We start from the raw sequence: 113,525 nt of genomic DNA, 5'->3' as shown, positions 1-113,525 counted from the left end.
CTGCGCGTCCGGCGCGGCGGACCTGACCGCTCACGAAACCTGCCGCTCCTGCCCCTCCCAATAGGGCGCGCGCAACTGCCGGCGCAGGATCTTCCCGCTGGCATTGCGGGGCATTTCGGGGATGACGTCGACGCTCTTGGGAACCTTGAACGGCGCGATCCGCTCGCGCGCATAGGCAATGATGTCGCCGGCCTCGATCTCCATGCCGGGCTTCGCGACGCAGCACGCCTTCACCTCTTCGCCCCAGATGTCCGACGGAATGCCGATCACCGCCACTTCGGCGACGGCGGGATGGCCGAAGATCGCATTCTCGACTTCGGCGGGATAGACGTTTTCGCCGCCCGAGATGATCATGTCCTTTATACGGTCCTGGATGTAGACGTAGCCGTCCTCGTCCATCACACCGGCATCGCCGGTATGCAGCCAGCCATCATTGTCGATGGTCTCGGCAGTCGCATCGGGCAGGTTCCAGTAGCCCCTCGTATTGGAGGGCGAGAGGATGCAGATCTCGCCGATTTCGCCGCGCGGCACTTCGCGATTGTCCTCTCCACGCACCTCGATCTCGACGCCGGGAACCGCCTTGCCCGCCGATCGCATCCGCTCGTTGCCGTCCAGCGAATGGTCGTCCGGCGGCAGCAAGGTGACCGAGCCGGTCGTCTCGGTCATGCCGTAGACCTGGACGAAGCCGGTATCGGGCATGGTCTTGACCGCCTGTTTCAGCAGTTCGAGCGGCATCGGCGCCGCGCCATACATGAGATAGCGCAGGTTGGAGAAATCGGTCTCGGCGGCGAGCGGGTGCTGTACCACGAATTGTAGCGCCGCGGGGACCAGGAACATGTGGGTCGCTCCGTCCTGCACGGCGCGCACCACGGCGTCGGGGGTGAATTCGGGGAGCACGACCGCACGAATGCCGTTCGCAAGCGCGATGATCGCCAGGCCGGTGCCGCCGATATGCGCGACCGGCATCGCGGCAAGGATGCAGTCGCCTTCCTCATATTGCTGCCAGGGCAGCGCCTCGTCGTAGCTTGGCTGGCGCAGCGCGAAGAGGTTGCGATTGGAAAGTTCGACGCCCTTGGGATTGCCCGTGGTCCCCGACGTATAGAGCTGCAGGACGGTGTCTTCGGGCGCTGCCGGCTCGTAACTCGCGGGTTCGAGTTCTCGGGCGCTGCGAAAGGCGGCTTCCACCTCGAGCACGCGCGGCGCATTGTCCATCTTGCCGGTCACCGCACCTGCCGTCTCGATGAAGTCCGGTTCGGCGAACAGGATCTTCGCGCCCGTATCTTGCAGGATATAGGCGATCTCTGGGTTCGCCAGCCGCCAGCCGATCGGCGCCATCACCGCGCCGATCCGCGCGGCTGCGAACAGGAGCAGGAAATAGAGGTCGGAATTCTTGCCGAGCCAGGCGATCCTGTCGCCGCGGGCGACGCCGTTGTCCTGAAACAGCGCGATCATCTGGCGGGTCAAGACGTCCGCCTCGCCATAGCTCGTCACCCTATCGCCCATGCCGATCAGCGTGCGCTCGCCCTGCGTGCGGGCCCAATGATGCAGGAACTCGTCGAAGGTCAGGAACCCGAAATCGGCAGGCTTGTCCTCGCCATGTGCCGTGCCATCGGCCATCGCCGCGTCATTGCTCACCATTTGCAGGTCTCTCCCTATTCGCGCTCCTGACGACAGAATAAGCATGCGGGCACGAGCGCGTCCAACACTTTAGAGCGCGGGGTGATGAGGGTACGCGCCGCGGCGCTCAGCGCCACCTGCCGCTGCGCCGCGCGGCCGGTTCGCGCACGATAAGCCAGACGATGAGACCGAGCGGGCCGGCGAGGAAGGTCACGGCCAGGATCGGCGCTTGGATGAAACGCGAAATGCTCTTTGCGTCCGCGTCGCGCGCGATCCAGATGCCGACGAACAGGTCGAAGGCGAGATAGTGCGCCCAGCCGATTACCACGCCCGCATTGCTGGCAAAGATCGAGCGCACGCCCACAATTGTCGTGAAATCCGCGCCGCCTTCTCCTGCCGGAATCACGCCGGTCAGCACTGCTATCAGCCCGCAAGCATAGAGCAGGCACAGCCCGCCCACGCCGAGATAGAGCAGCGCCGACAACAACGCGGGCCAGCGCGGCAGTAGGATCAACGCCGCCCAAGCGACCAGCGCGGCCATATTCAGGACGTTGAAAAGGGTGGTCCAGATCAACTGTCGACCTGAATCTGCGCCTTCGCCCGGTAGTCGCGCGCGGCGCGCTTCATCGCCTCGTTGTTGTGCACGAACCGTCCCGCCGCCTTGCGCAGCGCCAGGCCCAGGGCCGCCTCGCAGACGAGATCGGCATCGACCGAGCGGAACATCCCCCATTTCGCCGGCAACAGCGGATCGATCACCGGGCTGGCGACACGGGCGAGATATTCGACGGGCCTGAGGTCGTCCTTGCGCGCCCCCTTGAGCAATCCGGGGCGCAATATGTCGAGCCGCTTAAATCCGACTTTCGAGATGGCCTGTTCGGTCTCGCCCTTGGTCTTGAGGTAGAAATCGTCGGAGCGCGCATTGGCGCCCGCCGCGCTGACCAGCACCATGTTCGGGACACCGGCATCGCGCGCCGCCTCTGCGGTTTCGAGGACGAGATCGTAATCGACCGCGCGAAACGCCGCCTCGTCACGACCCGCTTTCTTCCAAGTCGTGCCGAGCGCGCAGATCAGCGCGCGCGGACGGACCGCGGCGAGCACTTCGCCCCAGCGCGCCGCATCGGCGACGAACATCTCCACCCGCGCGCCTTCAGGCAGGTCGATTTCGCGCCGGGCGATACCGACCATGCGCGCCTCATCGCCGGCGCTTGATATCTCGATCAGGCGGCGCCCGATCAGGCCGGTTGCGCCGACCAGGCCGATGCGCTGCGGCATCTTGGAGACGGGCCGGGGGTCAGACATTGACCAATCCCTGCGGCATCTCGCCATAAATTTCCTCGCAGGTGCGGATGGCGAAGCGGTCGCCCATCCCGGCGATAAAGTCGGCGATCACCCGCGCGCGTGCAGGATCATCGGGCGGCAGGTCCGCGCGCCAGGGAGCGGGCAGGAGCGCGGCATCCTGCGAATAGGCCGCGAACAGCCGGGCGACCACATCGCGCGCGCGGGCCGCGGCGGCGACCTGTTCGGGATGATAATAAAGACGATCGTACATAAAGCGTTTGAGAGCCCGTTCGTGGGCGGCCATGTCTGGCGAGAAGCCCGCCAGCTGACGCCCTGCAGCGCGAATTTCGGCGACCGAACCATAGCCCTTCACGCTGGCTCGCGTATGACTGAGCACGTCGTTCACCATTAACCCGATCTGGTCGCGGATCAATTCTCTCAGCAAGCGGTCTCTGGCGCCGTGGGGGAAGCGTTTTTCGACGACCCGCCACTGATCCGCGAGGAAATCCACTTCGAGCAGGTCCTCGAGCGTTAGGAACCCGGCGCGCAGACCGTCGTCGATGTCGTGATTGTCGTAAGCGATGTCGTCCGCGACCGCCGCGATCTGCGCTTCTAGTGAGGGCCACGAGCCGAGCCCGAGCGGGAAAGCCTCATCGAGCTGCGCCACCGCCCAACCCGGCGCGGTCACCGGGCCATTATGCTTTGCAAGCCCTTCCAGAACGTCCCAGGTCAGGTTCAGCCCGTCATGCGCGGGATAGGGACTTTCGAGCCGCATCACCGTACGCAGCGCCTGCGCATTGTGACCAAAGCTGCCATACCGCCCCATCGCGTCGGCGAGCGCCGCTTCCCCGGCATGGCCGAAGGGCGGATGGCCGAGATCGTGCGCCAGGCACAGCGCTTCCGTCAGGTCTTCGTCGAGACCCAGCGCGCGCGCCAGCACCCGTCCGATCTGCGCGACCTCGAGCGAGTGCGTCAGCCGCGTGCGATAATGATCGCCGTCGGGCGCAATGAAGACCTGCGTCTTGGATTTGAGCCGGCGGAAACTCATCGAATGGATGATACGGTCGCGGTCGCGCTGGAAATCGGTGCGCGGTCCGCGGGTTTCGCCTTTTGTGGCGGCTCTCACGGCCCCGCCCGCATCGGCCCCGGGCGCCCGGAATTCGCGTCCGCCATGGGCCTGCGGGTCGGCAGCGTAGGGCGCGCGCTTCGTCACGCGGCTTGCTTACTTGATAGGATGCTTGCCGCTCAACGGGAACAGATCGGCAACGCGGCAACCGGGCGGTGGACAAGCGCCGAGAATGCCCCGGAAGCAAGCGACAAGCATTTCAAGATGGCAAAAAATGGGACCGCCCACCGGGTGCAATGGGGGGGGTGGCAGGCGGCCCCAAGAGCGTGAAGCTCCCGGGTCTACGGCGCGACCCGAAGACCCAACCGGCCGGCTTCGTCGCGACCGGCAGTTACATTCGCGCAGCTAGGCTGCCGATTCTAGCGATGCACCCGGCTTTTTGTATGAATGCGACAAAGCGAGCGTTGCGAGCGGCTAACCGTGACCTAATTCACTAATTCTTCCTCGAGGATCCACCGGGCCGCCGCCTCGCAATGGATCCGCGTTGAATCGAACACCGGGAGCACATTGGCATCGACGTCGACGACGAGATCGAGCTCGGTGCAGGCGAGCACGATCGAATCCGCGCCATCCTGCGCCTTGTTGGTGATGATGGTGCGCATGGCGCGCTGCGCATCGCGCGATACCTTGCCGATCATCAGCTCGTCGTAGATGATGCGGTTGAGCGTCTCGACATTGTCCATATTGGGCGGCAGCAGGTCGATCCCGTGCGCGACCAGCCGCTTGCGATAGAAGCTCTCGGTCATGACGTTGCGCGTGCCCAGCAGCGCCGCCGTCTTGTAGCCCGCATCCTCCACGGCCTGTCCGACATAATCGGCGATATGCAGTATCGGAATGTCGACCGCACCGGCAATATCGTCATAAAGCTTGTGCATCGAATTGGCGCCGATGATCAGCGCGCCCGCGCCCGCCCCTTCGAGCCGCTTGGCGCTTTCGCACAATATGTCGCTCGCCCGTCTCCAGTCCTTCTCTTCTCGCAGCCCGTAAAGCTTGCAGAAATCGAGGCTCTCGATCAGCATCGGCGCGGACGCCATGGGCGCGGCGCGTTTCTGGACGAGGCGGTTGATCCGCTCGTAATAGATGCCGGTCGACACCCAGCTCATCCCGCCGATCAATCCCAGTTTGCGCAAATTCATACCTCGTTCGCCAGCAACGCCTGGATGACGCAGCCCGGAGGTCTAACCATCAAGTCTCGGCCTCGTCCACGGCAAAGCCCGGTTTGCGCTCAGATAATTGCAGGTAGTGGCAAACGGGTAGAGATCGTCCAGACCGATCAGGATGTTTCGAGCGTGGCGAGCCAGTCGCGCAGGTCGGTAAGCGTGCGCGCGGGCGCTTCCTCCTGAGGCAGGTGTCCGATGTCGTCATAGACGATCAGCTCGGATCGCGGCAGCAGCTCGTCGAACCATTCGCCCGCCGAAACCGGGATCAGGCGATCCTCCGCGCCCCACAGGATGAGCGTGGGCGCGCGGACCTGCGCCACCTCCTCGCGTTCGAACGGCGGATACTCGCTGGCGAAGCGGGCCATCGTGGCGGCGCGGTTGCCGGGATAGCGCAGCAGTTCCCAATAACGGTCGATCGCCTCCTCGCTCGCGACCGATTTGACCGACACACTCTGATCGAGGCTCGACGCGATAAGCGAGCGTGGGGTGATCTGTTCGGCGATATGGTTGATCCCTGGCATGCGCGCGATGGTGAAGCCGATATTGCCGCTGTCCTCGTCCTCCTCGGTGACCCGGGCGTCGCGCGGCGGCCCACTGGCATCGACCAGCACTAGCCCCGCGACTTTGCCGGGATGTGCGATGGCGTAGGCAAGTGCGTGTTTGCCGCCCATCGAATTGCCCCCGATGACGAAGCGGTCGAGGCCCAAGGCGCGGGCGACCTCGTCGATATCGGCCGTGAAATTGGCGCGCGAATAGTCGTGCGCAGGGTCGGGCCCGGTGAGGCCATGTCCGACCTGGTCGAAACGGATGACGCGGTAATCGCGCGACAGGTCCTCGGCCCAGGGCTCCCACGTGTGCAGGTCGGCGTTCGAGCCGTGAAGCAGAATGATCGGGAGCGCATCGCGCGGTCCCTCGTCGCGCAGATGTACGGTGACGCCATCGCCGATCTCGACGAATTGCGAAGGCGCGCCGCCATATTTGGCGCGCATCTCCGCAGGGTCGGTGTCGGGCGTGCGCAGGAGGAGGAAGGCGACCACCAGCAGCGCCGCGAGCGCGCCGACGATGCGCAGCGCCCACTTCATCCCTGCAGCCCGGCGATCCATTCGCGCATCACGCGCACCGCTTCGACATCGATGGTGGCGCGGCCCAGTTCGGGCATTGCGACGCCGGGTTCGGCGGAATTCATGCGGTGAACCAGGATCGACTTGTCGGGTTCGCCCGGCTCGATAGAAACCAGCAGTCCGCCCGCCCCGCGTCCTGCCGCGACCGGCGGCTTGGCGACGCCGAGCGCGAAGGGATCGTCCTGCTCCCAGGTGAGATCGAGCCCGGAATTGGACGCACCCCCGCCCGGCCTGTGGCAATGCGCGCAATTGACGTCCAGATAGGCGCGGGCCAGTGCGGGCGTATCGTCGCTCTCGCCCCAATCGGGCATGGTCCCCGCCCCCGCCGGAACGGCGTCAACAATGCCCCGATTGTGCAACGCCGTGAGCCAGTCCTCGGACAGGTTGCGTGCCTTCGGCCCGATCGGGAGGACCTCGCCATCGACCGAATGGCACGCCTTGCACTGGTTCTTGTTCGGCACGCGGTAGCTGATCGTCTCGCCCGCGGGCGTGGTCACCTCGACCCGCGCGCCCGCCAAGGCCAGTCGCGCCTCGGTCTGCTCCTCGTTCCAGCGATAGGGCAGCGCGACCCAGCCCTCGGCGCGGTGAAGCAGCACGCGCGTCTCAATCAGGCGACGCTCGTCCCCCATTCCGAAAGCAAAGGTCTTAACGATGGCCGAGCCGACCGGAAAGCGTAGCAGCCCCTCCCCTTGCGTCTCGGCTACGGCACCAGTCGGAAGGTACAAGAAGCGCAGTTTGTCCGCACCGTCTGAGAAGAGCGGGGTCTTGAGTTCGTAAGGCACGACGCCGGAGGCGGGGAGCTGGCGCGGGGCATCGGCGAAGAAGCCGTATTCGTCCAGGCTCTTGGGAAAGCCCTCATCGAGGATGGCCGCGTCCGAGACGCCCGCTGGAGCGAGGCGCGCCTGTCCTGCCGCCGAGCCGAGCAACAGGGCCGCCGCCGTCAGCAGGAGAGCGACCCCGCGCATCAGATCCGGGCTTCGAGCTCGGCCGGTGCGCCAATGCCGCTGCGGTCGAAATTGCTTGCAGGCGTCGGCGCGGCGAGCGGCGAGGGGTTGGCGCCGCCCAGCCCCTGGCCCGCTTTCGGAAGGTTGAGCGACCATCCCTGCGTGCCCTCGACCGCGTAGAGACTGCCAAGGCCGTCCCACATCACCGGCGGCAGCGCGCCGCCAAAGGCCGCAAGCAACTGCTCCGCCCCGTCCAGCTGCGGTTCGTCTCCGCCGCGCCCGTAAGTATTGCGCCCGATCACGATGTCGCGCGCCAGCGGGTTGTAGCGCGCATCGTCGAAGCCTTGCGTATAGGCGATGACCATGATCGGCGCGGTCGGGTTCTCGTCGATGATGTTGTCCTCGATCAGGACCTTCTCGTTCGCCATCACCATGATCCCGGTGCCGCGGCGCACGCCGGCAACGATATTGCCGGGAGGGGCAAAATTCGCGGTATCGTTGGCGACCACGAGATTGTTTGCAACCACCACATTGCCCCCGCCCATCACCGGCAGACCGGGCAGATCGAAGACCAGGATGCCGCCCGTGTTACGGGTCGCGATATTGTGTTCGACCAGCGCGTTGCGGCTGTTCTCGATCTCGATCCCGGCGACATTCGCCTCGGCGATGGAATTACGGACGGTGATGCGGTTGGACTGGCCGACATAGATGCCGGCATCCGAAGCGCCCATCACCTTAACCCCGTCGACAAGGACATTGGTGCTCTCGACCGGATAGATGCCATAGGCGCCATTGTCGGGATCCGGCCCGTTGGTCCAGGTGACGCGCAGGCGATGATAGACGATATTGTCGGCGCCCTTCGACTTGACGCCGTCGCCCTTGGGATTTTCGAGCGCGAAGTCGCGCAAGGTGACATCATCGCTCGTCACCAGCAGCCCCTCGCCCGATCCCGCCTGAGCGGTGAAATCGAGCACGGTGCCATCCATTCCGGCGCCTCTGATGGTCACGCCGTCAACATCGAGGCTGAGCCCGTCGGTCAGTGCATAGCGACCGGCCTCGAGCATGATCGTGTCGCCGGGCTCGGCCAGGATGAGGGCTTCCTGAAGCCGCTCCTGCGCGCCCTCGCCGGGGCTGATCGTGTGGGTTTCCGCCCAGGCAGGGGCTGCGCTCGCCAGCAAAGCTGCCGCAAAAGCCAGATATTTCATACGAGTCTCCCTATCCGCGCGCCATGATGCCGCCGGAGAGGTTGCAAGACAAGACCTATCCCCCGCCTGAACCGGCCTGCGTCAGCCCCTCGCGCGACAGCAGGCGACCGGGCGCGAAGGCGAGCGACTTGCGGAACGCTTCCGCCGCTTCTTCATGGCGGCCCAAGGCCAGCAATTGCTCGCCGAGAAGTTCATAGCTCGGTTTGGCGATCATCGGCGGTCCGAAGGCGACCGGAAGCGCCGCCTCGGCCTGGGCCCCGGCCTCCAGCATAGCCAGACCGCGCTCGGTGTCGCCTGCCGCCAGCACTTCGAGCGCTTCGACCTGTGCGATCGCGCGCTCCAGCCACGGGATGGAGGTGCGGTCGTCGGGCGCAATCTGAGGGAGCAAGACGGCGTAATCCTCGCCTAGCGCCTTCATGTCGGCGAGTGCTGGCGCGATGGGTGTGCGATCCGCGAAAGCCTCGAGCGCGCGGCCATGCGCCAGCATCAGGCGCGCAAGGACGTAGCCGTCATCGCTGACGGGCAGCGCCTCGGGCCAGTTGCCGGTGTCGACGCCCTGCCAGGTGGCGATCACCGCATAGCTGGACGAGGGTCCGAAGCCGAAGCGGTCGGAAGCGCCCGCGGCGATCTGGGCTTCGGCCTGCATGCGGCATCGCGACACGATGTCGCTGGCGTCCTTGCCCTGCTGCAGCCGCGCATAGACCAGCCATTCGTTGTAATGCCCGCAATCGTTCGGCCCCTGCCCCCGCGCGGCGCGTTGGCGATCGACCACCGCATCGGCCAGCACGTTGGCTTGCTCGGATGCCTCCCAGTCCGCCAGGGCGTGATAGATGTGGCTGATCATGTGCTGCGCATGGCCCGCATCGGGCGCGACGACCGCGTACCGCTCGGCCATGCGTTCCCCCAGCGGGGCGTGGACCGGATCGTCGTAGGAATGGATGAGGTAATGCAGGATGCCCGGATGCATCTCGTGCGTCATGAAGCCGGGTTCGAGCATGCCGGCGGCCTGCATATAGAGCGGCACCTGCCGCCCGCCATGCGAGGTGCCGAGGATTGCCAGCCCAGTGAAGGCGCGCGCATCAATGTCGCCGGGGTCTGCGGCTAGAAGTGCGCGCATCTTGGCGAGGTAAAGGTGATCGCGCTCTTCCTTCGTCCCATCCTCGCCATAAAGCGTTTCCACCGCGTCGAGCCAAGCGGCTTCGCGTGGCGAACGGGTCTTTGCCATCCGCGCCTCGCGCGTCGGAGCTAAACGCGTGAGGATGGCGCGCGCGGCATCGCGATCCTGCTCCTCCCATAGCGGGTGATTGTGCGTCATCGCATCGCCCCAATAAGCCATGGCGAAATCGGGATCAGCCTCCTGACTTTCGCGAAAAGCGGCGGCAGCGCGCGCATATTCGAAGTTATGCAGCAGCGCGAGACCGCGCAGGAATTGCTCGTGCGCTTCGCCCTGCATCCCAGTGTCGAACACCATATATTCGGCCCCGACGCGCTCTCCGGCCGGATCGTTGCTTGAAGCCTGATCGGATGCGAATGCGGGGGTCGCCGCCAGCAGCGATGCGATGGCGAGGGTTTTGGGGAACGTGCGCACGATTGCCTCCTTGGTCGGCAGCAAACTTATGACCCAGGGCACGCGGTGTTGGCAAGCCGGCGCTAAAGACCCAGCAGGCCCCGCCCGACCTCTATCCCGCAGCGCCCCGACACCAGCACCAACTGTTCGACCGCCTGGTCGTCGCCAACCCGGCGCATGCGATCCAGCGCTTCGTCGAGATTGGTGGGTACGGCGCCTTCGTTCGCGCGCGGTGCCAGCCGTTCCAGCTTTTGCAACTGCGCGATGCTCAGCCGGTCGACCAGGCGCGGCGCCATGCACTGCGTCATCGCCGGGGGGACGCCATTGTCGAGCAGCGCTTCGGCGACCCGCGCTTCGGTCACTTCCTCGACCACGCCGTCGCCGCGCAGCAACAGCCACGCACCGAGGCCGATGAGGAGAACCGCGACGAGGATAATGATATTGCGCATGGAGAGCCGCACCTAGTCCAGCGCCTTGACGATTTCCTCGACCATCTTCTTCGCATCGGAAAGCAGCATGGTGGTCTGGTCCATGTAGAACACGTCATTGTCGACGCCGGCATAGCCCACCCCGCCCATCGAGCGCTTGATGAAGAAGACCTGCCGCGCCTTGTCGACGTCGAAAACGGGCATGCCGTAGATCGGCGAAGCCTTGTCGGTCTTGGCCGCCGGGTTCACCACGTCGTTCGCCCCGATGATGAAGGCGACGTCGGCGGTCGCAAATTCGCTGTTGATGTCCTCCAGCTCGAAGACTTTATCGTAATCGACGCTGGCTTCGGCAAGCAGCACGTTCATGTGCCCCGGCATGCGCCCTGCGACCGGGTGGATCGCATATTTGACCGCTACACCCTTCTCTTCGAGCAAGTCGGCCATTTCGCGAAGCGCGTGCTGCGCCTGCGCCACTGCCATGCCGTAGCCGGGGATGATGATGACCTTTTCCGCCTGTTCGAGCATGAAGGCCGCATCGTCGGCGCTGCCCTGCTTGTAAGGACGCTGTTCGCGCGGTTCTCCGCTCGCTGCGCCCGCATCGTCCGCGCCGAAGCCGCCGGCGATCACGCTTATGAAGCTGCGGTTCATCGCGCGGCACATGATGTAGCTGAGGATCGCGCCCGAAGAGCCGACCAGCGCCCCGGTGATGATCATCGCGGTGTTGCCAAGGGTGAAGCCCATCGCCGCCGCAGCCCAACCGGAATAGGAGTTCAGCATCGAGACGACGACCGGCATGTCCGCCCCGCCGATCGGGATGATCAGCAAAAAGCCGATGGCGAAGGCGAGCACGGTGATCGCGATGATGGCCCAGCCCTCTCCCGGCCCGCCCTCGGGCGAGACTGCGTAGAAGGCGATGATACCGAGGATCGCGACCAGCGTGCCGAGGTTGATGACGTGGCGCGCGGGCAGAAGGATCGGCGATCCGCTCATCCGCCCCGACAGCTTGAGGAAGGCGATGACCGAACCGGAGAACGTGATCGCCCCGATGGCGATGCCTAGGCCCAGCTCGATCCGGCTGACCGTAAGGATCTGCCCGGCCTCGTCGAGAATGCCGAACGCGCCTGGATTCAGCCAAGCGGCAAGACCCACAACCACAGCGGCGAGGCCGACCAGCGAGTGGAAGCCAGCGACCAGCTCGGGCATCGCCGTCATCGCGATCTTTCGCGCGATGGTGACGCCGATCAACCCGCCGATCACGATGGCGACGGCTATCTCGATGATATTCGCCAAGTCGTGGGTGACCAGCGTCGTCACCAGCGCGATCGCCATGCCGATCATGCCGTTGCGATTGCCTGCTCGGCTGGTCGAAGGATGCGAAAGACCGCGCAGCGCGAGGATGAAGAACACCCCCGCTGCAAGATAGGCGAGCATGGCCCACGCGGGCGTGCCCGTGTCGCCGGTCGCAGCATAAGCGGGGGTCGCGGCCAGCGTGGCAAGCGCCGCGATCGCGGCGGCGGAGAAAGCGCGGGTCATCCTCACTTCTCCTTCTTCTTGTACATCGCCAGCATGCGCTCGGTAACGGCAAAGCCGCCGAAGATGTTGATGCTCGCCATCACCACCCCTGCGAGGCCGAGCCACTTCGCCACCGGATCAGTCGATTCGGCCGCGGCAATCAGCGCACCAACGATAATCACCGAGGAGATCGCATTGGTCACCGCCATCAGCGGCGTGTGCAATGCAGGCGTGACCGACCAGACCACGTAATAGCCGACGAAACACGCCAGCACGAAGATCGAGAGGATTGAGATGAAGTCCATTATTCGCCTCCCACGTCGCTCTTCGACGTATCGGTCATTGCCGAGCCGACGACAAAACCGGCCTGGTATGTGATGAAGCCGACCGCGATGACCGCCGCGACGATGACCGTCAGCTTTTTCCAACCCAGCTTCGGGTTCGCTTCGCTGCGGCTCACGCCTTCAGCCTCTCGCTGACCACTTCACCGCCCTTAGTAAGACGGATCGCATCGCCGATCTCTTCATCGAGTTCGGGTTTGCCCGCTTCCTGATCCCAGAAGGCCGAAAGGAAATTGAAGTGGTTGCGCGCGAACAGCGCCGAGGCATCGGCGGCCAGATGCGCAGGCGTGTTGGCATAACCTATGACCTTTACGCCGTGCCGCTCGACCAGATCGTCGGGCACCGAGCCTTCGACATTCCCCCCTTGCGCCACCGCGAGATCGTAGATCACGCTGCCGGGCTTCATCGACGCGATCTGTTCGTCGGTAATCAGCACCGGTGCCGCGCGTCCGGGGATCAGCGCGGTGGTAATGACGATGTCCTGCTTGGCGATATGTTCGGAGACGAGTTTGGCCTGCGCGGCCTTGTATTCATCGCTCATCTCGGTCGCATAGCCGCCCGAACCCTCGCCCTCGATGCCTTCGACATCCTCGACGAAGATCGCCTTGGCGCCGAGGCTCTCGATCTGCTCCTTGGTTGCCGAGCGCACGTCGGTCGCGGAGACCTGCGCGCCCAGGCGCTTGGCCGTCGCGATCGCCTGCAATCCCGCAACGCCCACGCCCATGATGAACACCCGCGCCGCCTGTACCGTGCCCGCGGCGGTCATCATCATCGGGAAGGCGCGGCCATAGGTGTCCGCGGCGGTCAGGACCGCCTTGTAGCCTGCAAGGTTCGACTGGCTGGAGAGCACGTCCATCGACTGCGCACGCGTGATGCGCGGCATAAACTCCATCGACAGCGCCTCATAGCCGGCCTTTGCATAGGCTTCGACCAGATCGCTCTTCTGGAAAGGATCGAACAGAGCCGCGACCAGAGCGCCGTCTTTAGCGCCCGACAGCAGGCCAGGATCGGGGGCCTGTATGCCGAGCACGATGTTAGCGCCGGAGACGACCTCGCTCGCCTCGCCCAGCGCCGCGCCAGCTTCCGCATAGGCATCGTCGGGTATGGCGGCATGCTCGCCCGCGCCCTTCTCGACCGCCATGTCGGCGCCGAGCGCGATGAACTTCTTGACCGTTTCGGGCGTCGCCGCAACGCGGGTCTCGCCGGGCGCGCGTTCCTTGAGGACTGCGATCTTCATCTGTGCGGCCCGCGCTTCAGGGCGCGATCAGCGACACGACGAACAGAGCGATGACGAAAATCACCGGCACAATCCATTTGAGCGAACCCATGAAGCGATCGTAGGTCGAACGCGCTTTTTTTATGTCGTTTGTCGCCATAGAACATTCCCCTTGGTTTCATCGCGCAGCGCGTCGGCGCTGCAGCCCCTTGCACAGGGCGAGCTTTCCCGAACCCGTATCGAAGCGGTGCGCCTAGCTCAAGCCACCATCGCGCACAGGCGCCGGATGAAGCGTTCACGGGCAGACCCGCGCGTAAGGCGCGCGCTCGGGTCAGCCTTAATCTGGTCTTTACCCCGCCCGCCTATGCCCGAACCTTCAAGATCGCTTCGACACGATGTGCCGAAGCCGGATATGGTGCAGGAATAACAATGGCTAAGCGCGAAGTCTCTACCGAGCGGACGGACCCGCCCGCCTCTGCGCAGGCGGATGGTGGGACCGCGGCGGAGCGCGACGCCACCGGCGAGGATCGCGGCGGCGAACCTAGAGCCCGCGTCGTCATGCTGATCGACGACGAACCGGCGCAAAGCCGCCTCATCTCCGCCATCGCCTCGCGCGAGGGCTGGCGCACGGTGGTGGCCGGCGATGCCGAGACCGCGATTGCGATGCTCGGCACGCGCGAGGGCATGCAGCTCTCTGCGATCCTGCTTGACCAGTGGGTGCCGGGCGACGATGCTTGTTCGCTTATCGCCGAACTCAAGAAGCGCCGGCCGGCGCTGCCCATCCTGATGCTGACCACCAGCGCCTCGCCGCTGCTCGCGGTCGAGGCGATGCGCGCGGGCGCCAGCGACTATCTCGTCAAGCCGGTCTCGCCCGACCGGCTGATGGACGCCCTGCGCGCAGTGACCATGCGCGAGGCGCCGCGCGACGAGCTCGCCCCGCTGACAGAGAAGATGGCCGCGGACCTCGATTTCGACGCCATGATCGGCGCCGCCCCCACCTTCCGCACCGCGCTTGCGCAGGCCGCCAAGACCGCCCGCGGGCACGGCGCGGCGCTGATCGAGGGGGAGAGCGGCACCGGCAAGGAGATGCTGATGCGCGCGATGCACGCCGCATCGCCGCGCGCCAAGGAGCCGCTGCGGATCATCAATATCGGCAGCGTGCCGTCGGGCTCGATCGAATCGGTCCTGTTCGGACACGAACCGGGAGCCTTTCCCGGCGCCTTCGACCGGCAGATCGGCGCGCTCCAGCATTGCGACGGCGGCACGCTGGTGCTCGACGAGGTCGACCGGCTCAGCGTACCGGCGCAGAAGCGGCTGCGCGACATGCTGGCGACCGGCATCGTGCGGCCGATCGGCGCGCAGCACGGCTTTCGGGTCGACACCCGCATTCTCTCGGCGAGCAACATGACCCTTGCGCAGCTGACCCAGGGCGGGCTGTTCGACGCCGACCTGGCGAGCGCGCTGGGAGCCACCCGCATCGTCCTGCCGCCCCTGCGCGAGCGGTCGGGCGACATTCCGGCGCTTACCCGCCACTTCCTTCAGCGGATCGGCGAGCAGCCCGGCCTCACCCATCTGACAGTCTCCGACAGCGCGCTCGCCCTGCTGGCCGCCTATGACTGGCCGGGCAATGTGCGCCAGCTGCAGTCGGTGCTGTTCCGCGCGGCGGTCTATTGCGAGGGCGACACGCTGACCGCGGAGAGCTTCCCGCAATTGTGCGAGATGATCGGCGAGTTCGACGACAGTCCCGGCGCGGTTCTGCACGAGGGCGTGGGCGTCATGCTCTACACCGAGGACGGCAATCTGCGCCCGCTCGAGGAGATCGAGGCTGACGTCATCCGCCTCGCCATCGGCCATTATCGCGGCCGCATGACCGAGGTCGCGCGGCGTCTGGGCATCGGCCGCTCGACCCTCTACCGCAAGCTCTCCGACCTCGGCATCGACAACGCGGCGTAAGCCGGTCTGACCGCCCTCACCATTCCACCGTCCGCGTTGCTCGCACCTCGCCCGCGCCGGTGCCGTCCTCGACATCGCCCGCGTCGCGCAGGCTCAGCGTGACGCGGCGGGCGGGCCAGTCGATCTCGACCAGGCCGAAATTCTCCTCCGAGATGAAGTCGGTCACGCGCCTCGCATCGGGCTCGCGCTCGGTGTTGCGCTCGGTCGTGTTGAACGAGTAGTTCAGCGATGAGCTGGTCAGCTCCCACAACCGCTCCCCGCCCGCCGCCTGCGGCGCGTCGGTGTAGATGCCGCCGGCATGGCGATCGCCCGACAGCAGCACGAGCCCGCTTTCCTCGCGCGCCGCCAGCATGCCGAACAGCTTCGCGCGCTCGAGCGGCAGGTTCTTCCAGCTCTCGTAGTCATGCGCCTCGGTCAGCACTTGAATGGAGGAGGCGACGATCCTGAGGTCGGCGGGCTTGGCAAGCTCACTCTGAAGCCAGCGCCATTGCGCCTCGCCCAGCATGGTCTTGGCCGGATCGCGGCTCGGCTCGTAGACGCCCAGCGGCCAGCGCTCGAGCGCATAGGGCTTGGTTGCGAGATCCGAGCGGAAGAAGCGCGTGTCGAGCAGGATGATCTGCGTGCGCTGTCCCGGAGGGCCGGTGATCGTGCTGTGATAGACGCCGGGCCGCGCCCGCACTTCGCCCGGCACATCCCAGAACGCCTCGAACAGGGCCTCGCCGCGCTCGCGAAACGCGAAGCTCGATCCGCCGTCGTTGAAGCCGTAATCGTGATCGTCCCAGGTGATCATCATCGGCACGCGGGCGCGGAAAGCGGCAAGCTCGGGCGTCGCGGCCTGGACCGCATACGCCTCGCGCAAGGAGGTGAGATCGGCATCGCCGTCCCATCCATTGTCGCCGTAGTTGTTGTCGCCGATGAACAGGAAGACGTCGGGATCGGCCGCTGCAATATGCGACCAGTAGGCTTGCGGGCGCAGCTGATGATTGCAGCTGCCGAAGGCGAGACGCGTGATCGCGGTGTCGGGCGCGAGGCTGACATTGGGCGGCGCGACGGGCAGCGCGCCCGTGCCGGCCGGCCCGTCATAGGAGGAAGCCGCGCTCGCCGTCGATGCCATGCGATCGCCCGGGGCGGCGGTGCAAGCGGCGAGGGCGAACATGGCGCCGGCGAGGAGGGTTGAGCGGATCATGCGGGGCCTGCTTTCGTGTTCGGCAAAGGGGTGTCGCCAAGCCCATGCGGAGCGAATGCTGCAAAGGCAAGTCACGCGGACAAGCTGCCGAAATCGGTCAGCGCCGCATCGCGCAGACCCCGCCACACATTGCGCGCCTGGACCGTTTCGGCAACGTCGTGGACGCGCAGCAGGTGCACGCCCGCCTCCATCCCCCTGACGGCGAGCGCGAGGCTGCCGCCCAGCCGCTCATGCGCCGGTTCCTCGTTCGACAGCGCGCCGATCATCCGCTTGCGACTGACCCCGAGCAGGATCGGACTGCCCAGCGCATGGAACAGCGGCAGCGCGTTCAGCAATGCGAGGTTGTCGGTCAGCGACTTGCCGAAGCCGATGCCGGGATCGATGCAGATGCGCTCCGCCGCGATACCGAGCGCGATCGCCTTTGCGCGCTGGGCGGCGAGGTCGTCGAACACCTCGCTCACCACGTCGCCATAGGTGCCGCCCTCATGCAGATCCTCACCCGTTCCCGGCGCATGCATCAGCACCACCGGGCACCCGGCCTTGGCGACCAGTTCGGCCATCCGCGGATCGTAGCGCAGCGCCGAGACGTCGTTCACCATATGCGCGCCCGCTTCCAGCGCCGCCTCGACCACGCCGGCGCGCCGGCTGTCGATGCTGATCGCGGCGCCCATCTGCGTGCAATACTCCACCGCCGGGAGCACCCGGGCGATCTCGTCGCCCTCGAAGGTCGGCTGCGCGCCCGGCCGCGTGCTCTCGCCGCCGATATCGATCAGCGCCGCGCCCGCTTCCAGCATCGCGGCGGCGTGGGCGCGGCCCTCTTCCGGCTTGTCGAGGAACGCGCCGCCATCGCTGAAGCTGTCGGGCGTCACGTTGAGCACGCCCATCACCTGCGGCTGGTCGAGCCGGATGGTGCGCGTCCCCAACTGCAGCGGCGCATGCACTGCCTGCAGGTTCAACCACTGCCGCTCGGCCTCGACGGCGAGCGCATCGCTATGGCTCTCGCCAAGCCCGGCAATCGCCTCCGCCGCCCCGGCAAGGTCGAACAGGCGGCGATCGACCACCCGCCCCTCCTCGCGCACCACCAGCGCGAAGCGGCTGGCATAAGCCATCGACCCGCCCAGCCGGATCGCCCCCGGCCCTTCGCCGCGCGATTCGGCCTGAGGCGAAGCGGAGAGACCGATGGGATGGAGATAGACCTTGCTCATGCGCGCGCGCCCTCAAACCCTACACAATGGAACATGTGGAACACGGTCCTGGAGCAAAACCGCGCAAGCGTCACCGTAGGCCGCAAAAGCGTCACTCTGGTGCGCAATGTGTCACTGTTCGTGCGGGAAACGTCGCTCTGGGGGCGGGGAAGTGTGACTTTGGAGAAGGGCGAAGTGTCACCTTTGGACGGCTCGGGGCGCGGGCGGTTGAGTGGCTGGAAGACGAATTTCATACAGGGCCCCATACCGCGTCAAGCGCGCGTAGGACAGGAGCTAAGAAGGCGTCTCAGCTTAGGTCGAACGGCGATTTTTGACCCCAATTACGGACTTATCAGCGCAGTCGGGTCGGGACAAAAGTAGTCATTAGAGATCGACTTGATCTACTGAAATGAACGCTTCGAATTCAGACGCATGCGGACTTCGCAGCACTTCCCTAAAGAGGACATTTGGTTCGTTATTGGCCACAATCTCTCTTTACAGCGCAATGAGACGCGCTTCAGGCGCCATTGGTTTAATCAACAAGCTCAGCGGACGCTTTCTTAGATTCGAACGCTGCTTCCACCAAATTGTGGAAGGCCATGTGACCCTGCCCTGCGGCTTCCGCATGAAGTTTACGGGACACGCGGTGCCTTTCCCAAAACTGAACAAAAATTCCATGCATCCGCTCACTTAACAGGTTTTCGAGCTGTTGCTCACTCAATAAGCCGCTCGTGTATTGCGTCTCCCAGTGCGATAAAATGAGGTTTGTATACATTGACTGTTTGCCCGTTATCGGAGTCTCCGATCCACTCCAAACTTTCTCCAACTCTGGGTCTTCGATCGAAAGCTTGAGGAGTTCCAAATGTAGCATACGTATTTGCATGGCCGCACCCTGTTGGACCTCTTTACTCTGTAGGGTGAGCGCGTTGCGCTGAAGATCAATCGTATAGAGTAACCCGAAAGCAGCAAATCCAGAAAACAGTGCGCCAAACAGTCCGAGAGCGGATGATATATCCTTGGCGTGTTCGACATCGCTTATAAACGAGAAGCTGGAACCAGCACCCAGAATGATAAGGTGAGCGATGAATAGAATTATTAATGCTGCGAAAAGTCCAGCGAACCAAAATGAGCTCTTCGATTTCATATGTACCCCCATAATCGCAGCGATGCCTGAAGCGTTACACTCGTCCTGCGCGGTGGCAAGCCAGCGCGAATGTAGGATGAAGGACGGAAATCATGGCAGGCTCTTTGAATCTTAAGCTTCAAAACCGAAGATCGGTTTAGACCCAATCTACGTTATCAGGGTAAGGTTCACGTTCGACGCTACCATGCCGAAAGCCGACAGTCGTAGAATTACACAACAGCCGCCATTCACCGCGCCCTCGTGACGCTATCCCCATGGCCAACCCGCCCCCTACCCAAAAACCCGCTGACCATGCGTCACCCGGTCCGCCATCGCCATCGTCGTCATCTGCGCGTTGACGCGGATGCAGCTCGGCATGACGCTGGCGTCGGTGACCAGGACGTTGGCGGCGGCGTGGACCTTCTGGCCTGTATCGACCACGCCCTTGGACGGGTCGGCGTTGATCGCGTTGCCGCCGTGGGGGTGGCTCGAGGACAGGACGACGTCGTCGGGTTCGGTGATGTGCTCGGCGAAAAAGCGGTCGATCGCCGCGTTGCTCATCCCGGCCTTTAGCGTGTCGCCCTGCAACAGCGCGGGATAGACCTCCTGCGCGCCGCCTGCGAAATGCACCTTCGTCAGCGTCGCGAGCGCGCGGCGCAGGACGGCGAGATCCTCCTCCTCGAGCTTGAAGCTCAATTTACCCTTCTTGATAGTCCCGCGCCGATCGGCGGGGAACAGCGCGCCGGCCGAGGCCAGCCGATTGTAATGGCGCATCCGCTCGAAATGCTCGTCGAACCAGCCGGGGACCAGCGTCGCCATGCTCATGGGCGGCTGGAAATGGCTCTCGATCAGAAAATCGCCGCGGTCGATATAGGTCGCCATCTGGTCCTCATCCCAGGCGTTCACCTTATCGGGCATTAGCGCGGGGACCGGGCAGGCGATGTTGAGCGAGATGCCGGTGCCCGTCCCCTCGATGCCGCTGGCCGCGAGGATGTTGCTCGAGGCGACGGCGCCGGCGGCGACCACCATGCCCTTGGTCACGCGGACATGCTTGGCCCGTCCGTCGGCGATCTGGACCTGCACCGATGTCGCCACCCGCCTGCCATCGCCGTCCGGCTCGCCCCAGCCGATTCGGAGAACTTCCGCGCCGGGCAGGATGCGTGCCTTGCGCTTTGCCTTCACGGCGGCGTTGTGGAGGTAGCTTTCGGGCATGGCGCGCTTGCGGCCATAGGGACAGCCGGTGTTGCAATAGCCGCAGGAAACGCAGCGGTTGTCGTCGGATTTCGGACCCCAGTTCTTGCGGAACCAGCCCGCGGGCGCCTGCGCGTCCATCGGATCGTTCGATCCCGTGCGGTAGGCGTTCCAGCCTTGCAGCAACCGTGTGCCGTTATTGAGGCCCAGCCGGTGATCGATCTCGTGCACGCCGAGCCGTTTCTCGACCCGGCAATAGGCGTCGTCCAAAGCGCCTGCGTCGATGTCGGCCCCCAGTTCGCGCCAGGTTTCCAGAACCTTGTTGGCTTCGGGATGGGTCTCGTCTTGGCGTTCAAGCCGCAGGCAGATGCCATTGTTGATGACGGTCGATCCGCCCACCGTGCGCCCCTGAAAGACGACGATGTCGCGGTCGCGCGTGGTCTGGATCGCGCCGTCCTTGTAGATGCCCGACGACATGCGCGCCTCGTGCGGGGTGATGAGGCTGCTCGGCATGTGGGGTCCGGCTTCGACCACGAGCACTTCGTAGCCCTCGTCGGCGAGGTTCGAGGCGGCCACCGCCCCGCCCGCGCCCGAGCCGATGACGACCACTTCGACGCTGTCGGGAATCGCCTCCTCGTCGACGAAGACCGATGCGGGCAGGTCGTTATCGGTGAAATCGTCGATGTCCGGATCGTCGGGCGTGCCCGCGCGGCTGCGATGGCGCGGGAGGGTGAAGTCGATCGATTTGAGCACCGGGTTGTCGAAGTTCGCATCTTCGAGCGCCGCCTGCGATTGGCTGGCGCCCTCGGGCTCGATCCAGTGGCCGTAATAGCCGGCATAGACGATGCCCCTGATCCGGGCCATGTCCTGGAAGAGGTCGACCCGGCTGTTCTTGAAGCGCCGCTCTATCCGCCACTGGCGAAACCGCCGCGGGCCGAAATGCCAGACCGGGCCGCCCAGCACGACCCACGCCGCGAAGACCGACAGCGCGGTCTCCATCGGCGTGCGGCCCGTCATGTTGCCGAACATGAATTGCAGGTTCTGCGTCACCTGCCGCGGAGGGATCGCCATCTTGTCGGGCTCGACGAACATGGTCTCGGCAAGCCGGGTCCAGATCGCGGCGATGAACGGATTGAACGGCTTTTCCTGCATGATGCGAAATCCCCCTTTTCGCGAGCGTATGGCGAGGCGTGCTAGCGCAGCCGGCGCTGAGGGGATTGTAGCTTCGCGCCGATTGTCGCCCGGCGTCAGCCGCGGCTTCAGTCCTCGCTTGCCAAGCGGTAGAGCTCGCGCGCGGCGTCGATCGGGTGGATTTCGCCGCCGGCCTCGTAGTGCCAGAAGGTCCAGCCATTGCAGCTGGGCGCGTCTTGCAGATCCTTGCCTAGGCCATGGATCGAGCCCGCCTGCTTGCCGCCCGACCCTTCGAGTTCGAGCGAGCCATCTGCCCGGACGATCGCGCTCCAGCGGCGTTTCTTGTCGAACACCTTTGTGCCGGGCGCGATCAGTCCGGTTTCCACCAACGCTCCGAAGGCGACCCGGGGCGCGGATTTCTTGGATTGCATGGTCGTCAGCGCGCTTTCGTCGAGCGGCAGCTGGTCCGCGATGCGCTTGTAGGCGAGCGCGCGGTAACCCGCCTCGCGCTCGCAGCCGATCCATTGCCGGCCCAGCCGCTTGGCGACCGCGCCGGTCGTGCCGGTGCCGAAGAAGGGATCGAGCACGACGTCGCCCTTTTCGGTCGTCGCCAGCAGCACGCGGTAGAGCAGGCTTTCGGGCTTTTGCGTGGGATGCGCCTTGCGGCCATCCTCTTTCAAGCGCTCGCCGCCCGAACAGATCGGCAGCACCCAGTCGCTGCGCATCTGCAGCTCGTCGTTCAGCGTCTTCATCGCCCGATAGTTGAAATGGTAGCGCGCCTTTTCGCCCATGCTCGCCCAGATCAGCGTCTCATGCGCATTGGTGAAGCGCGTGCCCTTAAAGTTGGGCATGGGATTGGTCTTGCGCCAGACGATATCGTTGAGGATCCAGAAGCCCGCATCCTGCAGCGCCGCGCCGACGCGGTAGATATTGTGGTAGCTGCCGATCACCCACAGCGCGCCGTCGGGCTTGAGAACGCGTCTCGCCTCCATCAGCCAAGCCTTTGTAAAGGCGTCGTAAGCGGCGAAGCTGTCGAACCGATCCCATTCGTCGGTAACCGCGTCCACCTCGCTGCCGTCGGGGCGGTTGAGATCGCCGCCGAGCTGCAGATTGTAGGGCGGATCGGCGAAGATGCAGTCGATCGAGGCGGGCGGAAGCGAGCGCATGGCGGCGATGCAATCGCCCTCCAGGATTTGGCCGAGCGGGAGGGACGCGGGCGCAGCGGTTGCGGCCTTCCCGGCCGCCGCCCTGCGCAGTTTCGCCGTTTCCATCACGCCCATATTCATGCCCCGATCTGCCGCCTGCCGGCCACTTATCCACAGGCATGAGTCCTCGCCGGACTCTCGTCAAGCGCTTTGATCCTCGGGACTTATGGTAAACAATTGCCTAACGCTGTCATGCGCGGGGCGGAACGAAGGGGGAATGCACCACATCTTGCGGGTCGGCGGGATCGGCGGACTCCAGATGGGGCGGTGTGGCCTTCAGGTATCGGCGGGTCGTTCCAATCCCATTTCCTCGTCCACCGGATCGGGCGTGTCGGAAAAGACCAGCACGACATTGCCGAGAAAGGCGACGAACAGCACCGCGCCCAGCGCCCGCCCGATGCTCTTTGCGAACCACAGCAACATGAGCAGCAGCACCGCGCTTCCCGTCAGCAGTGCCATCTGGATGCCGGCCAGCTCGCTTGGCAATGCGACCGGCGCGATCGTCATCGTCGCGCCGCCGATCAGCAGGATGTTGTAGATGTTGGAGCCCACCACATTGCCGATCGCCAGACCCGATTTACCGCGCAGGGCGGCGGCGATCGAGGCGGCGAGTTCCGGGAGCGAGGTGCCCACCGCCACCACCGTCAGGCCGATCACCGTTTCCGGGACGGCGAAGATCGTCGCGAGACTGATCGCGCCGGTCACCAGCGCGTCGCCGCCCGCCACGAGGATGCCCAACCCCACAAGAAAAAGCAGGGTGGAGATAATGCCGCTTTGCGGCCCGTCATCGGTCCCATCTTCGAGCGCCGCAGCGCCGGGATGCTTGTAGCGCCACACGATATAGACCACGATCAGCGCAAGCAGCACCGCGCCGACCCAGCGCGCTCCGATCCCCGCAAGCGCCAGCGCCCAAAGGAGCAGCGTACAGCCCAGCGCGACAACTGCATCGCGCCGACCCATGCCGACCAGTACGATCGGGGCGACCAGTGCCGAGATCCCGAGGATCAGCAACGTGTTCGCCAGGTTCGAGCCGACGATATTGCCCCAGGCGATCTCGGGCGATCCGGCAAGGCTCGCCTGCACGCTCGCCACCATTTCGGGCATCGAGGTGGCGAAGCCGACGATAACGAGCCCGGTGAACAGCGTCGAGACGCCAAGCTTTTGCGCGATGCCGACGGCTCCGCGCACTAATAATTCACCGCCCAACGCAAGGCCGACAAGCCCCGCAAGGCTGAGAAGGATGGCTTCGAGCATCAGCAGGGACTAGGCGGGCAGTGGCTCAAAGCAGAGCGCATTGCGCAACGGGGGCGAAGGATCGGCGGTGCAGGGGTGTTGGACCATGGAGACGCAACGCCTCTTTGTGCTGCGCGGTTCCATAGCCCTTGTTGCGCTCCCAGCCATAATGCGGATGCGTGTCGGCGGCGGCGATCATCAATCGGTCGCGCCACTCCTTGGCGATGATCGAGGCCGCGGAGATACTCGCCTCGATCCCGTCGCCGCCGACGATCGCACGCGCCGGCCAGCGCCATTCCTCGCAGCGTCCTTGCGGCGTCATATTGCCATCGATCGAAACCTGCGTCGGCGCTCCGTCGAGCGTTCCGGCGAGCGCGGCGACGCAGCGGGTCATGGCTACCATTGTTGCCTGAAAGATGTTGATCCGGTCGATCTCGTCCGGCTCTACCACCGCCACCGCCCAGGCACAGCATTCGCGAAGCGCGGTATCGAGCGCGCCGCGCCGCTTCGCGGAAAGCGTCTTGGAATCGGCCACGCCTGCGGGTAGGTCCGGCCCAAGAACCACCGCCGCGGCGACTACCGGCCCCGCCAGCGGCCCGCGGCCCGCCTCGTCCACCCCGATCTCGAAGCGGTGCGGGGAACCGGGCGTGCCCACGGCGCGTAAATCCCCTTTGGCCCCCACTTTTGGCCCCCCTGTGGCAATATCAGGAGCACACGATATCATGATTACCCTCCCCACGCTCAAAGCCGCAGCAGGCCGTCTTCCTACGGCCCGCCTTACTGCCCTCGCGCCGCTCGCCCTGGCAAGCTGCGCCTACGGGGAAAGTGGGGACAGCGCGGCCAACAGCTCTGTCGGCGCCAGCGAGATGGCAGCCGAAGAGATGGGCGCGATGGAAATCACCCGCCGTGCCTCCTTCGACACGCCCTGGGCGATCGAATTCGCGCCGGGCACCTCGATCCTCTTCGTCTCCGAAAAGGAAGGGTCGATGAAGTTCATCGACACCGCGGCCGCCAGCGGCTCGGGCCGCACCGGCACGGTCACCGGCGTGCCGCAGGTCGATTTCGGCGGCCAGGGCGGCTTTGGCGACATCGCCTTCCTGCCGAGCGAGGCGAACGCGCCGCTGTCGGGCCGCACGATCTATCTCAGCTGGGCCGAAGCCGGAGAGGGCGACACGCGCGGAGCGGTGGTCGGGCGCGGGCAGCTGATGTGCGAAGCGGCCGACGCCTGCGCCATCGAAGGGCTCGACGTGGTATGGCGCCAGGCACCAAAGGTGACCGGCCGCGGCCATTATTCGCACCGCATCACTTTCTCGCCCGATGAGAGCCACCTCTATATCGCCAGCGGCGACCGCCAGAAGCTCGAACCCGCGCAGGATCGCTCGAACACGCTCGGCACGATCGTTCGGCTCAACCTCGACGGATCGCCCGCTCCCGGCAATCCCTTCGCCGATGCGAGCGGCGTCACCCAGCAGATCTGGTCCTACGGCCATCGCAACATCCTCGGCATCGATTGGGATGCGCAAGGGCGGCTTTGGGAAGTCGAACACGGGCCGGCGGGCGGCGACGAGCTGAACCTGGTGCGCCGCGGCGCCAATTATGGCTGGCCGACACGCTCCTATGGCGATCATTACAACGGCAATCCGATCACCGATCACAGCGCCGACGATGGCTTCACCAAGCCCGCGACATACTGGACCCCGGTGATCGCGCCGGGCGACATGATCTTCTATCGCGGCGACATGTTCGCGGACTGGCGCGGCAATGCGCTGATCACCGGCCTCAACACCCAGGCGATCGTGCGGGTCGAGATCGACGGCGAGGACGCGCGTGAAGTGGCCCGTTACGAGATCGACGGCCGCGTGCGCTCGATCGACGAGGCCCCCGACGGCAGCATCTGGGTCGCGACCGACGAGGGTTCGCTTTACCAGCTGACGAACTAGCCCATTCGTCATTGCGAGCCGAAGGCCCATCGCTTCTCGCGATGACGGGGATCGTAGTTCCGTGCCATGACCGACACCGCCACCCTGATACCGCTCGCCGCGGTCGATCCCGCGATGGTCGAGGCGGTGCTCGACCGCGCGTTCGGCGAGGATCGCCACGCGCGCACCGCCTATCGCATCCGCGCCGGAATGGCGGCGCTGGACGCGCTGAGCTTCGCCGCGCTCGACGGGGACGAACTCCTGGTGGGCACCATCCAGTGCTTTCCGGTCGCGCTGCGCAGCCCGGATGGGACAGGCGTGCCGCTGGTCATGGTCGGTCCGGTCGCGGTGGTGCCCGAGCGGCAGGGCGAAGGCTTCGGTGCCGGCCTCCTTGCCGCGATGCTCGATGCCGAGGCGCGGCTGGCAGCGGACGGCTCGCCGGTTTTCCCGCAGGTGCTGATCGGCGATGCGGACTATTACGGCGCCTGGGGTTTCAGCGCGTCGGCGACCGGCGGCTGGCGCTGTCCCGGCCCCTACGACCCCACCCGCCTGCTCGCCCGAGGCGCGGCGCTGGGCGCACTGCCGACAGAGGGCATGCTCGGCCCGTGGGGCTCCTGATCCTCCCCAGTTTGGGGAGGATTGCTCTTCACAGGAACGCGCATCCCTGCCATCGCGTTGCCAATATCATGCCCTACGAACCTCCGCCCTATCTCGCCGAATTGACCCTTGCCCAGATCGCCCAGCAGGTGGCGGACCGCAAACTCCCCCCGGTCGAGGGCTGGGCGCCGACACGCGAAGGCGATAGCCAGATGCGCATCGCCGCCGACGGCACCTGGTATCACGAAGGTGGCGCCATCCGCCGCCCGGCCATGGTCCGCGCCTTTGCCGGTCTGCTCACCCGCGACGAGGCGGGGCAGCACTGGCTCGTCACCCCCTTCGAGAAACTCACCATCGATGTCGAGGATGCCGCCTTCATCGCGGTCGATTGCGCGCGCAAGGAGGGCGACCTCGCCTTTCGTCTCAACACCGACGACCTCGTCGTCGCCGGCCCCGACAATCCCCTGCGCGTCGCTGGCGATCCCGAAACGCCGGCGATCTACCTTGGCGTACGGCGCGGCTGCGAGGCGCGATTGAACCGCTCGACCTATGCTCAGCTGGCCGACATCGCGATCGAGACCGGCGGCGCGGACGAAAGCGGCGACTGGATCGTCTCCAGCCAGGGCGCGATGTTCTCGCTCAAGGGATAGGGGTGAGCGAGCTTCTCGTCCATCTCACCGCCCTGTTCGAAGCGGGCCATGCCCGGCCTGTCGACGGCCTCAGGACCGATCGCGCCTTCGCCGATCCCGGCGCCGCGACGCAGGCCGCGGTGCTGATCGCGGTAGTCGATCGGCCGCAGCCGACCATGATACTCACCCAGCGCCCCAATTCGATGCGCGATCATCCGGGGCAGGTCGCCTTTCCCGGCGGCAAGCTGGAGGCGGGCGAGGATGCGGTCGTCGCGGCCCTGCGCGAGGCGAACGAAGAGCTCGGCATCGCGGCGGACGCGGTCGACATCATCGGCGTCAGCGATCTCTACCACACCGGTACCGGCTTTGCGGTCACCCCGGTGCTCGGCCTGGTCGAGCCCGGCATCGCCATCACCCCCGATGCGCGCGAGGTCGAGGCGTGGTTCGAGGCGCCGCTGGACCTCATGTTCGATCCCGCCAGCTGGACCGAGCGCACCGCTATGTGGAAAGGCGCCGAGCGCGTCTATCTCGACATGCGCTACGAAGGCTTTCGCATCTGGGGGGTAACCGCGGCGATCATCGCCAACCTCGCCCGGCGGCTGAATTACCGAGCGGTTCAGACCCACTCCCGCTCGCCCTGAGCCCTTCGGCGAGCTCAGCACATGCTTGTCGAAGGGCTGCACTTTCTTGTAGCGCGACTTACGAAGAAAAAGGACGATCCTTCGATACCCGCCGTCGCGGGCACAGGCAGTCTCAGGATGAGCGGGATTGGATAAACAGCTCCTCGAAGAAGCCAGCTGGCCGCGGCGCGAAGGCCTTGTCGCACTGACCGCGGCGCTCGGCGCCGAGGAGATGCGCTGGGTCGGCGGGGCGGTGCGCGACACGCTGCTGGGCGAGGAAGTCCACGACGTCGATTGCGCGACGCGGCTCACGCCTGCCGAAGTGATCGACGCCTGCACGCGGGCCGGCATCCGCACCGTGCCGACCGGGATCGAGCACGGGACGATCACCGCGGTGCTGCCCGACGGGCCGGTAGAGGTCACCACCCTGCGCCGCGACGTCGCAACCGACGGGCGGCGCGCGGTGGTCGCTTTCGCGCGCGACTGGCGCGAAGATGCGGCCCGGCGCGATTTCACCATCAACGCGCTTTATGCCCATCCCGAAACCTGCGCGATCAGCGATTATTTCGGCGGTCTCGCAGATCTCGAACAGCGCATCGTTCGCTTCATCGGCGAAGCGCAGGAGCGCATCGCCGAAGACCATCTGCGCATCCTTCGCTATTACCGCTTTCAGGCGCGGTTCGGCGCCGCGCTCGACGAGGAAGCCGAAGACGCCTGCGCGCGCAATGCCGCAACGCTGAAAGGCTTGAGCCGCGAGCGCGTTGCGGGCGAATTGCTGCGGCTGCTCGACCTGCCCGCCCCCGCCGAGACCATCGAGCGGATGTTCGCGCGCGGGGTGCTGTCCGTCATCCTGCCCGAAACCGCGCGCCCGCACATCGCAGCGCTGAAGGCCCTGATCGCGCAGGAGTCGACGTACGAGGTGCCCGGCGATCCTCTGCGCCGGCTAGCCGCGCTGCTTCCCCCCTCGCCAGACATCGCCGAGGATGTCGCCGCGCGGCTCAGGCTTTCCAAAGCGCAGCGCGCGCGGCTGATTTCCGCCGCCGAACGCCGCCGCGAAGACGCCGACGCCCCGCGCGCGCTCGCCTATGCGATCACCCCCGCCTTCGCCCGCGACCGGCTGCTGCTGCTCGGGCAGGACATCAACGCGCTCGACGGCTGGAATCCGCCCCGCTTCCCCCTCAAGGGCGGCGAGATCGTCGCGCACGGGGTCGAGGCCGGACCCGAGGTCGCGCGCATCCTGCGCTGGGCCGAGCGCCGCTGGGTCGAGGAAGGCTTCCCCGGCCCCAAGCGCGCCCGCGCGATCCTAGCGGACATCCTGGAAGCACGCGCCCAGCAGCCGCCGCCCACCTGATTTCCAGGCTGACGTTTACGTTAAGCTGCGCTTCAGTCGCGCGACTCTACAACGGTGGCCAAGTCACCAACTTGTCATGTGCCGGCCTCTTCTGTAGGGGAACGAACCGCGCGCGATGCGCATTGTTCGCAAGAAGGCGCGTTTCCATTGCCGTTGGATCGCCGGCGGGTTCGTCCTCGCAGGCGATACGCTGTCCGGGATTTTCGTCCGGCATCTGCACGCGGCATTCCGGCATGGCTGTGGTGGCCAAGACATTCGAGCAACTGGAGATTATCGACCATGAAATTCGTAAAAGCCGCTATCCTGGCCACCGCCCCCGCCTTCGTTCTCGCCGCGCCCTTCGCTGCGGCCGCGCAGGATGCGGGCACCACGGTCTATGGCAATGACGACATGGCCATCGGCACGGTCGAAGCCAATGCCGACGGCGTGGTCACCGTGGATACCGGCAAGCACAAGGCGCCGCTGCCCGCCAACCTTCTCGCCGAGCGTGAAGGCAAGTGGACGGTCAATGCCACCAAGGCGCAGATCGATCAGATGATGGACCAGCAGGTCGCCGACGCCAATGCCAAGCGCGACGCCGCCCTTACCGAAGGCGCCGCCGTGATGAGCGCGGACGGCATGCCCGCCGGCGTGATCTACACGATCGACAGCGAAGACACCGTCATCGTCAAGAATGACGGCGGTATCGTCACCCTGACGCGCGAAGCCTTTGCCGTGGGCGACAACGGCCAGCTGATGGCGCTCTATTCGATGGAACAGCTGAACGCGAATACGGTCGAAGTGCCCGAAGGCGCCGAAATCCTGACGCCCGCGCAGGCCGCCGCCAAGGAAGCCGCCGAGATGGGCGACGCGAGCTAAGCACCCAGCGAAAGTTGCAAGGGCCTACCTAACCGAGGGTCTTCAAGAAACCGCGGTCACCGGGGATGGTGGCCGCGGTTTTTTGTGTGTTTTGGCCTGCGCACCAGCATCCGCGACCGAGTGCGTCCACCTCCCCTCCCCGCGGGGAGGGATCAAGGGGTGGGGGCTCTGGCGCCTGTTATCCCGCATGCCAGCTCCAACCGATACCCGGCGTCCATTGAACAGATGCGATTCATCCCCGCCCAGGTTGACGAGGCAGGCGGCCCGTTCAGATTTTCGCAAAGTAATATGAACGATGACGAGCGTCCACCTTCGAAAGGATGCTTTAATGAAATTCTCCGCTGCGATGACTGGGCTTGCCGCCCTTTCCCTTCCCGCGACCGCAATGGCGCAGGATCAGCGTTGCATTCCGCAGGCGCAGAGCGAGGCGGTGGTCGCGTATCTGCTGCCCGACATGCTGGAAAGCGCGGGCGATCGCTGCGCGCGTCAGCTTGGCCGCGATGCCTATCTCTCGACCAATGCCGGCAATCTCGCCGACCGTTTGCAACCACTTGCCGAGCGATCCTGGCCCGAGGCCAAACGCGGCCTCGAAAACGCGTTCGCGAGCCCGCTGCCGGACGATCCCAACATCCTGGCCTTCGGTCGCAAGGCGATCGCCGACGGCATTACCAAGGACCTCGACCAGGCCGCCTGCGGCGTGGTGAGCGACCTCACCCGCGAGCTCGCGCCGCTGCCGCCGCAAAACTTCGCGAACGTCTTCGCGCTGTTCCTGCGCCTCGGCATCAACGGTTCGCCCGATTCCGAACTGCGCATCTGCGAGGCTTGATTGCACCAACCCTCCCCTCCCCACGGGGAGGGGATTGAGGGGTGGGGGCTCGGGCGCTTGCCATCATTCAGCGGTGCGCCGCCGCCCCATACCCTAGAACCGATTGTCCTTCGGGAAACCCTGCGGCGGGAGCCTCCCCGCAGCCCCGCGGGCAACCTTCCACTGCCAGATATCGTTCTCGGTCCGGGTGCGGTCGCCCTTGCCGCCCATCTGCCAGCTCAGCCCGTCGGCGAGCGTAAACGTGGTCGCATCGGACAGCCCGCCATCGCGGTAGCGTTGCAGCATTACGCCCTGCCCCCGCGCCATTACCGGCATTTCTTCGAGATTGAAGACGATCAGCTTGCGGTTCTCGCCCACCGCCGCGACGTGATCGTGGGATTCGGGCACTTCGTGTATCACCTGCAGGCGCGCATCGCCCTTCAAGTTCACCACCTGCTTGCCCTTCTTGGTCTCGGCCAGAAGCTCGCTCGTCTGGGCGATGAAACCCTTGCCCGCGCTCGAGGCGAGCAGCAGGCGCCCACCCGGTCTGTGCACCAGCATCGCTGCAATGCTCGTTTCGGCGGGCAGGTCGATTATCGTGCGCACCGGTTCGCCAAAGCCGCGCGCGCCGGGCAATTTGTCCGCGCCCAACGTGTAGAACCGCCCGTCCGACCCCGCGATCAGCAGCTTGTCCGTCGTCTGAGCGTGGAGGATATAGGCGAGCGCATCACCTTCCTTGTACTTGAATTCCTGGTCGAGCGGGACGTGCCCCTTGGCCGCGCGGATCCAGCCCTTTTGCGAGAGGATCACAGTCACCGGCTCTTTCTCGATCATCGCGTCCATCGAAAACTCAACCGCCGGGGCCGCTTCCTCGATCCGCGTGCGGCGTGCGCCCAGAGCGGTTTCTTCGGCATATTCCTTGCGAAGGCTGCGCAGGTCTTTTTTCAGCCGCGTGCGCTGGCGCGCCGGGCTGTCGAGCAGTTTGTTCAGCTCCTCCTGCTCGGCCAGCAGGTCGCTCTTCTCCTGCTTGAGCTCCATCTCTTCCAGCTTGCGCAAGGACCGCAGCCGCATGTTAAGGATCGCCTCGGCCTGTCGGTCGGTCAGGCTGAACTCGGCCATCATCACCGCCTTAGGCTCGTCCTCGTAGCGGATGATCTCGATCACCCGGTCGAGATTGAGGAAGGCGATGATGTAGCCTTCGACCAGCTCCAGCCGCCGCGCAATCTGGTCGAGCCGGTGCTGCGTGCGCCGCTGGAGGATCTCGATTTGCGACGCCGTCCAGTGGCCAAGCAGTTCCTTCAGCCCCATCACCATCGGCGTGCGGGTCGCATCGAGCACGTTCATGTTGAGCCCGAAGCGGGTCTCCATGTCCGTGAGCTTGAAGATGCTCTCTTTCAGCAATTCCGGATCGACATTGCGGCTTCGGGGTACGAGCACGATGCGGATGCTCTCATCGCTCTCGTCGCGCACATCTTCGAGGATCGGAAGTTTCTTGTCGGCGATCGCCTGCGCGATCTGTTCGATCAGCTTGCCCTTGGCGACCTGGTAGGGGATCTCGGAAATCACAAGCTGCCACTGCCCACCGCCCAGCCGCTCGATCCCTGCTTCGACATCCTCCGCCTTTTCGGCTTCGGGCGCGTGGAACACACCGCGCAAGCGGAAGCTGCCGCGCCCGGTGCGATAGGCCTCGGACAGCACCTCGGCGCTGTCGACCAGCTGGCCTCCGGTCGCAAAGTCCGGCCCCGGCATCAGCTCCATCAGCCGCTCATGCTCGACATGCGGGTTGTCGATCAGCTCGAGCGTCGCGTCGATCACTTCGGCGACATTGTGCGAGGGGATGTTGGTCGCCATCCCCACCGCAATCCCGCTCGCGCCATTGGCCAGCAGATTGGGGAACAGGCCCGGCATCAGCTCGGGCTCTTCCTCCTCGCCATTATAGGTCGGGATAAAGTCGACCGTGCCCGCATCCAGCCCATCCATCAGCTGGATCGCCGTGCGGCTCAGCCGCGCTTCGGTGTAACGATAGGCGGCCGCATTATCGCCATCGACATTCCCGAAATTACCCTGCCCCTCGACCAGCGGATAGCGCAGCGAGAAGTCCTGCGCGAGGCGGACCATCGCGTCATAGGCCGCGGTGTCGCCATGCGGGTGATATTTGCCGATCACCTCGCCCACCACGCGCGCCGACTTCTTGAAGCCGCTTCCCGGATCGAGCCGCAACTGGCGCATGGTCCACAGCAGGCGCCGGTGCACCGGTTTCAGCCCGTCGCGAAGATCCGGGAGCGAACGCGCGGTGATCGTGGAGAGCGCATAGACGAGGTAGCGTTCCGACAAGGCAGCATCGAAAGGGGCATCGACGATCTGGTCGAAACCGTCATCGGAAAAGTCGTCGCCCGCGGGCGTGTCCGTCGAACTGGCCATCCCGCCCGCTTAGCAGCCCCGCGCAAGGAGGGGAGAGGCGTTTCCACAGGATTGGCGAGGCGCCCCCGCGAAATGCGCGGTGTGCAGAAGTCCGCGTTCGTCGCTCGCAATGCACGCGCCGCCGGCGCCGCCGGAACCGGGGCATCGTCCACGCGTTGCATAACCAAGTGAATATAAAGGAGAACCTCACATGAAACGCGTGCTTATAATCGCCACCGATGGTTTCGAACAATCCGAGCTGATGCAGCCGAAGCAGATACTCGAAGATGCCGGCGCGGAAGTCGTCGTCGCGAGCCTCGAGGACGGCGAGATCAAGGGCTGGGACGAGGGCGACTGGGGCGACAGCGTCACGGTCGACCTCACTGTCGAGGAGGTCGTAGGCGACGATTACGACGCGCTGCTGCTGCCGGGTGGCCAGATCAATCCTGACAAGCTGCGCATGGAAGAAAGCGTTATCGATCTAATCCGCCAATTCGACAATGCGGGCAAGCCAATCGCGGCAATCTGTCATGCCCCGTGGTTGCTGGTCGAAGCCGACATCATCGACGGCAAGACGGTCACCGGCTGGCCTTCGATCCGCACCGACCTCGAAAATGCAGGCGGCGACGTCGTGGACCAGAAGGCAGCGGTCGATGGTAACATCATCACTAGCCGCAATCCCGACGACATCCCCGCCTTCACCCAAGCGTTGATGGAAGCGCTGGAAATGTCGGGCGATAAGGTGCTCGAGAACGCCTGACGGTATTCCTGCCGGCCCTTCACCCTTTCCCGGGTTGTAGCGATGGCCGGCCATGACCTGCCCCTGGCATGCAGGGTGACGGTCCTACGCTCCAGCCCCGCCGCGATCCTCCAAGCGCGGCGGGGCTTTTGCGTCCAGCGCCGCCCAAACGTCCTACATCGCCCGCGCATCATGGCTTTCGCCCGGAACGCTGACGGTGAGGCCGTCGAGGTCCAACGTCAGGTCGATCTGGCAGGAAAGGCGCGAGGTGCGCCGGGCACCGGCGGCGAAGTCGAGCATGTCCTCCTCTTCCTCGCTCGCTTCGCTCAAGCGGTCGAACCAGTCGGGATCGACGATGACGTGACAGGTCGAGCAGGCCATCTGTCCCTCGCAGGTGCCTTCGAGCGGCAGTCCCGCCGCCTGGCCGAGCTTGAGCAGATTATCGCCCGCCTCACCGGCCGCGTCGACGCGGTTGCCGCGCGGGTCGATGAAGGTCACCGATATGCTCAAAGTCCCTGCCCCTTCGCCGCCGCGTTGATCGTGTCAGCAGCCGTCTCGATATCATCCAGCGAGGTATAGCGCCCCCAACCCAGCCGGATCGAATTCTTCGCCTGCTTGTCGGAAAGGCCGATGGCTTTCAGGACATGGCTCGGTCGCCCGGACCCGCTGGCGCAGGCGGACCCTGCGGAGAACATGACGCTGCGACATTCGCTCATCAATCGCGCGACATCGAGGCCTTTTTTTCGGATATTGAGATTGCCCTTGTAGCGCGCGGTGTCGCTGCCGTTGAGCTCCCAGCCTTCGAACAATTCGCGCGCGCGGCCCCACAATTCCTCCACATGCGCCTCATCTTCGGCCATGCGCTCGCTCGCCAGCGCGGCTGCGGCGCCGAAGCCGGCAATAAGCGCGGGTGACAAGGTGCCCGAACGCAATCCGGCCTCCTGACCGCCGCCGGTCTGCTGCTCTTCCAGCTTCACTCCGCCCCGCACCCACAGCGCGCCCACGCCTTTGGGCCCGTGCAGCTTGTGCGCCGAAACGGCGATCATGTCGGCCTGCGTCACCGGCATCTTGCCATAGGCCTGCACCGCATCGATCAGGAACAGCGCGTTGTTTTCCTTCGCCTTGCGGTGCCAGTCGATCGTCGGCTGCACTGTGCCGATCTCGTTATTGACCTGCATCACCGCGATCAGGCGCACGTCGGCGGGCACGTCCTGCGCGGTGTTGCACTGGCCCTCTTTCGAGACGTTGAGGACATGCGCCGCACCGATCGCCTCGGCCGTATCGAGGACGGCGGCATGTTCGATCGCCGAGACGGAGACGCTGCCCTTCGTGCCCGAGCCACGGATCGCGAGATTGAGCGCCTCGGTCGCGCCGCCGGTGAAGATCACCTGGCCGCCCGGCGGAAATAGCGCCGCGACCTGATCGCGCGCCGCCTCAACCGCGGCGGCGGCCTGGCGCCCGAGCTTGTGCGGGCTGTGCGGATTGCCGAAGCCCATCCCGTCCGGCCCGTCGAGCCAGCGCAGCATCGCATCGCGCGCTTCGGGGGCAAGCGGGGTGGTGGCCTGATAGTCTAGGTAGATCATTGCGCGACCCCTCTATCCGCTCGCCCTGAGCTTGTCGAAGCCTGTCCTGAGCGGCTGGCTTGTCCAGCCAGCCGAAGGGGGCTGTTCTTCACTTGGCGCGTTCACGGCAGGAGGAAGGACGATCCTTCGACAATCTCAGGATGAGCGGGTTTTTCAGTTTAGGGACTTCCAAGCCTCGGCGAAATTCTCCAATTCCTCCGCAGTCGTCGACCACCCGATGCTCACCCGGATCGTGCGCGCGGCGACCTCGTCCGCAACCCCGAACGCATCGAGCACGCGGCTTTTCTTGAGCGTGCCGGACGAACACGCGCTGCCAGCCGACACGGCAAAGCCCATCGCATCGAGCCGAATCAGCAGCGCTTGGGCGGACATAGTGGGATGGGTGAGCGCCGCGATGTAGTCGACGCTTTCGCCGATGGTCAGGCGATGTTCGGCAAGCGCTTCTAGGAACTGGGCGCGTTCGCTGGCGTCGGTCGCCCATTCGCCCGCCTCCAGCGCCGCCGCCATTCCAAGCGCGCCGGGCAGGTTCTCGGTCCCCTGGCGATAGCCGCGCTCGTGCCCGCCGACGGGTTCGAGCAGCGCGAAATCGCGCACCAGCAGCGCGCCGATGCCGATCGGTCCGCCGAATTTATGCGCCGAAACCACCAGCATGTCGGCATCGGGCAGCGCCAGTTTCCCCGCACTTTGCGAACAGTCCGAGAGCAGCACCGCCCCCGCCTGCCGCAATTTCGCCGCCATGTCGTCGACCGGATGGATCGTACCCGTCTCCGAATTGACGTGTTGCACCGCGAGTATCGTATTCTCGTCGAACACCGACTCGTCATCCACGGTTTGCGCGCCCGGCAATGCGCGAAACACCGCATCGTGTTCGACCGCGCTGACGATCCGGCGCTGCGCCTTCGATCTTTGCAGGCCCAGAGCAATCGCCTCGCTCGCGCCGCTGGTGAAGATGACCTCGCCGTCCCACCCCAGCGCGCGCCCGATTCGCTCGCGCGCATCCTCCAGTGCCTGTTTTGCGCGGCGCCCCTCGCCATGGGGGGAGGACGGGTTGGCCCAAAGCGACAACCCCTCCTGCACGCCCGCAAGCGCCTCGGGACGGAGCGGCGAGGTGGCCGCGTGATCGAGATAGATGCGATCGGTCATGCTATGGCGCTTAATGAGAACGATTCTTAAAAAATTGCAGTCCGGGTCGCGATCCGTATATAGGGCGCGCGCTCTCCGGTGCCACCCGGAACGGCGCGTTCACTATCGCACAAGGTTCACCCGATGCCATCCGTCATCTTTCCCGGTCCCGAGGGCCGTCTCGAAGGCCGTTTCTCCCCGCCCCCGCGCCCGCGCGCGCCGGTCGCCATGATCCTCCATCCGCATCCCGAAGGCGGGGGCACGATGAACGACCGGATCGTCCAGCGGCTCTACACCACTTTCGCCGATCGCGGCTTCGCGACATTGCGCTTCAACTTCCGCGGCGTCGGGCGCAGCCAGGGCAGTTTCGACAACGGGATCGGCGAACTCTCCGATGCGGCGAGCGCGCTGGACTGGGTGCAGTCGATCCATCCCGAGGCGCAGACCACCTGGGTCGCGGGCTATTCCTTCGGCGCGTTGATCGGCATGCAGCTGCTGATGCGCCGCCCCGAGGTGCGCGGCTTCATCTCGGTCGCCCCGCCGGCCAATATGTACGACTTTTCCTTTCTCGCGCCCTGCCCCGCCAGCGGCATCTTCGTCCAGGGCGCCGCCGACACGGTGGTCCAGCCCAGCGCGGTGCAGAAGCTGGTCGACAAGCTGCGCACGCAAAAGCACATCACCATCCACCACGATGAAATTCCCCGCGCGAACCATTTCTTCGAGAACGAAATGGAAGAGATGATGAAGTCGGTGGACAATTACCTGGACTTCCGCCTGTCGCCGGACTGTCCGATTAAGTGATTTGACAATCCCTTAATCGTCTTTTGGTTTGTGTTCGCCCTTCCGGGCGAACTCCTCGCTAGACGTCCTCCGCTCCGCTACGGACCCGCTGCGGGCGCGCGGTTGCGCTTGCGACGCTTGAAACGTCGACTCATGGCTTCCCCACCCCCGCTCATATTGGGAGACTGAGTAGCCGCGTCAGCGGCGTATCGAAGGCTCGTCTCGAAGGACAGGCACCCACATCAGCCTAAGCGTCCTTCGAGACGCTTCAGCCTTCGGCTTCACCTCCTCAGGATGAGCGGGGTGGTGATCGGGAAAAGAACAACGGTCGAAATGGCGGACGTCTGACCGCCCAAAAAACCAAAACACAAACCATTTCAATTCACTACCCGTCGCGAAACGCAACTCGATAATGCTTGTCGTTCGCGTTTCGGCGTGCAAGCCTCTCTTCCGGTGGAGCATTACAGGAGAGAGATCATGTCCTATGCAAGCCAATCCAGACGTCCCAGCCCGCTCGCCGCGATGGGCGCCTTAGGTATTCCCGGCGCGATCGGAGCGGTGCTCGTCCTCGGCCTTGCGGTGACGGCAGGGGTCAAGCCGATCGATGAGGGGCTCGAAGGGTTCCTGATCCCCGAAACCAAGCCGGTCGAGCCGCTGCCGCCGCCCCCGATCGAACCGCGCGCCGCACCCGAAACTTCGCCGAGCGTCCGGCCGCAGCCGATCCCCCTGCCCGCGCCGCGCCCAGAGACGCGCTTCACCTTCGAGAACAGCGCCGACGCGCCGGTTGGCCATCTGCCCGATATGACCGGCACGGTTCTGGGATCAGGTCTCGGCCTTCCCGATATCGCGCCGCCCGCGCCACGTCCGCGCTTCGATCCCGTGCCGGCCTCGCCGCGCGGCAATCCGGGCGGATGGATCACCGAGGCGGATTACCGTTCGAGCTGGATCAATCGCGAGCTGACCGGAACGGCCGGCTTCACCCTAGATCTCGATGCCGAAGGACGGGTGGCGAACTGCACCATCACCCGCTCGACCGGGCACAGGGTGCTCGACGAGGCGACCTGCAAGCTGCTGACGCGGCGCGCCCGCTTCGCCCCGGCGCGCGATGCGGCAGGCAAGCCGGCGGCGGGCAGCTTCAGCAGCGCGGTGACCTGGCAGATTCCCTGAAGGCAGCGATCAGGCAGCGATCGGCGCCTAGCGCGGCCCCGCATCCTCGATCCGATCGACGGGCGCGGTGCCGTCGCTCGTTGGAACCGTCCAGATCAGCACGTTGGCAATTGCGACGAGCGCCAGCACCACCATCAGCGCTGGCTGCTTCGCCTCGCCCGTGCGCTTCCACAGCGCATAGGCGCCCAGCAACAGCAGGATCGCGGCGAGCATGACAATCGAGAGCACGAGATCGGTGGTCATTGCGCCGCGCCTCCTCTCCGCCCAGGCAACCCAAGGAACATGCGCGCCTTAGGAAGGTTGGTCGAGCAAGGTCAACTAGGAGGACGACATGGGTATCTTCAGCTCGATCAAGGATGCGATTTTCGGCGACGATGAAAAGGATGTGAGCGAAAAGGAGCCGCCCAAGGCCCCGATCGAACCGACCACAAAGAAGGTAAAGCGGCCCGAGCGCGAGGCGATCAGCCAAGTCGACGTGGCCAAGCGGCTCGATGCGAAACCGGGCTCCGACAAGCTCAACTGGCGCACCTCGATCGTCGACCTGATGAAGCTCGTGGGGATCGATTCCAGCTACGAGGCCCGTCAGCAACTGGCGGACGAACTGGGCCTGGTCCCCTATTCTGGCACGGCGGAACAGAACATGGCGCTTCACCGCGCGGTCATGAACAAGATTGCGCTTGCCGGCGGCCAGGTTCCGCCCGATCTCAGGGACTGATTGACTTGATTGAGGGGCGCTCTAACACCGCCTCCATGCACGACACACAGACGAATTTTACGCGCCGCCAGGCCCTTGCAGGGCTTGGCGGCGTTTCCGCTTTGGCACTCCTCCCGGGCTGCGCGGGCGCGGCCTACGAACCTTCGGCAGGCCCTGCGGCGGCCTACGGTCCGGACGAGACGCTAGACCGGATCGCCTACGCCATGCTGCAGCACGAGCCGGGCCGCGCGACCGGGCTAGGCGTCGACGATGGCGCCTATGCCGACTGGCGCGGGACCTTCGGCACGGCAGGCGAAGCGGGGCGCGAGGCCTATCGCGCGACGCTACAAGAACAGCTCGCCATCGCGCGCGACTATCCCAAGGACGGCCTTACCGCGGATCAGCAGATCGGCTTCGAAGTGGTCGAAAGCGCGTTCTCCAAAGCGCTTGAGGGTATGGCGCTCCCCTATGGCGAGGTCGCGGTCGGATCGTGGCGCAACGCGCCCTATCTCGTGATCCAGAATGTCGGCGGCTATATCGACTTTCCGCGCTTTTTCGGCGCGACCCAGCCGCTGCGCGACCGCCAAGATGTCGAGTATTATCTCGGTCGTCTGAGCGAGGTCGACCGGGTGCTCGACGGCGAGACGCAGCGCATTGCCGATGCGCGCGGCTTCGGACTGGTCCCGCCCGACTTCCTGCTCGACAAGACGCTCGCGCAGATGGAGACCAACCTCGCCGATGCGGCCAATAGCGGCGGCGCCTATGTCGACCCGCTGCTCGCCAGCGACCTCGCCGCCGCGACCACCGCCTCGCGCCAGGCCGAACAGATCGTGCGCGATCAGATCATCCCCGCGCTCGAACGCCAGCGCAGCGAATTGGAGGCGCAGCGCGCACTCGCGGGCAGCAGTGCCGGCATGTGGGCGCAGCCTGAAGGTGAGGAATGGTACAGCTGGGCAACCAGCGCCTCCACCACCACATCGCTCAGCCCCGACGAAATCCACCAGCAGGGTCTCGAAGAGCTCGCCGAGCTGCACGGCCGGATGGACCCGATCCTCAAGGAAATCGGCTACACGCAAGGCTCGGTTGGCGAGCGGATGCAGGCGCTGTCCGAAGACCCGCGCTACATGTTCGCTCCCGGCGATGAGGGCCGCGATCAGATATTCGAATTCATCGATGAACGCATCGCATGGATCAAGGCGCAAATGCCGCGCGCCTTTACCCAGCTGGTCGATCCCAACATGGAAGTCCGCCGCATTCCCATTAACGAAGAAGCCGGCGCACCGGGCGCCTATGGCGGCGCGGGCAGCAAGGATGGGAAGATACCGGGCCGCTTCTGGATCAACCTTCGCACCACCGACCTTCACCGCCGATACGACCTCCCCGACTTGACCTTTCACGAAGCGATCCCCGGCCATGTCTGGGAGGGCGAATATTCGAACCGCTTGCCGCTCATCCGCTCGATCCTCGCCTTCGGCGCGTTCAGCGAAGGCTGGGCGCTTTACGCGGAGCAGATGGCCGACGAGCTGGGCGCCTATGACGATTTCAAGGTCGGGCGGCTCGGCTACCTCCAAAGCCTCGCCTTCCGCGCCTGCCGCCTCGTGGTCGACACCGGACTGCATTCCAAACGCTGAACGAGGGCGGAGGCGCGCCGGTTCTTCATCGAGCGAAACGGATCGAAGGAAGAGGAAGTCGCGGGCGAGGTCGATCGCTATTGCAGCTGGCCCGGACAGGCCTGCTCCTACAAGATCGGCCATTCCGAGATCGTGCGTCAGCGCGCGCGGGCCGAGGCGGAACTGGGCGCGGCTTACGACTTCCGCGAATTCAACACGGCCGTCATCCTCGGCGGCAATGCGCCGCTCGATGTCGTCGGCAATACGGTCGGCCGCTACATCGCCGAGGCGAAAGCCTAGCGCGCGCCTCTGGCCGTATGCCGTAGCGTTCCTATCTCTCACGAAGCGGCGCGAAGGAGGCGAACAGGTGGAGCAACTCGGAGAAGACCTTGAGACAATGCGGCGCGTGCCGCTCGCCGACCCGCATGTCGATGCGATCTGCGAGATCGGACGCGAGCGCAGCTATGCCAAGGGCGAGACCGTGGCTGAAATCGGGGAGCCGATGGACACCTTCGTCTACGTGCTCGAAGGCGAGATCGAGGTCGTCGACCCCTATACCGACGAGCGCCTGCTCGAAGCCTCGCTCGGCCCGACGCAATTCATGGGCGAGATCGGCTTTCTCAATCGCGGCACCAATTACCTGAAGATGCGCGCGGCCCAGGAAACCCGCGTGATCGAGGCCCCGCGCGAAAAGATGCTCGAGCTGATGACGCGCATTCCGGAGCTGTCCGACCATATCATCACCGTCTTCGCCGCGCGCCGCCGCCGCCAATTCGAGATGTCGAACGGCTCGGTGAAGATTATCGGGGCGGACCGCGATCCGGCGGTGCAGGAGGTCGAACGCTTCCTCTCGCGCAATCGTATTCCCTTCTCGAGCTACGACATGGACGATGGCGACAGCGAGACGCTGGAGGCGTGCGACATATTAAGCCACGAGCCCGGCGTAATCGTCGGCACCGACCGCAAACTGGACAATCCTACCCCGCGCAAGGTGGCGCAATTCCTCAATCTCGATCTCGATATCTGTTCGCAGCGCACGTTCGACCTGCTGATCGTCGGCGGCGGCCCGGCGGGCGTTGCGGCGGCGGTCTATGCGGGCTCGGAAGGGCTCGATGCGCTGGTGATCGAGGACATTGCGGTCGGCGGGCAGGCGGGCACGTCCAGCCGGATCGAGAATTACATGGGCTTTCCCACCGGCATCAGCGGCACCGACCTCACCTATCGCGGGCAGATCCAGGCGCTGAAATTCGGCACGCGTTTCGTCATGCCGCGCCGGGTCGTCGGCCTCGAAAAGCGTGAAGACGGGACATTTTGCGCCAAGCTCGACGATGACGACGAGATCTGCGCCAAGGCCATTCTCGTCAGCACCGGCGTGCAGTATCGCCGCCTGCCACTCGACCATCTGGAAGAGCTCGAAGGTCACGGCATCTTCTATTCGGCGACCGAGATGGAAGCGCGCTTCTGCCGCAACACCGAGGCGGTGGTCATCGGCGGCGGCAATTCGGCGGGTCAGGCCGCGATGTATCTCTCGCGCACCGCGCCGCATGTGCATCTGGTGGTGCGTTCGGGCAGCCTTGCCGATTCGATGTCGAGCTATCTCTCTCGGCGGCTGGAGGCGGACGCTCGGATCACCATCCACTACCAGACCGAAGTCACCGAGCTTCACGGCGAGGACTGGCTGGAAGCCGTGACCTTCACCGGGCCGGAAGGAGAGCGCCGGGTCGAGACACGCGCGCTGTTCATCATGATCGGGGCAGCGCCCAACACCGAATGGCTTTCGGGCCTCGTGGATGTGGACGATAACGGCTTCGTCCTGACCGGCGGCGATGTCGGCCGGGCGACCCCGTTCGAGACGGGCACGGACGGCATCTTCGCGGTCGGCGACGTGCGCGCGGGTTCGGTCAAGCGGGTGGCGAGCGCGGTCGGCGAAGGATCGGTCGTCGTCAGCCGGATCTGGTCCTATCTCGACGCTGCCGGACATATGGCCGACGGATAGAAGTCGCTTGCAAAATCATGGGCCGCTCAGGTAAAATTCACACCTGCACTGCGAAGGTCACCTTCTATGATTTCGCGTCACCTCACCGTCTTTGCGTTTCTTGTCGCATTTCTTGTCGCGGACCCGGCTTCGGCCAGATGGTACGAGGCGTCGAGCGACAATTTCGTCATCTATGCCGACGACAGCGAGAAGGACATTCGCGAATTCGCCCAGTATCTCGAGCGGTACCATGCCGCGATGGAGCTGCTGACCGGTCGCGAAGTCGATAAGCCGAGCCCGTCGAACCGTGTGACGATCTTCGCAGTCGGCGGCGAGCGCGACATCCGCAGGCTTACCGGATCGCGCTTCGTCGCGGGCTTCTACGTCCCGCGCGCCGGCGCCTCGCGTGCCTTCGTCCAGGATATTCGCAACCGGAACGGGAATTCTCTCGATTTCTCGATGACGATCCTGCTGCACGAATATGCGCACCATTTCCTGCTGTCGCAGTCGCGCTTCGCCATGCCGCGCTGGCTGAACGAAGGTGCCGCCGAATTCTTCGCCTCGGCCAGCTTCGAGCGCGACGGTTCGGTTTGGATCGGAAGACCGGCAGAGCATCGCTCGGGCGAATTGTTCTACGCCGCCAATATCAAGGTCCCCGAATTGCTGACCTATGGAGCGGACGGTGAGGATCGCAGGGACGCAAGGGACGCATTCTACGGACGCTCCTGGCTGCTCTATCACTACCTGACCTTTGCCGATGACCGCAAAGGCCAGCTACAGGAATATCAACGTGCGATCGTGGCAGGCGAAGGACCGCTCGAGGCGGGCAGGACCGCGTTCGGCGACCTCGATCGTTTGCAGGACGATCTCGACAGCTATCTCAGACAGCGGCGCATCAATGCGCTCAAACTACCGCCGGAATGGATCTCCATCGGTCCGATCAAAATCCGCGAACTGCCCGAAGGCGAGGCGGCGATGATGGATCTGCGCATCCGCTCGCAGCGCGGCGTCGACCGGGCGGAGGCGACCGAGCTTGTGATCGAGGCGCGGCGCGTTGCCGCCCAATATCCGAACGATCCAGGCGTGCTGACCGCGCTGGCCGAGGCGGAATACGATGTCGGCGAGGACGATGCCGCGATCCGCGCTGCCGATGCCGCCATCGCGCTCGATCCCACCCGGGCCAATGCCTACGTGCAAAAGGGCTACGCCATGTTCCGCAAGGCGGGCGATGCCGAGGATGAGGCGGCGGCCTACGACGAGGCGATGGCGCCCTTCGCCGCGCTCAATGCCATCGAAAACGACCACCCGTTGCCGCTGATCTACTATTATCGCAGCTACGCCGAGCGCGGCGCGCAGCCGCCGGAAAATGCCCGCCATGCGCTCGAACGCGCCGCCGAACTCGCGCCGTTCGATCAGGCGCTGTGGTTCAACGTCGCGATGATGCAGTTGCAGGAGGGCAAGATCGAGCTGGCACGCCAGTCGCTTCAGCCGCTCGCCGGTGATCCCCATGGCAGCAGCCAGGCTGAGCAGGCGCGCCGTCTTCTCGAATCGCTGGAAGACGCGACCGAGGGCAAGCCGGTCGCGATCAGGAGTGGGTCGGCCGAAATGGTCGCGGCGATCGAGGACAGCGACGAAAACGACGGTACGCAGGCGGACTGAGCGCTCTGATCCTGATCGCTCGAACGAATTACGGCGGTTGCCCGGTCGTCCGCCTGACACCCCGATCGTAAGTCGGGCGCCTCATGCTATAAGACGCAGCCAAGCACGCCGTTGCGCGCGCTATTGTTCCGCCGCTCGACAGCGCCTCTCTTCGAAAACTTGCAACTTCCCGGAACCGCCCGCCCCGGCGTGCTTTATGTTAAGGGAAAGGGGCCTTCATGAAATTTATAAAATGGATACTGATCGCGCTGGGGATCCTCGCCGTGATCGCAACTCTAGTCTCGCTCTTGCCGACCGACTACTGGCTCGTGCGCACCATCGATCTCGTGCGCGAACCGATGACCTATTTTCTCGCGCTCGTATTTGCCATCGCGGTACTTGTTCCGACCGGACGACGCGGGCTCCTTGCACTGCTCTTCGGTGTCGCCATCCTCGTCAATATCTGGCGCATCTGGCCTTATTCGGGTCTTGCGCCGACCGATATCGACCTTGTGGCGCAGACCGCGGAGGATCGCTGCTTCACCGCGCTTTCGGTCAATGTGAAAGTCAAGAACACGAAGTTCGATCAGGTCGCGGCGCAAGTTCGCGAGGTGAACCCCGATGTCCTGTTCCTGATGGAAACCGACCAGAAATGGATTGACGCGCTCGAGCCGACGCTGGCGAATTATTCGAGCGTTACCCGGCATCCGCAGCCCGAAGCGTTCGGTCTCGTCTTCGCGACCAACCTGCCGACGTCGAAGGTCAACGTGGTCGAGGATTCGAACCGCAACACACCGACGGTCTATGCGACGCTCCAGCCGGTCGGCAACCGCAGCGTCGAGTTCATCGGCCTGCATCCCAAGCCGCCCCTGCCCGGTTGGAACACCGAGGAGCGGGACGAAAACATCATCACCGCGGCGACGCAGACGCCCGACAGGCTGCCCGACGCCCTGGTGATGGGCGATTTCAACGATGTTCCCTGGTCGCCCACGACCTCGAAATTCCGCGAGCGCGGCGACTGGGACGATCCGCGCATCGGCCGCGGCACTTTCGCCACTTTTCCCTCCAATCTGCTGCTGCTCGGCTGGCCGCTCGATCACATGATGGTGAAAGGCGATCTGGAGGTCGAACGTTTCGAGGTCATGCCCGACAACGGCTCGGATCACCGCGCGGTCCTGGGCCGGCTCTGCCTGCCGCAAGGTTGAGCTGGACGGGGCGCGCCCCACCCGCTCACTCGCCTACGAAGAGACCGCCGCCCGTCCTTGGGACGCGCGGCGGTCTTTTCTCTATTTCCGGTTCAGGAAATTGCCGGCCATTCCGGCAATGTCGTCGATCGCACTGCCATCGCCGTCGCGGTCGAGCATCGATGCAAAGTCCGATAGCTGATCGCTCGTCTCGACCCGGCGCGTCATTTCGCCGAGCGCGCTTTCGCCGCCCAGCTGCGCGAGGATCGCCTGCAAAGCCGCCGGATCGAGCGGGCTTTTTTGCGATGCAAGTGCGACAGTGTCGCCTGGCTCGTCATGCGCCTTGCCAAGGGCCGCGAGCCCCTTTTCCGCCAGCGCCGGATCGATCCCGACCTTGGCAGCAAGAGCGGCAACCGTGTCGGGCGAACCCGAAACCTGTTTGAGAATCATGTCGAGCGCGCTCATATCAAAACTCCTGTGTTGCTGTATATCACAAGCCGAACGCGAGGGCCGCGCGCAAGGCTCCTGCTCTTTCGCCAATGCTGGCGATGCGCGGGGCCGGTGCCGGGCTGCGGCGTTCAAGCCGCGATTGGAGCTGCCGGCGCCGCCCGGCGCACGCTTTCATCGACATGCGGCTCGAACTCGGCGAAGTTTTCGATGAATAGCCGCACCAGCTTCTGCGCCGCTGCATCGTAGTCCGCGCCATCGTCCCAAGTGCTGCGCGGATCGAGGATCGACTGGTCGATCCCCTGCGCCGCCAGCACCGGGACGCTGACCGGCACGTCGAAACCGAAATTGAGATCCTTGCGATATTCCACATCATCCAGATCGCCGTCGAGCGCCGCGTTCAAGAGCGCACGGGTCGCCTGGATCGGCATGCGGTGGCCGGTGCCGTATTTGCCGCCGGTCCACCCGGTGTTAATGAGCCAGCAGCTGACCCCGCCGCTCGCGATCCGCTCCTTCAAAAGATTGCCGTAGACGCTGGGATGGCGCGGCATGAAGGGCGCGCCGAAACAGGTCGAAAAGGTCGCCTCCGGCTCGGTCACGCCGATCTCGGTCCCCGCCACCTTGGCGGTGTAGCCGGACAGGAAGTGATACATCGCCTGGTCCGGCGTCAGGCGCGCAATCGGCGGCAACACCCCGAAGGCATCGGCGGTGAGCATCACGACATCGCTCGGCACCGGCCCCAAGTTGTGTTCGCTCGTATTGGGGATGAAGTCGATCGGATAGGCGCCGCGTGTGTTCTCCGCGAGGCTGTTGTCGTCCAAGTCGAGCTCGCGCGTTTTGTCGTCCATCACTACGTTTTCGAGCACGGTGCCGAACCGCCGCGTGGTGGCGTAGATCTCGGGCTCGGCCTCTTCGGAAAGGCGGATCATCTTGGCATAGCAGCCGCCTTCGAAATTGAAGACCGCGCTGTCCGACCAGCCATGTTCGTCATCGCCGATCAGCGTGCGGCTGGCATCGGCGCTGAGCGTGGTCTTGCCCGTGCCCGACAGGCCGAAGAACACCGCGGTCTTGCCATCCGCGCTGATATTGGCCGAGCAATGCATCGGCATCACGCCCTTTTCGGGCAGAAGGTAGTTGAGAATGCCGAACACGCTTTTCTTCATCTCGCCGGCATAGCGCGTGCCGCCGATCAGGATCAGCTTTTCGGCCAGATTGACCGCGATCACGGTTTCGGAATGGGTGCCGTGACGGTCCGGATCCGCCTTGAAGCTCGGCAGGTCGATGATCGTATATTCGGGCGCGAAATGGCCGAGCTCTTCAACCGAGGGCCGCACAAGCATCGTGCGGATGAAGAGATTGTGCCAGGCAAGCTCGTTGATGACGCGCACATTGACGCGGTGTTCCGGCTGCGACCCGCCGAACAGGTCGGCGACGTAGAGCGCGTCCTTTTCGCGCAGCGCGGCCATGAAATCCGCCTTTAGCGCGGCGAAATGATCGGGGCTGATCGCCTTGTTGACGCGTCCCCACCATACGGTGTCCTCGGTGACCTCGTCGCGCACGATGAACTTGTCATTGGCACTGCGCCCGGTCTTCGCGCCCGTCTTGACGACCAGCGCGCCATGCTTCGAAAGCGCCCCCTCGCCAGCACACAGCGCCGCCTCGACTAGCGCGGGCGTGGTGAGATTAGGGTGGATCGTCGCGGGGGTATCGATCCCCTGCGAATTCAGCGATTGTGCAAGCGGGGTCAAGCCGTCGGCCTCCAGTGAAAGGCGCCAGGCGTCGAAGACCGCCTTGGCGCGCGAAACGCGTCGGAACGGGATCGGCGCCGGACGGCATCGCGCAGTGCGAATGCCGCCTCCGACCCCTCGCCGCGCCGCTTCATGCCAGCCCGACGGGGCGTCTTCGATGCGCAGATCCCAATTCAGACAATCGGGCATAGTTAGAGGTTCGGGCGCCGTCAAACGCGCGCAAAAATCGCTGCGTTGCATCAATTTTCGCCAGTTCTCTGCCGCATATGCGAAGAGGGGCGCGCCCGCTGTTTGATTGTCACCGCGCGGCGATCGCGCTACCCTTCGCAAGAGCGGCCAATCGCGGCGCGCGGCATCAATACGACGACATGAATTCGAAGGCGAATGACAGGCGAAACCACTCATACCGATCCGGCGCAGGCGAACATCGAGCAGGCCTCCGATTCTGCTATGGAACAGGACGCCGCGACCGATCCCGCGACACGCCCCAGCGACGCGGAGAGTGACGCCGTGCCGACAAAGGGCGGCAGCCGCGCGGTCGAGATCGCGCTGGTCGACGATGATCGCAATATCCTCACCACCGTCTCGATCGCGCTCCAGGCTGAGGGGTTCGTCACCCGGCTCTATTCAGACGGCGAGACCGCGCTGAAGGCGTTGATTGAGAACCCGCCCGATCTCGCCGTGTTCGATATCAAGATGCCGCGCATGGATGGGATGGAATTGCTGCGTCAGGTGCGCGCCCATTCGCCGCTGCCGGTGATTTTCCTAACCAGTAAAGACGACGAGGCCGACGAGGAAGCAGGGCTGGAACTGGGCGCCGACGATTACATTGCCAAACCCTTCAGCCTGCGCCTCTTGACCGCGCGCATCCGCGCCATCCTGCGCCGCGCCGAGCCGGAGCGCGCGCTGGGCCACGAGACGAGCGCGCCCGAGCCGGTCAATCCGAGCATCACGAGCGGCCGGCTGTTCATGGACCCGGCCCGCCACCACGTCGCCTGGGATGGCAAGCCGGTGAGCCTGACGGTGACCGAGTTCCTGATTCTCGAAGCGCTCGCGGCGCGGCCCGGCGTCATCAAGAGCCGCAACCAGCTGATGGATGCCGCCTATCCCGACGACGTCTTCGTCGACGATCGCACCGTCGACAGCCATATCAAGCGCATGCGTCGCAAGTTCCGCAGCGTCGATCCCGAATTCGGCGCGATCGATACCCTCTACGGCGCGGGCTACAGCTTCACCGATGGCTGAGAGCGCGCATGGCGTCGGCACAGGCATGGGTAAGGAACGGGCCGCCGAACCCTCAGCGCCGGGACAGTCTCCAACTTCGTCACGGTCGGTTCGGGCCGCCAGCGCGCACCCCCCCAAAGCTGCCCCTCCCCAAGCTCCGGCCTCCCGGCCCATCGGGATCGGCGACATGCGCGACAGGGCCGGACGGTTCTCGCTCACCGCGCGTATCCTCGTCGTCAACATTCTGCCGCTGACGCTGCTTTCGGGCGGGCTGTTCTACCTCGACACTTACCGCACCCAGTTGATCGACGAACGCTTCAAGCTCGCCCGAATCGAGGCGCAGATCACCGCCGAGGCGCTGGCCGGGGCGACCCGCGACCGGCAGGAGGCGCTGCTGGTGCAGATCGGCCGCGAACAGCGCATGCGCATGCGTATGTTCGATGCCGAAGGACGGCTATGGGCCGATAGTTTCGCGCTCGCCGAACCCGCCTTCGAGCTCGACGACATCACCGACGACACCTGGAACCAGCAATGGGCGCGCTGGCTCGATCGCTTCGTCGATACGATCGTCAGCGCCGAGGCGGTGCCCGATTACGTCGAACCCGAGGCGCAGACCGTCGATGCCTGGCCCGAACTGGTGCAGGCGCGCGAGGACGGCCTGTCGCAGGTGCGGCTCTACGACTGGCGCGACGGCACGCCGGTCATCACCGCCGCCGCCCCTGTCGGGCTCAACGGCGCAACCCTGCTGACGGTGCGCAACGCGGTGGACATCACCGAAAGCGTGCGCGCGGCGCGCACCGCACTCGTGATCGCGGTGCTGGGCGTGCTCGGCGCCTCGGCGCTGCTCTCGCTCTATCTCGCGCGAACCATCGTCACCCCGCTGCAATTGCTCGCGCGCTCGGCCCAGCTCGTGCGGCGCGGGCGCGAACGCGACGTGGAGGTCCCACGCCTGCCCGAACGCGGGGACGAGATCGGCCAGCTCGCGCGCTCAGTTTCGGACATGACGCTCGCGCTGCGCCAGCGGATCGACGCGGTCGAGAGCTTCGCCGCCGATGTCGCGCACGAGATCAAGAACCCGCTTGCGAGCCTGCGCAGCGCGGTCGAGTCGCTGCCCAAGGTGACCGACGCCGACACCAGGCGCGAGCTCGAACAGATCGCGACCCACGATGTGCGCCGGATCGACCGGCTGGTAAGCGAGATTTCCGATGCCAGCCGCATCGATGCCGAGATGAGCCGCGCCCGGCGCGAGCGGATCGACTTGGCCGATCTCGTGCGCGCCATCATCGGCAGCCGCGAACATCGCGCCGAGAACCAGGATCACCGCATCGAACTGAGCGCGCACGGTCCCGGCGCCGAAGTGCGCGGGGTCGGCGCGCGGCTCGAACGGGTGGTAGAGAACCTGCTCGATAACGCGGTCTCCTTCTCCCCACCCGATGCGCCGATCGAGGTCGCGATCGAGAATGACGGCAACTGCGTCAGCATGACCGTGTGCGACAGCGGACCGGGCATTCCCGAAGAGGCGCGCGAAAAGGTGTTCCAGCGCTTTCACTCGGTGCGCCCGCCGGGCGAGGATTTCGGCAACCATTCGGGCCTCGGCCTCGCCATCGCCCGCACCATCGCCGAAGCCCATGACGGATCGCTCGTCGCAGAGGCGCGTCCCGACGGAGCGTCGGGCGCCTGCCTGACGCTTCGGCTGCCGGTGGCATAGGAGGCGATAATGCTGATCCAGGCCAGCGCCGTCGAAATCGGAGGGCGGGCGGTCCTTGTCGAAGGGCCGCCGGGAAGCGGAAAATCGAGCCTCGCGCTGGCGCTGATCGATCGCGGAGCGCGGCTGATCGGCGATGATGGCGTGCGGCTGTCGCGCGAGGGCGATACGCTCATAGCCGCGCCGCCGCCGAACATCGCCGGGCTGCTCGAAATACGCGGTGTCGGCCTCATCACCCTGCCCGTCTGCGAAGCCGCGCCCGCGGCCCTCATCCTGAACCTCGTCGAGACGGGTCACGCCGAGAGGTTTCCCGAGCGCCTGATCGCTCGCGACATTCTCGGCGTCGAGATCCCGATCCTGCCCTTCGTCCCTGGGCACAAGGCCCCCGCGATCCGCGCCGAATGGGCGCTGAAGGTTCACGGCCTGGCCGTCGGCGCGATGGCCGAGGAGGCGACGTGACCGCCGACCCCACACCGCCCACTGAAGACGACAGGCAGCGCCTGCTGCTTGTCACCGGCCTTTCGGGCGCGGGCAAATCGACCGCGCTCGACGTGCTCGAGGATCTCGGCTGGGAGACGATCGACAACTTCCCCGTCCGCCTGCTCGAACGGTTGGTGGGTGAAGAGGGCGACGGTCCGGCGCAGAGCCGTGCGCCGCTGGCGATCGGCTTCGATTCGCGCACCCGCGGCTTCGTCCCGGGCGAGATCATCGAGCTCGTGAAAACGCTGACCGCACGCGGCGACATCGCGCTCACCTTCCTGTTTCTCGATTGCCAGAGCGCCGAGCTCGAGCGCCGCTACAACGAGACTCGCCGCCGTCACCCGATGGCGCTGGGCCGGATGGTGGGCGAAGGGATCGCCGCCGAGAGGGAATTGCTGGAGCCGCTGCGCCGTTGGGCCGAGATCGTCATCGACACGACCGAGCTCACCGTCAACGATCTGCAGACCCGGATTCGCGAAATCTTCGCCGATGAGAAACCCGCGCAGCCCAGCCTCACCGTCTCCAGCTTCGGTTTCGCGCGCGGCATGCCCCCGCTGGCCGATTTCGTCTTCGACATGCGCTTTCTCGACAATCCCCACTGGGTCGAAGGTTTGCGCGAACTTACCGGTCTCGATGCCCCGGTCGGTGAACATATCGCCGCCGATCCCGCCTTTTCGCGCGCTTTCGCCCTGATGTCGGAGCTGCTGCTCGACCTGCTGCCGCGCTATGACGAGCAGGGCAAAGCCTATATCCACATCGCTTTCGGCTGTACCGGAGGGAGACACCGCTCGGTCTACACCGCGCACCGGATGGCGGACGTCTTGCGCGGCGCGGGCTTTTCGCCCACTGTCCGCCACCGCAATCTGGGTTCGCGCGCCGCCGATGCGATCGAAGGCGATATGTGAGCTTGCCGGTTGGTACGCATGTTACGATACCAGGACCAAGGACCGATCCCCGAGATGACGCTTCCGACCAAAGGTGCGCATAGGCGTGGGGACATGAGGGAACCACACCGCGCATGATCGGACTGATCCTGGTCACCCACGGCCGTCTTGCCGACCAGTTCGTCGAGGCGATGGAGCATGTCGTCGGCCCGCAGGACGGCATCGCGACGGTCTGCATCGGCCCCAATGACGACATGGAGCGACGCCGCGCAGATATCGGCAATGCGATCGGTGCGGTCGACAACGGCAAGGGTGTCATCATCCTGACCGACCTGTTCGGCGGCACCCCGTCCAATCTCGCGATCTCGCTGCTCGAAGCCGGGCGCGTCGAAGTGATCGCGGGGATCAACCTGCCGATGCTCATCCGCCTCGCCGGCGCGCGCAAGAAGATGGGCGTGGTCGAAGCCTGCCATGCCGCGCAGACCGCGGGCCGCAACTACATCACCGTCGCCAGCGAACTGCTTGGCGCCGAGGACGAACCGCGCGCGGCGAGCGGCGGGAATTAGGCGCGATGGGGGCTATGTGAGCGAGCTGCGCCGAACCGTCACCATCGTAAATAAGCGCGGCCTCCATGCCCGCGCGAGCGCCAGGTTCGTCGGCGCGGTCGCCGCCCTCCCCGAAGGCGTCGGCGTGCGCGTGGCCAAGGACGGGCACGAGGCGGCGGGCGGATCGATCCTCGGCCTGATGATGCTCGGCGCGGCGCGCGGCGACAGCGTCGAGCTGATCGTCGAGGGCGACGACAGCGAAGTCGTTATGGCGCAGCTTGCGGGCCTCGTCGAAGACGGTTTCGGCGAGGAATGACCCCCGCCGCGCCGCGATGCGTGTGAGGTGGGGTGAACCATGCGCAGGCACATCACCGGCTTTTCCAACCCACGCGTCAAGCACTGGCGCAGCCTGCGCGACAAGAAACATCGCCGCCGCGCCGGCGAATTCCTGGTCGAGGGCCTGCGGCTGCTCGAAGATGCACGCGAAAGCGGCCGCCTGCCGCGCGAGCTGATCATGGCGGAGGGCCGCGATCCGCATCCGCTGGTGGTGCAGCTCGAGCAGGCAGTGGCGGCGGCGGGCGGCACGATCCTCACGACCACGCCCGACATCCTCGCCAAGGTCACCGGCAAGTCGAATGCGCAAAGCGTGCTCGGCGTGTTCGAGGAATGGGAGACCGATCTCGCGCGCCTTAAACCTGCGGACGCGCCGCTCTGGCTGGCGGCGCAAGATCTGCGCGATCCCGGCAATCTGGGCACCATGCTGCGCACCTGCGATGCGGTGGGCGCGGGCGGTCTGATCCTGGTGGGCGACTGTGCTGACCCGTTCAGCGCCGAAGCGGTGCGCGCGAGCATGGGCGCCTGTTTCACCGTCGGCCTCGCGCGGGCGAATTGGGAAGAATTCCTCGGCTGGACGCGCGCGGGCGGCGCGCAATTGGTCGCCGCCAGCTTGCGCGACGCCGTCCCGTATCGCGGCGCGCCCTACGCGGCGCCATGCGTCATCCTCGTCGGCAACGAATCCCGCGGGCTTCCGGACGTTTACGAAGCGGAATGCGACCTGCGGGTGACCATGCCGATGCGCGGCCGCGCCGATTCGCTCAACGCCGCGGTGGCGGGCGCGGTGCTGGCCTACGAAGTCCTCGCGAGCCTGGAGAACGCGACGCCGGCGAAGTAGAGCGCCGCGCCCAGAAGCGGCACACCGATGGCTGCGATCAGCGCGATCCGCTCGTTCTGGCCCTCGCCGAAGAATTGTCCGATCCCGACATAGCCGAGCGAGAGCAGCGCGTTGGCGCTGCCGATGGCGATCACGAACCGCCTGAAGGGGTAGCGCGCGATGCCGGATGCCACGAGGATTACCTCGCCGACCACCGGCACGGGCCGGGTGGCGAACAGCAGCAGTGCGGAGATTGCGCCCGCGCGTTTCTCGGCCGCCGCCATATCCGCTTTGCCGACGATCCTGGCGGCGAGCGGGCGTCCGGCGAAGCGTCCGATCGCGTAGGAAATCGAACTCGCGCCCATCAGGCCGAGCCAGGTCGCGGACCACTCCGCCGCCCACGGCAGAGCAGCGCCAGCCAGCGCGCCGACAAAGCCGTGCGGGATGGCTGCAACGCTATCGAGCAGCAACAGGCCGATGACGGCGAGAAAGGCGAGCACGGGCGACAGCGCGCCCAGTGCAAGCGCTTGCTCGATCGGAGCGTCCGCAAAGGGATAGAGCAGCGCAATCGGCAGGACGAAAAGCGCCAGCGCGATGCCGAAGATGCGCAGCCACCGGCGGGTTGCGGGCGAAAGAGCGATGGCGGCGCCTCCGATCGGTGATTGCCCGCGCGTGATGCCCTAACGAGGCCGAAGCGCAAGGCCGGGCGGAATAGCTATTCCGCCGCGTCGCGGGTATCTTCGCTCCCATCTTCGAGCTTTGCGACATCGTCATTGTTGTAGCGCGGCGTGGCCTCTACCAGCGGCACATCCTCGATCTCGCGCTTGCCAATCTCGATGCCCTTCTCCGCCAGACGGCGCCCTGACGAAAGCACATTGCGCTCGAAGCTGCCAACGAACTTGTTGTAATTATTAACCGCGGTTTCGAGGCCCCCGCCGACGCGCTTCATATGTTCGGCGGCGACCGCGAGGCGATCGTACAGTTCCGCGCCAGCGCGCCCGATCTCGGCGGCTTCCTCGGCCATCTTGTCCTGCCGCCAGACCTGCGCGACCGTGCGCGCGATCGCGACGAGATTGGTCGGTGTGGCGAGCAGCACCTTGTTGTGGAACGCGAAATCCCACAGCTCGGGATCGTGTTCGAGCGCCGCAGCGACGAAATGCTCGCCCGGCACGAACATCACGACATAGTCGGGCGCATCCTCGAACTGGCTCTGATAGCCCTTGCTGCCGAGCGTCTGGACATGGCCGCGCATGGACTTTGCGTGGAGGTCGAGATGCCGCGTGCGTTCGGCTTCGTCGTCGGCCTCGAACGCCGCCTGATAGGCGTTCAGCGAGACCTTGGCGTCGATCACCAGCTTCTTCTGCCCCGGCACGTTAACGATCGCATCGGGGCGCTGGCGCCCCTCCTCGGTTTCGATCGATTGCTCGAGATGGAAATCGGTATGCTGGGCGAGCCCGCATTGTTCGAGCACGTTCTGCAGCGCCCGCTCCCCCCAGCGCCCCCTCGCCTTGGGCGCGTTGGTCAGCGAATTGCCCAGGCGCTGGGCTTCGCGGCGCACCTCGTCCTGCGACAGGCGCATATCCTCGATCTGCTGATGCAGGCGCGAAAAGGCATCCGAGCGCTGGCGTTCGAGCGCGCCGACCTGATCTTCGTATTTCTGCAGGCGCTCGCTTACAGGCTTGAGAAGGCTCGCCACCGCCTCCTTGTTCTGCGCCTCGGCCTCACCCAGCCGCCTGGTCGCCTCGCTCGAGAAACGCTCTCGCGCGGCTTCGAGCACTTTGGCTCCGGTATTCTCGAATTCCTTGAGCAGGCCGGCGCGCGATTCCTCGAGCAGGCGCTTCTGCTCCTCGAAACCGGCGCGTTCCGCCTTGAACGCGGCATTCTCGCCGCGGACCTTCTCGAGCTCTTCGTCGAGCCGATCGGCCCGCCCCGCCCGCTCATTCGCCGCTGAAAGCTCGATTTGCGCTTCGCCCAGCTCGGCCACGGCGCGCTTGAATTCCTCGTCGCGCGCGCCGAGTTGCGCGCGTAGTTCTGCTGCCGGTTTCGAACCGAGAAACCAGCCGAGCCCTGCCCCAGAGAGCAACGCGACAATGGCGACGACCGCTATTAGAACTGCTGTTTCCACATCTGCCTCACAGCGATGGGGTGTGGGGCATTAAAGCCCGCACACCCACTTCGCTTTCGTTTGCAGCGTAATTGCATTGCGCGCGGTCATGATTGGCCAGTGATCTTCGAACCTCAGTTCAAAGTTCCGTACAGCTTGCCAACGACGCTTGAACGCCGTTGATGACTCACAAACAAAACGACCGTCTTGATCTCGGCACTCCCAGACCCAGCCAGCAACACGCTCACGAAGCGAGATTTGCCAGTATGGCATCGCTCATCTCCGCTATGGTCGAGCATAGCACTAAGATCGTCGCTTGGCTGTCATCGGCAGGTTTTAGGTTATGTCTCGTCGGCCTTTTTGGCTCTGTCCGAGGGATGCCATCCATCTGCAAGGCTACAGCTCAGATCGGGGATCGTCTGCGCGCGATTTACTCGCAACCACAGGTCGCTCTTTGCCTGTAGTCTCACGTTTCATAACGGAATGAGCTCGATTTACCAATGTATTGCCGCACATCTCCACAGGTCCCGGAACCAATCCCCAGCCCCGTTCGCTCATCGGACAATGACAAGAGGAGAATACGCGATGTCGATCAAGGAAATGATACAGGACCACCCACAGGTTGGGGAGGATTACAATTCGGATCTGGGCGAGGCGGTGAAGCACGCGATGTATGGTGCGGCGATCATGAATTCGTGCGCGGATGCCTGCCTTGCGGAGAGTAATGCGAGCGAGCGCGCCGAGTGCATCCGCCGGTGCCTCGACGCTTCCGACGCCTGCACCGCCTTCTACCGCATGGGTTCGCGCCGCACGGGGCAGAATGTGCTCGCGATCCGCGCGATGGGCCTGGCGACGATCGTCGCCTGCGAACAGTGCCGCGACCTGTGCGCGATGCATGACGACCGCCATTGCCGTCGCTGCACGCAAATGTGCGAAGAGGTGATCCGCGACGTCAAGGCCGCATTGGCGCGGATCAAAACGGAGGGTTAGGAGGCGGGTCCTTCGAGACGGCCTCAGCCTACGGCTTCGATCTCCTCAGGATGAGCGGGTGAGGGAGAAGGAGTATCGACGCCAGTGGCGTCGCGAGGGCGACCGCCCGCCCCCTTCGACTGGCCGGCAAGCCAGCCGCTCAGGATAAACTACGGTGCCCCGAAGCGTAGCGTAGGGAACAGCACCGAGGACGAAGGCGCGGATGCGCCTTCGCGACACAACTACGCCGCTGCGCGCAATTTCTTTAGCTTTTTCAGTGCCATCTGACGCTTCAGACGCGAGAGGTGGTCGATGAAGAGAACGCCTTCGAGGTGATCCATCTCGTGCTGCAGGCAGGTTGCGAGCATGCCTTCGAGCTGTTCCTCATGGTGATTTCCCTCGAGGTCCTGATAGCGCACCGTGCAGGTCGCGGGGCGATCGATGTCGGCGAAGATCTCGGGCACCGAAAGGCAGCCTTCGTTGAAGGTCGACATCTCCGGCGCGGGATCCACGATCACCGGGTTCACGAAGACGCGCGGCTGCCTGATCCGAGGCGGCTCCATGTCGTCTGCCGCCTCGCCTCCCTCGTCATTTGCCGCATCCTCGCTCGGTTCAGGCGGTTCCCAGTCGGGATCGTCGGGCTGAAGATCGATCACCAGCACGCGTTTGGGCACGCCGACCTGGATCGCGGCAAGGCCAATGCCAAGCGCGGCGTACATGGTTTCGAACATGTCCTCGACCAGTTGCTTCAGATCGGCGTCGAACTCGTCCTCGCCGACTGGCTCGGAGACGACCTTGAGCCGCGGGTCGGGCACTTCCAGAATTTCGCGAATAGCCATTCGATTAAAATAGGGCCATGCGGGGCAAAGCTCAAGGGAGCCCTGCGCCCCGAATTCGCCCCACTCTCTACTCCACCGGCCTGCGCGCTCGCAGCGCCTGCGCCAGCGTGCCCTCGTCGAGATAGTCGAGCTCGCCGCCCACCGGCAGGCCGTGCGCCAGCTGGGTGATGCGCAGCTTGTGCGGCTCGAGCCGTTCGGCGAGGTAATGCGCGGTGGTCTGTCCCTCGAGCGTCGCGTTCATCGCCAGCACTACCTCGTCGAGCGCGCCGTCTTCGACGCGGGTCATCAAGGCGGCGATGTTGAGGTCTTCGGGGCCGATCCCGTCGAGCGCGGAGAGCTTGCCGCCAAGCACGTGGTAGCGTCCCTGGAACAGGCGCGCACGGTCGAGCGCCCAGACATCGGCCACATCCTCCACCACGCACAGGCTCTTCGCATCGCGCTTGGGATCGGCGCAGATGCCGCAAGGGTCGCTGGTATCGACATTGCCGCAGATGCTGCATTCGACCAATCGCTGCGAAACCATGTCGAGCGCTTCGAGCAGGTCGGGAAGCGCCTGCGAGCGGTTCTTCACCAGCCACAGCACCGCACGCCGCGCCGAACGCGGACCGAGGCCGGGCAGCCGCGCGAGGGCCTGGCTCAACTGTTCGATCTCTTGCGATGCCATGGGGCGGGAGATAGGGGCGCTTCGAGAGATTTTACAACCCAATCTCCTGCCCTGCCCGCAGGGAGGGGACAGGAGCACGATGCGCATCATTTTCATGGGAACGCCGGATTTCGCGGTGCCGGCGCTGGTCCAGCTGCACGGGGCGGGTCACGACATCGCCTGCGTTTATTCGCAGCCGCCCAGCCGGTCGGGGCGCGGCAAGGTCCTGCGCGCATCGCCGGTCCATGCGCGGGCCGAGGCGCTGGGGCTGGAGGTGCGCACGCCCAAGTCTTTGCGCAATGAGGACGCGCAGGCTGCGTTTACCGCGCTGAAGGCCGATATCGCGGTGGTCGCGGCTTATGGGCTGATCCTGCCACGCGCGGTGCTGGAGGCGCCGCGTCATGGTTGTCTCAACATCCACGCTTCGATCCTGCCGCGCTGGCGGGGCGCAGCGCCGATCCACCGCGCGGTGATGGCGGGGGACGAGGAGACGGGAGCGACGATCATGCGCATGGAAGAGGGGCTCGATACCGGGCCGATGCTGCACATCGTGCGCACGCCGATCGGGAACAAGACGACCGGGGAGCTGACCGCGGAACTGGCAGAGCTCGGCGCAGGCGCGATGGTGGAGGTGCTGGCGAACCTGGAGGGCTACGAGGCGCAGCCACAGGACGACGCTCTCGCCACCTACGCCCCCAAGATCGACAAGGCGGAAGCGCGCATCGACTGGTCGCGGCCTGCGGGTGAGCTAGTGCGGCATGTGGCGGGGCTCGCGCCGTTCCCGGGGGCCTGGTTCGAATACCGCAACGAACGGATCAAGTTGCTGCTGGCCGAAGAGATCGGGGCGAATGGCACGCCGGGCGAAGTGCTTGATGAGCACTTCACCATCGCCTGCGGTGAAGGAGCCCTATGCCCTTCGCGCCTGCAACGCGCCGGCAAGCCGGCGATGGACCGCGAGGCGTTCCTGCGCGGGCGGCCAGTTGAGGTGGGGACGGTGCTTAAGTGACCGACCCCCTCCACTGTCATCTCCCTGAAAGCGGGGATCCAGGGCTAGGCAGCGCTACACGACCCTGGGTTCCCGCTTTCGCGGGAATGACCCGTTAGCCCCATGACCCGATTCGCGCTTACCATCGAATTCGACGGAACCCCTTTCCAAGGCCTCCAACGGCAGAAACACGGGCCGTCCGTCCAGCAGGCAATCGAGGAAGCCATCGCGCGGATCACCGGCGAGGATGTGCGGTTGCACAGCGCCGGGCGCACTGATGCGGGGGTGCATGCGCTTGCCATGCGTGCCCATGTCGATCTGACAAAGGACATCGCGCCCTTCCGCCTGGCCGAAGCACTCAATGCCCGTCTGCGCCCCGCCCCCGTCGCCGTCCTCGATTGCCGTGAGGTGCCCGCGGACTGGCACGCGCGTTTCTCCTGCACCGGGCGGCGGTATCTCTACCGCATCATCAATCGCCGCGCTCCGCCGACCCTCGCGAAGGACCGTGTCTGGCACGTCCCGCAGCAGCTCGATCACGAGGCCATGCACCGCGCCGCGCGGGCCCTTGTCGGGCGGCACGATTTCACCACCTTCCGCTCCGCCCACTGCCAGGCGAAGGATCCGGTGAAGACGCTGGACCGGCTCGACGTCGAGAGGGATGGCGATGAGATACGCATCCACGCCGAGGCGCGCAGTTTCCTGCATCACCAAGTGCGCTCGATGGTCGGCTGCCTCAAGCTCGTCGGCCAGGGCAGCTGGGGCGAGCGCCGGATCGCCGACGCGCTCGAAGCGAAGGACCGCAGCGAATTGGGGCTTAACGCGCCGCCCCATGGGCTGTATTTCGTCGAGGCGACCTATCCGGGGGATGACGAATAGGCATGACGAAGTGGTACAAGATACCGACGACGGCGCGGATGACCCAGCGCGAATACGATGCCAATCTGCGCGGGATGAACATCGTTTTCGGCGCGGTCCTGGGCTTCGTCCTCGCTGGAACGAGCGAGCTTTCGCTCTATGACTTCTGCTTCGTGCTCTTCTTCAGCGCGGCGATCGTCATCTCGATCCTATATCTCGCTTACAGCCCCTATAAACTGTTCTACGCCGGTCTCACCGCGTTCGTGATCTGGTCGTTGCCGAATATGCTCGTGGATCCGATGGAGATCGCGCCGCCGCCACGATTGCAGGCGACACTTGCCGTCTGGGCAATCATGATCGCCCTTCTCGAACTGGTCCCGCGCGAAAAGCTAAGCAAGGCCGAGGCGAACGGAGATACGCCCGGACCGGGCAGCCACAAGCCCCCGCGATCGAAAAAAGCCGCGAGCGAAACTTCAGACGAAATGAGGCAGAGGACATATGACCACCACCGGACAACAGCTTTTCACCATGCTCACCGCCGAAGGCGAGCTTATCCTCGAACTGAGCGAAGAGACCTTCGCCGAGCCGACCGGCAGCCAGGTGCTCGTCAAGATGGAAGCGGCGCCGATCAACCCCTCCGACCTCGCGATCCTGACAAGTGCCGCGGATTTCGAAAATGCGCACTATTCGCCCGGCAAGGTTGTGGCGAAGATGCCCGAGCCTTTCCTTTCGGGACAAAAAGCGCGGCATGGACAGCGTCTGCCCGCGGGCAACGAAGGCGCAGGCACGGTGGTGGCGACCGGCGATGCGGATCAGGCGAAGGCATTGATGGGCGCGCGCGTCGCCTGCGTTCCCGGCAACGCGTTCAGCCAATATGCGCTCGCCGATGCCGGCATGTGCCTGCCGCTGGGCGATCATTCGGTCGAGGACGGCGCCTCGAGCTTCGTCAATCCGATGACCGCGCTGGGCTTTGCCGAAAACGCGAAGATGGACGGCGCGAAGGCGATGATCCACACCGCTGGCGCCTCCAACCTTGGACAGATGCTGATCAAGATCTGCGCCGAGGACGATATCGAACTCGTCAACATCGTGCGCCGCGAGGAGCATGTAGAGCTGCTGACTAAACTGGGCGCGAAGCATGTCGTCAATTCCTCGGCCGACAGCTTCATGGCGGATCTGCGCGCCGCGATCGATGCGACCGACGCCTTCTACGGCTTCGATCCGATCGGCGGAGGCAAGGCGGTCGACAATGTGTTCAAGGCGATGGAGCAGGTCGCGGTCGCCAAGATGAGCGAATATTCGCGCTACGGCTCGAACCAGCAGAAACGGATGTTCATCTATGGCCGGCTCGATTTCGGGCCGACCATCCTGACGCCGTCCTACGGATTCGGCTGGACGCTGTCGGGCTGGCTGCTGACCCCGTTCCTGCAAAAGGCGGGCATGGAGACGGTGATGCGCATGCGCCAACGCGTGCTGGACAACCTGACGACGACCTTCGCCAGCAGTTACAAGCGCAAGGTCGATCTAGAGGGCATGCTCGAGAAGGAGGCCATTCTCGACTACAAGCAGATGAAAACGGGCGAGAAATATCTGGTGACGCCCTGGGGGTAGGCCCAGCGTGAGTCCCTGCGCAGACAGGGACCTCTATCGGCTTTGCGCTCTGCGGTTGGAGATCCCTGCCTTCGCAGGGACTCGTACCTTCTCACGGATTGTCGAACACCCCCTGTATCCGCGCCGGGTCGGTGACCCCATTCGCCAATAGCACCATCAGCAGCGTCCTTGCCTTTTGCGGGTTGAGCGCGCGCGCGGCGACGAAGCGGTTGGCATCGTCCTCGGGTTCGCGGTCGACCAGCCCTTCGTCGACCCGGCTCGCCCGCACAACGATCAGGCCATCGCGCGCCCTCGCGGCCAGCAGCCGGCGCACGGGGTCGGGCATGTTGCCCTCGCCGACCCCAGCGACGACGATCCCGCGCGCATCGCTCGCGAGGAGTGCGTCGGCCTGAGCTGCGTCGATGCCGCCCGCGGCGTAGAGGATGGGCACGTGGGGAAACGCGCCGGGAAAGACGAAGCGCGCGGCCGCCTCCTCGCGCCACGGCTTGCCGAACCATTCGAGCGATGCAGGGGTGACGATGCCGACCGCGCCGCGAGGGAAACCGCGAAAGGCGTCGTCGGTGCCGCGTGTCCTCACCTTGCGGGCATCGCGCGCGGCGAGCACGCGGTCGCCCATCACCAGTAGCACCCCGCGCCCGGCCGCTTCCGGATCGCTCGCGACCCGCGCGGCGTTGACGAAATTGCGCATCCCGTCGCTCCCCACCGCGTCCGCCGGTCGCATCGCGCCGACCAGCACGACTGGTTTGGCGAGCGGCAAGGTAAGGTCGAGGAGGAAGGCGGTTTCCTCGGCGGTGTCGGTGCCGTGAGTGACGATCGCGCCGTCATATGCGGGATCTTCCACCGCGCTTTCGAGCCGCGCATGGAGCTTCGCCCAGACCGTCGGACCGATGTCTTCGGAGCCGATATTTGCGATCTGCTCTCCCGCGAAATCGACGTCGAGCGCGAATTTGCCGGCATCGGCCAGCCAGTCCTCGATCCCGATCTGCCCAGGCCGATAGTCGTGCCGCATCGCATCGCCCGCCACCCCGGCGATCGTGCCCCCGGTGCCGAGAACGAGAAGTTTGGGTCTACCCATTGGCCGAGCGCCCTAGCGGCGCGGGCGGCGGATGACAAAGGGGAAGGCGTTAGCGATCTTGACCCGAGCACGCCCCGCCCCTAGGTGGCGCGCTCCCACTTGCTTGCACCTGTGTAGCGAGGGGACGAGGGCGATTAGCTCAGTTGGTAGAGCATCTCGTTTACACCGAGAGGGTCGGCAGTTCGAGCCTGTCATCGCCCACCAGTTTTCACTAGACGAAATCGTCCGGGGGACGATTTCGCGTGAAAACTCCCGAGCGCAAGCGAAGGGCTGGCTCGAAGTCAGCTATACCGCGCCTCCACCTTCTCACCCTCCTTCCCCGCCGCGACTGCGCGCACGCTGTCCGCAAGATCGGCGAGGTAATCGTCCATCACCTCGGCATGTTTGGGCGAAAGCATCAAGTGGAGGCTCGGCGGATCGACCGTGATCGAGGTGAACCAGCCCTTGCGGTACATTTCGCCATAGAGCTTGAAGGCGTCGTGATCGGGATGGCGAAAGGCGATAAGGCCGAGGACAGGCTTACCCAGCACCTCGAAGCCGAGCCTCGCCAACCCTTCTTCCACGCGCCGCCGGGTCTCGCAGACCAGGCCCTGTTTCTCGCGATAGCCCTCGACCCCCAGCACGTTCATCACCGCCCAGGCCGCCGCGATTGCGCCGCCGGGCCGCGTGCCGGCAAGCGTCGGCGTCTTCATAGGCGCCCCGTTCCAGTTCTTCATGTCGAACGGCATGAAGTCGTAAAGTTTCTGCGAGCGGAACAGGACCGTCGAGGCGCCCTTCGCGGCATAGCCGTATTTATGCAGGTCCGCGCTCATCGACATGACACCGGGCACCTCGAAATCGAACGCAGGAACCGCGACGCCGTTCATTCGCGCAAAAGGCGCGAAATAGCCGCCGACACAGGCATCGGTGTGGAGCCAGATATTGCGCGCCGCCGCCACCTCCCCGAGTGCCTCGATCGGGTCAATAACGCCGTGCGGGAAGTTGGGCGCGGAGCCTACCATCATTATGGTGCCCGCATCGCAGGCCTCTTCCATCGCGACCGGGTCGACCTCGTAGCTGCCATCCTCCTTCAGCGGCACGCGCCGGACCTCGATATCCATCAGATGCGCGGCCTTGTCGAAGGCGAGATGCGCGGATTGCGGCAGGACGATATTGGCCGGGCTGGTGAGCCCCTTCGTACCCCGCGCATGATCGCGCGCAGCCTTCATCGCCATGGTGATCGAATCGGTCCCGCCCGACGTCATGCAGCCGGTCGCGCCCTTCGGTCCGTGAAGGATCGAAAGCGCCATTTCGATGACTTCGCGCTCCATCTGCGCCAGTGAGGGGAAGGCGAGCGGACCGAGCCCGTTCTCCGCCATGTAGAGCGTATAGGCCTCGTGCTGCACCTGCGCGATTTCGGGCCCGGCGTTGAAGACATAGACCGCGGTCTTCCCGTCGCGCCATTTGGCATCGCCCGCGCCGCGCGCTTCGAGCTCGCCGCGCACGTCTTTCCAGGGTGTCCCCTGTGCCGGCATTCCCATCGCCTGTTCCTCTCCCATGCCCATCGTTCCTAGCCCTGCGCCAGCGCCTCTCGCAGCTGCGCGATCGCTTCCTCGCTGTCCCATTCATAGCCGCCCGCGACCCGCAGCACTTCCTTCCCATCCGCATCGAACAGCACCGTGACCGGCAGCAATCCGCCATCGGTGAACGCCGCCGCGAGATCGTTGTCGGGATCGAGCCATTGTTCGAGATGCGCGAAGTCCCGCTCTTCGAAGAACGGCACAACGACTTCGGCGCCGCGCGCGTCCTGGCTGATGGTCAGCACCCGGACCTCGTCCCCCAATTCGCCCGCGAGATTGTCGAGCGCGGGCATCTCCACGACGCAGGGCGCGCACCACGTCGCCCACAGATTGATCAGCACCGGCCCCTCCAGCTCGCCCAAGTCCAACACCTGCCCTTGCGGGTTTTCGAAGGCGAGATCGGGCAACGGCGTTCCCGCATAGGTCCGCACCATCTGGCCGGACAATTGCGGCGGCGGCGAAGACGAAGCCTTGGCTGGCGCCGAAGACGCCGCGCCTTGCGCGCCCTCGCCCGCCCCATTATCGCACCCGGCAAGCAGCAGCGCGGCGGCGCCCGCCATCATCATCGAACGGATCATGACTGACTCCTCCTCGCAAACGGACAACGCATCGCCCCGGACCGATGGCAAAGCCGCCTCCAACCAGATGTGGGGCGGCCGTTTTGCCGACGGGCCTAGCGCGATCATGCGCGAAATCAATGCCTCGATACCGTTCGACAAGGCGCTTTGGCGACAGGATATCGCCGCATCCAAAGCGCATGTCGCGATGCTGGCGGCGCAGGGAATCGTCACTGCCGCGGACGCCGAGGCGATCGAGCGGGGTCTCGACGAGATCGCGCGGGAATACGAAGCAGGCGGCGTGCCCGAGGACTGGGACCTCGAGGACATCCACATGACGATCGAGGCGCGGCTTGCCGAACTGATCGGCCCGGTGGCGGGGCGTCTCCACACCGCGCGCAGTCGCAACGATCAGGTCGCGACCGACTTTCGCCTGTGGGTACGCGACGCCATCGACCGGGTAGATACCGGGCTTGCCGCGTTCCAGCGCGCGCTCGTCTCTCGGGCGGGCGATCATGCCGATGCGATCATGCCGGGTTTCACCCACCTGCAGACCGCGCAGCCGGTGACGCTCGGCCATCATCTTATGGCCTATTACGAGATGACCGCGCGCGATCGCACGCGCTTCGCCGATGCGCGCCGGCGGCTGGACCAGTGCCCGCTGGGCAGCGCGGCGCTCGCCGGGACAGGTTTTCCCATCGACCGTGAGGCGACGTCCCGGGCACTGGGTTTCGAGGCACCTACCCGCAACAGCCTCGATGCCGTCTCGGATCGCGATTTCGCGCTCGATTTCCTGATGGTCGCGACGGCCTGCGGGGTCCATCTCTCGCGGCTGGCCGAGGAGCTGATCCTATGGGCGAGCCAGCCCTTCGGTTTCGTGCGCATGCCTGACGCGCTCTCCACCGGCAGCTCGATCATGCCGCAAAAGAAGAACCCGGACGCCGCCGAACTGGTGCGCGGCCATGCCGGGCGGATCGCCGGCTGCATGACGGCGCTGACCATCACCATGAAGGGTCTGCCGCTGGCCTATTCGAAGGACATGCAGGACGACAAGCCACCGGTGTTCGAGGCGGCGGGGCTGCTCGAGCTCTGCATCGCGGCGATGACCGGAATGATCGCGGAGGCGAGCTTCGACACCGCCCGAATGCGCGAGGCGGCGCAGCGCGGCTATGCCACCGCGACCGATCTCGCCGACTGGCTGGTGCGCGAAGCCGACATTCCCTTTCGCGAGGCGCATCACATCACCGGTGCCGCGGTGAGGCTCGCCGAAAGCAAGGGCGTCGCTTTGTCCGACCTCGCCCTGGACGAGCTGCAGGCGGTCGATGCGCGCATCGACGATCGGGTCTACGATGCGCTGTCGATCGACGCGTCGGTCGCCGCACGCGCGAGCTATGGCGGAACCGCGCCCGAACAGGTACGAGCCAGGATCGAGGAAGCGCGCGATGAACTGGGAATGTGAAATGAGGCGAAACGGTCCAACGGCGATACTGCTGGTTGCGCTCGCCGCAGCCCTTGCCGGGTGCGGCGCGCGCGAGCCGCTGGAGCCGGCACCGGGCGCCACCCTGCCGCCGCCCGGCTATGGTGCGGTCGATCGGCCCGAGGCCGAACAGCTGCTCGAACTGCCGACCCTCGCCGCGCCCGAGCGCAGCGTCGAATTGCGCCGCCGCTCCGAAGAGCGCGAAGACGACCCCTTCGACCTTCCCCCGGACTAGGACTGCAACCCGCCCGACATGGACCATTTTGCGATCCGCGACAGCGTGATGCATGCCGAAGACGTGCCCCTCCCCCGCATCGCCGAGGAGGTCGGCACGCCCGTCTACGTCTATTCTCGTGCCACGCTGGAGCGGCACGCGCAGATGTTCAACGAAGCCCTGGCAGACATTCCCGACAGGCTCGTCGCCTTTGCGGTCAAGGCCAACCCCAATCTCGCCGTGCTGAAAGTGTTGCAGCGACAGGGCTGCGGCGCCGATGTCGTCTCGGTGGGCGAGATGCGCCGCGCGCTGAAAGCGGGGATCGCGCCGGAGAAGATCGTCTTTTCCGGCGTCGGCAAGACCGCGGCCGAGCTGGTTGCCGCGCTCGAGGCGGGGATCGGACAGTTCAATATCGAGAGCGAGGAAGAAGGGCTGGAGCTCGCTGCGCTGGCCGCCGGAACGGGGCGCGAGGCGGCCTGCGCCTTGCGGGTTAATCCTGATGTCGATGCAGGCACCCACGACAAGATTTCGACCGGACGCGCGGACAACAAGTTCGGCGTGCCGATCGGCGAGGCGGGGCAGATTTTCGGACGTCTGGCGGGGCAGGACGGGATCCGGCTGCGCGGCGTCGCGGTGCATATCGGCAGTCAGCTTGCCGACCTCGCCCCGCTCGAAAGGGCTTTCGCCAAGCTCGGCGAACTCGTCTCCTCGCTGCGCGGCGCGGGACACGAAATCACCCATGTCGACCTCGGCGGGGGGCTCGGCGTGCCCTACCGCGCGGACGAAGAATTGCCCTCGCCGGCCGAATACGGCGCGATGGTCGCCCGGGTTACGAAAGGATGGGACGTCAGGCTGATCTTCGAACCAGGACGTGTGATTGCGGGAAATGCCGGCATCTTGCTGACGCGGGTCGTGCGGGTGAAGCGCGGCCTCAAACATCCCTTTGTCATCGTCGATGCGGCGATGAACGATCTCGCCCGGCCGGCGCTCTACGGCGCCTGGCACGATTTCGTCGCCGTTACGCCGCGCGGCAGCGACATGACGGCGAACATCGTCGGCCCGATCTGCGAGACCGGCGACACATTCGCCACCGGACGGCTGACCGACACGCTCGCCGCGGGCGACCTCGCTGTCTTCCGCACCGCGGGAGCCTATGGCGCGACTATGGCCTCATCGTACAATTCGCGCGGCTTCGTGCCCGAGGTGCTGGTCGATGGCGATCGGTTCGCGGTGGTCGCGGAACGCATCGATGCCGCCGCGATCATGGACGCCGAGCGCGTCCCGGAATGGCTTGGCTGAGCCGGGCGGTGCGATGACGCAGGCCCCTGCTCGCCCGCCCTCTGGCCAAGTGTTGCCCAGCCTCCCCCTGTTTCACCGGATTGCCGGCCAGCGCGTGCTGGTGCTGGGCGAAGGCTCCGCAGCGGAGCCCAAGGCGCGGCTTGTCGAGCGCGCCGGCGGCATCGTCCTGCGTGACGAGCAGCGCGCGGTCGATGAAGGCGTGCGGTTGGCTTTCGTTGCCTACGAGGATGCGAGCGCGTGCGAAACGGCGGCGATCCGCCTGCGCTGTGCCGGGCTGCTCGTCAACGTCGTCGATCGCCCGGACCTTTGCGATTTCACGACGCCCAGCATTCTCGATCGGACCCCGCTGGTGGTTGCGGTCGGGACGGGCGGCGCCTCAGCGGGGCTGGCCAAGCATGTCCGCTTGCGGCTGGAGCGGCTTCTGCCGCAAGGACTGGGTGCGCTCGCCTCGGCGCTGTTCGCCGCCCGCACAGCGCTGCGCAAGGCGTTCCCCGAAGCGTCCGAGCGCCGCCGCGCCATCGATGCAGCGCTTGGCGAAGGCGGCCATCTCGATGTTCTGCGCGAAGGTTCGGCGGACCGCGTCGAGGCGTGGCTTGCCCATCCGAACGGTGCCGCGGGCGCGCGGACCGAACGTATCGACCTCGCGAGCGATGATCCCGAGGATCTGACGATCCGACAGGCGCGCTGGCTGGGCGAAGCGGATGTAGTCTGCAGCGAGGCCGGAGTGCCCGATGCGATCCTCGCCCGGGCGCGCGCAGACGCTGTGCGCTTGACGTGCGAACAGGCGCCATCCTGCGCCCAAGGCACCTGCGCCAAAGCCGCAGCCGCCGGACAGGGCGAGGGCCTGACCGTCATCCTGCGCCGCGAAACGGTCGGCGAGCGAACCGGCGAGTGAACGTGCCATCCAGCCGGCGGCGGAGCCGCGGCGTGCCTTAGGCGGCCTGTTGCAGCATCGGCGTTTCGACCTCAGCGAAATAGCGCGCCATCGCATCGCGCGAGCGATCGCTCAGCACCACGAAGGCGCGCCGCTTATCGCTTGGATCGGCAACGCGAAGGAAAACGCCGTTTTCGACCAGCTGCTTGATCCAGCGCAGCGCCGTGGTTGCGGGCACCATGGCGGCGATGCACAGCGAGGTCACCGAAACGCGCTGATCCTCGGCATAGGCGGCGGTCAGGTCGAGCAGCATGTCCCAGGCGGGATCGGCGAACAATTCGTCTTCGAAGAATTTGGCGCGCGCCTGGCGCGAGGCGATGATGCGGCGGACATGGCGCGGATCGGGTAGCGCAAACGCGCCGCCCTTGCGCCTTGCCGGCTCAGCCGAAGCGACGCCTCCGACGGCGGCGAGCGGTGCCGGTCCCGCCTCGTCCGAGGTTCCGGACCGTCCCTCGCCGGTCGGCGCGAACCGGCGATCGGACAGGCCCTCGAGCTTGCTGGCGATGGCATCGACCTGGCGCGAGAGATGAAGCAGGCTCAGCCGGTCTTCCTCGCTCATCTCGCGAACCCGCGGATCGGCTATCTCCGCGAGCACCCGGCCCACCGCAACGATCCGCTCGGCTCGACTCGGCTGAACCATGATCTGCGGATCGGACTGATCGAGCGCGGCGAACACATCGTCGAGCGCGTCGATCGATGTCGAGACGATCAGCTTGGCGCCGGATTGCGCGACCCGCATGTCGAGCCGCGCCAGCGCCGCGAGCGCCCCGCCCTCGATCGCCGGACAATCGATCATCACGACGTCGCCCAGAAGCGCGATCGGACCTTCGATCAGGCTCTGCAGACTGCCGCCGTCGATCGTGCGAAAGCCCGCCCCGCCGAGGTCCTCGGCAGCCTGCGAGCGCCAGGACGAGCGATCGGCGAAGATCGCCACCCGCGCCGGCAATCCGGAGCTATCCGAAGCGCTGCCATAGCTGAAATCGGCGGTCTGAACGTCGTGCTGCATGATCGAATCACCCTCTGCTGAACCGGAACGGGTGTAGAACAAAGGAAGATCAAGTCAAGATTTGCGCGTATAACACGGGTTTACCTCCGCCGCGATTGAACCATTTGGCCTAGCGACGCGACTACCCAAGCGATGACCACGAAATCCGCCTCGATCCCGGCTATCAGCCCCTCGTCGGGCGCGTTGTTCGACGAATGGTTGGTGGTCGAGGCGCAGGCCGGGGACCGCGCGGCGGCGGAGCGATTGTATCGCCGCTGGAACCCGCGGCTCGCGCGGGCGGCACGGCGATATGGCGCGGGCGAGGACGCCGCGCTCGACCTCGCGCAGGAATGCTGGCTCGCGATCTTCAAGGGCCTTCCCCGCCTGCGCGATCCGGCGCGGTTCCGATCCTACGCCTTTGCCGTTCTCCATCGCCGCGGGGCGGACCACCTGCGCCGCGTGACGAAGGACCGTGCCGCGCTAACCACGCAACCGAGCGAGCAGCTAACGCGGCCTGACGCCCCGCCCGGCGAAACGCTGGCGATCCGCCAGGCATTCGCAAGCCTACCACCCGACCAGCGGCTCGCCGCACACTTGTTCTTCATCGAAGGGCTAACCTTGCGCGAAATCGCCGAGGTCCAGTCGATCCCCGAAGGCACGGCCAAAAGCCGCCTGTTTCATGCGCGCCGGAAACTGAAAGACGCGCTCACCCCCGAATTTGAAGGAGAAAACCTATGACCAATCATGACCAACGTATCGCCGCCGCGCTCGACGATGACGACCGCGCCTTCCTTGACCAGATCGAGGCGGATCGGGGCCTCTTCACCCAGCTCGGCGACAGCCTGGGCGGACCGCTCGGTGGCTGGGCGAAGCTCGTGTTCGGCTTCGCCTTCGCGCTCGGCATTCTGCTTCTGTTCGCAGCCTATAGAGCCCTCACGGCCTCGACCTATGAAGCAGCGATGGGCTGGGGACTTGCCCTTGTCGGCATCCTTGTCCTGCAAGGCTTTATCAAGGAATGGCTGTTCGCGCGCATGAACATGCTGAGTATCCTGCGCGAGGTGAAGCGGCTTCAGGTGCAGGTGGCGCTGCTCTCCGAAAACCGCGGTTAGGGCCGGATCTCGATCGGCGTGCCGTCGGGGACGAGACGCCACAGCTCCTCGATCTCGGCATTGGAGAGCGCGATGCACCCGTCGGTCCAGTCGCCGCGCATGCGGCCCGGTCGCCCGGTCGGTTGCCCGTGGATGAAGATGTCGCCGCCGGGCGAACGGCCATATTGGCGAGCGAAGGCCCGGTCGGAAGCATTGGGATAGGAGATGCGCAGGCTGAGATGATAGGACGAGCGCGGATTGCGCGTGTCGATCGTGTAGAGCCCCTCGGGCGTGCGCTCGTCCCCCTGAAAGCGCTTGTGACCCTGCGGCGCGTCACCGAATTGAAGCCCGCGATAGGCGCGGATCGGGCGGCCCCGATTGTAGGCCACCAGCATCCGGCGCGACTTGTCGACCACGAGATAGTCGGCAAGGGCTGCTTCGCCGCGGGCAAGCGATCGGCTGGCGGGGACGCTGCGGGTGGCGGGCGGCGGTGTCGCTTCGACCGACCGCGACGCCGCGACTTCTCCCGCAGGCGCGTTCGCCGATCCAGCGCAGGCGGCGACGGCAAGGGTAAGGAGAAGGGCGGCAATCCGTTTCATGTCGTCTCGAAGCCATGCAGCCTATACAGGCTGCCCATAATCCTCAATTGCGGGCCATTCCGTAGAGCCCACCCCGGCCCCCGCCGCGCCCGTTTCGCCGCCCTAATCCTCAAACGGATCGCGCATCAGGATCGTGTCGTCGCGCTCGGGACTGGTCGAAACCAGCGATACCGGGCATTCGATCAGCTCCTGCACGCGCTGGATATACTTGATCGCATTGGCCGGCAGGTCGGCATAGGAGCGCGCGCCCGCCGTGCTCTGGCTCCAGCCCTCCATCTCCTCGTAGATCGGCTCGACCGCGGCCTGATCGCCGGCATGGCTCGGCAGGTAGTCGTAGACATTGCCGCGCAGGCGATAGCCGGTGCAGATGCGCACCGTTTCCAGCCCGTCGAGCACGTCGATCTTGGTCAGCGCGATGCCCGTCACGCCCGAGACCGAGCAGGTCTGGCGCACCAGCACGGCGTCGAACCAGCCGACGCGGCGTTGCCGCCCAGTGACGGTGCCGAATTCGTGGCCGCGCTCGCCAAGACGCTGGCCGACCTCGTCGTCGAGCTCGGTCGGAAACGGGCCGCTGCCCACCCGCGTCGTATAGGCCTTCACGATACCGAGCACGAAGCCGGTCGCGCCCGGACCCAGTCCACTCCCGCTCGCCGCGGTCCCGCTCACCGTGTTCGAGCTGGTGACGAAGGGATAGGTGCCGTGATCGACATCGAGCAGCACGCCCTGTGCGCCCTCGAACAGGATCTTCGCGCCGGCCTTGCGCACCTTCTTCAGGCGCTTCCACACCGGCTGGGCGAAGCGCAGCACGAAGGGGGCGACGTCGCGCAGCTCCTTGAGCAGGGCCGCGCGATCGACCGGCGGCTGGTCGAAGCCTGCGCGAAGGGCGTCATGATGGGCGCAAAGGCGATCCAGCTGCGGCTCGAAATCGTCCAGATGCGCCAGGTCGCATACGCGGATCGAGCGCCTGCCGACCTTGTCCTCGTAGGCCGGGCCGATGCCGCGCCCGGTGGTGCCGATCTTGCCCTTACCCGCGGCGCTTTCGCGCAAGGCATCGAGATCGCGGTGCAGCGGCAGGATCAGCGGGCAATTGTCGGCGACGGCGAGGTTGTCGTCGGTGATCCGCACGCCCTGCCCTTCCAGCTTCTCGACTTCGTCGCGCAGCGCCCAGGGATCGAGTACGACGCCGTTGCCGATCATGCTCATCGTGCCCGACACGATGCCGGAGGGCAGCAGCGAGAGCTTGTAGGTGGTGCCGTCGATCACCAGCGTGTGCCCGGCATTGTGCCCGCCCTGAAAGCGGACCACGGCATCGGCGCGGCTGGCGAGCCAGTCGACGATCTTGCCCTTGCCTTCATCGCCCCATTGGGCGCCGATCACGGTGACGTTGGCCATGCATATCCCTGTCTGGACGGGGCCGGCGATCCGGCGAACCGCGCGGGGCCTAGGCGCTTGCGCGCGGCAGGGCAAGCGCCCCGGCGCGGGGCGGGTAGAGAGGGTCAAGTCCTACAGGATGGAACACATGGAACACGGTCCTGGCGAAAAGATTCCTGCCCTCGCCCGTGCGCGATCGATCGAGCGAAGCGATCACTCGATCCGGCGGGGTGCGAGGCGGAATACAGAGGACGCGACATGGTGCGGGACTATGCGCGCGAAGCGCCGAGTAGGAAAATGGCGGGCTGGCCTTACGCCCTTCGCCCGGGACGATGCGCTCATTTCTAAAGCGCCCGCGTCTCGCCCTCTTCCAGCACATGGGTGCAGCCGAGCGCTTGCGGTTCCTCGCTGTCGCTCAGCTGGGCGATCGTGCGCCAACCTTCTTCGCGCAGACGGGCGGCGGCCTGGGGATCGTGGCCGCGTGGGAGATAGAGCGTACGTGTCGGCTCCGGTTGGGGGGCAAGGTCGCTCAGCGCATCGACATAGATCGTGAAGCCACTCGCCGCTTCCGCGCTGCCGCCGATGCGATAGGTGCCGCCGCGTCCCAGCGCGCCCGTTTGCGCCCCGCCCGCCGGCGCGCCGTCCCGGCCCGGCCCATCGGCATAAAGCGTGAAGCCGAACCAGCTCTGATATTCGAAGCCATGCCGCTCGGTCGGGTCGAGCGTGACGCGCGCATCCTCGCCCACCGCTTCGGCAATCGCCTCGAGCCCGGCGGTGCGCGAGGCGAGCGCCGCGCCTGTATCGAATGCGCGCAGGCGCGGAAGCGCCTCGTCGATCGGGCCCGCGGCATAGAGCAGCGGCAGATAGGCCTCGCCCCCCGCCGCTTTCAGCCCGCCCGCATCCTTCGTGTCGAGCTCGCGCCGGATCGCCGCGAGCTGCTCGGGTGTGTGGCTCCCCTCCCGACCAGCAAGCGTATCGACAAGGTCGGGCAGCGTGAAATCGACCGAGATGCCGGTGAGCCCTGCCGCCCTGAGCGCCGCCACCGCGAGCGTGACGATCTCGCTCGCCGCCGCGACCGTGTCCGCGCCGATCAGCTCGGCGCCCAGTTGCAGCCGCTCGCGGGCGGGATCGAGCTGGCTCGCCCGGATGAGCGCGACGTCGCCGGCATAGGCCAGCCGCAGCGGCCGCGGGGCATGCTTCATCGACGTCGCGGCGATCCGCCCGACCTGCGGCGTAATATCGCTGCGCAGCGCGAGCGTCTCCAGGCTCGCCGGATCGGTCATGCGGAAACAGCGCTGCGTACCCGCGCCCAGCATCCGGCTCGCCAGCGAGTGCTCGAACTCGAGCAGCGGCGGGCGCACGCGGTCGTAACCATGCGCATCGAGCGTTTCGAGACAGGCGCGCATGGCCGCGGTGATCCGCGCGGCTGAGGCGGGCAGGCGGTCCTCGAGGCCCTCGGGAAGGAGATCGGTGGGATGGTTCATTTGCAAAATCCGCTCGCCCTGAGCCTGTCGAAGGGCTGTTCTTCACTTAAAGCGGCGCACTAGAAGAAAGTTCAGTGCTTCGACAAGTTCAGCACGAGCGGTTCCAAAACCAAGCGCTAGAAACTCAGCCCCTTCACCATCTTCACGCCCTCGACCTCGCGGGCTTCGGCCATCACGGCATCGCTCGGCGCTTCGTCGACGCTCAGCAGCAGCACCGCTTCACCGCCCGCATCGCGCCGGCCGAGGTTGAAGGTGCCGATATTGATACCGCGTTCGCCCATCAGCGTGCCGATCCGTCCGATGAAGCCCGGCTTGTCGTCGTTGACCACATAGAGCATCGGGCCGGCGAGGTCGGCCTCGATCCCGATCCCGAAGATCTCGACCAGCCGCGGGGCATTGTTGCCGAACAGGGTACCCGCGACCGAGCGCGGGCCGGCATCGGTTTCAACCGTGACGCGGATCAGCGTGCTGAACGCGCCTTCGCGGTTCTGGCGCACCTCGCTCACTTCGAGGCCGCGTTCCTTGGCGAGATAGGGCGCGTTGACCATATTCACGCTGTCCGAATAGCGCCGCATGAAGCCCGCTAGCACCGCGCCGGTGATCGGCTTGCCGTTCAATTCCGCCGCCGCGCCCTCGCGCTCGATGCTGATCTTGGTGAGGTTGCCGTGCGCGAGCTGGCCGACCAGGCTGCCCAGCTTTTCGGCCAAAGCCATGTAGGGTTTGAGCTTGGGCGCTTCCTCGGCCGACAGGCTCGGCATGTTGAGCGCATTGGCGACGCCGCCATTGACGAGATAATCCGCCATCTGCTCGGCCACCTGCAGCGCGACATTGACCTGCGCCTCGGTGGTCGAGGCGCCCAGATGCGGGGTGCAGATGAAGCCCGGCGTGCCGAACAACGGATTGTCCTTGGCCGGCTCCTCGGCAAACACGTCGAGCGCGGCGCCTGCGACCTGGCCGCTTTCGAGGCAGTCCTTGAGCGCGGCCTCGTCCACCAGCCCGCCGCGCGCGCAATTGACGATGCGGATGCCGGGCTTGGCGTTTTCGAGCCGCTCGCGGCTCAGGATATTGCGGGTCTCGTCGGTCAGCGGGGTGTGCAGCGAGACGAAGTCGGCGCGGGCGAGCAGCGTGTCGAGATCGACCTTCTCGATGCCCAGTTCGATTGCGCGCGCCTCGGTAAGGAAGGGATCGTAGGCGATCACTTTCATCCTGAGGCCGAGCGCGCGCGCGGCGAAGATCGAGCCGATATTGCCCGCCCCGATGATGCCGACCGTCTTGCCGGTCACCTCGACGCCCATGAAGTCCTTCTTGGGCCATTCGCCCGCTTGCGTGCGCGCATTGGCCGCCGGGATTTGCCGGGCCAGGGCCATCATCATCGCGATCGCATGTTCGGCGGTGGTGATCGAATTGCCGAACGGTGTGTTCATCACAACCACGCCCTTCCCGCTGGCATAGGGGATATCGACATTGTCGACGCCGATCCCGGCGCGGCCGATGACCTTGAGATTGGTCGCGGCATCGAGAATGTCGGGCGTCACCGTGGTCGAGGAACGGATGGCGAGGCCGTCATATGCGCCGATCACTTCTTTCAGTTCCTCGGGCGTCATGCCCGGCTTCACGTCGACGTCGCAGCCGCGCTCGGCAAAGATGCGCGCGGCGTTTTCGTCCATCTTGTCGGAGATGAGAACTTTGGGTTTGGTCATGGGAATGGCTCCGGGAAACTAGGATATCCCGTTCGCCCTGAGTTTATCGAAGGGGCTGCTCGAGCGAAGCCGAGAGCATCTTTGCGGTTCTCGGCTTCGCTCGAATCTGAGCTTCGACAGGCTCAGCACGAACGGTTGAAACAGGGTTTAGAAGGTCCGATCAACCGTTCTTGACGGTATCGTAGGCCCATTCGATCCAGGGCAGCAGCCGCTCGATATCCTCGGCTTCGAGCGTGCCGCCGCACCAGATGCGCAAGGAGGGGGGCGCGTCGCGGTAGCCGTTGAAATCGTAGCCGACATTGCGCTCTTCGAGCATCGACACGATCTTCTTAGGCACCGCTGCCTGGTCCTCGGCCGAAAGGCTTTCATACCAGTCGCCCTGGAATACCATGCATACGCCGGTATTCGTGCGCTTGGCCGGGTCGGAAACCATGTTGCGCAGCCAGGGCTTCGCTTCGATCCAGTCCTTGACGATCTTGGCGTTGGCATCGGCGCGTTCGAACAGCGCCTTTCTGCCGCCGATCGACTTCGCCCATTCGAGCGCGGCGATATAGTCCTCGGTCGCGAGCAGGCTGGGCGTGTTGATCGTCGCACCCTCGAAGATCGCGCGGTTCAATTTGTCGCCCTTCTTCAGGCGGAACAGCTTGGGCAGCGGCCAGGCGGGATCGTAGCTCTCAATCCGCTCGACCGCCTTGGGTGAAAGGATCAGCATGCCGTGCTGCGCCTCGGATCCCATGACCTTCTGCCAGCTATAGGTGGTTGCATCGAGCTTGGGCCAGTCCATCTCCTGCGCGAAGATCGCGCTGGTCGCATCATTGATGGTCACGCCTTCGCGACCCTTTTCGAGCCAGTCGGTGTTCGGGATCATCGCGCCGCTGGTTGTACCGTTCCAGGTGAACACGACGTCGTTGCGCTGCGGAATGGTAGTGAGGTCCGGAATTTCGCCGTAATCGGCGCTGAGCGTCTGCAGGTTGGGCAGCTTGAGCTGCTTCACCGCATCCTGGATCCAGACATTGCCGAAGCTTTCCCACGCCGCGACCGTGGCGGGTCGCGCGGGATCGAGCATGGTCCACATCGCCGCTTCGAGCGCGCCGGTGTCGCTCGCGGGCATGATCCCGACGAGGTAATCCTCAGGGATTCCGAGCAGCTCTTTAGACAGGTCGATCGCATATTTCAGCCGACCCTTGGCATGGGCCGAGCGATGCGAGCGGCCGAGCGATGCGGTCTTCAGCTTGTCGAGCGACCAGCCGGGAAACTTGACCGTGGGTCCGGAAGAAAACTGGGGGCGCTCAGGCTTGAGCGGGGGCTCGTGAAGGAGCCCACGTGCGTAGTCAGTCATGTATTCTCTCCTTGCAGAGAGCTCGCGCGGCGTTGGGACCGCGTGGCCCATCGGCGGCAGTAGTGGCGGCTGTCGAATAGTCAATCGTCTGGATCGCTTTTGTGTCCGGTTGCCGGGCGTTTTCGCTTACTGCGAGGTTTGGCGCGGGAGCTGGGCGTTGCGGCGATAAGCGTTTCGCGCAGAGGGCGCAGAGCAAAGAGCGAGCTCCTCGGCGAAGCCGCCTTCATTCGCAACCTTTGCAACCAGCTTCAGCGGGTCCAGTTATAGCGTCTCCGGCGCATCCGAGACCCTCTGCGTCTCCCCTCCCTCTGCGCCCTCTGCGCGAAACAAACCGCGCCGACGCCCACCTCAAAGACCGATCCCGGCAAATAAAGAACCCCACCGTCCACACAGCTTCCTCCAGCCACTCGCAATAGCCGCAAGCTTCGATTAGACGCGGGCGCGATGGACACGTCCGACCTCCGCATTGCCCTGTTCAGCGGCAATTACAATTACACCCGCGACGGGGCGAACCAGGCGCTTAACCGCCTGGTCGGATCCTTGCTGGGCCAGGGCGCCGCGGTGCGCGTCTATTCGCCCAAGACGCCCGATCCCGACTTCGCGCCGACCGGCGACCTCGTAGACTTGCCCAATGTCCGCATGCCGGTGAAAGGGCGCGGCGAATATCGCCTGCCCTTGCGGCTGGGCCGCTCGGTCAAGCGCGACCTTGAACGCTTCGCGCCCAATATCGTCCACCTCTCTTCGCCCGACCCGGCCGGCCACGCGGCGCTGTCTTTCGCGCAGGATCACGACATCCCGGTGCTTGCCAGCGTCCATACCCGGTTCGAAACCTATCCGCGCTATTACAATATGGCCTTTCTCGAGCCGATCATTACCGCAATGCTGCGCCGGTTCTACAATCGCTGCGATGCGCTGGTCGCGCCTTCGCAGAGCATGATCGACGAGCTTCTCGTGATGGAGATGCACGACGATATCGGCCTCTGGTCGCGCGGGGTGGACCGCACGATCTTCTCCTCGCAGCAGCGCGACCTTGCCTGGCGACGCGAGGTCGGACTGGGGGACGGCGACGTCGCGATCGTTTTCCTCGGGCGGCTGGTGATGGAAAAGGGGCTGGACGTCTTCGCCGACACGATCGTCGAATTGCGCAAGCGCCAGGTGCCGCACAAGGTGCTGGTGATCGGCGATGGCCCGGCGCGCGAATGGTTCAAGGAAACGCTTCCCGGCGGTATCTTCGCCGGCTTCAAGACCGGCCCCGAACTGGGCCAGGCGCTGGCGAGCGGGGACATCTTCTTCAACCCAAGCGTCACCGAGACCTTTGGCAACGTCACGCTCGAGGCGATGGCCTGCGGGTTGCCGGTGGTGGCTGCGGGGGCGACCGGGGCGACGAGCCTCGTCAATGACGGCGTCACCGGGCGGCTGGTGCCGCTGAAGGGCAGAGGCAGCAATGCCGCGCCCGACAGCGCGGGACTGGCCGACGCGCTAGCGCCCTATTGCCTCGATCCGGCGCTGCGCATGGCGCATGGCAGCGCGGGTGAGGAACGCAGCTTCGACTATAGCTGGGAGGCGATCAACCAGGTGGTCGCCGACACCTATATCCGCCTCGTCGAGGAACGCCGCGCGCTGATCGCAGCGGAGGCGGCACAGACGGCAGACAAGGCGGGGACGGCGGGCTAGGCACTTAGCGCAGCACGCCTTTAGCCGCCATGCGATTTGCATAGGCGAACAGCGCGAAGGTAACGAGCCAGATCGTAACCGCGAACAGGTTCTGCCCCGGCGTCTGCATGCTTTGCGGCAAGTCGGAGAAGGCACGCTGATACATGGTGGTGCCGAGCATACCGATTATCGAGGCGGCGAACAGCATCACGGCAAGGCGGCTGCGAAAGAGCAGCGCGATCGCGCCCAGCAGCGAGCCCCAGACGCCGAGCGCCCAGAACGCGACCGCCCAGGCGGGAATATTCTCGAAATAGTTGAGCTGTTCGCTCGGCAGATCCACGCCCTGCGCGAGGCCGGTCTCGGCGGCGAGATAGCCGGCAACGCCGATCAGGCTCCACACTGCACCGGCGGCCCCGACCCACCATAGATGACGGGGCGCTGCGAAGCGTGCCTGTTTCGTCGGGGCGATCATATCTATCCTCCCGGCAGCCCTGCCACCGGAGGAGAGAATGTCGCGGATTGTAGACAATCACAAACGCTCGATGCGCTTGGCAACCTCGTCGATGATGTCGACGATCTCGTCGATCGTCTTCTGATCGAGCTTGCCCGCGCGCGCCCGGTTCTTGAGCACGCTGGCAAGGTTGCCCATGGCGCGGAACAGGTCGGGCGACTTCTGCCTGACCTTTTCGGCACGGTCGCCATGTTCGCCCAAACGCTCCATCAGTTCGTCGACTTCCTCGGCGCGTTCGGCCAGCTCTGCCTTGCCCGATTTGGTCGCGCGGAAGGGTTTCTTGCCCCCGGTGTCGCCATCCTCGTCGGTGGTTTTGGACTTGGCCGGTTTGATCTGGCCTTCCTCCTCCAGCATCTGGAGCGTGGGGTAAACCGCGCCAGGCGACGGGGCATAGCTGCCGCCGGTCATGTCCTCGATCGCGCGGATCAGTTCGTAGCCGTGGCGCGGTTCGCGGGCGATCAGGGCGAGCAGCGCCAGGCGCAATTCGCCGGTCGCAAACATGCGGCTGCGACGCTTGCGCCGCGCGCCGCCATCGTGCCAGCCGGCACGCCGGCCCCGCCCGCCACGTTCTGAGCGCCGGCCGCGTTCCTCGTCCTGATCCCAGTCGCCGGCCGCCTGCGCCGCCATCATGGCGATCATCGGCCCCAGATTGTTCCAGCCGCCGCGTCCGTATCCTCCTGTCATTGTCATTCTCCTGATAGGTCTTACGATACGCAAGATATATCGTTAGTTAGCCGGTTCAACCCTCACAGGCCCCCAGCATGGCAATTTCCGACGAGCGGCCTATGGCGATCCACAAATGGCAGACCTGTTCTCCGACGATCCTCCCCCGACGCGCGCGGCCGATACGCCGCGCGAGGATGCGCCGCTGGCCGACCGGTTGCGCCCGCGTGCGCTGGACGAGGTGATCGGGCAGGAACATCTCACCGGCCCCGAGGGCGCGATCGGGCGCATGGTCGCGGCGGGCAAGCTCGCCAGCATGATCCTGTGGGGCCCGCCCGGCACCGGCAAGACCAGCATCGCGCGCCTGCTCGCAGATGCGGTAGGCCTGCGCTTCGTTTCGATCAGCGCGGTGTTTTCGGGCGTCGCCGATCTGAAAAAGGCGTTTGCCGAAGCCGACCGGATGGCCGAGGCCGGGCATCGCACGCTGCTCTTCGTGGACGAAATCCACCGCTTCAACCGCGCGCAGCAGGACAGCTTTCTCCCTTATGTCGAGCGCGGCACCGTCACCCTGGTCGGCGCGACCACCGAAAACCCCAGCTTCGCGCTCAATGCCGCGCTGCTCAGCCGCGCGCAGGTGCTGATCCTCGAGCGGCTCGGCCACGACGCGCTGGCGGCGCTATTGACCCGCGCCGAAGCGCTCGAAGGTCCCCTCCCCCTCACCCCCGAAGCGCGCGAGGCACTGATCGCCAGCGCCGATGGCGACGGGAGGTTTCTCTTGGGACAGGCGGAGACGCTCTATAACGCGGGGCTGGAAAAGCCGCTCGGGCCCGCCGAACTCGGCGCTTTCCTGCAACGCCGCGTCGCGGTCTACGACAAGGATCGCGACGGCCATTACAACCTCATCAGCGCGCTGCACAAGGCGCTGCGCGGCTCCGATCCGCAGGCCGCGCTCTACTACCTCGCGCGGATGCTGACCGCGGGCGAGGAACCGCTTTATGTGCTCAGACGCATCGTCCGTTTCGCCTCGGAAGATATCGGTCTCGCCGATCCTCAGGCGCTCACCCAATGCCTGGCGGCCAAGGACGCCTACCAGTTCCTCGGCAGCCCCGAGGGCGAACTCGCGATCGTTCAGGCCTGCCTCTATTGCGCCACCGCGCCCAAGTCGAACGCCGCCTATGCCGCGCAAAAGGCCGCCTTCCGGCTCGCCAAGGAAACCGGCAGCCTGATGCCGCCTGCAAACATCCTCAACGCGCCGACCAAGCTGATGAAGGAAATCGGCTACGGCGCGGGCTACAGCTACGATCACGATGCGGATGAAGGCTTTTCGGGCGACGATTACTGGCCCGAGGAAATGGAACCCCAGGTGCTCTACGAACCGGTGGAACGAGGTTTCGAGCGGAAGGTGCGCGAGCGGATGGAATATTGGGCGCGGCTGCGAAAGGAGCGCGCGGGCCGTGCGTGACTTCGACCATTTCCTCGCGATCGACTGGTCGGGCGCGAAAGGAGAGCGGCATCGCGGCATCGCGCTCGCCATCGCAGAGGCCGCAGGCGGCCCACCCGTCCTGGTCGAACCGCCGCCGGGCGGATTCTCGCGGGCCGAAGTGATGGCGATCCTGAAGGACGATCTGCCGGCCAACACCCTGGTCGGCGCGGACCTCGGCATCTCGCTGCCGTTCAACGATTGCGGCGCCTTCTTCCCCGGTTGGGACTGCTCGCCCAGCCATGCCAAGAAGCTGTGGGCGCTGGTCGACGAAATTTGCGAAAGCGACCTCTATCTCGGCGCATCGAGCTTCGTCGCGCATATAGAAGCCCGTCGCTATTTCCGCCATGGCCGGGACGAGGAAGGCGAGCATTTCCACCTCCCCGGCGCGATTACCCGCGAGGGGCGCTTCCGCGAGGCCGAAATCGCCCAGCGCGCCCAGAACTGCCGCCCCGTCAGCAATTTCAACCTCGTTGGCGCAGCGCAGGTCGGCAAGTCCTCGCTCACCGGCATGCGCATGCTGCACCAATTGCGCGGTCACCTGCCGGTCTGGCCGATGGACCCGGTGCCCAAGAGGCGCAGGAAGAGCGGGGGATCGATGCTTGTCGAAATCTACACCGCGCTCGCCGCGCGTGAGGCGGATGCGGCGCTTGGTCAGGGCCGGGGTGCGCGCACCAAGCTTCTGACCTATGCCGATCTCAATGCCAGCCTTGCCGCGCTCGGCAGCCCGCCGGTCGATGCCGTCGGCGAGATCGACGACCATTCCTCCGACGCGCTGCTGACCGCCGCCTGGCTGCGCAAGGTCGCCCCCGAACCGGCGCGCTGGGAACCGCGCTTTCTCACCGCCGAAATCGCCTGGACCGAAGGCTGGACCTTCGGAGTGCTCTAAGCCTCGCGCTACCTGTAAAGCCGCTCGATATTTGCACGCCGATCCTTGCGATAGCCGGCGGCACGCAGGTCTTCGAGCATGCGTTCGCGCTTGGGATCCAGTTCGCTTTCAGCGCGCGGGCTATCTTGGGGGCCTCCTGGCGGGCCCTGCGTCAGTTCGGCGATCGTCTCCATGTTCTTCTCGCGCACCAGGCCGGGGATCAGGAAAAGGTCGAGCAGCAACCACGGGATCAGCACCAGCCATCCGATCACCGAAAGTGCGAGGACCAGCTGGATCGCCCCGCTCTTGGTCGCGCCGGCATAGAAGCGGTGCAGCCCGAGCCAGCCGAAGAAGAACCACAGCACGTAGGCAAGCCCGGTCGACTTGCGGCTCGCCTCGTAAAGGAGCTGGGGATGGGTATCGCCTGTCATGCCTTTGCAGTCCCTGATCGCGTTTCGACCGGAGAATGCCATAGACACGCCGCGAAACAAGTCCTCCGCGCGAACCGCTCGACCGGCGACCCGCGCGCATCGATGAAACCTTCCCCGCCGTCGCCCCGGCGCGCGCCGGGACTGGACACGACGCGAGTTTTGCGTCTAGCGGGCGCTCTTCGCCTCGCCAGGCGCGTTTTGCCCAACAAGCGCGCTGCGCACGGCAGGCCGGCTTAGCTCAGTTGGTAGAGCAGTTGATTTGTAATCATCAGGTCGTTGGTTCGATTCCGACAGCCGGCACCATTTCACCGTCTTCGATGCGCGCCGATCGGCCTGGGCTTTATTTTGAGGTGCAGTCCGGCGCGAAGCGGTCGATGCGGTATTGTGCGCCTTGGCGCGCATAGCCGCAGGTCCAGTTTCCCGCGCGGCGAAAGATGTCGACGCATTCGTCGCCCGATACCGGCAAGTCGTTTTTGCCCGTCCAGTTAACGAGCAGGCACCAACCCCCGGGGCGCAGACTGTTATGCGTCAGCCGCGCGACCGCGGCGACTTCCTCCGGTGAAAGAAAGTAGAGCACTTCGGACAGCACGATGAGGTCGAACGATCCGCGCGGCCAGTCCTCTACCATGTCGCCGCGCCGAATTGTGACGCCAGTGCACGAGACGAGGCGTCGCCGCGCCCGTTCGAGCGGGGTGGCGGCGACGTCCATCGCGGTGAGGCACTCGCACCGATCGCAGAGCGCCTTCGTCAACACGCCGGTGGAACAGCCCGGCTCGAAGCATGCCTCGAAGCGCCGACCCTCCAGCGCCGCGATCGTCGCCTCGCGCTTTTCGCTCTCGTAGTCGCTCGTCTCGAAGTCCCATGGATCGCTCTCGCGCGCATAAAGCGCCTCGAAACCCGCCCGCCTCTCGCGCCTATCGTTCACGAAAGAAGATCTCGTGGTGTTCGATCAGATGCGCGGCGATGGCGGGCGGCATCTGAAAGCCGTCGGGGTCGTCGGAGATGAGGTCGGTGGTCTGCGAGGCATAGGCCTGTGCCGCCCGGCGCTTGGCCGCCGCACCGGCGCGGTCGAAGAAGGTCATGCCGTTGGCCGGCGGTCGGTGCTCGCCGAAGCGCCCCCAGACGGGGAAGGTCAGAAGGGCGAGGTCGAGATCGCGGGCCAGCTGCGCGCCGAGCCGTGCGGCATAGACATGATCGCAATGCGGATCGCCAGCCCAGGTGGTCCACAAGGTTCCGCAACCGCCATGTTCGAGAAAGGAGCACGCGCGAGCTTTGGCTTGCGGGTCGAGGCGATCGGGGTCGCACTGCCCGTCGGGGAGCGAAAGCGACAGGATCTCGAAATCCGTCGCGGGCGACAGGATAGCGAGCGCCCGACTCAGTTCGCGACGGCGCAGATCGGCCAACCTGGCGGGAGGAAAAGTCGGCGAGCCGCGGTGCGAACCCTCTCCATCGGTCAGAAGTATCAGGCGGATCGCCGCATCTGCCGGCCGCAATGTCGACGCGGCGGCCGCCGCCAATGCCATGCCGCAGCCGAAAGTCTCGTCGTCGGGATGCGGGGCGAGGATCGCGAGGCCGGGCCGGGGCAGGAGATCGCCCAGCTTCGCCTCGGGCCAATGGCATGTGGCATCGAGCACTGCGCCTGAGGCTACATTCGGCACGCTCATAAATCGGCGGGGAGGAACTTGCCGTCGATCAGCGCGGCGGCCGCCTTAACGCGCTTGCCGTCGGGATTGGCCTGGCACAAGAAGACACGCAGGTCGCGAGCGATCCGTTCGATCGGCGTCCCTTGCGCGAAAGCGGCCATGCCGAGCCCCGCCTCGACCCGCTCGATCACAAGGCGGCAATTGTCGGCGGTGGCTTCGCGGGCGAGCAGCGAAAGCGTCGCCGTATTGCTCGAAGCGCCATCGGCCTCGACCGCTTGGGCAGCGCGGACGAGCCACAGGCGGGTGCTCTCGAGCGCAATGGCGCACTCCGCTATGCGGCGCTGTTGATGCGGATCTTCGGCGCGCGAGCTGCGAACGAGGCCATCGCGGTAGTGCGCGAACAGCGCTTCGGCAGCGCCGAGATGCGCCGCGCAATAGCGCCAGATGCCGCCCTCGAAATGCGGCTCGCGGTAATAGGCATCGGGTTCGCCCAACCAGTCATCGGATGTGATCGATACGCCGGTGAAGTCGTAGCGGCCCGAGCGCGTTGCCTGCATTCCAGCCATCTGCCAGGGCTTCGCATCCATCCGGGCGGCGTCGGTAACACGCAGTATGGCGAGCCGAGTGCCCTGCCCTTCGCGTCGATCGTCTGTGACGGTGACGACGGCTTGCTGGACCAGCCCGAGGCCCGAGGCGAATCTCTTGGCGCCCCGCAATGCCTGGCCCGAAGCGTCGCGGCGCACCGCGTCGCCCGGGTCGTCCGCGCCCCATACGCCCAGCAACTCGCCTTCGCGAACCGCAGTGAATACCTCTTCGCGCTGGCCGGGCGCAGCCAGCACCGCGATAAGCTTTACCGCATTCATATGCCCTTCGAAAAGGCGGGCCACCGAGAGGTTCGCCCTGCCTATCCGACGCAACGCATCGAGCGCCGGGACGGCGCCCGCATGTTCCGAACCCCATCCCCGGCCGCCGCTGGTGGCGGGAAGGCAAGCGGTGAGCCAGCCTGCCTCGTGCAACGCAGCGATATCGCGGCCGAGATCGCCTTCGAGGTCGTCGGCTTCGGCGGCGTTTGCGCCGATACTTTCAGGCAGGCTTGCCCGAACGCCTTGCACGATGTCTTCGTCACGCGCCATTGGTGCGCGCCAACAGGTCGTGGGCGATCGACAGCTGCTGCGCGACCTCGCTGCAGCGCAGACCGCGCAAACGGGGTTTGGGATCGAGCCTTCTCCCCGCCATCGTCGAATGTCGGGCGGCTATCCGGAGTTCGTCCACGCGAACCAGCCGTTCATCGCAGCGCGGGTCCGCCTCGCGCGCCCTGCTGGCAAGGGCATCGCCGCAGCCGCCCAGTGCCCTTCCCTTCAGCCGGGCCGAGGTGACAGTTTGGCCCGTGCCAATGGAGACCGCGGAAAAGCCCGCAGCGCGTACTTTCTCGCATAGCGCGCGGTCCTCACCCTTGTCGATCAGAGGACTTCCGCCGACCGCTTCGTAAGCCGCCGTGCGCAGCGCCATGCTAGCCCCAGAAGCACGGATCGCGAATGGGCCGAACCGCTCGTTCGTCCACCGCGCCCAGAGCTGTTCCAGTGCGGCGAAGTAGGAACGTTCGATCTCGCCGACGTCCCGGACGCTGCGCGGGAGAAGGGCGAGCTCGCCGGGGTCGAGCTGAACGTCCTCGCACACGAGGTCTGCGCCGTCGTCGATCGCTGCGAGCATATCCAATACCCACGCCGCGCCTACCGCCGTATCCGCGTCGGTTGTCAACAGGACGCCGCGGCACGCCACCCGCGCCGCAATGTCGAGCGCCAGCCGCCGCGCGCCCGGCGCATTGCGAAGATGCGGCGCCAGCGACAGGTCGACGACTGCCCCGCTAAGCCCCGTTTCTCCGAGCCACTGGGCAGCAATCGCGGTCGAACGATCGTCACTGTCGTGAACGACGAATATGACGCAGCCCGCATGGCGGGCCGATCCCATCGCGGCGGTGAGCGCTGTGAGGCAGCGAGGGAGATAGACCTCTTCGTTGCAGGCCGGAATGGCGACGGCATAGTGGCTGACAAGCGCACAGCGATCCGTCAGGGAGCGCAACACCGCATTGCCGGCAAATTCGGGCGCCGCCAGGACGGATCGCACGATATCCTCGAGCGCGACCGGATCGGTTTGGAACGGTACTGTTGCCACCTGACGCTCCTTTTGTTGCCGCGCCTAAGGGAGCTCGCGGGGGGCGTTGCCCATAAAAGCCTTAGGAGCTTGCACCGGGGGCAAAATTAACATTGATCGGCGGGCGGACGACTCGCCGATCGACGGAGGTGCGAAGAGTCGAGAAGAGGCTTTTGATGTAAAAAATGCGCGCTAATAGCCTAATAACGCGTGTATTCTTCGAATTTTCGCAAGTGATTAGAAATATTGGAACCATCGAAACGGCCTAAGGATTGGTGACCGGGATCGTAAGCGCGTTCCCTGCGCGCTCCTTCAAGGAAAGGCCGATCCTGTTGCCCGAATTCAATGCGTATACCCCGCTTGGCCGGATTGCAGAACGGCTGGGGCAAGACGCCGATGATACCGCCGCCCGCCGTCTGGCGGAGGGGATTACGCCCTATGCCGAAAGCATGACGAGCGGGCCGAGCGAGGGGCTGCGCGCGCTCGAGGGGGCGACGCGGGCCGAAGATTGGGCGGCGCGCTACGGGACCAATGAGACGATCGTTCCGCTGGGTGAGAACATGCTTTCGGGCAATCTCGAAGGACAGTTCCTGCAAATGCTGATCGCGCTGGGCGGCGCGAAGGAAGTGCTCGAGATCGGCATGTTCACCGGCTTCGGCGCGCTCGCCATGGCAGAGGCGCTGCCCGAAGGCGGCCGCGTCACCGCGCTCGAGCTCGATCCCTTCGTTGCCGACTTCGCGCGCGGTCAGTTCGACGCCTCCTCCCATGGTGAGAAGATCGCGATCATGGTCGGGCCGGCAGGCGAGAGCCTTGCCAGCCTCGCCGAGGAAAAGTGCCGCTTCGATCTCGTCTTCATCGACGCCGACAAGGGCGGCTACTGGGATTATTACGACACGCTGCTGACACGCGACCTGCTGGCGCCGGGCGGGCTGATCTGCATCGACAACACGCTGCAGGGCGGCGAGGCGTTTTTGGATGCCGATGCGCTCGGCCAGCCGATCAGCGACAATGGCCGCGCGATCCGCGACTTCAACGAACGGCTGGCGAGCGACCCTCGCACTGTCCAGGTGCTGCTGCCGATCCGCGACGGCGTCACCCTAGTGCGGCGTGCCGACTGAATGCGGTTGGCGCTCCCCTCATTTCCAAAACCGCGCGGGCGGGCAAAATCGCTGGGCGCGCTCGCCTTGCTGACGGCGGGGTTGCCCTGGTCGATCGCGCTCACCGGATTCGCGCTGATCGCGGGGCGCAAGGCTGACCGCGCATCGCCGGAACGGGCGGGGCCTCGCCGCACCGTGCTGATAAGCGGGGGCAAGATGACCAAGGCGCTGGTCCTCGCCCGCGCCTTTCGCGCGGCGGGGCATCGCGTAATCCTGTCCGAAAGCGAGGATTACGTCTTTGTCGCCCACCGCTTCAGCAGCGCGGTCGATCGGTTCGAAGTGCTCCCACGATCGGACGATGCGGCCTACCCCGCCGCTCTGCGCGCACTGATCGAGCGTGAAGGCGTGGACATCTATCTTCCCGTCACCAGCCCCGCCGGAAGTCTGCATGACAGCGCGCTTATCCCCGAACTCGCCGACATCTGCACCGTCCTGCATGCCGGGCCGGAAACGATCGAGCGGCTCGACGACAAGGCGGCTTTTGCCAAGGCCGCGCGCGAAACGGGGCTGCGCGTGCCGGTGACGCAGCGGGTGATATCGGCCGAGGACGTGCTCGATTTCGACTTCGCCGCCTATGACCGCCCGTTCATTCTGAAGAGCATCGCCTACGACCCGGTCGGCCGGCTCGACATGACCCGACTGCCGATGGCGGACAGAGCCGCGATGGAGCGGCATGTGCGCGCCCTGCCGATCCGCGTGGACAACCCTTACGTCCTCCAGGAATTCATCGTTGGCACTGAATATTGCACCCACGGTTTCTTTCGCGATGGCCGCCTGCGCGTCCATTGCGCCTGCCGCTCTAGCGCTTTCCAGGTGAACTACGCGCATGAGGACAAGCCGGCGATCCGCCGCTGGGTTGAAACCTTCGGCGAGGCTCTGGACTTTACCGGACAGGCGAGTTTCGACTTCATCGAAGCGGCGGACGATGGCGAGGTCTACGCCATCGAATGCAATCCGCGCACCCATTCCGCGATCACCCTGTTCGCCGGCGATCCGCGCCTTGCCGAAGCCTATCTCGGCGAGGACGAGAGCGCCCCTGCCATCGAGCCCGAACCCGGCGCCGTGCCGACCTACTGGACCGCACACGAGATCTGGCAAGCGCTGTCAGCGAAATCGCCCGGCGGTGTCGTCGAGCGGCTCGGCACCGTCATCGAAGGGCGTGACGCCGTATTCGATGCCAGCGATCCGCTGCCCTTTCTCGCGCTCCATCACCTTCACGTCCCTGCCCTGCTGCTGCGCGCATTCGCCGAGGGACACGACTGGCACCGGATCGATTTCAACATCGGCAAGCTCGTTATGGCGGGGGGCGACTGATGGCCGCCCCCGTCCTCCACCTGTTCGGCTCGCCGACGAGCGACTTCTGGTGCGACCTCTCGCTCACCTATGCGCGCGGGGCCTATGGCGCGTTGAGCGACGAGAACGACTTTCTCAATGTCCTGATGACGCCGGACGGATGCTGGCGCGTGTCGCACGATCTGCCGCCCGAACGGATGATGCAAATCGCGCCGATACCGCCCGGCGAAGCCATCGCATGGATCCTCGACGCCGCGCCCGATTGCGGGCTGCCGCAGATGTTCTGCCATGCCGGAATGACCGATTATCGCGGCCTCATCGAAGCGCTGGGCGTGCCGATCATAGGCAACAGCGCGCAGGTGATGGGGCTGGCGGCGGACAAGGCGCTGACCCGCGCCATCATGCGCGATGCCGGTGTGCGCCTGCCCGAAGGCGAGGTGCTGCGCGAAGGGGAGCGGCCGACCCTGCCTGCGCCCTTCATCGTCAAACCCGCTATCGCCGACAATTCGGAAGGCGTCGCGCTGGTCGAGCGTCCTGCGGCTGTGAACGAAGCGCTCGAAGCCGCCTTTGCGATCTGCGACAGGGTCATCACCGAGACCTTCATCCCACCGGGCCGCGAAGTGCGCTGCGGCGTGGTCGAGCTGGACGGGCGCGCCGTGCCGCTTCCGCTCGAGGAATATGCGATCAACGCCGAGACACACCCCATCCGCCTGCCGCAGGACAAGATCGATGCCGGTGAGCCCGGCGATCTCAAACTGATGGCCAAAACCAAGACCGCCACCTGGATCGTCCCCGATAGCGATCCTGTGACCGGACCCGTGCAGGAAATTGCGCTGCGCTGTCACGCGGCACTGGGCGCGCGCGATTACAGCCTGTTCGATTTCCGCATAGATCCGGATGGTACGCCCTATTTCCTCGAAGCCGGCCCCTATTGCTCCTTCTCCCCCGACAGCGTGCTCGCGGTGATGATGGACGCCGCCGGCACCCCGCTCCCTGAATTCTTCGCCGCTCTTCGTCGCCAGGCGAGTGCGCGCGCCCCTCTCAGCACCGCCTGTTCGACCTATCGAAACGCCTGAAAGGATTGCACTCTTGGCCACACTTCCGATCGATACCGAGCGCACTGATGCGGCATCTCAGAAAACCCGGACCGGATCGATCTCGCCGATCGCCCCGCTCAGCCGTCCCTTCGCCGCCGCTCGCGCCTTTTTCGCCGCGATCCCGCGCGTCAATGTCGAACAGGGCGACGCACATGAAGCCGTTCGCCGGATTGTCGCCAGCGACGCCTTCGACGAATGGCTCGACATCGTCACCGATGCCGACGCCTATGGCCTCGCCTTCGCGGACCGCTTTGCCATGGAGGATACGCTCGATGCCGTCGCCCCACTGCGCGGTCTGACGGGCGCCTCCAATCTCTCGGTCGAGGCGCTGTTTCAGCGACTGTCGCAGATCGCCGCCGCCTTCGACGCGCATGACGGCGTGCGCTGGTACGCGCTGACCGATCGGATCCGCGAGCATCCCGCGCTCGCGGCCATGCGGCTGCGCGAATATCTCTCGGGCAATGCGGTCACCGCTTCACAGTGCGAGGCGCGCAATGACGCGATTGCGCAGCTGGAGGCGGACAACCCCCACGCGCTCTATCCGACCTCGCCCTATCGCCAATCCTCGGGCCGCACCGTCGCGAGCCCCGATCACAGCGCGGTCGAAGCGGTGATGCACCAGGCGACCTATACGAGCGTGCGCATGGTCGACCGGGTGCTCGATCCGTCCGAGCGCATTCTTGCCGACATCTACCGCCCGCTGGGCCGCTGCGTGTGCTTCATCGATACCAATGTCGAAGAGCATTACGGCGAGGAACTGCGCGCCTATTTCGCGCATCACGACATTCCGCTGACCGTGCTCGCCTATCGCTCGATGGAGGCCGACAAGGGGTTGGCGACGGTCGAACGGATGCTGGGCGGCATCAAGTCGCACGGCATCATGCGCAACGAGCCGGTGCTGGTCATCGGCGGCGGCGTGATCGCGGATACGGGCGGGCTCGCCTGCGCGCTTTACGGCCGCAACACGCCCTATGTGATGATCGGCACCTCGATCGTCTCGGGGATCGATGCCGGCCCCTCCCCGCGCACCTGCGCCGACGGCTTCGGCTACAAGAACCTGTTGGGCGCCTATCATCCGCCGGTCCTGTGCCTCACCGACCGGTTCTTCTTCGACACCCTGCACGAAGGCTGGCTGCGCCACGGCATCGCGGAGATCATCAAGATGGCGGCGGTCAAGGACGTCTCGCTGCTGGACGATCTCGAGGAGGCCGCCTCGCGCCTGATCGAAACGCGTTTCGGTATCCGGGAGACGGACGAAAAGGACCCGATCGATGCGCTTTCGCGGCGGATCCTCGGCAAGGCGATGAAGTCCTATGTCGAGGCGGAATACGACAATCTCTACGAAACCCATCAATGCCGCCCGCACGCCTATGGCCACACCTGGTCGCCCGGCTTCGAAATCCAGGCGGGCCTGCTCCACGGTCACGCGGTGTCGATCTGCATGGGGCTGGGCAACCATCTCGCCTGGAAAGAGGGCTGGATCAGCAAGGCGGAATATAAGCGGCTGATGGACGTCATGGACGCCTATGGTCTGGCGCTGTGGCACGACGTGATCGAAGACGATGGGCTGATGCGCGAGGCGCATGACAAGATCGTGCAGAAGCGCGGCGGCAATCTCGTCGCCCCCGTCCCGCGCGGGCAGATCGGCGAATGCGGCTATCTCAACGGCCTCTCCGCCGACGACGTCATCGCCGCCATCGCCGAATATCGCGAGGTCTGCGCAGCCTACCCGAATGGGGGCCGCGGCATCGATCCGCTGTGCGAGGATGTCGGCCTCGAAGACCCCGCCACGGTTGCCCGGTCGGCCGTTGCCGAGCAGCTCGCATAAACCCCGATCCGCGCAAAAGGAGAATGACGATGAAGACCAAGGCCATATTGTTCGGTTCGATCGGCGCTGTTGCCGAAACCAGCGAGATCCAGCGCGAAGCCTATAATCGCGCGCTCAAGAACGCAGGACTCCAATGGGAGTGGGACCGCGAGACCTATTCCGAACTCCTCGAACAGGCGGGCGGCAAGGAGCGCCTGCGGATGCTCGCCCACGCGACCGGGACCGATCTCGACGAGGGCGATATCGAGGCGATCCACGAGGAGAAGACACGCATCGCCGGCGAGATCATGCGCGAGCGCGGGGTCTCTCCCCGGCCCGGGATCACCGACCTCATCGCCAAGGCGCGCGAGGCGGGCGGCAAGCTCGGCTTCGTCACCACGACCTACGAACCCAATATCGAGGCGGTGTTCGACGCGGCGGGCGATGCGCTCAATCGCGAGGACTTCGCCTATATCGGCACGCGCGGCGACGTCTCGCAGGGCAAGCCATCGCCAGAATGCTACGAGCGCGCATTGTCGAAGTTGGGGCTGAACCCAGGCGAAGCGATCGCAGTGGAAGACACGGCGACCAGCGTGCAGTCCGCCAAACGCGCCGGAATCGCCACCATCGCCACGCCCGGCGAATTGACCGCAAACCAGGATTTCTGGCAGGCCGACGTCGTGGTCGAGCGCGGCAATGGCGAGGCGCTGGTGCGCGAGGTGAAGCGGATCGCGGCGTGACGCCGAAGCCGCTCGAACCGTTCGGCGGCGAGGTCGAAGGTTTCGATCTCGCCGAGCCGGGCGGGGCTTCGCCGGGCGACGTTCGCCGCGCGGTTGCCCGGCACAAGGTGCTCGTGCTGCGCGGCCAAACTTGCGATGCGCGGCAATTCGCCGCCTTCCTCGCAAGCATGGGCGAACCGATGTTCACCGAGGGCGAGACCCCGGTCGACAATGCGCCCAACCTGAATATCGTCACCAACGAAGGGCGCACGACGCCGCCGCGCAGCGTCTTTCACACCGATACGAGTTATGTTGCGCATCCGCCCGCAATTACCGCGTTGTTGGCGATCGAATTACCACGCAGCGGCGGACAAACCCTGTTCTGCGATCAGGCGGCGACCCTTGCCGGCTTGCCCTCCCCTTGGCGCGATTGCCTGCGCGATCGGCAGGCCGAACACGCCGCCGGTCCCCGTGACACCGCGCGCGAGGCGGCCCATCACCCGTTGGTGCTGGCCCATCCGGAGACGGGCGAAGAGGCGCTCTACATCACCACGCCCGAGCGCTGCGCGCGCATCTCGGGATTGAGCGACCAGGACGCCGCCCGGATTACGTCTGCGCTCTATCGCCGCTCGATCCGGCCCGGCCGCCTCTATCGCCACACCTGGCGCGCTGGCGACGTGGTCTTGTGGGACAACCGCCTGACCATGCACCGCGCGGATCACTCGGCAGTCGACGGCACGCGCACGCTCTATCGCGGGATGATACGCTAGGCGCTTAGACCCGTTCGAGACTGTCCAGTAGCCGCTCCAGCGGCACGCTGCCGAAACCGATCGCGCTGTCGGAAATGCCATAGGGAACGAACAGGACGCCGCCGCGCGACAGCATTCCGCCGCAGCTGTAAACGACATTGGGGACGTAGCCGTTGCGGTCCTCCTGCTCCGCGGTCAGGATCGGACGCGCGCTGCGAGCGATGACACGCGAGGGATCCTCGAGATCGAGCAGCGCGCAGCCGAGCGAATAGCGCCGCATCGCGCCAACGCCGTGGGTGAGCAGCAGCCAGCCTTCCTCGGTTTCGATCGGGCTGCCGCAATTGCCGATCTGCACGAATTCCCACGGATATTCGGGCGTCAGGAGTTTGACGCCGTCGTCCTGCCAGCGCGTAAGCCGATCCGAGGCGAGGAGATAGAGGTTCTTGCCGTCCTGTCGCCCGACCATGAGGTAACGCCCGCCGACCTTGCGCGGGAACAGCGCCATGCCCTTGTCGCGTCCGGCATCGCCCCTGATCGGGGTAAAGCGGAAGCTCGCAAAGTCGCGCGTGCGCAGCAATTCGGAACGGATCGAATCGCCCGAATAGGCAGTGTAGGTGCCAATCCATTCCGGAGTGCCGTCCTCATGCACGAACTGCACCAGCCGCAAGTCTTCGAGCCCGCCCTGCTGCTGCGGAGTCATCGGGAAGAGGACGGTGTTGGACAGGCTCGCCTCGGCGTTGCGCGTGGCGATGATGTCGGGACCGTCGGTCGCATCGGGGGAGGCCGCGATCGCAAAATCGCCGTCGGGCCACAAGGTCAGCAAGCCATCCTTTTCGAGAAAACCCTCGCGAAAACCGATCGAGGAGATATGCCCCTCGCCCACGGCGCGAACCGACATGACGATCCGTATCGCTCCGCCCGTCGCCCCGCTCTGGTCGGGATGCGGGACGATCGAGGGATTCATCAGTGCCGCTGCGGCATAAGTGTATTCGTGACTGAAGAATGCCGCAATAAGAAGCCGCCGGGCGCGGCTTATGTCGGCGGGCTCGATGTTGAAGGCGTGACCGAGTTCGGCAAAGCGCTCTTCGAACACCGCTTCGATCTGCCAGTGGCGCGACTTGAAATCGCGCAAAACGTGGGCAAGCTCGCGCTCGACCTCGTCCTCGGTGAGACGGCGGATATCGCGCACGAGATCTCTCGCGCGCTCGCTGGGTATAGCCGCCTGTTGCCACCCGAGATTGAACGGCCGCAAGACGACCTTGGAATGGTCGGCTTCGAGCCGCTCGTCCTGGACGTCTAAAATCGGTTCGGGAATGATCGGTTCGGGGAGGATCGGATAAAGGTCCGTCGGCTCATCCGCCGAGCGCTCCGCCGGCCGTGTTGCGTCCATGCCCGCCATCCCTCTCAGACTGCGTCAATCCTGCGCGCTGCATCGCGACATGCGACAAGGTGAATGCGAGGATCGATTCAGCACCGCTGTTATGATTGCGGCCGTGCGGGGTCAAACCGTCGTAGCAACGCAGCGTGTCTATATCCACGATCGCAATCCCGCGGTCGTTCGCCCCGAAGAACCAGTTCCAGGCAAGCTTGGCACGCTGGGCCCAGATCTCCGCGCCGCTCGCCTCGTGTGCGGCAAGGCAGCTTTCGATGAAAGCGAGCGCTTCGAGCGGCTGCTGGTCGAAGGGCAGCGCTTCGCCCGGAGCATCGAACGTGTCGCTGCCGATCGGGCGGAAATGGCCCTTGGCGCTAATTTGCAACTGCGCGATCCATTCGAGCGTGTCGAGGCCGCTATCGACGAGATCGCTCCGCCCTAGCCGCCGGCCCCCTTCGATGAGCGCCTGACTGAGGCGCGCATTGTCATAGGCCAGCAACGTCTCGAACCAGCGCCAGTTGGGCCGGCGCACCGCAGCGCAGATGCGGGCGAGATCGGCGCACTGCGCCTGGACCAACTCGCGCGAAGCGGCATGGCCGGGCTCGATCGACAGGCGCTTGCTTGCGGCGAGAATGGCGAAGGCCATCGCCCGCGGACTCTCCAGAGCGCGCGCGGTCGGCAGAGCATCGTCATAGGCGGCGCGCGCCCAGTACGCCAGATCGCCTCCCGGCGAGGAGGCCAGCGTTTCAGCGAGCGCGCATAGCGTGCGACCCTGCGCGTCTTCCGATCCCTCCGCCTCGAGCCATTCGCGCCGGAAGGAGAGGAAGTTGCGAAACTTCGCAGTTTGCGGGTTCCATGCATCCTGAATGAAGGCGGCATAGACCGGCGCCTTGTGCGCGAGATCGTCGGCGCCCTCGGCGGCAAGCCGTGCAGCGAGCATCAAGGCCCTGGCATTGTCGTCGATCGAATAGCCATGCGACCGATCGGGCACGTCGAAGCGGGCATGTTGCAGCATGCCGGTGTCGTCACTCATCGCGATCACCGGCCCGCAGGAGACGGGCAGCGCCTCGGCCAGTGATTGAACGCCCGCACGCGGCGTGACCGCCACTTCACGAAGCATGTCGGCGGCGTGGCGGGCGAATTCGCTCCAGACCGTTTGGCGACCCCGGCGATAGGCGCGAGCCTGCATCGCCGCGAGCTCTTCGGGACGCGAGAACAGCGCGATGACTGCATCCGACAAGGCGCTCGCATCGCCCGGTTCGAAGAACGCCCCAACATCGTCCGCCAGCAATTCGCGGGCGTGGACGAAGGGGGTGGAAATCACCGCCTTTCCGAGCGCGACGGCGTAGGACAAGGTGCCCGACGTCGCCTGATCGAGGCCTGGATAGGGCGTCACATAAAGATCGCAGACTTCGAGCTCGTCCAGCAAATCCTCGTTGCCGAGAAAGGCATCGATCCACTCGATATTGTCCGCTACCCCGCGCTCGGCGGCGCGCGCCTTAAGCGCTTCGCGGTAGGACTCGCCCTCGGCAGCGCGCAGATTGGGATGGGTGGCACCGATGATGCGGTAGCGAACATCCGAAAAGCGAGCGGCGATGTCGGGCAGCGCGTCGATAACCTGTTCGATCCCCTTGCCGGGGCCGAGCAGGCCGAAAGTCGAGATCACGTGGTTGCTTTCGATCCCGCGGGCGGCGCGCGCTTCGCCAGGGGCAACATAATCGCGATCCGGCGCGCCGTGTTCGATCACGGTCAGGCGATCGTGGCCCGCGCCATAGGTTGCCGCGAGCAGTTCTCGCGCATGATGCGACATCGTCATGATGGTCGAGGCGCGCGCAACCAGGTGTTCGACGATTCGTCGTTGATTGGCGGAAGGCTGCGAAAGCACTGTGTGCATCGTCACGACGAGCGGGGCGGCGATGCGCAAGGTCAACTCGATCAGATGTTCGCCATCCGCACCGCCGAAGATCCCGAATTCGTGTTGCACCCACACTGCATCGTAGCCGGCGGCATTGATCGCGCGCGCCGCCGCGCGATAGCTCATCGGATCGTCGCGCAAGATAGCGATTCCTTCGCCCGGCGCATCGTCCGCATCGTCGCAGATCGGCACCACGTCGAGCGCGATATTGGACACATGCTCGCCCAGCGAGGCGACGATATCGCCGGCGAATGTGGCGATCCCGCATTGGCGCGGCGGCGCATGGCTGATCAGCGCAACCCGCAACTGGCGGTCCGCCACGCTTTCCGTGAACGGAATGACGTTGTCATGCGAAGGATTCGGGTCGCGCAAGAGATCGGGCGGGCCGGCTGGCATTCTTTCGTCGCTCCGTTCCTAAGGGATTACCCTCATGCAAACGGGCGAGCGGCGGACTGGCTCCCGAATCTAACAAATATATTGCGTTGAATGGGTTAGAACGCTGCCCGGCTGCGCCAAACCGGTTTGCTACGCGCATAAATGCGGCATGTACGTACGGTCCGGTGCCGCCGACCGCCGGGCAATAAGCGTCGCGCCTCGCTTTTCATATGTTCCCTTTGTGTTCCACTTGCTATGCCGGTTTGCATGTCCGCTTCAGGTGATTCGCAACAGGGCCTGCCGCTCGGGCTCGAACATCTATATCTTGATTTCGACGGCTTTTTCGCGAGCGCCGAACAAACCTTCAATCCAGGCTTGCGGGGCAAGCCTGTGGGCGTCGTGCCGCTCGATGTGCCCGGAACCGGCTGCATCGCGCTGAGCCGCGAGGCGAAAGCGCTGGGCGTGCCTTCGGGCGCTTCCATAGCAGATGCGCGGGCGGCGCGGCCCGACATCGTTCTCGTCGTCGCGCGGCCCGATGCCTATGTCCGTCTGCACCACCGCATTCTCGCCGTGATCGACGACGTCCTGCCGATCGGCAAGGTGCGCTCTATCGATGAGATGATGTGCCCGGTCCCGCCAGAGCGGCAGGACGATCCCGCCCGGCTGGCCCATGCCATCAAGCGGGCTTTGGCGCGCGAATTCGGTCCGGCGCTGACCTGTTCGATCGGCGTTGCGCAGACCGAATTACTCGCCAAGATCGCCGCGGAACGGGACAAGCCCGACGGCTTTACCGTGCTCCCACCGGGAAGAGCGCTGGCGACGATCGCGGACATCGAGCTGACCAAGGTGCCCGGAATTTCCAAAGGGATCTCCGCGCGCCTGGAGAAGGCGGGGATCGCGGATTTCAGCGCGCTTTATGCGATGGATCGCAAGCATATGCGCGCGCTATGGGGCAGCATCGAAGGAGAGCGGTTCTGGAATGCGTTGCACGGCTATCCTTATGAAAGGCCGGCGACGACCAAGCGGATGTTCGGGCACAGCCGGATGCTTCCGCCAGATTGGCGCACGCCCGAAATGATCGCGCAATGCGCGCGGCAATTGTTGATGAGCGCAGCGCGGCGACTGCGCCGGTCGGACCTCGCGGCGACCCGGATCACCATGAGCGCGCGCGGTGGCGGCTATCGCAACGGCGTGCAATATCGCACCGACAATCGCCGCTGGAGCCGCGAACTCGCGATCGCGCCGGCGCGCGATGACCTCACCTTGCAGCGCGAATTGCGGCGGCTGCTGGCGATTTTCGGCGAAGAGGTCCGCTTCAAACCGCGCTCGATCTCCGTGACGTTGCACGGCCTGGTCGACGCTGATGCGCCGCAGGGGGATCTTTTCGCGGGGTTGGAGGAAACGGGAACCGGTGGCGGCACGCCCGGTCGACGACGCGGAGAGAAATTGAGCGCAGTACTCGATTCCCTGCGCGAGCGGCACGGCGCGGCCGCCGCCTCGCTCGGCCCGGTCGTCAGCGTGCCGGGCGGCTATCTCGGCGGCAAGATCGCCTTCGGGCGGATCCCGGAACTTAGCGACTTCACCGAATGCGCGACCGAAGACGGGGACACGCATTTCGCGACCGTCTGAACGGCAAGGGGCCACCCGGCACTAATGCCGGATGGCCCCTGGCTCTTCTTTTTCGGTCGGTGCCGAATGTCAGACGGTTTCTGGTGAGGTCGGCGCGGTGGTCGCACCGGCCGTGCTCGTTCGCGGCGTTGTCGTTCTGCGAGGCGCAGACGTGCTCGACGAAGAAGTGTGATCCTCGGGTTCGAGCTTGTTCTGAGCGCGCGAGACCGCTTTGTCCTTCGCTTCGCGGGCATCTTCGGCCAGTCTCTCGCCTTGGGACTTGGCGCCGTCGACAGCTTGTTCGGCCTGGTCACCGAAGGCTTGTCGCTCCTGCCGGCTTGCGGGTGCGGCGGAGCCTGCAACCATGCCGATCACCGCTGCGATCAGACCGCCGATGACAGGATTTTCGTTATAGGCACCGGCAACACGGTTGGCCGAGCGCCTCGAACCACGGCTCAGCCTGTCGCGTGCATCGCGCGCTTTCTCCAGCGCCCTGTCCCGGTTCTCACGGGCCTGCTGTGCCATCCGGTCGCGCTTGTCGCGCAGGGAGTCGGTCGCTTCGTCTAGGCGTTGGCGATAGGACTTTTCGTCCTCGTCGTGACCGCGCTCGATCATCAAGAACGTTCCACGCGCATCGTCGCGGCGGCGACGATAGGCCGCGTCATCTTCGCCATCGCGGCGCTCGCAGGCCGTCATGTGGGCGACATAGGAACGATGATCACGTTCGTAACTGGTATCGAAATCGGGCATGTCGCGATTGCGATCGTTCCCGGAACCGTTCCGGTCCTCGGACGTAAAGGCGCGCGGGTGTGCATCGTAATCGCTCACTAGCCAGATCGCACCCGCCGATAGAAGGCCAAGCGCGAGCGGGTTGCGGCGTGCACCATCGTACAGTCTGCGAGCATCGATGTCATTTGCTTCGGCCTTGTCGAACAAGGCGTTGACGATGTTGCGGGGTGTGAACTGGTCGCCGAGCCGATCGATCGTCTGGCTCATATCGTCCTGCGTGTGTTTGATATCCCGTTCGATTTCGTCGGGACTGCGTGTGTCGTGAGTGTTCATCGTCGAGGTCCTTCGATTATTTGTGCGCATCGCCGCGAGCCACTTCGGGCGTGCGTTCGGCGGTGTCGATCGTGCGTTCGGGCTTGAGGTTGCTCGCATCCATCTTGGACTTGGCGCTCGCATAGATGATTCCCGCGATGAGCAGCACAGCGAGACCGACCAGCAGGGTCGCAAGGTCGCGGTCGCCGATCGCGTCGCCGATCAGATAGGCGATCCCCATAAGGGTCACGCCAAGGCCGGAGATTCCCAGCACGGCCGCTCCGATGAGGCCACCAAGCCCGGCCTTGATGTCGTTGGCCGCCTCGCGCACTTCGGCCTGCACAAGATTGACCTGTTGCTGGGCGAGATGCGCGGATTGCGACGTGAGTTGACCGATCAGATCGACGATATTGTCATCGCGATGGGGATCGTGCGGCGGGGAATGTGCCCCACGCTCTTTCCGAGCGCGGGTTTCCTCCGGAGTTTCTGCATGGGTAGCCATCAGAGCTGACCCCCAACGGTGTCGCGTTGGTATTCCGGAGTAACGCGCCCAACCGGTTCATGCGAATGATCGCTGGGGTTGTCGCGGTCCGAAGACACGAAGTCGATATCGTCGTGCTGTTCAGCCCCTACGCGCAGGAAACGTCCTGCCGCAAAACCTGCTGCGGCCGAAGCGGCGAGGAAGGTGGCGGGGTTGGAGCGACCGAATTGCTGAGTGCTCGCCAGCATCTGTTGGGGCGACTTGCCATCAAGTTCCGAAGCGACCTGCTGGATTTGCCGCGCCGCGCTGCTGAGCATCTGCGCCATCCAGTCGGGGGCGTCTTCATCTTTGCGCAATTCGTCCGCGGCCGTGTCGATCGCCGAACTGGCCGAGTTTGCAGCGCCGACGGCCTTGTCGCGGCCGCGTTCGGCCTGAAGCTCGGCCTGTTGTTTGGCGCTGTCCTTGAGCGCCTCAGCGTCCTGCTTGATTTCTTGTTTGTCCAGAGTATCCGTTTGGGAACCGCTGGATGTTGTATGTCGCATATTAAACTCCGTCCGTTGTGTGCTGTGCAAATGGAGCGGACCAGCCGGCGGTTATATCCGGGCCATCGGACGAAGCGAGGGATTTATCGGACCAACGACACCTAAGTTATTGTTCTTATTACAAACCTTGACAGATGTTAATTCTGCGGAAAGCTACCGGAGCGTCAAATCGACCCCTCGATCTCGATCACAAGCCGGCCTTCCATTAACCTCAACCGCGCTTCGATCCCGAAAACGTCGCGCAAAGCTGTTGGCGTCATGGTCTCGCGCGGTGTGCCGTCGGCGACGATCCGGCCTTCCTTCATCCAGATCAGTCGGTCGGCATAGCGCGCCGCCAGCGCGAGATCGTGCACCACGGTTAGCACGCCCCGCCCCTTACGCGCCGCCCCGGCGAAGATGCTGAGCGTCTCATGTTGGTAGCGCGGATCGAGCGCCGTAACCGGCTCGTCGGCGACCAGCAGCGGCGTTTCCGCAGCCAGCGCGCGGGCGAGATGGACGCGCGACATCTCTCCGCCCGACAAGCTGTCGGCGGACCGGTCCGCGAGCTCCGAAAGACCGCACGCCGCGATCGCGCGTTCGATTGCGGCCCGATCAATGTCGCCCAGCCGCCCCGGCACCGCCCCATAGGCGAAGCGGCCCAGCGCGACGATATCGCGCACCGGCTGCGGCCAGGCGAGCGGGCGCTGCTGCGGCAAATAGGCGACCCGGCACGCGCGTTCGAGCGGCGTCATCTCCCGCACATTGCGCCCTTCGATCAGCGCCGCTCCGGCCTCGGTGCGAACCAGCCCGAGTGCCGCGCGCAGCAAGCTCGTCTTGCCCGCCCCGTTCGGCCCGATCACCATCGTGAGCGACCCCGCCTCGGCGCGGAAACTCGCATTCTCGACCAATAAGGCACTGCCTGCGCGCAGCGACAGGTCGCGCGTTTCCAACAGTGTCATGCTAACCTCCTGCGCGCGGCGATCCAGACGAAGACCGGCGCACCGATCAGCGCGGCGAGAACGCCCAACTTCAATTCGCTGTCGGTCGGAGCGAGCCGCACGCCGATGTCCGCCAGGACCAGCAGCAGCGCGCCGAGCAGCGCCGAGGGGACGAGCAAGCGCGCCGGATCGTAGCGCAGGAAGGGGCGCACCAGATGCGGCGCGACGATGCCGACGAAGCCGATCGCGCCCGCCAGCGCCACCGCCCCGCCCGTCGCCAGCCCCGCCCCGGCGATCACCGCGATGCGCTGTCGCGCGAGGTCGAGGCCCAGTCCCTGCGCCGCCTCCTCCCCCAGACCAAGCGCCGCCAGCCCCCGCCGCGCGCGCAGCAGGATCGCGGCGCCCACGGCGATGAAGGGCGCGGCGAAAGCGAGATCGGCAAAGCTGCGATTGGCGACGGTGCCGAGCGTCCAGTCGACCATATCGGCCAGGCTGAAGGGGTTGGGCGCGAGGTTCATCATCAGTGCCATGAGCGCGGCGGCGAAGCTCGACAGGCCGACCCCGATCAGGATCAGCGTGACGACCGAGCGGGTGCGTATGGCGGCCGCGGCGACCAGCGCGGTCGCCACCAGCGCCCCGCACACCGCCGCAAGCGGCAGGACCATCGCGCTCGCCGCGGCGAGTCCGAAATAGAGAGTGAAGGTCGCGAACAGCGCCGCGCTGGCGGAGACGCCGAGTATTCCCGGCTCGGCCAGCGGATTGCGCAGCAGACCCTGCAGCGCCGCGCCGCTCATGCCGAGCGCCGCGCCGACCAGCGCGGCGGCCAAGGCGCGCGGCAGGCGGATTTCCCACACGACGATGCGGTCGCCCGTCGTTCCTCCCCCCGCCAGCGCAGCGCCCACTTCGCCAATACCGAGCGCCACCGACCCCAGCAGCAGCGAGGCGAACAGCGCAGCGGTCAAAGCCACCACGAGGATGAGGTTCGGCCGGCTCATCCCGGCCCCCTACGCGCCGCGGCCAGCGCTTCGACGGCATCAAGCAGGAACCACGCCCCGCAACTCGTCCACGCACCCTCCAGCGGCACCAGCGGCGTCGCCTCGAGTTGCCGCGCCAGCACCGGATGGCGCGCGGCGCTCCAACTGCCCGCGTGATAATTCTTGCCCTCGAAAAAAGCGGCGGCAACGATGTCCGGCTGTTCGTAAGCCAGACGTTCGAGCGGAATGGGGTTCCAGCCGCCGCGCCGCTGAAAATTGGAAAAGCCGGCGGCGCGCAGCAATTCGTCGATCAGCGTGCCCTCGCCCGCCGTCACCCCGGTGGGCGTTGTGTAGAGCGCGGAAGGTCGTTTGTGCCCGGCCTCGGAAAGCGCCGCCAACCACGCGTCGAACTCCGTCAACAGCGCGGCGCCGGCATCCTCGCGCCCCAGCTCGCGCCCGATCCGCTCGATCTCGCCGCGAACGCCTTCGAGGTCGCGCGGATAGCCGAGCTCGACCACCCGCACCCCCGAACGGCGCAGAAAACCTGCGATCTGCGGACCGCCGCCATAGGAACGCACGACAATATCAGGTTCGAGCGCGAGCACATCCGCCGCGCGCGGACGCACCTGACGAAGGCCCGCCGCCGCCTCGCGCATATAGGAATAGCGCCGCCGGGCCTCGGGCGAGAGCGCTGCGATATCCTCACGCGCGGCGAGCCGCAGGACATATTGGTCGGCGCAGTAGTCGAGGCTGACGATCCGCGTTCCCACCGTGCGTTCCACAGGCGCTATAGCCGCGTCGCAGCCAGCGAGCGCCGCAAGCGCCAAGAGAAGAATGCCGAGTCGCTGCATCGTCACATCCGGTAACGCACGCCGCCGAACACCGCGCGACCGGGTTGGCCGAAGCGAAAGGCGGTTTCGTACTTTTCGTCGGTGATGTTCTCGACCCTGCCGAACAGTTCCAAACCATCCGACAACGCATAGCTCGCGCGCAGATCAACCAGCGTGTAGCCATCGAGGCGCAACTGGTTCGCCGCATCGTCGAAGCTTTCGCCGACCATCAAAACGCTCGCGCCGAGCGCCAGGCCGCTGGCCAGCCGGTAATCCGCAACCAGAGAAAAGGTCGCATCAGGGCGGCGGGGCAATCGCTCGCCGGTGACGGCGTTCTCGGCGTCGATGATGGCGTAGCCCAGCGCGACGTCCATTCCCGGTAGAGGCGCGAGGTCCAGCGTCAGCTCCCACCCGTCCGCCTTGGAGCGCGCGATATTGTCGTAGGTGCCGAAAGGGCGCGGATTGTCGGGATCGTTGCAGGCGGCGAGCGGATTTTCGAAACAACCGACGAAGACGATCTCGTTCGTCGCATCGCGCGTAAACCAAGTGAGCCCGGCGACGATCGCTCCGTCCAGCATGGCATGGCTTACGCCCGCATCGAAGCTTTGCGAGGTTTCGGGTTGCAGCGCGCTATTGCCGAAATCGCTCAGCAGCTGGAACAGCGAGGGCGCCTTGAAACCCTCGCCGAAACTTGCGCGCAGCACGGTGTCGCCGCCGCCGAGCGCCAGCGCCCCGCTCGCCGAAAAACTGGTTTGCGAGCCGAAGATCTCGTGATCGTCATAGCGCACCCCGCCGCTCAGCGAGAGCGGCTCGATGGGCGTCACGTTGACCTGCGCATAAAGCGAGTCGATCGCCGTCTCGGCGGGTGGGGAAGAGGCACCGAAGCTGGCGGTCGCGAATTCGGATTCTTCGCGCTCGGCGCCCATGACGATCTGCGCCGGCTGGAGATCGACGATGCCCTGATATTCGAACCGGCGGTTTTCCCCCTGCGCGGCAAAGCTTTCGAACGGATCGTCGCCCGAGAGGTCGAGATTGCGGCGGTCGATATCGGTGTAGGCGAAGGCGAGACGGTTGTGGAACCGATTGTCGAACAACGCCGCGTTAAGCCCGGCATAGCCGACGAAATCGCGCCGCTCGGACAGTTCTTCGGTGTCTCCGAAGGCAAAGGTCGGCGGCGCGAAACCGTCGATCTCGAGCTCGCTGTCGGCGTAGAAACCGCGCAGGTCCAGCGCGAGCCCTTCGGCGAACCTGACGTCCACCTTGCCATTGACCCCGACGCTTTCGAACCCGTCGCGTTCGGTCCCGCCGCGCGCGGCGCTGAAGGCGGAGATGCCGTCGGTCGTGAGGAAAGTCGCGCCCAGGCTGGCCGCGATCGGACCGGCACGGCCTGAAATGTTGCCGACCAGTTCGGCGGTGTCCCGGCCACCATATTGAGCGCTCGCGAAGATGGCGACATCGCGCGTCGGCTCGCGCGTAATCAGGTTGACGACCCCGCCGATGGCCTGGCTGCCGTAAAGCACGCTCTGCGCGCCGCGGACCACTTCGATACGGGCGATATTGCCGGCAAGAAGCGGTCCGAAATCGAAGCCGCCGCCGGGCGAGGCGGGGTCGTTGATCTTAATGCCGTCGACCAGCACGACGCTTTGATCGCTCTGCGCGCCGCGGATCGAGACGCCCGCCGCCGCGCCGATCCCGCCACTGCGATTGATCGTGACGCCGGGCACCGTACGCAGGATGTCGAGGACGTCGCTGGGTTGGCGGTTCACGATCTCCTCTTCGGCGATCACCGCGACCGACGAGCCGACCTGCGAGAGGCTGCGCGCGGTGCGGTTGGCGGTGACGACGATCGCCTCGTCCGAAGCCGCTTCGCCGCCCTGCCGATCGACGATGTCGGCATCCTGCGCCGGCTCTGGCAAGCCCTGCGCGAGCAGGCCCTGCGGGGCGCAAAGAACGAAAGCGGCAAGCACGCCGCAAGTTGCATGATATTTCATTATCTCGAATTCCCGAATGCTCCGCCCGCCGGGCATCCGGGCCCCGGCGAACGCCGCGCGACATTGGGCCCCGCCACGGCATACAGAAACGCCGCGGCGCCCGTTCGGGCCACTCACATGTCGCTACTTCGGAAAAACGATGCTTCCCTGTCCCACTGGGCTGGACCCGGCCCCGGACGAACGACGCGACGGCAGGTCTCCTGGCTCGCCGATCGTCGCTCCCGAGCCGTCTTCCCAGCTGCGCTGCCGACAAGGGCAAGCGTGGCCAGTGACATCGTGGCTCGAGGGCTCCCGGCTTACAGTTGCGGGCACAGCGCCGGTCTTGCACCGGCTTCCCTCTTCGCTGCAGCACGCCCGAGAGGCGGCTGCGAGCACCGTCTGCTTCGTTTCATGATCGCCGCGAGAGCCGCTGTCAATCGGTCTGCTCGCTACGAGAAATGCGCGACGCGATCGTCCTGAGACCGACGCTGGGATTCGAGATTGGTAGCGGAGGAGGGACGCAAATTATGCTGTCAAGGCATTGTTTTTATTTGTTAATATCAAATATCTCAACCCGGATACCCCCATCAGTACCCCCACGAAACTGCGAGTACGGTAGCACGCTCTCTTCTTGCGGCGAATGGTGTCATTACTCACTATGGCGCGATGAAAGGGGGCGCATTTTGGTGTGAAACCCGTGGTCGCGAGCTCGATGCCACCTGACCGGAAGCGGAAACACAAACCTCGGAGTATGTCGTTCACGTCGACTAGCCGAGCAAACGCCGTTTCTGTGGAACTTCAACTTTCGAGACACCCGGAAGCTCTGAAAGGGCCGAAGCCACGAGATCAACATTTACGGTATCGCTAAAGGAGGCAAAGAACTCTTTGCAATCATGCTCAGCCGTGGCGTCCGGATAGAGGCGATCCAGGGCGACAGGCCGCAGGCGTGAACGTACGCGAGCCAAAACGGTTTTGGCCGCATGCACATCATCGATATGAAACAACACCGTCTTCATTCGCTCGCCGATCAAGTGAGGAGACGTTCAATGTCTAAACATCCCCAACCATGATCGACAGTATGATTGAGACCACCCATTTGCGCAAGTTTACGCGACGAATTCTCTAAAGCAGCTGTAAAAGCGGAATGACCTCTACCGTTCTTAGCCACCCAAAGAGATGCGGCTCCAGACACAATCGGAGTTGCCATCGACGTACCTGACATCGTCCCACGATACTTGTCCCATGGTATCGGCGTGTCTCGGGTGATACTTCCATCTGCGTTTTCGCGTCCTCGCCAAAACTCCACACCATCATAAGTCGGCATCGTAGCCATAATGTCCGTGCCAGGCGCTGAGACAGTGATGTGATCTCCCCCATTTGAAAACGCGGCCACCTCATCGTTTATGTTGAGCGCACCAACGGCTATCACGTCCGAATAGGCTGCCGGCCAACTCGTCGGAGACCCCGTATCCCGCTCGTTCCCCATTGCTGCCACAACGATCTGGCCCTGATTGACCAAGCGGGCAAATAATTGCTGCTCACGGCTGTCTCCGATGGCTTCGCCGCCAATGCTGAGATTCACAATCTCGATGTTGTCATCGGCACATGCCGAGAGCGCTCTGAGATACATGATGGGGTCGACCCAATATTCGTCGCTAACGAAAATCGCCCCAGACCGATCTGTGAAATAGCTTAGGCGATCAACCTGATCGTCAAAGATTTTGAAGATGTGGAGTTCGGCCCGGCTGACCCCGTCAACGTCATTGTCTGCTCCATGAGCCGCGATCGTTCCCGAAACATGCGTTCCATGAGAAGAAATATCGCGACGCCCAGAAGGTACGCCCGGATATGGCGGTGCATAACTGTAGCGAGCAATCGCTGGTTGCAGCATTGGATGGTCAGCATCAATGCCGGTGTCAAGAACGGCGACCCGCACCGATGCCGCATCGTCAAACCCGGCTTTTTGGCGCGCTGCAAGAAGTCCTGACCTGCTGAGATGCCAAGGCTGAACAGGTTGCCGTGCCCCTTGTGGAAGTGGGCTAAGGAGTCGCCTGATTGGAACACGCTCGACGTCTGCCACGTGCTTTTTGTCCGCTGAAAGGCCTGAATAAACCTCATCAACGCGCGCCGGATCGACGGTGAGGATCAAATTTCCGGCCAAGACTTCCTGAGAAGGCAATTGGACACTTTCAGGAAACGCCTCGACGGTCGCGATTGCCGAATGGGTTCCGATCAGATCGCTCTCGCTCGCGGAAATACTTGGGCGGCTAGGTGCCAGCACTGGCTCAGCCCGACGTATTGCGCCGACTTCCTCAAGATAAGAGAGCGCCGACCGCTCTGCTGTAACGGCCTCTCCACCTTCATCACCAACGGAAACGCCAAACGCTGCCGACGCTGCCTCGGTGTGCTCAGCGACGCCTGAAGCGAAAGCCGTGGAAGAGCCCGTCAGAGTCCGAGCCATCTCAATGGCCTCGGTGCCCGCAGCTCTGAGAGCTTCAGGTCGGAGAGTAACGAGAATGCGATCCGAATGATATTGTGGGCGGTCGACCGGTTGCTGTTCCATAACGCTGTCCTCCAATTCGGGCTAATTCGACTTGTGACCTTTGGGCAAGAAAATAGGATCAAACAGCGCAAGCAGCGTGGAAGCGACAAGTGCCGCGAAGGCTGGCAAAGCGTTCAACTCATCCGCGTAGGGATGACCGGGAACGGAGGTTCCCCAGACCAAGAAACCAATGAGTGACGCAACGAAGGGCCACCAATGCCATGTTATCGGTTCACCATGCCCCGCGGCACGGTGCTTAGCTAGGGTAACCAGAGCAAGCAGGATCGGAGTTGCTGCGGCTGCGATCCAATAAATATCCCAAACATCAAGACCGAAAGCGCCAGCTAGGTCATCTTTAGCAGCAACTGCCCCAACGTACAGCGTGATGGTTTCGGTGGGGATGTAGCGCGTCAGCGCATCAAACCCTTGCGAAGTCTTCGATTTCGGCTTTTGACCTTCCTTGGCGGGCGCAGCTGCGCTGGATGCAGCACCACGCGGAGGGAGCTGTTTAAGCTCTCGCAGCTTTGCGCTCTCCATTTCCCCAGCGAGATTTGAAATTGACATTCGCTACTCCTCGCATTTCGCTCCGGCGGCCAACGCCTCCAAGCATCGCTGTGCTTTCAACAGGCGGATCTGCTGTTCGATCATGTCAGCTTCTAAGGCGAGTTCGTCGCGCTCCTGAGTAGTCTCGTCTGGCCCATTGCCCTCAGCGATGGAGGCTATCGAAGGCGCTAATGCCGAAAGGCTCGCGCTTGCAGCTTCCCCCCTCGCCCCGGACTTCCATTCGAGTTTGGTGACTAGGCCAAACGGGCTAAATGTGAGTGCCGCCGTACGTGACGAAAACAGGCTAGTGTCGAGACAAAGATTGGCCACCCTGCCCCACTGTTGGACGGGTACCGTGAGACTGGAAGCATTCGCGAATTGCGCAAATGATGTAGCTGGGGCAGTCGAACTTGACGCGACTCCACCGTCCGGGGGTGTCGGTGTTGTCGCTGAAGTTGCCGTTGTCGCAATCCCGGCAGGGACGCTTCCCTGATCCATCAACGCAAAACTGGCGATGATTGGTTGAGGCACCGAAAGTGATTTTGCGCATTGAGAAACCTGGTCCGTTCGCGCAGGCGAATTTGGCGTAGAAGCAACAATTCGAGCTGCGTCCAATTTGGTCGGACGGTAATCAACCAATTCGCCCTGATACCACTTTTGCAGACGTTCATATGGCCACGGTATGACGAAGACACTTTGATCGGCGCCGACCGGCTTTTTGTTGGTGAGATGAATCTCGGTCGAAATCGTCATAGTAAGAAAATCACTGCGCAAGCTAGCCAGCTCGTTCACTAACTGAATCCTAAGCAGCGCAATTTTCTCCATATCGGGCGCTGTGCCCGCCCCTGTCCACGTGGGCGTCAATTTCCCCAACTGCGTGACGATATCCTTTTCGCGCTGGAGAGCCTTAACGGCTTCAGGCTTGCAGCGCTTGCTGTCTACGGCTTCGCCGCCCTCTGCCATGGCACCGGGCACAAGTATCGAAGCCACCGCGGAGACAAGATTTCCAATAATCGCACCTGTCTTGTCCTCGGACTGAGCGTTAAGGCCAGAAATGACTCCATTTTCGCTCACTTGCACCGTTAGCGACTGACTCTCTCGCCACGAGTTAAGACTGGTAGGGTCGAAAAAATATGAATTTCGGACATCAGGTGTTGCTGTGGCACTCAACCTCGTTGAAACGGCGACTTGATCACGATCACAACCCTGAAGCCTTAGGGTCGCTTCAGCGCGCAAAGATGTCTTCGGAAGCACATATTCGGTCGAAACAGCGGAAATGCTCGCGAGCCCTTCACCACCATCGTTTGTATGCATACAGCCTGACAAGGCGACTGCGGTTACTATTACCGATACAAAACGGCCGTTCATCATACCCCCCCTATGATCACGATCGGAAGACTTCCCGAGTCTTCGCATAATTCGAAGAATACATAATGGCGCAGCATAACCAAGACTATTTTTAGTTCTGACACTTATGGTCGCCATAGCTGATGAACGCATAGAGGCTTAATCCTAGTTTTGTTTTGAAGTATTTTGAAAAATGCATTAAATTTCAGATGGGAATTGGCCCCACCCGTCCGATGTGGTATTCTCTGAATATGACGCAGGATCACAATCAAAGCGATTTCGACTTCGGTTATCAGACCGGGATCAATAGATTTGCGCAGCAAGGGATCGAAACTGCCAACACGCTTAACGAAGACGAAGAGCAAGATTTCGAGCACGCCCAGCGCTCGTCATTTTTGTGTGTCATTACGTTTTTGATCGTCGGCGCAGCTGTCATCGCCCTTCCCTACTTCTTCTGATCGCGATCCGAGAACCAGCGGCGGCGTTGACTTTCCGCAGCCCGCTCTCCCAGATCACTCGCTCCAATGACTCCTTGACCGTAGTTCTGCTGGCTTGATTGGCGGCGGGCTTTGACATCCGCTCGGCCTTCTTCGATCAAGCGCTCAGCCTGTTCGAACCTGTCTTCGGTAACCCCACCTGCTCCGGAGTTTGACCTCCTACCGCCACGGGACGGCAGCTCAAGATCGCCTTCGACGAAGTTGGAGGGTCCCTGCACAGGTCCCATGACCTCAGATGGCGGAAGCATCTCATCGCGCACGGGCGCCATGGTCTCGTCGATATAGCGGTCGAGGATCCGATCGACGACCAGATTGCGCCCGGACATCTGGGTTGGAGTGATATCGGTCTGGTTGGGATTGAGCGGTACCTCCAGCCCTTCGGAACGCGCCAGCGCCGCTTCGTCATAATAGCGGCTCGCGATGATCTGCGACATGTCCTGGCTGATCGTCGCACCTCCGCCTTCACGCGTCGTCCAGGTCGAACTCAGTGTGCGCGAGGCTTCGTCGATCTCGGATAGCTGGCGATCAATCGAGCGCACTTGCTCAACCAGATCGTCACGATAGCTGCGATCTTCCGAGAAGCTTTCTGAGCGGGTGAACGAGCCATCGCGAGCATAGACGCCGCTCTCCCGACGCGTTTCATCGCTGATATCGAGGCTCTTGGAGTTGCGGCTATCGCTTGTCAGGTTCGAGCGGTCGGACTGCGAGGTGCTGTAGCCATCTTGGAAAACTACACCGTCACTTGCGCTTGTGCTCACATTCCCCGATCCACCAGCACCAGCACCGCGTCCTTTTCCTCCCCGCTTGCCGCCAGTTGGAATTCCAAGATTCGCACCAAGCGACCAATTGGTTGAATCATTTGCCACGTACTGATCCTGAGACAGCCGCCTCCCTTCCACATCCTGCCCAATCACCCTTCCCTGTCCGGTGCTCGCCACGCTCGACTGGCCATCCCTCCGCGAACTCGCTGAACTGGCGTTCTCGGTCACTCCGCGTTCCGATGTCACGCCGCTCGCGCTGCGCGAGCCGCTCTAACTTGAAGACCCAAGCCGCTCGATCGCCGCCATGCGTTCCGCGCGCGCATCGGTCAGCACGCGCCTCCGCGTCTCCAATTCCGACGCCGCTTCCGAAAACGATCGCTCGGCGAGGGACGATCTCGATGGCTTCACACAGCTCGGCGACAGTGTCGCGACAGATGACCGACGGCTTGATATTGCCAGGGCGCTTGTCGATCACAAGGAGCCGAACGGCGACGCTGGTGCCTTGCTTGCGATAGCAGGTTGCAAGCCGACACGACGTTACGACTGAGCATCCATCGAAGGTCCGTTCGTAGACAGAGAGCATCTTGGCCGAGGTTGTGAAGCCATCGGGCATGACCACGACGATGCGCGCGCCCAGCGCTGATTTGGCGATTGCAGAGCGCAAATGACGGACTGCGGCATGCGGGTCGACGCCCCGCCCCTTCGACGGAGCGAAAGGCGGGTTCATCAGGATGAGAGAGGGCCGGAGCGTGGATGGCGTCAGCGAGGTCAGCATCGCCCCGTCATGGCTGGTGAGCTTCGCTTCAGGGTAAAGCACCGCCAGCTTCGCGCGGCGCTTGGGGTCGATCTCATTGAGGTGAAGTTCGGCGACCCTCGCTTGGAGCGCAGCGAGCATGCCGTGGCCAGCACTCGGTTCGAGCACGATGTCTTCAGCGCGCGGCTGCAATCATCGGGTCTTTGCCTTCTGCCAAGGCACCCTTCGCGATTGTGCGTAGCTCCCTCGCCGCAGAGATTCCGACCTCGGGGTAAAGACCGAAGGAAACCAACTTCTCTTTTCCAGCGAAGCGATTTTTCAAACGCCAAAGTTTCGACCCACTTGGCTTCACTAGGAGAAAAAGGCCCTCTCCATCTGACAGCTTATAGGGGCGCTCTTTAGGCTGCGCTTTTTTGATCTGAAGTTCCAACAAGGCCATTGGGGGTATCGCTCCATTTTCGAACCCCTCGAAAGTACCCCCAAAATGGCCCCACACCAAACGCGGCTGCACACGAATACAAGCGAACACAAGCGGACACGAATCAGCAACAACCAACTGATTCGTTTTGTTTTTCTGGACTTTTACGGATGTTGACGAACCCATGCGGATTCGGGATTGGTAGCGGAGGAGGGACACTAATTTAGATTATAATTCGTTGATCCTTATGATCAATTTCACGATTCGCTATCGAAATACCCCCAACAGTACCCCCGCTATCGTCTTATTGCGGTAAGTCGCGTTTTTTGGGCGACGATCAGAGTTGGCAAGTGATTCTGGACACCTGCTAGGGGCGGAGTAGCCGCACAATAGTAGGATGTGCTTTGCAAACCTTAATGTGCAAAATCGTCGCATTGCCCGATTCATTCGAAGCTTTGGATTGGCAACTAGATTTGAGATGCGGCCATCTTTAATTTGTGAAGGCCGTTTAAATTCGCTCGAGTCTTCCAGCCTCGGACATGCTGAGAGCAGCAGGATCAACTCCTGAATTCGTCGCCTTTGATATGTTCGGTGCCCGCTTCCTCATGCTTATCCCTGTGCGCATCGCGAAGGATATCGATCCCGCCATAAAGAGCGATGCCAGCAACCGCGATCCCAACCAGGAGGTCCGGCCAGTTTGCGCCTGTAAGCATAACGATGATCCCGGCGACGATGATACCGCCGTTCGATATGAAATCGTTGAAGCTAAACGTGGTCGCTGCGCGCAGATTGACATCCTTTTGTTGGAGCTTCTGGAGCATGCGCAGGCATATGAGGTTCACCACCGCCGCGATGGCCGCCATGGCGATCATCATCAGGCCGCCCGGCTCGGAGCCTTCGATTAAACGCCTGACGGCATCGGCGATAACGCCTCCGGCGAAGACTAGGAGCATAATCCCTGAGAAACGCGCGGCCCCTCGTTTCCAGGATTGCGAACGGGTAAGAGCCAGAAGACTGAGCGCGTAGACAAATGCATCGGATGAATTGTCGAGCCCGTTGGCCAAGAGCGCGTTCGAGTCCGCAAAATAGGCAACGACAAAGAAACCAACCGCGATTGCGACGTTGAGCCACAATACGATCCACAATGTGCGTCG

The 113,525-nt window shown here is 64.8% G+C and carries 109 protein-coding genes, 2 tRNA genes, 1 pseudogene and 1 riboswitch; of the genes and pseudogenes, 46 read left to right on the top strand and 66 right to left on the bottom strand.

The window, feature by feature from the left end:
* Window positions 1–30 precede the first annotated feature (30 nt).
* The 15 genes from V2I30_RS01680 to V2I30_RS01610 form a co-directional block, all read right to left on the bottom strand.
* Window positions 31–1,638 (bottom strand): long-chain-fatty-acid--CoA ligase, encoded by a 1,608-nt coding sequence (locus V2I30_RS01680; protein ID WP_330660328.1) that lies wholly within the window; start codon window positions 1,636–1,638, stop codon window positions 31–33.
* A 106-nt stretch (window positions 1,639–1,744) separates the two neighbouring features.
* Window positions 1,745–2,191, bottom strand: coding sequence for an ABA4-like family protein (locus tag V2I30_RS01675; RefSeq protein WP_330660327.1), 447 nt, complete (start codon window positions 2,189–2,191; stop codon window positions 1,745–1,747).
* Window positions 2,188–2,916, bottom strand: coding sequence for an NAD(P)H-binding protein (locus tag V2I30_RS01670; RefSeq protein WP_330660326.1), 729 nt, complete (start codon window positions 2,914–2,916; stop codon window positions 2,188–2,190). Before V2I30_RS01670 ends, V2I30_RS01675 begins: the two co-directional genes overlap by 4 nt.
* Window positions 2,909–4,108 (bottom strand): deoxyguanosinetriphosphate triphosphohydrolase, encoded by a 1,200-nt coding sequence (locus tag V2I30_RS01665; RefSeq protein WP_330660325.1) that lies wholly within the window; start codon window positions 4,106–4,108, stop codon window positions 2,909–2,911. Before V2I30_RS01665 ends, V2I30_RS01670 begins: the two co-directional genes overlap by 8 nt.
* Window positions 4,109–4,446: 338 nt before the next feature.
* On the bottom strand, window positions 4,447–5,157 hold the full coding sequence (locus V2I30_RS01660; RefSeq protein ID WP_330660324.1) for an aspartate/glutamate racemase family protein: 711 nt from the start codon (window positions 5,155–5,157) through the stop codon (window positions 4,447–4,449).
* A 137-nt stretch (window positions 5,158–5,294) separates the two neighbouring features.
* Window positions 5,295–6,263, bottom strand: a complete 969-nt coding sequence (locus V2I30_RS01655; RefSeq protein ID WP_330660323.1) for an alpha/beta fold hydrolase — start codon at window positions 6,261–6,263, stop codon at window positions 5,295–5,297.
* Window positions 6,260–7,267, bottom strand: coding sequence for an SO2930 family diheme c-type cytochrome (locus tag V2I30_RS01650; protein WP_330660322.1), 1,008 nt, complete (start codon window positions 7,265–7,267; stop codon window positions 6,260–6,262). Before V2I30_RS01650 ends, V2I30_RS01655 begins: the two co-directional genes overlap by 4 nt.
* Window positions 7,267–8,451 carry a parallel beta-helix domain-containing protein gene (locus V2I30_RS01645; protein WP_330660321.1) on the bottom strand — a complete coding sequence of 395 codons (1,185 nt, stop codon included), beginning with the start codon at window positions 8,449–8,451 and terminating at the stop codon, window positions 7,267–7,269. The genes V2I30_RS01650 and V2I30_RS01645 overlap by 1 nt, the downstream gene beginning before the upstream one ends.
* 55 nt (window positions 8,452–8,506) lie before the next feature.
* Window positions 8,507–10,039, bottom strand: coding sequence for a hypothetical protein (locus V2I30_RS01640; RefSeq protein ID WP_330660320.1), 1,533 nt, complete (start codon window positions 10,037–10,039; stop codon window positions 8,507–8,509).
* Window positions 10,040–10,101: 62 nt separating this feature from the next.
* Window positions 10,102–10,467: a hypothetical protein gene (locus V2I30_RS01635; RefSeq protein ID WP_330660319.1), complete on the bottom strand. Its 366-nt coding sequence runs from the start codon at window positions 10,465–10,467 to the stop codon at window positions 10,102–10,104.
* Window positions 10,468–10,479: 12 nt separating this feature from the next.
* A complete protein-coding gene (locus tag V2I30_RS01630; RefSeq protein ID WP_330660549.1) occupies window positions 10,480–11,877 on the bottom strand; it encodes an NAD(P)(+) transhydrogenase (Re/Si-specific) subunit beta in 1,398 nt (465 codons plus the stop codon).
* A gap of 104 nt (window positions 11,878–11,981) precedes the next feature.
* Window positions 11,982–12,263 carry an NAD(P) transhydrogenase subunit alpha gene (locus V2I30_RS01625; RefSeq protein WP_330660318.1) on the bottom strand — a complete coding sequence of 94 codons (282 nt, stop codon included), beginning with the start codon at window positions 12,261–12,263 and terminating at the stop codon, window positions 11,982–11,984.
* On the bottom strand, window positions 12,263–12,418 hold the full coding sequence (locus V2I30_RS01620; RefSeq protein ID WP_330660317.1) for a hypothetical protein: 156 nt from the start codon (window positions 12,416–12,418) through the stop codon (window positions 12,263–12,265). Before V2I30_RS01620 ends, V2I30_RS01625 begins: the two co-directional genes overlap by 1 nt.
* Window positions 12,415–13,536 carry an NAD(P) transhydrogenase subunit alpha gene (locus tag V2I30_RS01615; protein ID WP_330660316.1) on the bottom strand — a complete coding sequence of 374 codons (1,122 nt, stop codon included), beginning with the start codon at window positions 13,534–13,536 and terminating at the stop codon, window positions 12,415–12,417. The genes V2I30_RS01620 and V2I30_RS01615 overlap by 4 nt, the downstream gene beginning before the upstream one ends.
* 16 nt (window positions 13,537–13,552) lie before the next feature.
* Entirely contained in the window at window positions 13,553–13,675 is a 123-nt protein-coding gene (locus V2I30_RS01610; protein WP_330660315.1) for a hypothetical protein, read from the bottom strand.
* Between the two features lie 398 nt (window positions 13,676–14,073).
* Here V2I30_RS01610 and V2I30_RS01605 point away from each other — a divergent pair, with 398 nt between their 5' ends.
* Window positions 14,074–15,468 (top strand): sigma-54-dependent transcriptional regulator, encoded by a 1,395-nt coding sequence (locus tag V2I30_RS01605; protein ID WP_330660548.1) that lies wholly within the window; start codon window positions 14,074–14,076, stop codon window positions 15,466–15,468.
* Window positions 15,469–15,484: 16 nt separating this feature from the next.
* On the opposite strand, the gene V2I30_RS01600 is transcribed toward V2I30_RS01605, so the two are convergent.
* The 7 genes from V2I30_RS01600 to V2I30_RS01570 form a co-directional block, all read right to left on the bottom strand.
* Complete coding sequence (locus tag V2I30_RS01600; protein ID WP_330660314.1) at window positions 15,485–16,654, bottom strand: alkaline phosphatase D family protein; 1,170 nt, start codon at window positions 16,652–16,654, stop codon at window positions 15,485–15,487.
* A 71-nt stretch (window positions 16,655–16,725) separates the two neighbouring features.
* On the bottom strand, window positions 16,726–17,859 hold the full coding sequence (gene folP, locus V2I30_RS01595) for a dihydropteroate synthase (RefSeq protein ID WP_330660313.1): 1,134 nt from the start codon (window positions 17,857–17,859) through the stop codon (window positions 16,726–16,728).
* 511 nt (window positions 17,860–18,370) lie between these two features.
* The gene (locus V2I30_RS01590; RefSeq protein WP_330660312.1) at window positions 18,371–18,982 is read right to left on the bottom strand and encodes a DUF6082 family protein; all 612 of its coding nucleotides are present in this window, start codon (window positions 18,980–18,982) and stop codon (window positions 18,371–18,373) included.
* Window positions 18,983–19,252: 270 nt separating this feature from the next.
* Window positions 19,253–21,304, bottom strand: coding sequence for a GMC family oxidoreductase N-terminal domain-containing protein (locus tag V2I30_RS01585; RefSeq protein ID WP_330660311.1), 2,052 nt, complete (start codon window positions 21,302–21,304; stop codon window positions 19,253–19,255).
* 107 nt (window positions 21,305–21,411) lie between these two features.
* Window positions 21,412–22,563, bottom strand: coding sequence for a site-specific DNA-methyltransferase (locus V2I30_RS01580; RefSeq protein WP_330660547.1), 1,152 nt, complete (start codon window positions 22,561–22,563; stop codon window positions 21,412–21,414).
* 201 nt (window positions 22,564–22,764) lie between these two features.
* On the bottom strand, window positions 22,765–23,742 hold the full coding sequence (locus tag V2I30_RS01575; RefSeq protein WP_330660310.1) for a calcium/sodium antiporter: 978 nt from the start codon (window positions 23,740–23,742) through the stop codon (window positions 22,765–22,767).
* 25 nt (window positions 23,743–23,767) lie between these two features.
* On the bottom strand, window positions 23,768–24,376 hold the full coding sequence (locus tag V2I30_RS01570) for a ribonuclease HII (protein ID WP_330660309.1): 609 nt from the start codon (window positions 24,374–24,376) through the stop codon (window positions 23,768–23,770).
* A gap of 67 nt (window positions 24,377–24,443) precedes the next feature.
* Here V2I30_RS01570 and V2I30_RS01565 point away from each other — a divergent pair, with 67 nt between their 5' ends.
* The 7 genes from V2I30_RS01565 to V2I30_RS01535 all read left to right on the top strand — a co-directional run bounded on the left by V2I30_RS01565 (window position 24,444) and on the right by V2I30_RS01535 (window position 30,521).
* Window positions 24,444–25,661: a PQQ-dependent sugar dehydrogenase gene (locus tag V2I30_RS01565; protein WP_330660308.1), complete on the top strand. Its 1,218-nt coding sequence runs from the start codon at window positions 24,444–24,446 to the stop codon at window positions 25,659–25,661.
* A 66-nt stretch (window positions 25,662–25,727) separates the two neighbouring features.
* A complete protein-coding gene (locus V2I30_RS01560) occupies window positions 25,728–26,258 on the top strand; it encodes a GNAT family N-acetyltransferase (RefSeq protein WP_330660307.1) in 531 nt (176 codons plus the stop codon).
* Window positions 26,259–26,326: 68 nt separating this feature from the next.
* Entirely contained in the window at window positions 26,327–26,887 is a 561-nt protein-coding gene (locus V2I30_RS01555) for a DUF1285 domain-containing protein (RefSeq protein WP_330660306.1), read from the top strand.
* 2 nt (window positions 26,888–26,889) lie between these two features.
* Complete coding sequence (locus tag V2I30_RS01550) at window positions 26,890–27,507, top strand: CoA pyrophosphatase (RefSeq protein ID WP_330660305.1); 618 nt, start codon at window positions 26,890–26,892, stop codon at window positions 27,505–27,507.
* A 127-nt stretch (window positions 27,508–27,634) separates the two neighbouring features.
* Window positions 27,635–28,837: a CCA tRNA nucleotidyltransferase gene (locus tag V2I30_RS01545; protein ID WP_330660304.1), complete on the top strand. Its 1,203-nt coding sequence runs from the start codon at window positions 27,635–27,637 to the stop codon at window positions 28,835–28,837.
* Between the two features lie 279 nt (window positions 28,838–29,116).
* Window positions 29,117–29,695, top strand: coding sequence for a hypothetical protein (locus tag V2I30_RS01540; protein ID WP_330660303.1), 579 nt, complete (start codon window positions 29,117–29,119; stop codon window positions 29,693–29,695).
* A 328-nt stretch (window positions 29,696–30,023) separates the two neighbouring features.
* Window positions 30,024–30,521, top strand: a complete 498-nt coding sequence (locus V2I30_RS01535; protein WP_330660302.1) for a hypothetical protein — start codon at window positions 30,024–30,026, stop codon at window positions 30,519–30,521.
* 93 nt (window positions 30,522–30,614) lie between these two features.
* Here V2I30_RS01535 and parC read toward each other — a convergent pair whose 3' ends face one another.
* Complete coding sequence (parC, locus tag V2I30_RS01530; RefSeq protein ID WP_330660301.1) at window positions 30,615–32,921, bottom strand: DNA topoisomerase IV subunit A; 2,307 nt, start codon at window positions 32,919–32,921, stop codon at window positions 30,615–30,617.
* A gap of 190 nt (window positions 32,922–33,111) precedes the next feature.
* Here parC and V2I30_RS01525 point away from each other — a divergent pair, with 190 nt between their 5' ends.
* The gene (locus V2I30_RS01525) at window positions 33,112–33,660 is read left to right on the top strand and encodes a type 1 glutamine amidotransferase domain-containing protein (RefSeq protein WP_330660300.1); all 549 of its coding nucleotides are present in this window, start codon (window positions 33,112–33,114) and stop codon (window positions 33,658–33,660) included.
* A 153-nt stretch (window positions 33,661–33,813) separates the two neighbouring features.
* Here the strand turns inward: V2I30_RS01525 and V2I30_RS01520 are convergent, their stop codons facing one another.
* The 3 genes from V2I30_RS01520 to V2I30_RS01510 all read right to left on the bottom strand — a co-directional run bounded on the left by V2I30_RS01520 (window position 33,814) and on the right by V2I30_RS01510 (window position 36,365).
* A complete protein-coding gene (locus V2I30_RS01520; protein WP_330660299.1) occupies window positions 33,814–34,149 on the bottom strand; it encodes a 2Fe-2S iron-sulfur cluster-binding protein in 336 nt (111 codons plus the stop codon).
* Window positions 34,146–35,222: a cysteine desulfurase family protein gene (locus V2I30_RS01515; RefSeq protein ID WP_330660298.1), complete on the bottom strand. Its 1,077-nt coding sequence runs from the start codon at window positions 35,220–35,222 to the stop codon at window positions 34,146–34,148. Before V2I30_RS01515 ends, V2I30_RS01520 begins: the two co-directional genes overlap by 4 nt.
* A gap of 153 nt (window positions 35,223–35,375) precedes the next feature.
* A complete protein-coding gene (locus V2I30_RS01510) occupies window positions 35,376–36,365 on the bottom strand; it encodes a cysteine desulfurase family protein (protein WP_330660297.1) in 990 nt (329 codons plus the stop codon).
* A gap of 123 nt (window positions 36,366–36,488) precedes the next feature.
* On the opposite strand from V2I30_RS01510, the gene V2I30_RS01505 reads away from it, so the two are divergent.
* Window positions 36,489–37,145: an alpha/beta hydrolase gene (locus V2I30_RS01505; protein WP_330660296.1), complete on the top strand. Its 657-nt coding sequence runs from the start codon at window positions 36,489–36,491 to the stop codon at window positions 37,143–37,145.
* A gap of 456 nt (window positions 37,146–37,601) precedes the next feature.
* Window positions 37,602–38,291, top strand: coding sequence for an energy transducer TonB (locus tag V2I30_RS01500; protein WP_330660295.1), 690 nt, complete (start codon window positions 37,602–37,604; stop codon window positions 38,289–38,291).
* Window positions 38,292–38,318: 27 nt separating this feature from the next.
* Here V2I30_RS01500 and V2I30_RS01495 read toward each other — a convergent pair whose 3' ends face one another.
* A complete protein-coding gene (locus V2I30_RS01495; RefSeq protein ID WP_330660294.1) occupies window positions 38,319–38,534 on the bottom strand; it encodes a hypothetical protein in 216 nt (71 codons plus the stop codon).
* A gap of 88 nt (window positions 38,535–38,622) precedes the next feature.
* Here V2I30_RS01495 and V2I30_RS01490 point away from each other — a divergent pair, with 88 nt between their 5' ends.
* From V2I30_RS01490 to V2I30_RS01470, 5 genes and pseudogenes are all read left to right on the top strand, one after another.
* Window positions 38,623–39,006, top strand: a complete 384-nt coding sequence (locus V2I30_RS01490) for a DUF3597 domain-containing protein (RefSeq protein ID WP_330660293.1) — start codon at window positions 38,623–38,625, stop codon at window positions 39,004–39,006.
* Between the two features lie 35 nt (window positions 39,007–39,041).
* A pseudogene (locus V2I30_RS01485) lies at window positions 39,042–40,895 on the top strand (DUF885 domain-containing protein).
* Window positions 40,896–40,962: 67 nt separating this feature from the next.
* Window positions 40,963–42,591: an FAD-dependent oxidoreductase gene (locus V2I30_RS01480; protein ID WP_330660292.1), complete on the top strand. Its 1,629-nt coding sequence runs from the start codon at window positions 40,963–40,965 to the stop codon at window positions 42,589–42,591.
* Between the two features lie 66 nt (window positions 42,592–42,657).
* On the top strand, window positions 42,658–44,229 hold the full coding sequence (locus V2I30_RS01475) for a hypothetical protein (protein ID WP_330660291.1): 1,572 nt from the start codon (window positions 42,658–42,660) through the stop codon (window positions 44,227–44,229).
* Window positions 44,230–44,447: 218 nt separating this feature from the next.
* Window positions 44,448–45,413, top strand: coding sequence for an endonuclease/exonuclease/phosphatase family protein (locus V2I30_RS01470; RefSeq protein ID WP_330660290.1), 966 nt, complete (start codon window positions 44,448–44,450; stop codon window positions 45,411–45,413).
* Window positions 45,414–45,494: 81 nt separating this feature from the next.
* Here V2I30_RS01470 and V2I30_RS01465 read toward each other — a convergent pair whose 3' ends face one another.
* Window positions 45,495–45,857 carry a hypothetical protein gene (locus tag V2I30_RS01465; RefSeq protein ID WP_330660289.1) on the bottom strand — a complete coding sequence of 121 codons (363 nt, stop codon included), beginning with the start codon at window positions 45,855–45,857 and terminating at the stop codon, window positions 45,495–45,497.
* A 113-nt stretch (window positions 45,858–45,970) separates the two neighbouring features.
* Window positions 45,971–47,587, bottom strand: a complete 1,617-nt coding sequence (locus V2I30_RS01460; protein ID WP_330660288.1) for a phosphoenolpyruvate carboxykinase — start codon at window positions 47,585–47,587, stop codon at window positions 45,971–45,973.
* Window positions 47,588–48,037: 450 nt separating this feature from the next.
* On the opposite strand from V2I30_RS01460, the gene V2I30_RS01455 reads away from it, so the two are divergent.
* The 7 genes from V2I30_RS01455 (at window position 48,038) to V2I30_RS01425 (ending at window position 53,596) form a co-directional block, all read left to right on the top strand.
* Window positions 48,038–48,832 (top strand): response regulator transcription factor, encoded by a 795-nt coding sequence (locus tag V2I30_RS01455; protein WP_442896890.1) that lies wholly within the window; start codon window positions 48,038–48,040, stop codon window positions 48,830–48,832.
* Between the two features lie 166 nt (window positions 48,833–48,998).
* Window positions 48,999–50,519, top strand: a complete 1,521-nt coding sequence (locus V2I30_RS01450; RefSeq protein ID WP_330660286.1) for a sensor histidine kinase — start codon at window positions 48,999–49,001, stop codon at window positions 50,517–50,519.
* A 9-nt stretch (window positions 50,520–50,528) separates the two neighbouring features.
* Window positions 50,529–50,975: an HPr kinase/phosphorylase gene (locus V2I30_RS01445; RefSeq protein WP_330660285.1), complete on the top strand. Its 447-nt coding sequence runs from the start codon at window positions 50,529–50,531 to the stop codon at window positions 50,973–50,975.
* A complete protein-coding gene (gene rapZ, locus V2I30_RS01440; RefSeq protein ID WP_330660284.1) occupies window positions 50,972–51,901 on the top strand; it encodes an RNase adapter RapZ in 930 nt (309 codons plus the stop codon). Before V2I30_RS01445 ends, rapZ begins: the two co-directional genes overlap by 4 nt.
* 113 nt (window positions 51,902–52,014) lie before the next feature.
* On the top strand, window positions 52,015–52,446 hold the full coding sequence (locus V2I30_RS01435) for a PTS sugar transporter subunit IIA (RefSeq protein WP_330660283.1): 432 nt from the start codon (window positions 52,015–52,017) through the stop codon (window positions 52,444–52,446).
* Between the two features lie 16 nt (window positions 52,447–52,462).
* Window positions 52,463–52,741, top strand: a complete 279-nt coding sequence (locus V2I30_RS01430) for an HPr family phosphocarrier protein (protein ID WP_330660282.1) — start codon at window positions 52,463–52,465, stop codon at window positions 52,739–52,741.
* A 39-nt stretch (window positions 52,742–52,780) separates the two neighbouring features.
* Window positions 52,781–53,596 carry a TrmH family RNA methyltransferase gene (locus V2I30_RS01425; protein ID WP_330660281.1) on the top strand — a complete coding sequence of 272 codons (816 nt, stop codon included), beginning with the start codon at window positions 52,781–52,783 and terminating at the stop codon, window positions 53,594–53,596.
* Here V2I30_RS01425 and V2I30_RS01420 read toward each other — a convergent pair.
* Both V2I30_RS01420 and rmuC read right to left on the bottom strand, forming a co-directional pair.
* Entirely contained in the window at window positions 53,551–54,075 is a 525-nt protein-coding gene (locus V2I30_RS01420) for a VTT domain-containing protein (protein ID WP_330660280.1), read from the bottom strand. The two genes, V2I30_RS01425 and V2I30_RS01420, sit on opposite strands and share 46 nt — an antisense overlap.
* A 215-nt stretch (window positions 54,076–54,290) precedes the next feature.
* On the bottom strand, window positions 54,291–55,700 hold the full coding sequence (gene rmuC / locus V2I30_RS01415) for a DNA recombination protein RmuC (protein WP_330660279.1): 1,410 nt from the start codon (window positions 55,698–55,700) through the stop codon (window positions 54,291–54,293).
* Window positions 55,701–56,264: 564 nt separating this feature from the next.
* Here rmuC and V2I30_RS01410 point away from each other — a divergent pair.
* Complete coding sequence (locus V2I30_RS01410) at window positions 56,265–56,669, top strand: four-helix bundle copper-binding protein (RefSeq protein WP_330660278.1); 405 nt, start codon at window positions 56,265–56,267, stop codon at window positions 56,667–56,669.
* A gap of 221 nt (window positions 56,670–56,890) precedes the next feature.
* Here V2I30_RS01410 and V2I30_RS01405 read toward each other — a convergent pair whose 3' ends face one another.
* Window positions 56,891–57,487, bottom strand: coding sequence for a peptide deformylase (locus tag V2I30_RS01405; protein WP_330660277.1), 597 nt, complete (start codon window positions 57,485–57,487; stop codon window positions 56,891–56,893).
* Between the two features lie 67 nt (window positions 57,488–57,554).
* A complete protein-coding gene (gene recR, locus V2I30_RS01400) occupies window positions 57,555–58,151 on the bottom strand; it encodes a recombination mediator RecR (RefSeq protein WP_330660276.1) in 597 nt (198 codons plus the stop codon).
* Between the two features lie 79 nt (window positions 58,152–58,230).
* Here recR and fmt point away from each other — a divergent pair, with 79 nt between their 5' ends.
* The 3 genes from fmt (at window position 58,231) to V2I30_RS01385 (ending at window position 61,581) form a co-directional block, all read left to right on the top strand.
* Entirely contained in the window at window positions 58,231–59,136 is a 906-nt protein-coding gene (gene fmt, locus V2I30_RS01395; protein WP_330660275.1) for a methionyl-tRNA formyltransferase, read from the top strand.
* 102 nt (window positions 59,137–59,238) lie between these two features.
* Entirely contained in the window at window positions 59,239–59,991 is a 753-nt protein-coding gene (gene truA, locus V2I30_RS01390; RefSeq protein WP_330660274.1) for a tRNA pseudouridine(38-40) synthase TruA, read from the top strand.
* 477 nt (window positions 59,992–60,468) lie between these two features.
* Window positions 60,469–61,581 carry a zinc-binding dehydrogenase gene (locus V2I30_RS01385; RefSeq protein ID WP_330660273.1) on the top strand — a complete coding sequence of 371 codons (1,113 nt, stop codon included), beginning with the start codon at window positions 60,469–60,471 and terminating at the stop codon, window positions 61,579–61,581.
* A gap of 91 nt (window positions 61,582–61,672) precedes the next feature.
* Here the strand turns inward: V2I30_RS01385 and V2I30_RS01380 are convergent, their stop codons facing one another.
* The gene (locus tag V2I30_RS01380) at window positions 61,673–62,656 is read right to left on the bottom strand and encodes an asparaginase (RefSeq protein WP_330660272.1); all 984 of its coding nucleotides are present in this window, start codon (window positions 62,654–62,656) and stop codon (window positions 61,673–61,675) included.
* Window positions 62,657–62,784: 128 nt separating this feature from the next.
* Between V2I30_RS01380 and V2I30_RS01375 the strand changes: the two genes are divergently transcribed.
* A tRNA-Val gene (locus V2I30_RS01375) sits at window positions 62,785–62,860 on the top strand.
* Between the two features lie 77 nt (window positions 62,861–62,937).
* Here the strand turns inward: V2I30_RS01375 and V2I30_RS01370 are convergent.
* Together V2I30_RS01370 and V2I30_RS01365 are read right to left on the bottom strand one after the other, a co-directional pair.
* The gene (locus V2I30_RS01370; RefSeq protein WP_330660271.1) at window positions 62,938–64,194 is read right to left on the bottom strand and encodes a pyridoxal phosphate-dependent decarboxylase family protein; all 1,257 of its coding nucleotides are present in this window, start codon (window positions 64,192–64,194) and stop codon (window positions 62,938–62,940) included.
* Window positions 64,195–64,205: 11 nt separating this feature from the next.
* Window positions 64,206–64,793, bottom strand: a complete 588-nt coding sequence (locus V2I30_RS01365) for a TlpA family protein disulfide reductase (RefSeq protein ID WP_330660270.1) — start codon at window positions 64,791–64,793, stop codon at window positions 64,206–64,208.
* Window positions 64,794–64,860: 67 nt separating this feature from the next.
* Here V2I30_RS01365 and argH point away from each other — a divergent pair, with 67 nt between their 5' ends.
* Genes argH through V2I30_RS01345 form a run of 4 tightly spaced genes read left to right on the top strand, consistent with a single transcriptional unit; the run spans window position 64,861 to window position 68,657 of the window.
* A complete protein-coding gene (argH, locus tag V2I30_RS01360) occupies window positions 64,861–66,231 on the top strand; it encodes an argininosuccinate lyase (protein ID WP_330660546.1) in 1,371 nt (456 codons plus the stop codon).
* Complete coding sequence (locus V2I30_RS01355; protein ID WP_330660269.1) at window positions 66,215–66,484, top strand: hypothetical protein; 270 nt, start codon at window positions 66,215–66,217, stop codon at window positions 66,482–66,484. The genes argH and V2I30_RS01355 overlap by 17 nt, the downstream gene beginning before the upstream one ends.
* 18 nt (window positions 66,485–66,502) lie before the next feature.
* Window positions 66,503–67,762, top strand: a complete 1,260-nt coding sequence (lysA, locus tag V2I30_RS01350) for a diaminopimelate decarboxylase (protein WP_330660268.1) — start codon at window positions 66,503–66,505, stop codon at window positions 67,760–67,762.
* Between the two features lie 49 nt (window positions 67,763–67,811).
* A complete protein-coding gene (locus tag V2I30_RS01345; RefSeq protein ID WP_330660545.1) occupies window positions 67,812–68,657 on the top strand; it encodes a precorrin-2 dehydrogenase/sirohydrochlorin ferrochelatase family protein in 846 nt (281 codons plus the stop codon).
* Window positions 68,658–68,694: 37 nt separating this feature from the next.
* Here the strand turns inward: V2I30_RS01345 and V2I30_RS01340 are convergent, their stop codons facing one another.
* Window positions 68,695–69,702 carry a MarR family transcriptional regulator gene (locus V2I30_RS01340; protein WP_330660267.1) on the bottom strand — a complete coding sequence of 336 codons (1,008 nt, stop codon included), beginning with the start codon at window positions 69,700–69,702 and terminating at the stop codon, window positions 68,695–68,697.
* 132 nt (window positions 69,703–69,834) lie between these two features.
* Between V2I30_RS01340 and V2I30_RS01335 the strand changes: the two genes are divergently transcribed.
* On the top strand, window positions 69,835–70,419 hold the full coding sequence (locus tag V2I30_RS01335; protein ID WP_330660266.1) for an RNA polymerase sigma factor: 585 nt from the start codon (window positions 69,835–69,837) through the stop codon (window positions 70,417–70,419).
* The gene (locus V2I30_RS01330; RefSeq protein ID WP_330660265.1) at window positions 70,416–70,790 is read left to right on the top strand and encodes a DUF6768 family protein; all 375 of its coding nucleotides are present in this window, start codon (window positions 70,416–70,418) and stop codon (window positions 70,788–70,790) included. The genes V2I30_RS01335 and V2I30_RS01330 overlap by 4 nt, the downstream gene beginning before the upstream one ends.
* Here V2I30_RS01330 and V2I30_RS01325 read toward each other — a convergent pair.
* From V2I30_RS01325 to V2I30_RS01305, 5 genes are all read right to left on the bottom strand, one after another.
* The gene (locus V2I30_RS01325) at window positions 70,787–71,368 is read right to left on the bottom strand and encodes a L,D-transpeptidase family protein (protein ID WP_330660264.1); all 582 of its coding nucleotides are present in this window, start codon (window positions 71,366–71,368) and stop codon (window positions 70,787–70,789) included. The genes V2I30_RS01330 and V2I30_RS01325 overlap by 4 nt on opposite strands.
* Before the next feature lie 102 nt (window positions 71,369–71,470).
* On the bottom strand, window positions 71,471–72,760 hold the full coding sequence (locus V2I30_RS01320; protein WP_330660263.1) for an adenylosuccinate synthase: 1,290 nt from the start codon (window positions 72,758–72,760) through the stop codon (window positions 71,471–71,473).
* A 323-nt stretch (window positions 72,761–73,083) separates the two neighbouring features.
* Window positions 73,084–74,223 carry an ATP phosphoribosyltransferase regulatory subunit gene (locus V2I30_RS01315; protein WP_330660262.1) on the bottom strand — a complete coding sequence of 380 codons (1,140 nt, stop codon included), beginning with the start codon at window positions 74,221–74,223 and terminating at the stop codon, window positions 73,084–73,086.
* A gap of 116 nt (window positions 74,224–74,339) precedes the next feature.
* Window positions 74,340–75,923, bottom strand: coding sequence for a phosphoglycerate dehydrogenase (serA, locus tag V2I30_RS01310; RefSeq protein ID WP_330660261.1), 1,584 nt, complete (start codon window positions 75,921–75,923; stop codon window positions 74,340–74,342).
* 160 nt (window positions 75,924–76,083) lie between these two features.
* Window positions 76,084–77,262: a phosphoserine transaminase gene (locus V2I30_RS01305; RefSeq protein WP_330660260.1), complete on the bottom strand. Its 1,179-nt coding sequence runs from the start codon at window positions 77,260–77,262 to the stop codon at window positions 76,084–76,086.
* A gap of 444 nt (window positions 77,263–77,706) precedes the next feature.
* Between V2I30_RS01305 and V2I30_RS01300 the strand changes: the two genes are divergently transcribed.
* Window positions 77,707–78,936, top strand: coding sequence for a glycosyltransferase family 4 protein (locus V2I30_RS01300; RefSeq protein WP_330660259.1), 1,230 nt, complete (start codon window positions 77,707–77,709; stop codon window positions 78,934–78,936).
* 4 nt (window positions 78,937–78,940) lie between these two features.
* On the opposite strand, the gene V2I30_RS01295 is transcribed toward V2I30_RS01300, so the two are convergent.
* A complete protein-coding gene (locus V2I30_RS01295) occupies window positions 78,941–79,387 on the bottom strand; it encodes a hypothetical protein (RefSeq protein ID WP_330660258.1) in 447 nt (148 codons plus the stop codon).
* A gap of 57 nt (window positions 79,388–79,444) precedes the next feature.
* Entirely contained in the window at window positions 79,445–80,110 is a 666-nt protein-coding gene (locus V2I30_RS01290; protein ID WP_330660257.1) for a PadR family transcriptional regulator, read from the bottom strand.
* 115 nt (window positions 80,111–80,225) lie between these two features.
* On the opposite strand from V2I30_RS01290, the gene V2I30_RS01285 reads away from it, so the two are divergent.
* Window positions 80,226–81,551, top strand: coding sequence for a replication-associated recombination protein A (locus V2I30_RS01285; protein ID WP_330660256.1), 1,326 nt, complete (start codon window positions 80,226–80,228; stop codon window positions 81,549–81,551).
* Window positions 81,544–82,458: a hypothetical protein gene (locus tag V2I30_RS01280; RefSeq protein ID WP_330660255.1), complete on the top strand. Its 915-nt coding sequence runs from the start codon at window positions 81,544–81,546 to the stop codon at window positions 82,456–82,458. The genes V2I30_RS01285 and V2I30_RS01280 overlap by 8 nt, the downstream gene beginning before the upstream one ends.
* A gap of 8 nt (window positions 82,459–82,466) precedes the next feature.
* Here the strand turns inward: V2I30_RS01280 and V2I30_RS01275 are convergent, their stop codons facing one another.
* Window positions 82,467–82,868 (bottom strand): TM2 domain-containing protein, encoded by a 402-nt coding sequence (locus V2I30_RS01275; RefSeq protein ID WP_330660254.1) that lies wholly within the window; start codon window positions 82,866–82,868, stop codon window positions 82,467–82,469.
* A 227-nt stretch (window positions 82,869–83,095) separates the two neighbouring features.
* Here V2I30_RS01275 and V2I30_RS01270 point away from each other — a divergent pair.
* Window positions 83,096–83,171: transfer RNA gene (locus tag V2I30_RS01270), tRNA-Thr, on the top strand.
* A gap of 37 nt (window positions 83,172–83,208) precedes the next feature.
* Here the strand turns inward: V2I30_RS01270 and V2I30_RS01265 are convergent.
* The 4 genes from V2I30_RS01265 to V2I30_RS01250 are packed head-to-tail and all read right to left on the bottom strand — an operon-like array spanning window position 83,209 to window position 86,683.
* The gene (locus tag V2I30_RS01265) at window positions 83,209–83,793 is read right to left on the bottom strand and encodes a class I SAM-dependent DNA methyltransferase (RefSeq protein ID WP_330660253.1); all 585 of its coding nucleotides are present in this window, start codon (window positions 83,791–83,793) and stop codon (window positions 83,209–83,211) included.
* Window positions 83,783–84,502, bottom strand: a complete 720-nt coding sequence (locus V2I30_RS01260; RefSeq protein WP_330660252.1) for a PIG-L deacetylase family protein — start codon at window positions 84,500–84,502, stop codon at window positions 83,783–83,785. The genes V2I30_RS01265 and V2I30_RS01260 overlap by 11 nt, the downstream gene beginning before the upstream one ends.
* Window positions 84,503–84,528: 26 nt before the next feature.
* On the bottom strand, window positions 84,529–85,644 hold the full coding sequence (locus V2I30_RS01255) for an acyl-CoA dehydrogenase family protein (protein ID WP_330660251.1): 1,116 nt from the start codon (window positions 85,642–85,644) through the stop codon (window positions 84,529–84,531).
* Entirely contained in the window at window positions 85,634–86,683 is a 1,050-nt protein-coding gene (locus tag V2I30_RS01250; RefSeq protein ID WP_330660250.1) for a glycosyltransferase, read from the bottom strand. Before V2I30_RS01250 ends, V2I30_RS01255 begins: the two co-directional genes overlap by 11 nt.
* 254 nt (window positions 86,684–86,937) lie before the next feature.
* On the opposite strand from V2I30_RS01250, the gene V2I30_RS01245 reads away from it, so the two are divergent.
* Genes V2I30_RS01245 through V2I30_RS01220 form a run of 6 tightly spaced genes read left to right on the top strand, consistent with a single transcriptional unit; the run spans window position 86,938 to window position 93,505 of the window.
* Window positions 86,938–87,780, top strand: a complete 843-nt coding sequence (locus tag V2I30_RS01245; protein ID WP_330660249.1) for an O-methyltransferase — start codon at window positions 86,938–86,940, stop codon at window positions 87,778–87,780.
* On the top strand, window positions 87,781–89,133 hold the full coding sequence (locus V2I30_RS01240; protein WP_330660248.1) for a hypothetical protein: 1,353 nt from the start codon (window positions 87,781–87,783) through the stop codon (window positions 89,131–89,133).
* The gene (locus V2I30_RS01235) at window positions 89,133–90,188 is read left to right on the top strand and encodes a D-alanine--D-alanine ligase family protein (RefSeq protein ID WP_330660247.1); all 1,056 of its coding nucleotides are present in this window, start codon (window positions 89,133–89,135) and stop codon (window positions 90,186–90,188) included. The genes V2I30_RS01240 and V2I30_RS01235 overlap by 1 nt, the downstream gene beginning before the upstream one ends.
* Before the next feature lie 13 nt (window positions 90,189–90,201).
* Window positions 90,202–92,037 (top strand): sedoheptulose 7-phosphate cyclase, encoded by a 1,836-nt coding sequence (locus tag V2I30_RS01230; RefSeq protein WP_330660246.1) that lies wholly within the window; start codon window positions 90,202–90,204, stop codon window positions 92,035–92,037.
* Window positions 92,038–92,066: 29 nt separating this feature from the next.
* The gene (locus V2I30_RS01225; protein WP_330660245.1) at window positions 92,067–92,756 is read left to right on the top strand and encodes an HAD family hydrolase; all 690 of its coding nucleotides are present in this window, start codon (window positions 92,067–92,069) and stop codon (window positions 92,754–92,756) included.
* A complete protein-coding gene (locus tag V2I30_RS01220; protein WP_330660244.1) occupies window positions 92,753–93,505 on the top strand; it encodes a TauD/TfdA dioxygenase family protein in 753 nt (250 codons plus the stop codon). The genes V2I30_RS01225 and V2I30_RS01220 overlap by 4 nt, the downstream gene beginning before the upstream one ends.
* 4 nt (window positions 93,506–93,509) lie before the next feature.
* Here V2I30_RS01220 and V2I30_RS01215 read toward each other — a convergent pair whose 3' ends face one another.
* Together V2I30_RS01215 and V2I30_RS01210 are read right to left on the bottom strand one after the other, a co-directional pair.
* Window positions 93,510–94,874, bottom strand: a complete 1,365-nt coding sequence (locus V2I30_RS01215) for a glycoside hydrolase family 130 protein (RefSeq protein WP_330660243.1) — start codon at window positions 94,872–94,874, stop codon at window positions 93,510–93,512.
* Window positions 94,837–97,167 carry a glycosyltransferase family 4 protein gene (locus tag V2I30_RS01210; RefSeq protein WP_330660242.1) on the bottom strand — a complete coding sequence of 777 codons (2,331 nt, stop codon included), beginning with the start codon at window positions 97,165–97,167 and terminating at the stop codon, window positions 94,837–94,839. The genes V2I30_RS01215 and V2I30_RS01210 overlap by 38 nt, the downstream gene beginning before the upstream one ends.
* Window positions 97,168–97,413: 246 nt before the next feature.
* On the opposite strand from V2I30_RS01210, the gene V2I30_RS01205 reads away from it, so the two are divergent.
* Window positions 97,414–98,775 carry a Y-family DNA polymerase gene (locus V2I30_RS01205; RefSeq protein WP_330660241.1) on the top strand — a complete coding sequence of 454 codons (1,362 nt, stop codon included), beginning with the start codon at window positions 97,414–97,416 and terminating at the stop codon, window positions 98,773–98,775.
* Between the two features lie 69 nt (window positions 98,776–98,844).
* Here V2I30_RS01205 and V2I30_RS01200 read toward each other — a convergent pair whose 3' ends face one another.
* The 11 genes from V2I30_RS01200 to V2I30_RS01150 form a co-directional block, all read right to left on the bottom strand.
* Window positions 98,845–99,816, bottom strand: a complete 972-nt coding sequence (locus V2I30_RS01200) for a DUF3618 domain-containing protein (protein WP_330660240.1) — start codon at window positions 99,814–99,816, stop codon at window positions 98,845–98,847.
* A 16-nt stretch (window positions 99,817–99,832) separates the two neighbouring features.
* Complete coding sequence (locus V2I30_RS01195; RefSeq protein ID WP_330660238.1) at window positions 99,833–100,297, bottom strand: phage holin family protein; 465 nt, start codon at window positions 100,295–100,297, stop codon at window positions 99,833–99,835.
* Window positions 100,297–100,818, bottom strand: a complete 522-nt coding sequence (locus V2I30_RS01190) for a hypothetical protein (RefSeq protein WP_330660237.1) — start codon at window positions 100,816–100,818, stop codon at window positions 100,297–100,299. Before V2I30_RS01190 ends, V2I30_RS01195 begins: the two co-directional genes overlap by 1 nt.
* 164 nt (window positions 100,819–100,982) lie before the next feature.
* On the bottom strand, window positions 100,983–101,756 hold the full coding sequence (locus V2I30_RS01185) for an ABC transporter ATP-binding protein (RefSeq protein WP_330660236.1): 774 nt from the start codon (window positions 101,754–101,756) through the stop codon (window positions 100,983–100,985).
* On the bottom strand, window positions 101,753–102,730 hold the full coding sequence (locus V2I30_RS01180) for a FecCD family ABC transporter permease (RefSeq protein ID WP_330660235.1): 978 nt from the start codon (window positions 102,728–102,730) through the stop codon (window positions 101,753–101,755). Before V2I30_RS01180 ends, V2I30_RS01185 begins: the two co-directional genes overlap by 4 nt.
* Window positions 102,727–103,560, bottom strand: a complete 834-nt coding sequence (locus V2I30_RS01175; protein WP_330660234.1) for an ABC transporter substrate-binding protein — start codon at window positions 103,558–103,560, stop codon at window positions 102,727–102,729. The genes V2I30_RS01180 and V2I30_RS01175 overlap by 4 nt, the downstream gene beginning before the upstream one ends.
* A gap of 2 nt (window positions 103,561–103,562) precedes the next feature.
* Window positions 103,563–105,530 (bottom strand): TonB-dependent receptor plug domain-containing protein, encoded by a 1,968-nt coding sequence (locus tag V2I30_RS01170; RefSeq protein WP_330660233.1) that lies wholly within the window; start codon window positions 105,528–105,530, stop codon window positions 103,563–103,565.
* A gap of 173 nt (window positions 105,531–105,703) precedes the next feature.
* Window positions 105,704–105,925: riboswitch (cobalamin riboswitch) on the bottom strand.
* A gap of 351 nt (window positions 105,926–106,276) precedes the next feature.
* Window positions 106,277–106,540: a hypothetical protein gene (locus V2I30_RS01165; protein WP_330660232.1), complete on the bottom strand. Its 264-nt coding sequence runs from the start codon at window positions 106,538–106,540 to the stop codon at window positions 106,277–106,279.
* Window positions 106,537–108,072: a S8 family serine peptidase gene (locus V2I30_RS01160; RefSeq protein ID WP_330660231.1), complete on the bottom strand. Its 1,536-nt coding sequence runs from the start codon at window positions 108,070–108,072 to the stop codon at window positions 106,537–106,539. The genes V2I30_RS01165 and V2I30_RS01160 overlap by 4 nt, the downstream gene beginning before the upstream one ends.
* 21 nt (window positions 108,073–108,093) lie before the next feature.
* Complete coding sequence (locus tag V2I30_RS01155; RefSeq protein ID WP_330660230.1) at window positions 108,094–108,615, bottom strand: hypothetical protein; 522 nt, start codon at window positions 108,613–108,615, stop codon at window positions 108,094–108,096.
* 3 nt (window positions 108,616–108,618) lie between these two features.
* Window positions 108,619–109,965 carry a hypothetical protein gene (locus V2I30_RS01150; RefSeq protein ID WP_330660229.1) on the bottom strand — a complete coding sequence of 449 codons (1,347 nt, stop codon included), beginning with the start codon at window positions 109,963–109,965 and terminating at the stop codon, window positions 108,619–108,621.
* 185 nt (window positions 109,966–110,150) lie between these two features.
* On the opposite strand from V2I30_RS01150, the gene V2I30_RS01145 reads away from it, so the two are divergent.
* A complete protein-coding gene (locus V2I30_RS01145) occupies window positions 110,151–110,399 on the top strand; it encodes a hypothetical protein (RefSeq protein ID WP_330660228.1) in 249 nt (82 codons plus the stop codon).
* On the opposite strand, the gene V2I30_RS01140 is transcribed toward V2I30_RS01145, so the two are convergent.
* The 4 genes from V2I30_RS01140 to V2I30_RS01125 form a co-directional block, all read right to left on the bottom strand.
* Window positions 110,387–111,304, bottom strand: a complete 918-nt coding sequence (locus V2I30_RS01140; RefSeq protein WP_330660227.1) for a hypothetical protein — start codon at window positions 111,302–111,304, stop codon at window positions 110,387–110,389. The genes V2I30_RS01145 and V2I30_RS01140 overlap by 13 nt on opposite strands.
* Window positions 111,294–112,145: a hypothetical protein gene (locus V2I30_RS01135; RefSeq protein ID WP_330660226.1), complete on the bottom strand. Its 852-nt coding sequence runs from the start codon at window positions 112,143–112,145 to the stop codon at window positions 111,294–111,296. Before V2I30_RS01135 ends, V2I30_RS01140 begins: the two co-directional genes overlap by 11 nt.
* Window positions 112,129–112,392, bottom strand: coding sequence for an Arm DNA-binding domain-containing protein (locus V2I30_RS01130; protein ID WP_330660225.1), 264 nt, complete (start codon window positions 112,390–112,392; stop codon window positions 112,129–112,131). The genes V2I30_RS01135 and V2I30_RS01130 overlap by 17 nt, the downstream gene beginning before the upstream one ends.
* 536 nt (window positions 112,393–112,928) lie before the next feature.
* On the bottom strand, window positions 112,929–113,525 hold a 597-nt coding region (locus V2I30_RS01125; protein WP_330660224.1), incomplete at its 5' end, for a cation diffusion facilitator family transporter.

The sequence above is a fragment of the Erythrobacter sp. genome (assembly GCF_036351135.1).
Classification (GTDB): Bacteria; Pseudomonadota; Alphaproteobacteria; order Sphingomonadales; family Sphingomonadaceae; genus Erythrobacter.
The sequence above is the reverse complement of the archived record's forward strand: the minus strand, read 5'-3'. Positions and strand labels throughout refer to the sequence as shown.

Bases quoted from the DNA above. Each gene is read 5' to 3' on its own strand.
- V2I30_RS01190 (WP_330660237.1), bottom strand. From the start codon at position 100,818: ATGCGACATACAACATCCAGCGGTTCCCAAACGGATACTCTGGACAAA.
- V2I30_RS01450 (WP_330660286.1), top strand. From the start codon at position 48,999: ATGCGCGACAGGGCCGGACGGTTCTCGCTCACCGCGCGTATCCTCGTC.
- V2I30_RS01575 (WP_330660310.1), bottom strand. From the start codon at position 23,742: ATGCTCGAAGCCATCCTTCTCAGCCTTGCGGGGCTTGTCGGCCTTGCG.
- V2I30_RS01200 (WP_330660240.1), bottom strand. From the start codon at position 99,816: ATGAACACTCACGACACACGCAGTCCCGACGAAATCGAACGGGATATC.
- V2I30_RS01175 (WP_330660234.1), bottom strand. From the start codon at position 103,560: ATGCAGCGACTCGGCATTCTTCTCTTGGCGCTTGCGGCGCTCGCTGGC.
- V2I30_RS01185 (WP_330660236.1), bottom strand. From the start codon at position 101,756: ATGACACTGTTGGAAACGCGCGACCTGTCGCTGCGCGCAGGCAGTGCC.
- serA (WP_330660261.1), bottom strand. From the start codon at position 75,923: ATGACCAAACCCAAAGTTCTCATCTCCGACAAGATGGACGAAAACGCC.
- V2I30_RS01585 (WP_330660311.1), bottom strand. From the start codon at position 21,304: ATGCAGGAAAAGCCGTTCAATCCGTTCATCGCCGCGATCTGGACCCGG.
- V2I30_RS01495 (WP_330660294.1), bottom strand. From the start codon at position 38,534: ATGACCACCGATCTCGTGCTCTCGATTGTCATGCTCGCCGCGATCCTG.
- V2I30_RS01580 (WP_330660547.1), bottom strand. From the start codon at position 22,563: ATGGGCGTGATGGAAACGGCGAAACTGCGCAGGGCGGCGGCCGGGAAG.
- argH (WP_330660546.1), top strand. From the start codon at position 64,861: ATGTGGGGCGGCCGTTTTGCCGACGGGCCTAGCGCGATCATGCGCGAA.
- V2I30_RS01205 (WP_330660241.1), top strand. From the start codon at position 97,414: ATGTCCGCTTCAGGTGATTCGCAACAGGGCCTGCCGCTCGGGCTCGAA.
- V2I30_RS01370 (WP_330660271.1), bottom strand. From the start codon at position 64,194: ATGGGAGAGGAACAGGCGATGGGAATGCCGGCACAGGGGACACCCTGG.
- V2I30_RS01215 (WP_330660243.1), bottom strand. From the start codon at position 94,874: ATGGACGCAACACGGCCGGCGGAGCGCTCGGCGGATGAGCCGACGGAC.
- folP (WP_330660313.1), bottom strand. From the start codon at position 17,859: ATGAGCAAGGTCTATCTCCATCCCATCGGTCTCTCCGCTTCGCCTCAG.
- V2I30_RS01210 (WP_330660242.1), bottom strand. From the start codon at position 97,167: ATGCCAGCCGGCCCGCCCGATCTCTTGCGCGACCCGAATCCTTCGCAT.
- V2I30_RS01365 (WP_330660270.1), bottom strand. From the start codon at position 64,793: ATGATCCGTTCGATGATGATGGCGGGCGCCGCCGCGCTGCTGCTTGCC.
- V2I30_RS01435 (WP_330660283.1), top strand. From the start codon at position 52,015: ATGATCGGACTGATCCTGGTCACCCACGGCCGTCTTGCCGACCAGTTC.
- fmt (WP_330660275.1), top strand. From the start codon at position 58,231: ATGCGCATCATTTTCATGGGAACGCCGGATTTCGCGGTGCCGGCGCTG.
- V2I30_RS01655 (WP_330660323.1), bottom strand. From the start codon at position 6,263: ATGAAGTGGGCGCTGCGCATCGTCGGCGCGCTCGCGGCGCTGCTGGTG.
- V2I30_RS01355 (WP_330660269.1), top strand. From the start codon at position 66,215: ATGAACTGGGAATGTGAAATGAGGCGAAACGGTCCAACGGCGATACTG.
- V2I30_RS01455 (WP_442896890.1), top strand. From the start codon at position 48,038: ATGGAACAGGACGCCGCGACCGATCCCGCGACACGCCCCAGCGACGCG.
- V2I30_RS01295 (WP_330660258.1), bottom strand. From the start codon at position 79,387: ATGATCGCCCCGACGAAACAGGCACGCTTCGCAGCGCCCCGTCATCTA.
- V2I30_RS01305 (WP_330660260.1), bottom strand. From the start codon at position 77,262: ATGACTGACTACGCACGTGGGCTCCTTCACGAGCCCCCGCTCAAGCCT.
- V2I30_RS01470 (WP_330660290.1), top strand. From the start codon at position 44,448: ATGAAATTTATAAAATGGATACTGATCGCGCTGGGGATCCTCGCCGTG.
- V2I30_RS01425 (WP_330660281.1), top strand. From the start codon at position 52,781: ATGCGCAGGCACATCACCGGCTTTTCCAACCCACGCGTCAAGCACTGG.
- V2I30_RS01405 (WP_330660277.1), bottom strand. From the start codon at position 57,487: ATGGCTATTCGCGAAATTCTGGAAGTGCCCGACCCGCGGCTCAAGGTC.
- V2I30_RS01560 (WP_330660307.1), top strand. From the start codon at position 25,728: ATGACCGACACCGCCACCCTGATACCGCTCGCCGCGGTCGATCCCGCG.
- V2I30_RS01180 (WP_330660235.1), bottom strand. From the start codon at position 102,730: ATGAGCCGGCCGAACCTCATCCTCGTGGTGGCTTTGACCGCTGCGCTG.
- V2I30_RS01535 (WP_330660302.1), top strand. From the start codon at position 30,024: ATGAAATTCTCCGCTGCGATGACTGGGCTTGCCGCCCTTTCCCTTCCC.
- V2I30_RS01130 (WP_330660225.1), bottom strand. From the start codon at position 112,392: ATGGCCTTGTTGGAACTTCAGATCAAAAAAGCGCAGCCTAAAGAGCGC.
- V2I30_RS01525 (WP_330660300.1), top strand. From the start codon at position 33,112: ATGAAACGCGTGCTTATAATCGCCACCGATGGTTTCGAACAATCCGAG.
- V2I30_RS01150 (WP_330660229.1), bottom strand. From the start codon at position 109,965: ATGATGAACGGCCGTTTTGTATCGGTAATAGTAACCGCAGTCGCCTTG.
- V2I30_RS01335 (WP_330660266.1), top strand. From the start codon at position 69,835: ATGACCACGAAATCCGCCTCGATCCCGGCTATCAGCCCCTCGTCGGGC.
- V2I30_RS01225 (WP_330660245.1), top strand. From the start codon at position 92,067: ATGAAGACCAAGGCCATATTGTTCGGTTCGATCGGCGCTGTTGCCGAA.
- parC (WP_330660301.1), bottom strand. From the start codon at position 32,921: ATGGCCAGTTCGACGGACACGCCCGCGGGCGACGACTTTTCCGATGAC.
- V2I30_RS01160 (WP_330660231.1), bottom strand. From the start codon at position 108,072: ATGGAACAGCAACCGGTCGACCGCCCACAATATCATTCGGATCGCATT.
- V2I30_RS01255 (WP_330660251.1), bottom strand. From the start codon at position 85,644: ATGGCGCGTGACGAAGACATCGTGCAAGGCGTTCGGGCAAGCCTGCCT.
- V2I30_RS01645 (WP_330660321.1), bottom strand. From the start codon at position 8,451: ATGAAATATCTGGCTTTTGCGGCAGCTTTGCTGGCGAGCGCAGCCCCT.
- V2I30_RS01625 (WP_330660318.1), bottom strand. From the start codon at position 12,263: ATGGACTTCATCTCAATCCTCTCGATCTTCGTGCTGGCGTGTTTCGTC.
- V2I30_RS01410 (WP_330660278.1), top strand. From the start codon at position 56,265: ATGTCGATCAAGGAAATGATACAGGACCACCCACAGGTTGGGGAGGAT.
- V2I30_RS01325 (WP_330660264.1), bottom strand. From the start codon at position 71,368: ATGAAACGGATTGCCGCCCTTCTCCTTACCCTTGCCGTCGCCGCCTGC.
- V2I30_RS01195 (WP_330660238.1), bottom strand. From the start codon at position 100,297: ATGGCTACCCATGCAGAAACTCCGGAGGAAACCCGCGCTCGGAAAGAG.
- recR (WP_330660276.1), bottom strand. From the start codon at position 58,151: ATGGCATCGCAAGAGATCGAACAGTTGAGCCAGGCCCTCGCGCGGCTG.
- V2I30_RS01650 (WP_330660322.1), bottom strand. From the start codon at position 7,267: ATGCGCGGGGTCGCTCTCCTGCTGACGGCGGCGGCCCTGTTGCTCGGC.
- V2I30_RS01565 (WP_330660308.1), top strand. From the start codon at position 24,444: ATGATTACCCTCCCCACGCTCAAAGCCGCAGCAGGCCGTCTTCCTACG.
- V2I30_RS01155 (WP_330660230.1), bottom strand. From the start codon at position 108,615: ATGTCAATTTCAAATCTCGCTGGGGAAATGGAGAGCGCAAAGCTGCGA.
- V2I30_RS01605 (WP_330660548.1), top strand. From the start codon at position 14,074: ATGCTGATCGACGACGAACCGGCGCAAAGCCGCCTCATCTCCGCCATC.
- V2I30_RS01315 (WP_330660262.1), bottom strand. From the start codon at position 74,223: ATGAACCATCCCACCGATCTCCTTCCCGAGGGCCTCGAGGACCGCCTG.
- V2I30_RS01145 (WP_330660228.1), top strand. From the start codon at position 110,151: ATGGGAATTGGCCCCACCCGTCCGATGTGGTATTCTCTGAATATGACG.
- V2I30_RS01630 (WP_330660549.1), bottom strand. From the start codon at position 11,877: ATGCTCGCCTATCTTGCAGCGGGGGTGTTCTTCATCCTCGCGCTGCGC.
- V2I30_RS01235 (WP_330660247.1), top strand. From the start codon at position 89,133: ATGGCCGCCCCCGTCCTCCACCTGTTCGGCTCGCCGACGAGCGACTTC.
- V2I30_RS01380 (WP_330660272.1), bottom strand. From the start codon at position 62,656: ATGGGTAGACCCAAACTTCTCGTTCTCGGCACCGGGGGCACGATCGCC.
- truA (WP_330660274.1), top strand. From the start codon at position 59,239: ATGACCCGATTCGCGCTTACCATCGAATTCGACGGAACCCCTTTCCAA.
- V2I30_RS01385 (WP_330660273.1), top strand. From the start codon at position 60,469: ATGACCACCACCGGACAACAGCTTTTCACCATGCTCACCGCCGAAGGC.
- V2I30_RS01300 (WP_330660259.1), top strand. From the start codon at position 77,707: ATGGACACGTCCGACCTCCGCATTGCCCTGTTCAGCGGCAATTACAAT.
- V2I30_RS01340 (WP_330660267.1), bottom strand. From the start codon at position 69,702: ATGCAGCACGACGTTCAGACCGCCGATTTCAGCTATGGCAGCGCTTCG.
- V2I30_RS01320 (WP_330660263.1), bottom strand. From the start codon at position 72,760: ATGGCCAACGTCACCGTGATCGGCGCCCAATGGGGCGATGAAGGCAAG.
- V2I30_RS01540 (WP_330660303.1), top strand. From the start codon at position 29,117: ATGAAATTCGTAAAAGCCGCTATCCTGGCCACCGCCCCCGCCTTCGTT.
- V2I30_RS01465 (WP_330660289.1), bottom strand. From the start codon at position 45,857: ATGAGCGCGCTCGACATGATTCTCAAACAGGTTTCGGGTTCGCCCGAC.
- V2I30_RS01510 (WP_330660297.1), bottom strand. From the start codon at position 36,365: ATGACCGATCGCATCTATCTCGATCACGCGGCCACCTCGCCGCTCCGT.
- V2I30_RS01555 (WP_330660306.1), top strand. From the start codon at position 26,327: ATGCCCTACGAACCTCCGCCCTATCTCGCCGAATTGACCCTTGCCCAG.
- lysA (WP_330660268.1), top strand. From the start codon at position 66,503: ATGGACCATTTTGCGATCCGCGACAGCGTGATGCATGCCGAAGACGTG.
- V2I30_RS01680 (WP_330660328.1), bottom strand. From the start codon at position 1,638: ATGGTGAGCAATGACGCGGCGATGGCCGATGGCACGGCACATGGCGAG.
- V2I30_RS01445 (WP_330660285.1), top strand. From the start codon at position 50,529: ATGCTGATCCAGGCCAGCGCCGTCGAAATCGGAGGGCGGGCGGTCCTT.
- V2I30_RS01670 (WP_330660326.1), bottom strand. From the start codon at position 2,916: ATGTCTGACCCCCGGCCCGTCTCCAAGATGCCGCAGCGCATCGGCCTG.
- V2I30_RS01240 (WP_330660248.1), top strand. From the start codon at position 87,781: ATGCGGTTGGCGCTCCCCTCATTTCCAAAACCGCGCGGGCGGGCAAAA.
- V2I30_RS01615 (WP_330660316.1), bottom strand. From the start codon at position 13,536: ATGAAGATCGCAGTCCTCAAGGAACGCGCGCCCGGCGAGACCCGCGTT.
- V2I30_RS01275 (WP_330660254.1), bottom strand. From the start codon at position 82,868: ATGACAGGCGATACCCATCCCCAGCTCCTTTACGAGGCGAGCCGCAAG.
- V2I30_RS01590 (WP_330660312.1), bottom strand. From the start codon at position 18,982: ATGAAATCGAAGAGCTCATTTTGGTTCGCTGGACTTTTCGCAGCATTA.
- V2I30_RS01290 (WP_330660257.1), bottom strand. From the start codon at position 80,110: ATGACAGGAGGATACGGACGCGGCGGCTGGAACAATCTGGGGCCGATG.
- V2I30_RS01515 (WP_330660298.1), bottom strand. From the start codon at position 35,222: ATGATCTACCTAGACTATCAGGCCACCACCCCGCTTGCCCCCGAAGCG.
- V2I30_RS01170 (WP_330660233.1), bottom strand. From the start codon at position 105,530: ATGAAATATCATGCAACTTGCGGCGTGCTTGCCGCTTTCGTTCTTTGC.
- V2I30_RS01635 (WP_330660319.1), bottom strand. From the start codon at position 10,467: ATGCGCAATATCATTATCCTCGTCGCGGTTCTCCTCATCGGCCTCGGT.
- V2I30_RS01285 (WP_330660256.1), top strand. From the start codon at position 80,226: ATGGCAGACCTGTTCTCCGACGATCCTCCCCCGACGCGCGCGGCCGAT.
- V2I30_RS01500 (WP_330660295.1), top strand. From the start codon at position 37,602: ATGTCCTATGCAAGCCAATCCAGACGTCCCAGCCCGCTCGCCGCGATG.
- V2I30_RS01490 (WP_330660293.1), top strand. From the start codon at position 38,623: ATGGGTATCTTCAGCTCGATCAAGGATGCGATTTTCGGCGACGATGAA.
- V2I30_RS01610 (WP_330660315.1), bottom strand. From the start codon at position 13,675: ATGGCGACAAACGACATAAAAAAAGCGCGTTCGACCTACGATCGCTTC.
- V2I30_RS01505 (WP_330660296.1), top strand. From the start codon at position 36,489: ATGCCATCCGTCATCTTTCCCGGTCCCGAGGGCCGTCTCGAAGGCCGT.
- V2I30_RS01660 (WP_330660324.1), bottom strand. From the start codon at position 5,157: ATGAATTTGCGCAAACTGGGATTGATCGGCGGGATGAGCTGGGTGTCG.
- V2I30_RS01330 (WP_330660265.1), top strand. From the start codon at position 70,416: ATGACCAATCATGACCAACGTATCGCCGCCGCGCTCGACGATGACGAC.
- V2I30_RS01600 (WP_330660314.1), bottom strand. From the start codon at position 16,654: ATGATCCGCTCAACCCTCCTCGCCGGCGCCATGTTCGCCCTCGCCGCT.
- V2I30_RS01475 (WP_330660291.1), top strand. From the start codon at position 42,658: ATGATTTCGCGTCACCTCACCGTCTTTGCGTTTCTTGTCGCATTTCTT.